The sequence below is a fragment of the Pantoea sp. VS1 genome (assembly GCF_002207995.1).
GTDB classification, from domain to species: domain Bacteria; phylum Pseudomonadota; class Gammaproteobacteria; order Enterobacterales; family Enterobacteriaceae; genus Pantoea; species Pantoea dispersa.
The window spans coordinates 1-115,343 of record NZ_NHZE01000045.1 but is presented as its reverse complement, the minus strand read 5'-3'; the positions used below and the strand labels follow the sequence as shown (position 1 = coordinate 115,343).

At 55.7% G+C, this 115,343-nt stretch carries 102 protein-coding genes and 2 pseudogenes (1 of these 104 running past the window's edge); 60 read left to right on the top strand and 44 right to left on the bottom strand.

Features of this window, described 5'->3' with window-relative positions; genetic code table 11:
• Positions 1–32, top strand: partial view of a methyl-accepting chemotaxis protein gene (locus tag CBW22_RS17305; protein ID WP_088517308.1) — the final stretch only. 1,909 nt of this gene lie to the left of the window's left edge; only the last 32 of its 1,941 coding nucleotides appear in the window; its start codon lies beyond the left edge, outside the window; it ends in the stop codon at positions 30–32.
• A 77-nt stretch (positions 33–109) separates the two neighbouring features.
• Here CBW22_RS17305 and cybB read toward each other — a convergent pair whose 3' ends face one another.
• Both cybB and CBW22_RS17295 read right to left on the bottom strand, forming a co-directional pair.
• Positions 110–649 (bottom strand): cytochrome b561, encoded by a 540-nt coding sequence (gene cybB, locus CBW22_RS17300; protein WP_088517564.1) that lies wholly within the window; start codon positions 647–649, stop codon positions 110–112.
• Positions 650–736: 87 nt separating this feature from the next.
• Positions 737–1,225, bottom strand: a complete 489-nt coding sequence (locus CBW22_RS17295; protein ID WP_088517307.1) for a MarR family winged helix-turn-helix transcriptional regulator — start codon at positions 1,223–1,225, stop codon at positions 737–739.
• 110 nt (positions 1,226–1,335) lie between these two features.
• Here CBW22_RS17295 and CBW22_RS17290 point away from each other — a divergent pair, with 110 nt between their 5' ends.
• Both CBW22_RS17290 and CBW22_RS17285 read left to right on the top strand, forming a co-directional pair.
• Positions 1,336–2,484 (top strand): MFS transporter, encoded by a 1,149-nt coding sequence (locus CBW22_RS17290; protein WP_088517306.1) that lies wholly within the window; start codon positions 1,336–1,338, stop codon positions 2,482–2,484.
• Between the two features lie 80 nt (positions 2,485–2,564).
• Entirely contained in the window at positions 2,565–2,993 is a 429-nt protein-coding gene (locus CBW22_RS17285; RefSeq protein ID WP_176428148.1) for a nucleotide triphosphate diphosphatase NUDT15, read from the top strand.
• On the opposite strand, the gene CBW22_RS17280 is transcribed toward CBW22_RS17285, so the two are convergent.
• Complete coding sequence (locus tag CBW22_RS17280; RefSeq protein WP_088517304.1) at positions 2,990–3,736, bottom strand: SDR family oxidoreductase; 747 nt, start codon at positions 3,734–3,736, stop codon at positions 2,990–2,992. The two genes, CBW22_RS17285 and CBW22_RS17280, sit on opposite strands and share 4 nt — an antisense overlap.
• A gap of 99 nt (positions 3,737–3,835) precedes the next feature.
• Here CBW22_RS17280 and CBW22_RS17275 point away from each other — a divergent pair, with 99 nt between their 5' ends.
• Positions 3,836–4,780: an AraC family transcriptional regulator gene (locus CBW22_RS17275; RefSeq protein WP_088517303.1), complete on the top strand. Its 945-nt coding sequence runs from the start codon at positions 3,836–3,838 to the stop codon at positions 4,778–4,780.
• 288 nt (positions 4,781–5,068) lie between these two features.
• On the opposite strand, the gene CBW22_RS17270 is transcribed toward CBW22_RS17275, so the two are convergent.
• From CBW22_RS17270 to CBW22_RS17260, 3 genes are all read right to left on the bottom strand, one after another.
• A complete protein-coding gene (locus CBW22_RS17270; protein ID WP_088517302.1) occupies positions 5,069–5,443 on the bottom strand; it encodes a RidA family protein in 375 nt (124 codons plus the stop codon).
• 10 nt (positions 5,444–5,453) lie between these two features.
• A complete protein-coding gene (locus CBW22_RS17265) occupies positions 5,454–5,918 on the bottom strand; it encodes a GNAT family N-acetyltransferase (RefSeq protein ID WP_088517301.1) in 465 nt (154 codons plus the stop codon).
• Positions 5,919–6,032: 114 nt separating this feature from the next.
• Entirely contained in the window at positions 6,033–6,833 is an 801-nt protein-coding gene (locus tag CBW22_RS17260) for an SGNH/GDSL hydrolase family protein (RefSeq protein WP_071813634.1), read from the bottom strand.
• 570 nt (positions 6,834–7,403) lie between these two features.
• Between CBW22_RS17260 and CBW22_RS17255 the strand changes: the two genes are divergently transcribed.
• Both CBW22_RS17255 and CBW22_RS17250 read left to right on the top strand, forming a co-directional pair.
• Positions 7,404–8,531 carry an acyltransferase family protein gene (locus CBW22_RS17255; protein ID WP_088517300.1) on the top strand — a complete coding sequence of 376 codons (1,128 nt, stop codon included), beginning with the start codon at positions 7,404–7,406 and terminating at the stop codon, positions 8,529–8,531.
• A gap of 300 nt (positions 8,532–8,831) precedes the next feature.
• Positions 8,832–14,804, top strand: a complete 5,973-nt coding sequence (locus CBW22_RS17250; protein ID WP_088517299.1) for an autotransporter outer membrane beta-barrel domain-containing protein — start codon at positions 8,832–8,834, stop codon at positions 14,802–14,804.
• A gap of 16 nt (positions 14,805–14,820) precedes the next feature.
• Here the strand turns inward: CBW22_RS17250 and CBW22_RS17245 are convergent, their stop codons facing one another.
• Genes CBW22_RS17245 through CBW22_RS17220 form a run of 6 tightly spaced genes read right to left on the bottom strand, consistent with a single transcriptional unit; the run spans position 14,821 to position 20,827 of the window.
• On the bottom strand, positions 14,821–15,888 hold the full coding sequence (locus CBW22_RS17245; RefSeq protein ID WP_088517298.1) for an ABC transporter ATP-binding protein: 1,068 nt from the start codon (positions 15,886–15,888) through the stop codon (positions 14,821–14,823).
• A 3-nt stretch (positions 15,889–15,891) separates the two neighbouring features.
• On the bottom strand, positions 15,892–16,716 hold the full coding sequence (locus CBW22_RS17240) for a carbohydrate ABC transporter permease (RefSeq protein WP_021509079.1): 825 nt from the start codon (positions 16,714–16,716) through the stop codon (positions 15,892–15,894).
• A gap of 9 nt (positions 16,717–16,725) precedes the next feature.
• A complete protein-coding gene (locus tag CBW22_RS17235; RefSeq protein WP_058759118.1) occupies positions 16,726–17,646 on the bottom strand; it encodes a carbohydrate ABC transporter permease in 921 nt (306 codons plus the stop codon).
• Positions 17,647–17,670: 24 nt separating this feature from the next.
• The gene (locus tag CBW22_RS17230; protein ID WP_088517297.1) at positions 17,671–18,942 is read right to left on the bottom strand and encodes an ABC transporter substrate-binding protein; all 1,272 of its coding nucleotides are present in this window, start codon (positions 18,940–18,942) and stop codon (positions 17,671–17,673) included.
• A gap of 21 nt (positions 18,943–18,963) precedes the next feature.
• On the bottom strand, positions 18,964–20,130 hold the full coding sequence (locus tag CBW22_RS17225) for a PLP-dependent transferase (RefSeq protein WP_088517296.1): 1,167 nt from the start codon (positions 20,128–20,130) through the stop codon (positions 18,964–18,966).
• Positions 20,117–20,827, bottom strand: coding sequence for a FadR/GntR family transcriptional regulator (locus CBW22_RS17220; protein WP_021509083.1), 711 nt, complete (start codon positions 20,825–20,827; stop codon positions 20,117–20,119). The genes CBW22_RS17225 and CBW22_RS17220 overlap by 14 nt, the downstream gene beginning before the upstream one ends.
• Before the next feature lie 232 nt (positions 20,828–21,059).
• Here CBW22_RS17220 and CBW22_RS17215 point away from each other — a divergent pair, with 232 nt between their 5' ends.
• Positions 21,060–21,731, top strand: a complete 672-nt coding sequence (locus tag CBW22_RS17215; RefSeq protein WP_088517295.1) for a hypothetical protein — start codon at positions 21,060–21,062, stop codon at positions 21,729–21,731.
• A gap of 24 nt (positions 21,732–21,755) precedes the next feature.
• On the top strand, positions 21,756–22,937 hold the full coding sequence (locus tag CBW22_RS17210) for a helix-turn-helix domain-containing protein (protein WP_254919530.1): 1,182 nt from the start codon (positions 21,756–21,758) through the stop codon (positions 22,935–22,937).
• Positions 22,938–23,052: 115 nt separating this feature from the next.
• Here CBW22_RS17210 and CBW22_RS17205 read toward each other — a convergent pair whose 3' ends face one another.
• Both CBW22_RS17205 and CBW22_RS17200 read right to left on the bottom strand, forming a co-directional pair.
• A complete protein-coding gene (locus CBW22_RS17205) occupies positions 23,053–23,838 on the bottom strand; it encodes an SDR family oxidoreductase (RefSeq protein ID WP_088517293.1) in 786 nt (261 codons plus the stop codon).
• A gap of 52 nt (positions 23,839–23,890) precedes the next feature.
• On the bottom strand, positions 23,891–24,787 hold the full coding sequence (locus tag CBW22_RS17200) for a GntR family transcriptional regulator (RefSeq protein ID WP_088517292.1): 897 nt from the start codon (positions 24,785–24,787) through the stop codon (positions 23,891–23,893).
• A gap of 250 nt (positions 24,788–25,037) precedes the next feature.
• Between CBW22_RS17200 and CBW22_RS17195 the strand changes: the two genes are divergently transcribed.
• Genes CBW22_RS17195 through CBW22_RS17165 form a run of 7 tightly spaced genes read left to right on the top strand, consistent with a single transcriptional unit; the run spans position 25,038 to position 31,684 of the window.
• Entirely contained in the window at positions 25,038–25,790 is a 753-nt protein-coding gene (locus CBW22_RS17195) for an ABC transporter substrate-binding protein (protein WP_369974301.1), read from the top strand.
• 20 nt (positions 25,791–25,810) lie between these two features.
• A complete protein-coding gene (locus tag CBW22_RS17190) occupies positions 25,811–26,545 on the top strand; it encodes an amino acid ABC transporter permease (protein WP_088517291.1) in 735 nt (244 codons plus the stop codon).
• On the top strand, positions 26,542–27,288 hold the full coding sequence (locus CBW22_RS17185) for an amino acid ABC transporter ATP-binding protein (protein ID WP_088517290.1): 747 nt from the start codon (positions 26,542–26,544) through the stop codon (positions 27,286–27,288). The genes CBW22_RS17190 and CBW22_RS17185 overlap by 4 nt, the downstream gene beginning before the upstream one ends.
• A 13-nt stretch (positions 27,289–27,301) precedes the next feature.
• Complete coding sequence (locus tag CBW22_RS17180) at positions 27,302–28,477, top strand: M20 family metallopeptidase (RefSeq protein WP_088517289.1); 1,176 nt, start codon at positions 27,302–27,304, stop codon at positions 28,475–28,477.
• On the top strand, positions 28,474–29,577 hold the full coding sequence (locus tag CBW22_RS17175; RefSeq protein WP_088517288.1) for a mandelate racemase/muconate lactonizing enzyme family protein: 1,104 nt from the start codon (positions 28,474–28,476) through the stop codon (positions 29,575–29,577). The genes CBW22_RS17180 and CBW22_RS17175 overlap by 4 nt, the downstream gene beginning before the upstream one ends.
• Positions 29,561–30,730, top strand: coding sequence for a M24 family metallopeptidase (locus tag CBW22_RS17170; RefSeq protein WP_088517287.1), 1,170 nt, complete (start codon positions 29,561–29,563; stop codon positions 30,728–30,730). Before CBW22_RS17175 ends, CBW22_RS17170 begins: the two co-directional genes overlap by 17 nt.
• Before the next feature lie 9 nt (positions 30,731–30,739).
• The gene (locus tag CBW22_RS17165) at positions 30,740–31,684 is read left to right on the top strand and encodes a dihydrodipicolinate synthase family protein (protein ID WP_088517286.1); all 945 of its coding nucleotides are present in this window, start codon (positions 30,740–30,742) and stop codon (positions 31,682–31,684) included.
• On the opposite strand, the gene CBW22_RS17160 is transcribed toward CBW22_RS17165, so the two are convergent.
• A complete protein-coding gene (locus CBW22_RS17160; protein ID WP_088517285.1) occupies positions 31,647–32,708 on the bottom strand; it encodes a glutamine amidotransferase-related protein in 1,062 nt (353 codons plus the stop codon). The genes CBW22_RS17165 and CBW22_RS17160 overlap by 38 nt on opposite strands.
• Positions 32,709–32,776: 68 nt before the next feature.
• Between CBW22_RS17160 and CBW22_RS17155 the strand changes: the two genes are divergently transcribed.
• The 6 genes from CBW22_RS17155 (at position 32,777) to CBW22_RS17130 (ending at position 48,026) form a co-directional block, all read left to right on the top strand.
• The gene (locus CBW22_RS17155; protein WP_088517284.1) at positions 32,777–33,985 is read left to right on the top strand and encodes a pyridoxal phosphate-dependent aminotransferase; all 1,209 of its coding nucleotides are present in this window, start codon (positions 32,777–32,779) and stop codon (positions 33,983–33,985) included.
• 431 nt (positions 33,986–34,416) lie between these two features.
• Entirely contained in the window at positions 34,417–36,081 is a 1,665-nt protein-coding gene (locus CBW22_RS17150) for a ShlB/FhaC/HecB family hemolysin secretion/activation protein (protein ID WP_088517283.1), read from the top strand.
• A 12-nt stretch (positions 36,082–36,093) separates the two neighbouring features.
• Positions 36,094–46,635 (top strand): hemagglutinin repeat-containing protein, encoded by a 10,542-nt coding sequence (locus CBW22_RS17145; RefSeq protein ID WP_176428140.1) that lies wholly within the window; start codon positions 36,094–36,096, stop codon positions 46,633–46,635.
• A gap of 10 nt (positions 46,636–46,645) precedes the next feature.
• Entirely contained in the window at positions 46,646–46,897 is a 252-nt protein-coding gene (locus CBW22_RS17140) for a MafI family immunity protein (protein ID WP_088517563.1), read from the top strand.
• 385 nt (positions 46,898–47,282) lie between these two features.
• Positions 47,283–47,594: a hypothetical protein gene (locus tag CBW22_RS17135; RefSeq protein WP_176428139.1), complete on the top strand. Its 312-nt coding sequence runs from the start codon at positions 47,283–47,285 to the stop codon at positions 47,592–47,594.
• 192 nt (positions 47,595–47,786) lie between these two features.
• Positions 47,787–48,026, top strand: coding sequence for a hypothetical protein (locus CBW22_RS17130; RefSeq protein WP_088517281.1), 240 nt, complete (start codon positions 47,787–47,789; stop codon positions 48,024–48,026).
• 41 nt (positions 48,027–48,067) lie between these two features.
• On the opposite strand, the gene CBW22_RS17125 is transcribed toward CBW22_RS17130, so the two are convergent.
• On the bottom strand, positions 48,068–48,283 hold the full coding sequence (locus CBW22_RS17125; RefSeq protein ID WP_254919529.1) for a SymE family type I addiction module toxin: 216 nt from the start codon (positions 48,281–48,283) through the stop codon (positions 48,068–48,070).
• Between the two features lie 288 nt (positions 48,284–48,571).
• Here CBW22_RS17125 and CBW22_RS17120 point away from each other — a divergent pair, with 288 nt between their 5' ends.
• From CBW22_RS17120 to CBW22_RS17105, 5 genes are all read left to right on the top strand, one after another.
• Positions 48,572–48,832 (top strand): VENN motif pre-toxin domain-containing protein, encoded by a 261-nt coding sequence (locus tag CBW22_RS17120; protein ID WP_141097336.1) that lies wholly within the window; start codon positions 48,572–48,574, stop codon positions 48,830–48,832.
• 21 nt (positions 48,833–48,853) lie between these two features.
• Positions 48,854–48,982, top strand: coding sequence for a hypothetical protein (locus CBW22_RS26790; RefSeq protein WP_254919528.1), 129 nt, complete (start codon positions 48,854–48,856; stop codon positions 48,980–48,982).
• A 527-nt stretch (positions 48,983–49,509) separates the two neighbouring features.
• Positions 49,510–50,016: a hypothetical protein gene (locus tag CBW22_RS17115; protein ID WP_176428138.1), complete on the top strand. Its 507-nt coding sequence runs from the start codon at positions 49,510–49,512 to the stop codon at positions 50,014–50,016.
• Positions 50,017–50,391: 375 nt separating this feature from the next.
• On the top strand, positions 50,392–50,520 hold the full coding sequence (locus CBW22_RS26785; protein WP_254919527.1) for a hypothetical protein: 129 nt from the start codon (positions 50,392–50,394) through the stop codon (positions 50,518–50,520).
• A 9-nt stretch (positions 50,521–50,529) separates the two neighbouring features.
• Positions 50,530–50,742: a hypothetical protein gene (locus CBW22_RS17105; RefSeq protein ID WP_254919526.1), complete on the top strand. Its 213-nt coding sequence runs from the start codon at positions 50,530–50,532 to the stop codon at positions 50,740–50,742.
• Positions 50,743–50,812: 70 nt separating this feature from the next.
• On the opposite strand, the gene CBW22_RS17100 is transcribed toward CBW22_RS17105, so the two are convergent.
• A complete protein-coding gene (locus CBW22_RS17100; RefSeq protein ID WP_088517278.1) occupies positions 50,813–51,013 on the bottom strand; it encodes a SymE family type I addiction module toxin in 201 nt (66 codons plus the stop codon).
• A 45-nt stretch (positions 51,014–51,058) separates the two neighbouring features.
• Here CBW22_RS17100 and CBW22_RS17095 point away from each other — a divergent pair, with 45 nt between their 5' ends.
• Both CBW22_RS17095 and CBW22_RS17085 read left to right on the top strand, forming a co-directional pair.
• A complete protein-coding gene (locus CBW22_RS17095) occupies positions 51,059–51,391 on the top strand; it encodes a hypothetical protein (protein ID WP_088517277.1) in 333 nt (110 codons plus the stop codon).
• Between the two features lie 358 nt (positions 51,392–51,749).
• On the top strand, positions 51,750–52,022 hold the full coding sequence (locus CBW22_RS17085; protein WP_088517275.1) for a colicin immunity domain-containing protein: 273 nt from the start codon (positions 51,750–51,752) through the stop codon (positions 52,020–52,022).
• Between the two features lie 38 nt (positions 52,023–52,060).
• Here the strand turns inward: CBW22_RS17085 and CBW22_RS17080 are convergent, their stop codons facing one another.
• Positions 52,061–52,162 carry a type I toxin-antitoxin system SymE family toxin gene (locus CBW22_RS17080; protein ID WP_254919543.1) on the bottom strand — a complete coding sequence of 34 codons (102 nt, stop codon included), beginning with the start codon at positions 52,160–52,162 and terminating at the stop codon, positions 52,061–52,063.
• A 370-nt stretch (positions 52,163–52,532) separates the two neighbouring features.
• Here CBW22_RS17080 and CBW22_RS17070 point away from each other — a divergent pair.
• Positions 52,533–53,564: pseudogene (locus CBW22_RS17070) on the top strand (VENN motif pre-toxin domain-containing protein); the annotation flags it as partial.
• Positions 53,551–53,808, top strand: a complete 258-nt coding sequence (locus CBW22_RS17065) for a hypothetical protein (protein WP_072208602.1) — start codon at positions 53,551–53,553, stop codon at positions 53,806–53,808. The pseudogene CBW22_RS17070 and the gene CBW22_RS17065, both read left to right, overlap by 14 nt.
• 53 nt (positions 53,809–53,861) lie before the next feature.
• On the opposite strand, the gene CBW22_RS17060 is transcribed toward CBW22_RS17065, so the two are convergent.
• Entirely contained in the window at positions 53,862–54,137 is a 276-nt protein-coding gene (locus CBW22_RS17060) for a SymE family type I addiction module toxin (protein ID WP_088517273.1), read from the bottom strand.
• 604 nt (positions 54,138–54,741) lie between these two features.
• Here CBW22_RS17060 and CBW22_RS17055 point away from each other — a divergent pair.
• Both CBW22_RS17055 and CBW22_RS17050 read left to right on the top strand, forming a co-directional pair.
• Positions 54,742–56,724 carry an autotransporter outer membrane beta-barrel domain-containing protein gene (locus CBW22_RS17055; protein ID WP_088517272.1) on the top strand — a complete coding sequence of 661 codons (1,983 nt, stop codon included), beginning with the start codon at positions 54,742–54,744 and terminating at the stop codon, positions 56,722–56,724.
• 341 nt (positions 56,725–57,065) lie between these two features.
• Positions 57,066–58,925 carry a hypothetical protein gene (locus tag CBW22_RS17050; RefSeq protein WP_088517271.1) on the top strand — a complete coding sequence of 620 codons (1,860 nt, stop codon included), beginning with the start codon at positions 57,066–57,068 and terminating at the stop codon, positions 58,923–58,925.
• A 40-nt stretch (positions 58,926–58,965) separates the two neighbouring features.
• Here CBW22_RS17050 and CBW22_RS17045 read toward each other — a convergent pair whose 3' ends face one another.
• A complete protein-coding gene (locus tag CBW22_RS17045) occupies positions 58,966–60,258 on the bottom strand; it encodes a glycoside hydrolase family 10 protein (protein WP_088517270.1) in 1,293 nt (430 codons plus the stop codon).
• A 172-nt stretch (positions 60,259–60,430) separates the two neighbouring features.
• On the opposite strand from CBW22_RS17045, the gene CBW22_RS17040 reads away from it, so the two are divergent.
• Positions 60,431–60,751: a hypothetical protein gene (locus tag CBW22_RS17040; protein WP_058759124.1), complete on the top strand. Its 321-nt coding sequence runs from the start codon at positions 60,431–60,433 to the stop codon at positions 60,749–60,751.
• Between the two features lie 31 nt (positions 60,752–60,782).
• Here the strand turns inward: CBW22_RS17040 and gabP are convergent, their stop codons facing one another.
• The gene (gene gabP, locus CBW22_RS17035; protein ID WP_088517269.1) at positions 60,783–62,180 is read right to left on the bottom strand and encodes a GABA permease; all 1,398 of its coding nucleotides are present in this window, start codon (positions 62,178–62,180) and stop codon (positions 60,783–60,785) included.
• A 104-nt stretch (positions 62,181–62,284) separates the two neighbouring features.
• Positions 62,285–63,538 (bottom strand): 4-aminobutyrate--2-oxoglutarate transaminase, encoded by a 1,254-nt coding sequence (gene gabT, locus CBW22_RS17030; RefSeq protein ID WP_088517268.1) that lies wholly within the window; start codon positions 63,536–63,538, stop codon positions 62,285–62,287.
• 109 nt (positions 63,539–63,647) lie between these two features.
• Here gabT and pdxR point away from each other — a divergent pair, with 109 nt between their 5' ends.
• On the top strand, positions 63,648–65,141 hold the full coding sequence (gene pdxR / locus CBW22_RS17025) for a MocR-like pyridoxine biosynthesis transcription factor PdxR (RefSeq protein ID WP_176428137.1): 1,494 nt from the start codon (positions 63,648–63,650) through the stop codon (positions 65,139–65,141).
• A 14-nt stretch (positions 65,142–65,155) separates the two neighbouring features.
• Here the strand turns inward: pdxR and CBW22_RS17020 are convergent, their stop codons facing one another.
• Complete coding sequence (locus CBW22_RS17020; RefSeq protein ID WP_088517267.1) at positions 65,156–66,019, bottom strand: aldo/keto reductase family oxidoreductase; 864 nt, start codon at positions 66,017–66,019, stop codon at positions 65,156–65,158.
• Between the two features lie 97 nt (positions 66,020–66,116).
• Between CBW22_RS17020 and CBW22_RS17015 the strand changes: the two genes are divergently transcribed.
• Entirely contained in the window at positions 66,117–67,028 is a 912-nt protein-coding gene (locus CBW22_RS17015; RefSeq protein WP_058759128.1) for a LysR substrate-binding domain-containing protein, read from the top strand.
• On the opposite strand, the gene CBW22_RS17010 is transcribed toward CBW22_RS17015, so the two are convergent.
• Positions 67,009–67,611 carry a TetR/AcrR family transcriptional regulator gene (locus CBW22_RS17010; RefSeq protein ID WP_021509093.1) on the bottom strand — a complete coding sequence of 201 codons (603 nt, stop codon included), beginning with the start codon at positions 67,609–67,611 and terminating at the stop codon, positions 67,009–67,011. The genes CBW22_RS17015 and CBW22_RS17010 overlap by 20 nt on opposite strands.
• Positions 67,612–67,741: 130 nt before the next feature.
• Here CBW22_RS17010 and CBW22_RS17005 point away from each other — a divergent pair, with 130 nt between their 5' ends.
• Complete coding sequence (locus CBW22_RS17005) at positions 67,742–68,134, top strand: RidA family protein (RefSeq protein WP_058770208.1); 393 nt, start codon at positions 67,742–67,744, stop codon at positions 68,132–68,134.
• Positions 68,135–68,217: 83 nt separating this feature from the next.
• Here the strand turns inward: CBW22_RS17005 and CBW22_RS17000 are convergent, their stop codons facing one another.
• From CBW22_RS17000 to CBW22_RS16985, 4 genes are all read right to left on the bottom strand, one after another.
• Positions 68,218–69,684: a pyridoxal phosphate-dependent decarboxylase family protein gene (locus tag CBW22_RS17000; protein WP_088517266.1), complete on the bottom strand. Its 1,467-nt coding sequence runs from the start codon at positions 69,682–69,684 to the stop codon at positions 68,218–68,220.
• A 12-nt stretch (positions 69,685–69,696) separates the two neighbouring features.
• Positions 69,697–71,079, bottom strand: a complete 1,383-nt coding sequence (locus CBW22_RS16995; RefSeq protein ID WP_176428146.1) for a diaminobutyrate--2-oxoglutarate transaminase — start codon at positions 71,077–71,079, stop codon at positions 69,697–69,699.
• A 215-nt stretch (positions 71,080–71,294) separates the two neighbouring features.
• On the bottom strand, positions 71,295–72,059 hold the full coding sequence (locus tag CBW22_RS16990) for a prepilin peptidase (RefSeq protein ID WP_088517265.1): 765 nt from the start codon (positions 72,057–72,059) through the stop codon (positions 71,295–71,297).
• A 638-nt stretch (positions 72,060–72,697) separates the two neighbouring features.
• Complete coding sequence (locus tag CBW22_RS16985) at positions 72,698–72,913, bottom strand: hypothetical protein (protein ID WP_227746467.1); 216 nt, start codon at positions 72,911–72,913, stop codon at positions 72,698–72,700.
• 457 nt (positions 72,914–73,370) lie between these two features.
• Between CBW22_RS16985 and arnB the strand changes: the two genes are divergently transcribed.
• Genes arnB through arnF form a run of 7 tightly spaced genes read left to right on the top strand, consistent with a single transcriptional unit; the run spans position 73,371 to position 80,715 of the window.
• Entirely contained in the window at positions 73,371–74,507 is a 1,137-nt protein-coding gene (gene arnB / locus CBW22_RS16980; protein ID WP_088517264.1) for a UDP-4-amino-4-deoxy-L-arabinose aminotransferase, read from the top strand.
• A gap of 1 nt (position 74,508) precedes the next feature.
• Positions 74,509–75,495, top strand: a complete 987-nt coding sequence (gene arnC, locus CBW22_RS16975) for an undecaprenyl-phosphate 4-deoxy-4-formamido-L-arabinose transferase (RefSeq protein ID WP_088517263.1) — start codon at positions 74,509–74,511, stop codon at positions 75,493–75,495.
• A complete protein-coding gene (arnA, locus tag CBW22_RS16970) occupies positions 75,492–77,471 on the top strand; it encodes a bifunctional UDP-4-amino-4-deoxy-L-arabinose formyltransferase/UDP-glucuronic acid oxidase ArnA (RefSeq protein WP_088517262.1) in 1,980 nt (659 codons plus the stop codon). The genes arnC and arnA overlap by 4 nt, the downstream gene beginning before the upstream one ends.
• On the top strand, positions 77,468–78,352 hold the full coding sequence (arnD, locus tag CBW22_RS16965; protein ID WP_088517261.1) for a 4-deoxy-4-formamido-L-arabinose-phosphoundecaprenol deformylase: 885 nt from the start codon (positions 77,468–77,470) through the stop codon (positions 78,350–78,352). The genes arnA and arnD overlap by 4 nt, the downstream gene beginning before the upstream one ends.
• A gap of 19 nt (positions 78,353–78,371) precedes the next feature.
• Entirely contained in the window at positions 78,372–80,039 is a 1,668-nt protein-coding gene (arnT, locus tag CBW22_RS16960; protein ID WP_441339119.1) for a lipid IV(A) 4-amino-4-deoxy-L-arabinosyltransferase, read from the top strand.
• A complete protein-coding gene (arnE, locus tag CBW22_RS16955; RefSeq protein WP_088517260.1) occupies positions 80,036–80,356 on the top strand; it encodes a 4-amino-4-deoxy-L-arabinose-phosphoundecaprenol flippase subunit ArnE in 321 nt (106 codons plus the stop codon). The genes arnT and arnE overlap by 4 nt, the downstream gene beginning before the upstream one ends.
• Complete coding sequence (gene arnF, locus CBW22_RS16950) at positions 80,353–80,715, top strand: 4-amino-4-deoxy-L-arabinose-phosphoundecaprenol flippase subunit ArnF (protein ID WP_021509384.1); 363 nt, start codon at positions 80,353–80,355, stop codon at positions 80,713–80,715. Before arnE ends, arnF begins: the two co-directional genes overlap by 4 nt.
• A gap of 3 nt (positions 80,716–80,718) precedes the next feature.
• Here the strand turns inward: arnF and CBW22_RS16945 are convergent, their stop codons facing one another.
• Positions 80,719–82,062, bottom strand: a complete 1,344-nt coding sequence (locus CBW22_RS16945) for an MFS transporter (RefSeq protein WP_088517259.1) — start codon at positions 82,060–82,062, stop codon at positions 80,719–80,721.
• A gap of 317 nt (positions 82,063–82,379) precedes the next feature.
• On the opposite strand from CBW22_RS16945, the gene CBW22_RS16940 reads away from it, so the two are divergent.
• The 4 genes from CBW22_RS16940 to CBW22_RS16925 all read left to right on the top strand — a co-directional run bounded on the left by CBW22_RS16940 (position 82,380) and on the right by CBW22_RS16925 (position 87,222).
• On the top strand, positions 82,380–83,825 hold the full coding sequence (locus CBW22_RS16940; RefSeq protein ID WP_088517258.1) for a sugar porter family MFS transporter: 1,446 nt from the start codon (positions 82,380–82,382) through the stop codon (positions 83,823–83,825).
• Positions 83,826–83,961: 136 nt separating this feature from the next.
• A complete protein-coding gene (locus tag CBW22_RS16935; RefSeq protein WP_058781498.1) occupies positions 83,962–84,783 on the top strand; it encodes a TIM barrel protein in 822 nt (273 codons plus the stop codon).
• 31 nt (positions 84,784–84,814) lie between these two features.
• Positions 84,815–85,825: a Gfo/Idh/MocA family protein gene (locus CBW22_RS16930; protein WP_058776359.1), complete on the top strand. Its 1,011-nt coding sequence runs from the start codon at positions 84,815–84,817 to the stop codon at positions 85,823–85,825.
• Between the two features lie 158 nt (positions 85,826–85,983).
• Positions 85,984–87,222 carry an aromatic amino acid transporter gene (locus tag CBW22_RS16925; RefSeq protein ID WP_088517257.1) on the top strand — a complete coding sequence of 413 codons (1,239 nt, stop codon included), beginning with the start codon at positions 85,984–85,986 and terminating at the stop codon, positions 87,220–87,222.
• A 223-nt stretch (positions 87,223–87,445) separates the two neighbouring features.
• Here CBW22_RS16925 and CBW22_RS16920 read toward each other — a convergent pair whose 3' ends face one another.
• Complete coding sequence (locus tag CBW22_RS16920; RefSeq protein ID WP_088517256.1) at positions 87,446–88,342, bottom strand: SDR family oxidoreductase; 897 nt, start codon at positions 88,340–88,342, stop codon at positions 87,446–87,448.
• Positions 88,343–88,441: 99 nt separating this feature from the next.
• Here CBW22_RS16920 and CBW22_RS16915 point away from each other — a divergent pair, with 99 nt between their 5' ends.
• Positions 88,442–89,281, top strand: coding sequence for a helix-turn-helix transcriptional regulator (locus CBW22_RS16915; RefSeq protein WP_021509391.1), 840 nt, complete (start codon positions 88,442–88,444; stop codon positions 89,279–89,281).
• A 187-nt stretch (positions 89,282–89,468) separates the two neighbouring features.
• On the opposite strand, the gene uraH is transcribed toward CBW22_RS16915, so the two are convergent.
• A complete protein-coding gene (uraH, locus tag CBW22_RS16910) occupies positions 89,469–89,882 on the bottom strand; it encodes a hydroxyisourate hydrolase (protein ID WP_058770194.1) in 414 nt (137 codons plus the stop codon).
• 129 nt (positions 89,883–90,011) lie between these two features.
• Positions 90,012–91,112, bottom strand: a complete 1,101-nt coding sequence (locus CBW22_RS16905; RefSeq protein ID WP_088517255.1) for an NADH:flavin oxidoreductase/NADH oxidase — start codon at positions 91,110–91,112, stop codon at positions 90,012–90,014.
• A gap of 327 nt (positions 91,113–91,439) precedes the next feature.
• Between CBW22_RS16905 and CBW22_RS16900 the strand changes: the two genes are divergently transcribed.
• Entirely contained in the window at positions 91,440–92,252 is an 813-nt protein-coding gene (locus CBW22_RS16900) for a DUF4225 domain-containing protein (protein WP_021509394.1), read from the top strand.
• On the opposite strand, the gene CBW22_RS16895 is transcribed toward CBW22_RS16900, so the two are convergent.
• From CBW22_RS16895 to CBW22_RS16880, 4 genes are all read right to left on the bottom strand, one after another.
• On the bottom strand, positions 92,236–92,565 hold the full coding sequence (locus CBW22_RS16895) for a hypothetical protein (RefSeq protein ID WP_088517254.1): 330 nt from the start codon (positions 92,563–92,565) through the stop codon (positions 92,236–92,238). The two genes, CBW22_RS16900 and CBW22_RS16895, sit on opposite strands and share 17 nt — an antisense overlap.
• Before the next feature lie 158 nt (positions 92,566–92,723).
• Positions 92,724–92,984, bottom strand: a complete 261-nt coding sequence (locus CBW22_RS16890) for a hypothetical protein (RefSeq protein WP_088517253.1) — start codon at positions 92,982–92,984, stop codon at positions 92,724–92,726.
• A 60-nt stretch (positions 92,985–93,044) separates the two neighbouring features.
• On the bottom strand, positions 93,045–93,959 hold the full coding sequence (locus CBW22_RS16885; protein ID WP_088517252.1) for an SDR family oxidoreductase: 915 nt from the start codon (positions 93,957–93,959) through the stop codon (positions 93,045–93,047).
• Positions 93,960–93,995: 36 nt separating this feature from the next.
• Positions 93,996–94,733, bottom strand: coding sequence for an SDR family oxidoreductase (locus tag CBW22_RS16880; RefSeq protein ID WP_088517251.1), 738 nt, complete (start codon positions 94,731–94,733; stop codon positions 93,996–93,998).
• A 119-nt stretch (positions 94,734–94,852) separates the two neighbouring features.
• Between CBW22_RS16880 and CBW22_RS16875 the strand changes: the two genes are divergently transcribed.
• On the top strand, positions 94,853–95,767 hold the full coding sequence (locus CBW22_RS16875; RefSeq protein WP_088517559.1) for a LysR family transcriptional regulator: 915 nt from the start codon (positions 94,853–94,855) through the stop codon (positions 95,765–95,767).
• Between the two features lie 43 nt (positions 95,768–95,810).
• Here CBW22_RS16875 and CBW22_RS16870 read toward each other — a convergent pair whose 3' ends face one another.
• Both CBW22_RS16870 and CBW22_RS16865 read right to left on the bottom strand, forming a co-directional pair.
• A complete protein-coding gene (locus CBW22_RS16870; protein ID WP_141097335.1) occupies positions 95,811–96,542 on the bottom strand; it encodes an N-acyl amino acid synthase FeeM domain-containing protein in 732 nt (243 codons plus the stop codon).
• A gap of 301 nt (positions 96,543–96,843) precedes the next feature.
• On the bottom strand, positions 96,844–97,749 hold the full coding sequence (locus tag CBW22_RS16865) for a LysR family transcriptional regulator (RefSeq protein ID WP_088517249.1): 906 nt from the start codon (positions 97,747–97,749) through the stop codon (positions 96,844–96,846).
• A gap of 110 nt (positions 97,750–97,859) precedes the next feature.
• Here CBW22_RS16865 and CBW22_RS16860 point away from each other — a divergent pair, with 110 nt between their 5' ends.
• Complete coding sequence (locus CBW22_RS16860) at positions 97,860–98,888, top strand: zinc-dependent alcohol dehydrogenase family protein (protein ID WP_088517248.1); 1,029 nt, start codon at positions 97,860–97,862, stop codon at positions 98,886–98,888.
• Between the two features lie 149 nt (positions 98,889–99,037).
• Positions 99,038–100,567, top strand: a pseudogene (locus tag CBW22_RS16855) (diguanylate cyclase domain-containing protein); the annotation flags it as partial.
• Here CBW22_RS16855 and CBW22_RS16850 read toward each other — a convergent pair.
• Together CBW22_RS16850 and CBW22_RS16845 are read right to left on the bottom strand one after the other, a co-directional pair.
• Positions 100,458–102,086, bottom strand: coding sequence for a UbiD family decarboxylase (locus CBW22_RS16850; protein WP_369597200.1), 1,629 nt, complete (start codon positions 102,084–102,086; stop codon positions 100,458–100,460). The pseudogene CBW22_RS16855 and the gene CBW22_RS16850 overlap by 110 nt on opposite strands.
• Before the next feature lie 10 nt (positions 102,087–102,096).
• Positions 102,097–102,690, bottom strand: coding sequence for a UbiX family flavin prenyltransferase (locus CBW22_RS16845; RefSeq protein ID WP_088517246.1), 594 nt, complete (start codon positions 102,688–102,690; stop codon positions 102,097–102,099).
• A 137-nt stretch (positions 102,691–102,827) separates the two neighbouring features.
• Between CBW22_RS16845 and CBW22_RS16840 the strand changes: the two genes are divergently transcribed.
• Together CBW22_RS16840 and CBW22_RS16835 are read left to right on the top strand one after the other, a co-directional pair.
• The gene (locus CBW22_RS16840; protein WP_088517245.1) at positions 102,828–103,730 is read left to right on the top strand and encodes a LysR family transcriptional regulator; all 903 of its coding nucleotides are present in this window, start codon (positions 102,828–102,830) and stop codon (positions 103,728–103,730) included.
• A gap of 124 nt (positions 103,731–103,854) precedes the next feature.
• Positions 103,855–104,775 carry a LysR family transcriptional regulator gene (locus CBW22_RS16835; protein ID WP_088517244.1) on the top strand — a complete coding sequence of 307 codons (921 nt, stop codon included), beginning with the start codon at positions 103,855–103,857 and terminating at the stop codon, positions 104,773–104,775.
• Here CBW22_RS16835 and CBW22_RS16830 read toward each other — a convergent pair.
• Both CBW22_RS16830 and CBW22_RS16825 read right to left on the bottom strand, forming a co-directional pair.
• A complete protein-coding gene (locus CBW22_RS16830) occupies positions 104,765–106,459 on the bottom strand; it encodes a thiamine pyrophosphate-binding protein (protein WP_088517243.1) in 1,695 nt (564 codons plus the stop codon). The genes CBW22_RS16835 and CBW22_RS16830 overlap by 11 nt on opposite strands.
• Before the next feature lie 144 nt (positions 106,460–106,603).
• Positions 106,604–107,644, bottom strand: coding sequence for a tyrosine-type recombinase/integrase (locus tag CBW22_RS16825; protein WP_088517242.1), 1,041 nt, complete (start codon positions 107,642–107,644; stop codon positions 106,604–106,606).
• A 702-nt stretch (positions 107,645–108,346) separates the two neighbouring features.
• Between CBW22_RS16825 and CBW22_RS26780 the strand changes: the two genes are divergently transcribed.
• The 4 genes from CBW22_RS26780 (at position 108,347) to CBW22_RS16810 (ending at position 111,756) form a co-directional block, all read left to right on the top strand.
• Entirely contained in the window at positions 108,347–108,988 is a 642-nt protein-coding gene (locus CBW22_RS26780; protein ID WP_247653142.1) for an Abi family protein, read from the top strand.
• Between the two features lie 471 nt (positions 108,989–109,459).
• Positions 109,460–109,687 (top strand): hypothetical protein, encoded by a 228-nt coding sequence (locus CBW22_RS26775; RefSeq protein ID WP_254919525.1) that lies wholly within the window; start codon positions 109,460–109,462, stop codon positions 109,685–109,687.
• 162 nt (positions 109,688–109,849) lie between these two features.
• A complete protein-coding gene (locus tag CBW22_RS16815) occupies positions 109,850–110,917 on the top strand; it encodes a hypothetical protein (protein ID WP_254919524.1) in 1,068 nt (355 codons plus the stop codon).
• A gap of 398 nt (positions 110,918–111,315) precedes the next feature.
• A complete protein-coding gene (locus CBW22_RS16810; RefSeq protein ID WP_141097334.1) occupies positions 111,316–111,756 on the top strand; it encodes a hypothetical protein in 441 nt (146 codons plus the stop codon).
• Between the two features lie 166 nt (positions 111,757–111,922).
• On the opposite strand, the gene CBW22_RS16805 is transcribed toward CBW22_RS16810, so the two are convergent.
• The gene (locus CBW22_RS16805; RefSeq protein ID WP_141097333.1) at positions 111,923–112,588 is read right to left on the bottom strand and encodes a hypothetical protein; all 666 of its coding nucleotides are present in this window, start codon (positions 112,586–112,588) and stop codon (positions 111,923–111,925) included.
• A 30-nt stretch (positions 112,589–112,618) separates the two neighbouring features.
• Entirely contained in the window at positions 112,619–113,188 is a 570-nt protein-coding gene (locus tag CBW22_RS16800; protein WP_254919541.1) for a site-specific integrase, read from the bottom strand.
• Positions 113,189–113,819: 631 nt separating this feature from the next.
• On the opposite strand from CBW22_RS16800, the gene CBW22_RS16795 reads away from it, so the two are divergent.
• Positions 113,820–114,653, top strand: a complete 834-nt coding sequence (locus CBW22_RS16795; RefSeq protein ID WP_088517238.1) for a hypothetical protein — start codon at positions 113,820–113,822, stop codon at positions 114,651–114,653.
• Positions 114,650–115,343: hypothetical protein (locus CBW22_RS16790; protein WP_088517237.1), on the top strand; the 694-nt coding region annotated here is incomplete at its 3' end. The genes CBW22_RS16795 and CBW22_RS16790, both read left to right, overlap by 4 nt.

The following is a 115,343-nucleotide window of genomic DNA, read 5'->3' as shown; positions in this document are numbered from 1 at the left end:
CGCATACCGTGGGACGTTTTCACCTCAGCTGAGGTCGGTGACCGATCGCTGGCACGCTGCGTAAATCAGGACGGTCGCCACGTCAGGCGACCGTCCAATTCCTTTCCTTTCATCCGTTTCGCCGTGACGGCATCATGCGCAGCAACGTATTGTCTTTAATCAGATAATGATGCACCAGCGCGGCCGCCGTGTGCAGACCAATCAGCCAGTAGCCGTAGGGCGCGAGGGTTTCGTGCCAGTCGCTCAGCATATCAGCAAAGTCCGGATCCGGGCTGGCGCTGACCGGCATCGGAATCGCGAAAATCCACCAGTTACGGCCCATGTAGAAGCGCGAAAGGATGCCGAGAATCGGCAGCACGATAAAGAACAGATAGATCGCCAGATGCATCAGATGCGCCAGTCCGGTTTGCCAGTGCGGCGGCTGGGGTTCGATTTTCGGGCTGCGATGGCGAAAACGCAGCACAATGCGTGACAGCATCAGCAACAACACACAACTGCCGGCGCTGAAATGTCCGACGATCATGGTGTAGCCTTGCCAGGATCCGCGCGTGAATAAGCCGCGAAACTCCATGGTGCAGTAAGCGGTGGCCACCAGTACCAGCGTCAGCCAGTGAATAAAGATTTGCGCAGGGGCATATTTGTTACGCATAGCCAGTCCGAAAATAAGCGGTGTGGGATGCTTAACATAGCGAAAAACGCGCTGAATTAATTCATTTTTTGCCACATCCCGTCCGGCTTACTTTTCGGCTGTCTGCAACAGCTGACGCAGCAGGGCGGCAAGCTGCTGCTGCTGCCGATCGTCCAGCGTGGCCAGCAGCGCGTTCTGCGTTTGCGTATGCACCTGCAGCGCCTGCTCAATCTTTGCCAGCCCGGCCGGCGTCAGCATCACCAGCGTGCTGCGCTTATCATCGGCATCGGCAACACGCGCAATCAATCCCTCTTCTTCCAGCCGGTTAAGCCGGTTGGTCATGGCACCGGAGGTAACCAGCAGCGATTTGTAGAGCTGCGTGGGCGACAGCCGGTAAGGTGCGCCGGCACGCCGCAGCGTCGCCAGCACATCAAATTCGCCATCGCGAAAACCAAAGGGCGCCAGCGCCTCAGCGCGCTTTTTCGCCAGATGCTTCATCAGGCGCAGCATGCGGCCAAAAATCGCCATGGAAGAGGCGTCCAGCTCCGGCATGGCGCTGGCCCATTGCGCAACGACAAAATCTACGTGGTCAGTCATGTTAATTCTCATCAGTTCACGGCGGGCAATGTGTCGCTTTGTGCGCACCCGCTATCGTTCTTCCGCAAAGTATCTTAACGTTAAGATACTTTGGCGTATGGAGACAGAATGTGAATCGTACCTTACCTGCTATTGGCATGTTTGCTTTACTGGTTTTTGTGGTGGCGCTGAATTTGCGTCCGGTGATGGCGGCCATCGGACCGCTGTTCCTGCAACTGCAGCACGATGCAGGGCTCAGTGCCACACAGCTGAGCCTGCTGACGACGCTGCCGGTCATTATGATGGGGCTGGCGGCGCTGGCCGGGCCGCTGCTGCTGCGCAGGCTGGGTGAAGCGCGCGGCATTACCGCTGGCCTGATAGTGCTGGTGCTCGCGGGTGGCGCGCGTGGCGTTGATCACAGTGCCACCATGCTAACCGCCAGCGCGCTGCTGGCGGGCTGCGGCATCGGGCTGATTCAGGCGCTGATGCCCGCGCTCATCAAGCGTCACTTCGCCTCGCGTGCCGGTACGTTAATGGCACTGTTCACCACCGGTATTATGGCCGGAGCTGCAGTGGCCGCAGCCAGCGCCGCGCCGCTCGCCAGCCATGCCGGACTGACGATCGCCCTGATGCTGCCGTCGCTACCGGCGCTGATCGCATTGATATTGTGGCTGCGCCTGCAGCCTGTGACCACGAGGGTAAACACGCCACCGGCCGGCGGCGTACACCGCACGCGGCGCGCCTGGCTGTTGATGCTGTTTTTTGGCATCGGCACCGGTGCTTACACGCTGGTGCTGGCGTGGCTGCCGCCATTTTACATGCAACACGGCTGGCTGCCGGCGCAGAGTGGCTACGTGCTGGGCGCATTAACCCTGACCGAAGTCGCCGCCGGATTTATGCTCTCCGCACTGATTCATCGCTGCCGCGATCGCCGCTGGCCGCTGCTGGTGGTGCTGGCTTCCATCCTGCTGGGGCTGATCGCACTGTTGTGGCTGGGCGGCGAACGCGCCTGGTTGCCGACGCTGCTGCTGGGATTGGGGATCGGTGCGCTGTTTCCGCTATCGCTGATCGTCACGCTTGATCATACCCGTACGCCGGAAGAAGCCACTGCGCTGCTGTCGTTTGTGCAGGGCGGCGGCTATATGCTGGCCGCGCTGATGCCGCTGATGGCCGGCATTGTGCGCGACCGCGCGGCATCACTCGACAGTGCGTGGCAGATCATGGCGGCGGGCGTGCTGCTACTGATGCTGATGGCGCTGCGACTCAAACCCCAGCGATAACGGCAGGAAACCATTGTCAGGCGGGGTGCGCTGTTTTATAAACCGTGCAGAGTGAGAGGATCGATAAATCAGGAGCAATGATGTCCCCACAGGTCGGTGTTGGCGTATTAATTTTCCGCGATGGCAAGCTGTTGCTCGGCCAGCGTAAAGGCAGCCACGGTGCCGGTGACTGGTCGGCGCCGGGCGGCCATCTGGAGTTTGGTGAATCACCGGAAGCCTGTGCGCGGCGGGAAGTGCTGGAGGAGACCGGTTTACAGCTGCACTGCGTACACAACGGCGCCTTCGTCAGCGATGTGTTTCCGGCGGTCAACCGCCACTATATTACGCTGCTGATGGTAGCGCCGGACGCCAGCGGTGAGCCGCAACTGCGGGAACCGGATAAGTGCGCAGGCTGGCACTGGTTCGCGCCTGAGGCGCTGCCTGAACCGTTGTTTGCCCCGCTGCAAAGCTGGCTGGCGCGCGACGGTCTGGCGGCACTGCAGGCGCTGGCCCAGCGTAAAGATCGCTAACCGTATTGCTTCATCGAGGCTTCGGCATCTTCTCCGGCCGGGATGCGCATCGGTGCGGCGGGATCGGTCGCGGCACGCCACACGGCAGCGGCAACGTCCTGTGCTTTAGTGGTTGGCTGGGGCTGCTGCATGCCGGCGATGATGCCATCAAACATCGGCTGGTAAGGCTCAAGCAAGGTGTTTTCCATGCGCGGCCGGGCGTTTTTGCCAAAGTCGGTGGTGGGTGCCAGCCCGGGCAATACCAGTCTCACCTGAACATTAAAGGGTTGCAGTTCCAGCGCCAGCGACTCGGTAAAGGCGTTGACTGCCGCTTTGCTGCCGGTATAAACCGCCAGCAGCGGCAGGGATTTCAGCGTCACCGTCGAGGTCACATTGATCACCATGCCACTGTTTTTCGCACGGAACTGCGGGATGACCGCCTGCGTCATGGCGATGGTGCCCAGCGTGTTGGTTTCAAACACTTCCCGCACCGAGGACATCGGCGCGCCTTCCAGCGAGGTTAATAATCCGATGCCGGCATTGTTGACCAGCACATCAATCTCTCCTGCTTCAGCCAGCGTTTGCCTGATGCTGGCGGCATCGGTGACATCCAGTGGCAGCAGGCGCAGATGGGCGGATTCGGGAAACAGTTCGGCGCGCGGGGTGCGCATGGTGGCGATGACTTTCCAGCCGCGCTCCAGAAACCAGAGCGCGATAGCATGACCAAAACCAGAAGAGCAGCCGGTAATTAAAATGGTTTTCATGGTTCACTCCTGCATTGCGTTGGGTAAGAGCTCACTATAGAGTGCCACTACCGGACTCACTACAACGTACAGTCCTGGTTTCATTTGCAGGAGTCCATTATGATCGATCCGCTCGCCGAAATGGTGTCACTGTTACAGCCCGGGGCGGCTTATTCCAAACGCGCGCGTGCCAATGGATTATGGCGTGTGCAGCGCAGTGAGACCGGCCAGCCGTTTTACTGCGTGGTGCTGGAGGGGCGCACCCGACTGGAAATGAAAGGTCATCCTCCGGTTGCGCTTGAGCAGGGGGATTTTGTCCTGATTCCGGCTGCGTGGGAGTTTTGCATGACCAGCGAGCAGCCACCGGCCGCAGATGCGCCTGATTCGATGCCGGAGATGCTTGCGCCGGGCGAAGTGTGGCTTGGCGATCGGCAGCAGCCAGCCGAGGTTCAGACGCTGATTGGTTACTGCCAGTTTGCCGCACCTGACGCGGGATTGATTGTCTCGTTACTGCCACAGTTTATTCATGTGCGTGGCGCATCGCGCCTGACCACGCTGGTGCAGCTGGTCAGGGATGAGTGCCGTGCACAGCGTCCGGCACGGCAGATCGTGCTGGAGCGTTTGCTGGAATTACTGCTGATCGAGGCGCTGCGCGCAATGCCCGCGGCGAATGCATCGCCTGGCGTGATGCGTGGACTGGCCGATGAGCGGCTGGCCGGGGCGATTCGCGCCATCCACGCCAGGCCAGCCCATGGCTGGACGGTACCCCAGCTGGCGAAACACGCGGCGCTATCGCGCTCGGCGTTTTTTGTGCGTTTTCGCGATGCAGTGGGCATGGCGCCGATGGCGTATCTGCTGACGTGGCGCATGGCGCTGGCGAAAAATCTGCTGCGCAGCAGTCGCCTGTCAGTGGCCGACGTGGCTGAACGGGTGGGTTACCGCTCTGCCAGCGCCTTCAGCATCGCTTTCACCCGCTTCACCGGCCAGACGCCGACCGGCTTTGCTGGCGCGGAACGGCGCAGCGGCACCGCAGAAGCTGAGCCAGCAATCGCCCAGGTAAATTAATCACGCCCGGGGCAGCCGCCAGCGTAAAACGGGCTGCCATAAAGCGTGCAATGCCGTTCAGTTTAAAAATCACCCTGTTAATGCCGGTGCGCATCAATGCGCACCCTACAAACCGTGCCGTTACCCGACAGGGCCACCATTTATGGTGAGCCAAAACACATTACAAAACCGTGCAATTACCCTGTAGGGTCGCCATTTATGGCGACCAGGGAATACTTGTGTAGGCAACAGGTAACCATACAAGAATCGTTTTAAATCAAAGCATCGTTAAAACAAAGAATTACAACTTCACCACAGAGCAATAATTGCTTCAATTTCGATTTTCAGATCGGGGCAAAACAGCTGGCTAACCTGCACCAGTGAACTGGCGGGCAGGTGTTCGCCATAATGCCGGTAAAGCACGTCGCGCAATGCATTTATATCGGTGAATGAAGTGATAAAAATCGTCACTTTAATTAGATTTTTTAGCGAAGTATTCTCCTGAGCGGCGAGCAGATGTAGCTGCTGGAAAATCACTTCTGCCTGCGCAGCAATATCCGCCTGCTGCGCCGCTGTTGCGAAGGCGGTCAGACCCGAAACATAAAGTGTGTCGCCATGCTTCACGGCGTGCACGTAAGGCGCTTTTACTTCGCCCAGTTCTGGATAGTTTTTACGTACCAACATCTTCTTTTCCTTAAAAGATTTCCCTTCGCATCACGCTAACCTGTTCTGACGACACGATGCGCTGCTCGATTTCCTGCCAGCCATAGCGATGGTAAAACGCCTGCTGATCCGGCGTATACAGCCACAACTCTGCCATATCGCGCTGGCGAGCTTCTTCAATTAAACGCAATACCAGAGCAGAGGCCACGCCTTTACCGCGGTGTGCCGCGACAGTCAGTACTTCGCCCATCCAGAACTGGCGTTCATGGATGTCATCAAGCTCGTGAAGAATCGTGCTGGCGGTGGCAAGCACTTCATTTTCTGCATTCAACGCGACCAGCGTAAACGTTTTTGCCGGCTGCGCGTTGCGCATCAGCAGGCGCTGACGAATGGCGCTCCGGTCGCGCCAGTGAGAAAACCCGGACCACTCCTGATGAAGCATAGTTGCCACCGTATCCAGCAACTGCGGACACTGGCTCAGTAAACTGATATTCATTGTTATCCCTCCGCGACAATACGAGGGATATCACAGCGTGATGGTAAAGACTACCGTTAATATGCCGCTAAAATTTCGCGTTAAGCCGTTTTCACCGGTCAGCCAGTCACCGGTTTAGCGTTTCGCCACCTGCTCGCCATCCGGGGTTTTGCCATGCCCGGCAGCAGCCAGCTCGGTATTAAAGTGGGAGACCAGCACCGAAAAAGTTTCCTCTGCTTTCATGCGGTACAGCTGTTCGGACGGATGAATACAATCGGGTGACATTAGCGACTGCCAGTCTTTCATCTGCAGGATGCGCTGATACTGACGCGCCAGCGGCACCGACTCTGCTTTAGCCAGCGCGTCCAGTTTGGTGACGTAAGGTGCAACGTGCCATTTCTCCGCGCGGCCACAAATCGGGTGCGGCTCCTGTAATATCACCTGCTTACCCTCTTCACGGGCAATAGTAATCAGCTGTGTCATCACCTGTGTATATTTATCCGGGCTAACCTGGTAATCCTTTTCAATATCGCGGAAATGGAAATGGCGTGCATCGTTGGTGGCAAAATTCAGCAAAATGATTTTTGCCGGCGATTTCTTCATCTCTTCGCGCCAGCTTTTATTATTCTTGTAGAAATATTTGCCATTTAACAGGTCCATGGCCTGCGATGAGGACGCGCCTTTATTCACGACACGAATGCCATCGCCGTACTTCTCCTGTAACCATTGGTTAATCAGAGCAATCTCATTGTCTTTAATATAGATTGCGCGCAATTTGCCATTTTCCTTTATCGCCATGGCACCACGCGTACTGGAACCGCCATAGGCTTCAATAATAAAGTTATTATCGGGCTTGCCGCTTTCGGCGAATGCGGTATTGCACAGACAGGCTGTGGTAATCAGCAAAGTGACGATGCCAGATAGCGCTCGTTGCATAACAAATTTCCGCCTTTTGATACTCAAGGTTACATGGAGAATCGGTTGTTTACCGTAAGCGAGTTACCTTAACAGGGGAGATTGCGGGTCAACAATCCGAAAGGACGGTTGCGGGGTGAAAATTAGGTCAACTCTGAGAAAAAAGCCGCTTGCTGAATAAAAGTTATTTAAATTCAATCAGGTAAAAACCAGCCCTGCCTAATAGCCTCCCTTCAGCCAGGAAATCCCGCAGTGACGCCTGCTTAAAACATCATGGTTGCTTCAGGACATAACGCCGTTTGATTAGCGAATTTTCGCACTGCGAGTCGAATCGGGTAATCCACAACCTTCTGTAAAATATTGGGTTTTCGCTATTTATCCGGCAGTTAGCTGCGAATAAGCACTGCCAGACGATAACTTTTACCATCAGAACATTCTGGCTTAAGCTTTATGGCCATTGCACAGTGGCATTCTTTACACTATGGCGAAATTCCGAAACGTTTCTAAACATAATGTATACAGATTAATCCGGTGTTAGCATTCTGACTGAATCATTATGATTGCGTTACAACTCATTTCAGGATGTGCAATGTGAAAACAGAATCCTTTTTATCCAGCCGTAATATTGGCCTGGATCTGCTGCGCGCCGGACTAATTCTGGAAGGGGTGTTATTACACGCCTCACGGAGTTTGCCGGGTGAGAATGGCTGGTATTATGTCGCGCAGCGCGATCCCTCGGAAATATTCACGGCACTGCTGAGCATGGTGCACACCTTCAGGATGGAAGTGTTCTTCTTTCTTTCGGGCATGTTCTCCGCGCTGATTATTTTGCGCAAAGGGCAGAAATTCTTTACGGATAATCGCCGTAAGCGCGTCCTGATTCCGCTGATATCAGCTTATCTGTTTATTCCGCCGCTGATGTATTTTATCGCGGGACAGATGAATAACACTCCGCTGAGTCTCGAAGGCTGGCTAAACAGCTATACCATGATGCACCACCTGTGGTTCCTCGTGTCGCTGTCGGTGATGTCGCTGCTGGTACCCGGCGCGTTCTATCAGTGGAGCGCCCGTCAGCTGGGCAAAATGTCGTTGCCAATGCTGATCGCCACGCTGGTGATTCTGGGTAACGCCTGCTTCGTGCTGAAGTTCCTGGTGAAAGGCCGCGGGGAATTTGTCGAGCTTATCCCGGTGACCGCACGTTTCCTCGTCTATTACACCGCCGGCTTTGCGTTATACGTCAACCGCGAGAAAATTGCCCGGTACGCCAACAGTAAACTGATGAATGGCTGGCTGGTGGCCGCGCTGGTGCTGGCGGTGTGGGCCGCCTGCTATGTCGTCGCGCACAACCACATCACCGGGGTGATGAAATATGTACCGGTGATGCTGGGCAGCGTGCTGTCGGTGATGCTGTCCTACTGGCTGGTATTTAGCTTCGAACGCATCAACGTGAAAGAGAGTCGCATTCTGACGGCAATTGTGGACTCCGCGCTGATTATCTATTTGCTGCACTATCCGGTGGTGATCATTTTCTCATGGCTGCTGGATGTCTGGTTACCGGATAACCTGTCAGTCCTGTATGTCCTGTTCGATTTTGCCCTCGGGATTGCGCTGAGCGCGGTGTGTTACGCCATCGTCAAACGTTCACGCTTCGCCTCGTTCATGTTTGGCCTCAAGCCGAAAGATAAAAAAGTGGCGGTGCCGGTCGAAGCGCGACTGTAATTGTCATCATGCCCGGCAGCCACTGGCGTGCCGGGTATTATTCCCCGCCATCTGATTTTTGCCATTTTCCGCATTTTTAGTTCCAGATAATTATCTCAGGCCGTTAGCGCAATTCCTAAAGCTTATCGCCGTCATCACAATTCCTTAAGTCAAACTGGACGTTTTAACCTGATCGCGGTAATACTCATTTCAACGGATTTCCAGCCGTAAGCTATTACGACAATATATTTCGCTTCGCTATTTCCCCGCACTGCGCATTCGCTGTGCGGCATTTGTCTTTTCTCTGGTGAGGAAAATAGTGTGTTTAAATTAAATCCCTTGTTACTGAGCCTGCTTGCTGCGCAGGGCTTAATGCTGCCTGCCACACCGGTATCGGCGGTGGTATTAAAACCCTTCACTCCCGAGCGCAACGACAATAAAGTTGGCGCTTATTGCTTATGTAATGGTTCCACCCAGACGCTGAGCGGCGTGCCGCGCTTTACCGCTGGAGAAAGTGGCATGAGCAGCGTCACGCTGGGTGAACTACAAAAGGTTGGGCGTATTATTAATGACAATTTAATCGGCGAGCCCCGCCTGCAACTCGGCGCACAAAATTACGCTATTGGTATTCCGGATGAAGAAACAGGCAGTTATCGTGTCTATCAGGTTTATAACAGTGCGGAAATGATTGCGCCGGCGGAAATTAATGGCGCTACGGTAGTGCCAGATTATTATGATGTAAACGATAAGCAATATATTGATGCGCGCGTGGCGACAGTCACTAATGGCCGGTTAAATATCAATATTGGTCAGCAAGGCGCAGCCGCTAACGCCAGCACCAATCGCTGGTCAATGGCGGCCAAACAGAGTCAGTTATTTGCCAGCAGTAATAACGGCCATATTAACTGGGACAGCAATAACCGCATCCGCTTTACCGCCGCCACGCCGCCGTACGGTGGCGATCGGCTGGCATTTGATGCCGGAGGCGTAGTGACCTACGCCGGTCTGTTTGATGTCACGCTCAGGGATGGCAGCAGCAACGCGTACTACGTCAGTAATCTCAATGAATTGCGTAACTATAACGACTGGCTGATTGACCAGATTAGCGGCGGTAACCTGAGCCCGGAAAGTTATAACGCCGCGCTGAACCAGGCGTTCAGCCTGCGCGACGGTCGTGTGGTCTACCGCATGAGCACCGGCAATTACGATGATGAAGTGGCTGCCGCACTGGGCGATCAGGTGGTGCTGAGTGCCGATGGCGCGAAAGCCAGTGTGAAAATCAATCGCGGCAAAACGCTGGAAGTGGCCAACAGCGCCAGCGCCGTGATGCGCGCCAGCAACGGTGCAACGGCGATTATCGCTGGAAAACTGGCGACCAGTAACGCGCTCTCATCCGAAGCGGGCGCGCTGGAGCTGATCAGCGGCGCGCGCGGTATCAATAATGGTGTGATCAACAGCGGTTTTTTCAATGCCGCCAATGGACGGGGCGTGGCGGAGGATTCCCTCGGCTACGCAGGCACAGCGGTGTCGGCGATTTATGACAGCGAGTTCCGTAACAATGGCGTGCTCAATGTGCATATTGGCGATGCGCCGTGGGGCACCGCCGGCTTATTCCTCGGCAGCAGCAGTGCGGTCAATCACGGCAATATTAACATCGGCATTCACGATGTGGCGAACGGCTCCTCAGCAGCGGCGGTGAGTTTCAGCGGCGAGGGTAGCTTCGTCAACGCGCGCGATGGCACGATTTACCTCGGCCGCACACCGCAAAATCACAAGGGCGATGTCACGCAGGATGTCGCAGTCAGCCTCGGCGGTGGCATCAGCGCCATTTCCGGCCTGCTCGACTCGCGTGCCATCAATGATGGCCGTATTGTTATCGGCTCAAAAGTCGAGAACGCCGTTGGCATGCGCATTGAGGCCGGGCCCAACGCGGTGTCACTGAATAACGGCGTTATCGACATCAACGGTATGGCGCAGGCGCTACCGCGCGAAAATATCGCCATGCTGGCGATGGATTCCGGCAGCGGCGGCCAGGTGGGCAATCGCGGCACCCTCAATCTGAATGGCTATAACAGCACTGGCCTGAAAGTGATCGCCACGGCGGGCAACCAGGCGCACGCCTTCTCCAGCGGCGCGATCAACGTGGCGGGTGACGCCGACCGCTTTGGCGGCACCAACAATACGGCGGTGTGGGTAACTGGCGAACCGGGCGGTCACGCCAGTGCCGATATCACCGGCCCAATCCGGCTCAGCGGCAAAGCGGGCATCGGGATTCGTGCTGAAGGCCAGGCAACGGTCAACGTTAGCGCCCGCGCCATTCCCACCTCCAGCGGCAGCGACAGCATGCTGGATAGCGGACAGATCAGTTTCTACCGTATCGGTCCGGATGCGCGCATTAATCTGCCGGCCAACGGTCGCTACAGCGCCTCCGTGTGGAACGGCACGATTTTTCGCGTCGAGCAGGGAGCGGATTTTGACGGGCGCGGCCTGACTTTGTCGATGAACAGCCCGTTTGCGACCGGTGTGTACGGCAGCGGCGCGGGCACCAACATTGATACCCACGGCGCGACGCTGAACATCGCCAGCTTTGCCAGCGGGCTGACTATCACTGATGGCGCCCGCGCCACCATTGATGCCGCAACGCGTATTCACCTCAACGGGTCTGATGCCCGCGTCGCCATCGCTGACGGTAATCGCTATACGCTGCAGGGTAACGTTGTTAACCCTAATACGCAGTTCGACCCGAACACTTTACTGATCAATCAGGCGGCGATAGACGGCCGCGCCAATAACCAGCAGCCGTTTACCGTGATGAATCATGCGCGGCTGGTGAATCGCGGCGCGATCTCCCTGCGGGGTGAAGGCGTAACGGGTATCTACGCGCAGTATGGCGCCACGGTCGACAACCGCGGCGATATCAACATTTTGCGTAACGGCCGGGCGCTGTTCGCCGATGGTTATCCAGGCGCCGGCGACGGCAAAACCCTGACGGAGATTAACAATAGCGGCACGCTTAATCTCTACAGCGGTCATAGCACCCAGCAAACCACCACCTTCGGTGCGGTCTCGTATCACCAGCTGGGGCGGATTAACCAGAACGGCACGATTAATCTGTACGGCGATAACGTGGTCGGCGCGAAAGCCTTTGCCGGCGGTCGTATTACGCTGGGCGCGAACAGCCGTGTGGTGTTCCACGATGCGCAGCAGATCGGCTATCAGGTTTTTGATCCCGGCTCACGCCTGATCGTCAACGGCAGCCCGATTGATGTCAGCAGTCGTAACTCGACGCTGTATGAAATCCGCAACGGCGCGTGGCTGTACAACCAGGGCTTTGGCAACGTCACGCTGAGCGGCAGGGACAGCACCGGCATCGTGGTCAGCGGGACGGATGCGCTGGTATCCAGCACCGATGTTTATCAGGTCACCGGTAAGGGTGCCACCGTGCTGCGCGCCAGCGATCGCGCGCAGGGGATCATTACCAGCCTAATCGCGCTGAACGGCAAAAACACCCTCGGCGCGCAGGCGACAGGCGATGGCACCGAGGTCTACGCCGCCTCGCTCATCACCGGCACCGGGCGCAACGCCACGGCGTTTGATGTCAGCGGCGACGCGCGCCTGTTTAATCAGCAGCAGGGCGTAGTGGATTTACGTGGCCGCAACAGTACCGGGGCCCGGGTGCACGATGGCGGTAACTTTATCAACCGCGGCACGGTTAGCGTCGCCAGCGGCACCGGCGTGGATGTCAGCAGCGGTTATGGCCAGTATGTACCGGTCGACAGCACCTTACGCGTGAATGACGGCACCGCCGCGCTGCGCGTGGGCTCCGGCGGCGCGATGAAAATTTACGGCGACGGGCAGGGGGCCAGCACGCTGGCGGCTTACGGCAAAGCCGATGGTTTGCTGCTCGACAGCGGTGCGCAGCGCTTTGAAGCCAACGACATCATCATCGGCGCTTACGGCAGCGGTACTGCGCTGAACAATCGCGCCGGCATCAGTGATATTTCGCTGAGTAATGTGCGCTTCGAGGCTAACGGTGGCACCGGCATTCGCTCTGCCACCTCGTTCGATCCGGCGGGTAGCGCGCAGATTCACGTCGGCGCAGGCGGTACCGGCTATCGTTTCGAAAACGCAGATGGATCGACCACGGGCAACGATTTAGTGATTGGGCGCGACTACCGCATTGAAGTCAACGGCAGCGGCACCGGCGTGCGTGCCAACACCCGTGGACGGGTGATCGCTCAGGGCCTGATTGATATCCGCGATGCCGATGGCGGTTCGGCGATTGTCACCCGCAGCGCCAGCCAGGTGATCAACCAGGGCACCATCCGTTCACAAAGCCGCGTCGCACCGCTCATTGATTTGCGCGGCGGTGAGACGGTGTTTATTAACCAGGGCACGCTGGATGCGCCGTACGCCGATCAGGTGGTAGTGGCGGGCGGCGCGACCCGTGATGTGGTGGCACTGCTGGCGGGCAACGTCACAGGCGAAGTGAACACCGGCAACGGCAGCGATACGCTGCTGGTCACGGGCGGTACGCTGGATGGCGGCCTGAGTATGGGCGACGGCAGTGCGAATCAGGCGACGGTGCAGACTATCAGCCTGAACCAGACCCGTCATATCACCAGCGGCGGCGCGGATAGCACGCTGAACCTCAGCCAGCTCAATGCACGCGGCGGTTCGTTCCGGCAGGACGATCTCACCAAAGGCACCAACCTCGGCGCGGGCTGGAGCACGCTGAACTTCATCGATACGCAGTGGACGCTGAGCGACAACATTAAACTGGCGCACAGCACCATCAATATCGATGCCGGATCCACGCTGTTCGCCGGCGATGGCGTCAACGCGCGGCTGCAGGGGGCCAGCAATGATTCGCTGGTGGTGAATAATGCCGGCACGTTCGACCTGACCAACGGTGGCAATGTGGCGGCAAATACCCTGACCATTGACGGTAGTCTGGCCTCCGCGCAGGGCCGTCTGAAACTTAATTCGACAGCCACCCACAGCGACGTGCTGCTTGTTAACGGTAACGCCAGCGGCACCACCTGGGTGGATGACCGGCTGCAGGGCGGCGGGCTGCTGGACAGCAATCGCGACAATATCATTGCGGCCAGCGAAGGCGTCTCGCTGGTGCAGGTGACCGGCAGCGCCAGCGCCGACAGTTTCAGGCTGAGCAATGGCTATGTGGCAGCCGGGCCGTGGCAGTATGGTCTGTACAGCTTTGCACCGGGCAGCAGCGCAGGCGGCAACGTATGGGACTATCGTCTGGCGAACAATTTCATCTGCAGCGATGGCTCGCTGTGCCAGCCGCAGGCGGGCAGTGCGGTTAAGGCGGTGCGTCCGGCGGTTACGCCGCAGGTGCCGTCCTGGATCTCGGCACCGGTCGGGCTGGCGTACTACTCGCTGGCAGTCACTGACGATCTGCATAAGCGTCTCGGCGAACTGCGCCAGCAGCCGGCAGACAACGCAGAGATGTTTATCCGCTACCTCGGGTCGGATTTGCAGTATCAAAGCAATCGCGGCCTGGACGCCTGGGGTTATGACTTTGACCTCAACTACAGCGCCGTACAGCTCGGCGGCAATTTGCTGCGCGCCGATGGCGCTGAAGATAGCGTACGCGGCGGCATCGCCTATACGCGCGGCAACACGCGCATTCGCCCGCATGCCACTGACGGTTACAGCTCCACCAGCTTTGATAGCGATACGTTGTCACTTTATGGCACCTGGCTGCGCAGCAGTGGCTGGTATGTAGATGGTTCGCTGAGCTGGAGCGGCTACCGTGGCGAAACCGACATTGCGCGGCAGAAAGCGGTCGCCAAACCCAAAGGGCACGGCTGGACGGCGTCAGTCGAGTCTGGCTATCCGCTGATGCTGGCGGGTGATGTGCGCCTGGAACCGCAGGCACAGGTTAGCTGGCTGCGTATGAACATGGACAGTTTTACCGATGCTGACGGCGCGCGCGTCTCTTATAACGATTACGATCAAACCATAGGCCGGCTCGGCGCACGCGTGGCGCGCAGCTGGCAGGACAGCAGTCAGAACCAGTACACGCCGTATCTGCGCGCTAACTACTATCGCGGCTGGGGCGGTACGGCGCAGGTCAGGGTCGGCACCAGCGACCTGAGCCAGAGCTTCAGCAGCGGCAAATTTGGCCAGATGTGGGACGTCGGCCTCGGCGGCACGGCGACCCTCATCAACAACGTGACGCTGTATGCCGAGGCGGATTACCGCAAAGAGATATCCGGCAACGGCGTCAAAGGCTGGCGCTACAATGCCGGGGTGCGCTGGTCGTTTTGAACGCTTAAACGTGCAATTACAGGCGGCGCTGTGATGCGGCGTCGAACAGCATCGCACGTTCGCTGTCCAGCGTGACCGGTAAAATATCACCGGCGCGCGCGCCGGAACGCTGGGTGGTAAACAGCATCAGCGGGTGGCCAAACAGTGAACCGTGAATCAGTTCGGACAAACCTGTCGGTTCCACCAGCGACACTTCAAGAGGCAGCGCATGCTGCTCACCCGGCTGCGCCAGGCTGATGTTTTCCGGACGGATGCCGTAAATGACGTCGCGGCCAGCGGCCTGTGCTGCCCAGTGCGTATTCAGGGGCAACTGAGCGCTGTCGCTGATACGCACGCCGCTGGGAGTCATCACGCCGTTGATAAAATTCATCGACGGTGACCCGATAAAACTGGCGACAAATTTATTGGCCGGTGTGTCGTACAGCTCCAGCGGTGTACCCACCTGCTGAATGACGCCGTGATTAAGCACCACGATGCGGTCAGCCAGCGTCATGGCCTCAACCTGATCGTGGGTAACATAAACGATGGTGTTGTTCATCTGCTGATGCAGCTTTTTGATCTCCACGCGCATCTGGCCGCGCAGTTGCGCATCGAGGTTGGAAAGCGGCTCATCAAACAGAAATACCTGCGGCTGACGCACAATGGCGCGGCCCATCGCCACACGCTGACGTTGTCCACCCGACAGCTCTTTTGGCCGGCGATCAAGCAGGTGTGTCAGGCTGAGAATCTCCGCCGCTCGCCGGACTTTCTCCTCAATCTCAGCACGCGGTCGTTTCTGAATTTCAAGGCTGAAGCCCATATTGCGCGCGACCGTCAGATGCGGATAGAGCGCATAGCTCTGGAACACCATCGAAATATCGCGGTCTTTCGGCGCCACCTCGTTCATCAGCTGACTGCCGATATGAATATTGCCGCCCGTTGCCAACTCCAGACCGGCAATGGTGCGCAGCAGGGTGGATTTACCACAGCCGGACGGGCCGACCAGCACCACGAACTCACCATCTTTAATGGTCAGATTGATGTCGCGCAGAACCTCAACGTTGCCATAGCGCTTTTCAATTTGCGCCAGCGTAATTTCAGCCATTATTTACCCCTTAACCGCACCGGCGGTGAGTCCCTGAACCAGGTAGCGTTGAATGAAAGCGAAGAACAGACAGGCTGGAATTAACGCCAGCACGGCGGCAGCCATCATTTCGCCCCACGACACGGCGAATTTGGAGACGAAACTGAGCAGCCCGACCGGAAAGGTCATGACTTCGTTTTTGTTGATTAACATCAGTGAGAACAGCAACTCACTCCACGCGGCGGTGAAAACAAAGCCGAGCGTCGCTGCCATGCCGGGCAGCGTCAGCGGCATCAGCACGCGGTACAGCGCCTGAAAGCGGGTGCAGCCTTCCAGCATGGCGGACTCTTCGAGATCTTTCGGGATGGCATCAAAAAATGACTGCATCAGGAAGGTGGCGAACGGGACATTGAAGGCGCTGTAAATCAGAATCAGCCCCAGCAGACTATTCGTCAGACCCAGCGGGGCCATCACCCGGTAAATCGGCGCAATGATCATCACCAGCGGAAACATCTGCGTAAACAGCAGCAGGGCCGCCATCACCATCTTGCCGCGAAACTGAAAGCGGGAAAAGGCATAGCCGGCAGCCGCGGCAATCAAGGTGGTCAGCGCGGCAGTGCTGCAGGAGACAATGAGACTGTTAATAAAAAACGTGGGGAAATCACTGTCGGTCAATACCTTCGCAAAGTGGCTCAGGGTGAAACCGCCAGGTAACAGCGTCACGCCCTGACTGAACAGTAACCTGTCCGGCGTGACGGCAATTTTAATGATCCAGTACAACGGAAACAGCGCAAACAGCAAATAGGCGGCGATGCTGAGACGATGACCGATCAACGGTAACAGGCGCATGCGGACTCCTTACTTAAGTAACTGATGGCGGATGCGCAGCAATACCAGCGCATAGCAGGTCATCAGCAGTAACAGACACACCGCCATCGCCGAGGCATAACCAAAATCCAGTTTGCGATAAGCGGTGGTGAAGATGTAACTGGAAAGAATCGAGGTTGAACCGGCCGGACCGCCGTCGGTCATCACTACGATCAAATCGGCAAAGTTAGCGATCCAGATGGTACGCAGCATCACGGTAATGGCGATCATCGGGGCGAGAAACGGCAGGGTGACACGGCGAAACTGCTGCCAGCCGCTGGCACCGTCAATGGCTGCTGCTTCATACAAATCTTTGGGAATCGACTGCAGTGCCGCCAGTAAAGTGATGGCAAAAAACGGGATGCCAAACCAGACGTTAGCAATCACCGGCCCCCACATCGCCAGTTGCGGATCGGAAAGAATATTGTAAGGTTCGCTGAGAATGCCCACGTCGCTGAGCCATTGTGGCAGCGGACCCACGACCGGGTTGAGCAGCCAGGACCAGGTCAGGCCGGAAAGAAACGCCGGCACCGCCCACGGTAAAAACACCAGCGCCTGCACCCAGCGGCGAAAGCGAAACTCGCGGTTAAGCAGCAGCGCCAGCGCGAGGCCGAAAAAGAACTGCAGCAGCAGTGAACTCAGCGTCCAGTTAAGGGTATGGCCGAGCGCGCGAAAGAAGCGGCGATCGTCGAGCATCTGCGCAAAGTTCGCCCAGCCAACCCAGCCGCTCTCCAGCGGATTGAGCAGGTTCATGCTCTGAAAAGCGTAAGAAATGCCGATCGCCATCGGCACGAAGATGAACAGGGCGATCAGCAACAGGCCCGGTGACAGATACCACCATGGCTCAGCAAGCCGGGTCCAGCGCCAGCGGCGACGCGCCGGGCTGGCAGGAAGAGAGATTTCAGGCATCATTTCAGGGCTCCGGTTTACGCGGGATTACTGGCTGGCGAGCCAGGCTTTTTGCTCTTTACTCAGATAGCTGGCCCAGTCCTGCACCATATCTTTGGTGTCGTTTTCGCCCAGTAACGTCTCCTGGCTGCTCTCTTTCACGATCACCGAATTGAAATAGCCCCAGCCTTTGAGATGGGTCGGCATGGTGAGCGGCACATAATTTGGATCGTTCAGCTCCTTAAACCAGCCGGCAAACTGCGGCGTCTGATAGAACGGGTCCTGTTCCGCACCTTTATAGATGGGTAGCGTGCCGACAAACTTCGCCCACGCCAGGTTGTTGGTTTTATTACTGAGGAAGGTAATTAGCGGCCAGGCGACATCGTTTTGTTTACCCTGTTTGAACATCGCCCAGCCGGTATAGCCGATGGTCGGGAAAGCTTTACCGGACGGTCCGACCGGCATGGGCGCCACGGCAAAATCCTCAGCCGCCATGCTATTTTTAATCGCGATCAGCGCGTCCGGATCCTGATCGAGCATGGCGCATTTGCCGGAATAGAAGCCCGAGACAATCTCGTTAAAGCCCCAGTTCACGCTGTCTTTTGGTGCGCCACCTTGCTGATACAAATCGACCAGCAGTTGTGCCCCCTTTATCGCCCCCGGCTGGGTTAAGGTACTGTTGCCGTCTTTATCAAAGAAGGCAGGCGAGCCGTTCATCGCCGCCATAAACATCATCCACGCATTGGTTCCCCCGACACCGCCGCGCATGCAGTAGCCGCTGATACCGTTACCTGACTGACTAATACGCTTCGCGTCGCTGGCAAACTCTTCCATTGTTTTTGGCGGTTCACTCAGTCCTGCCTGCTTAAACAGCTTTTTATTCCAGAACAGCGCTCGCAGATAAAAACCGTACGGTACCATGGTGGCTTTGCCGTTCGCGGCACGCGCCATTGCCAGCGTTTTGTCCGTCAGCTGGGCGCTTTCAGGCCAGCTTTTCAGGCGGGGTTCAAGATCTTCCAGCATATTGTTGCTGGCGTATAAGCCTTGCCAGGTATCGGGCATCTCCACCACATCCGGAACCTGTCCGCTCTGTAACATGGTGCCCAGTTTTTCAAATGCCTGACCCCACGGCAGCGAAATAAGCTCAATCTCGGTACCGGGATGCTGCGTCTTGTATTCGTCGAGCATTTTTTGCAGAAGCGCGGTACGTGGCGGGCTGGTAATAACTTCCACCACGGTGAGTTTGGCGGCGAGGCTGCAAAAGGCGCTGCCTAAACCCACGGCGAGTACCAGGGCTTTCAGGGCGAAACGTGTTGTCATGGCTGTTTCTCCGGATCGTGATTAACGGTGAGTGGCGGCAGCAAGTGCCTGATTCAGATCGGTCCAAAGATCGTCGGTCTCTTCGAGGCCAACAGAGATACGGATCAGGCGCGGCGAGACACCAAAATCCTGGGCTGAATTAAATTCACTGGCCTGATTAATGACCGAAATCGCCGGCATCACCAGGCTCTCGAAACCTCCCCAGCTGACGCCCATGTGGAACAGTTGCAGGGCGTTGCAGAATTGCGGTATATCGACCTGTTCGGTCACGGCAAAGGAAAACAGCCCGCTGTAACCGCGCAGCGTGGACCATTCAGGGGGATTGAGCCCGGGATGGCAAACCGCGCTGACCTGCGGATGGTCGCGCAGCTTTTCCGCCAGCTGCAGGGCGCTGTGCTGATGCTGCTTCATACGCAGCGGCAGCGTGCGCAGGCCACGCATCAGCAAAGACGCTTCGTTCGCAGACAGTTTGCCGCCAAGGAACGGACTAATGTGACGGGCAATGTTGTTGATGTGCTGGTGGCTGGCAATCACCAGGCCGGCCACCACATCGCTGTGGCCGCTGATGTACTTCGAGGCGGAGTGCACCACGATGTCGATACCACACAGCAGCGGCTGCTGGAATATGGGCGAAGCCCAGCTGTTATCAATCAACGTGACGACGCCCGCATCGCGCGCCAGCGTGGCCAGCTGCCGCAGGTTCTGTTCACTCATCACCCAGCTGGAGGGACTTTCCAGATAGAGCAGGCTGGCGCCAGGCAGCGCGGCGGCTATCGCCGCTTCATCGTCGCCATCAACAAACTGCGTCGTGATACCGAAACGCTGACAAAAGCCGCGCAAAAAGCGGTAAGTATCGGGATAGACATGATTAACGCAGACCACTTTCGCGCCTGGCTGAACCACGCTCAAAATCGCGTTACTGATGGCGGCCATGCCGCTGGCAAAGGCGAGGCAGGCGTCACCGCCTTCCAGCGCGGCGACTTTATCCTGTAGCGCTTTGACCGTCGGATTATCAACGCGGGAATAGAGCGGCTGGTCGCTCTCACCGCGAAAGCGGGCGATCATGCTGTCGTAATCGCTGAAGGTAAACAGCGAGGACTGATAAATCGGTGGCGTTACGGCGCCCTGTTCGTGACGCTGGTCGTGGGTCAGCAGTGTCTGTTGCGCAGTAGGTTTAGCGTTTGGCATGGATCACGTCCTTCATGTCGCGTTCGGTGATATCAAGAATCTGGTGGCAGAGGGCACGCGCGGCCTGGCTGTCGCGGGCGCGGATGGCGTTAAACAGTTCACGGTGCAGGGGAAACGAGTCTGAAAACAGCGCCTGCTCCGGCGGGGATTCGAAAAAAGCGTGCAGCGTGTCGTAGACGCCGTTAAGCATCTGCAACAGCAGCGGATTGCCGGCGGCGCGGTAGATGCTGGTGTGGAAAGCCCAATCCTCCGGCCCGGCGGAACCGATAGCCAGGTGCACACGCTCCATCTCTTCCAGCCGCCGTTCGATTTCCAGCAGGTCGTCGGCGCTGGCGCGCTGCGCGGCCAGCACGCAGGATTCGGACTCAATGATGCGGCGCACTTCCAGCGCATGAAGCATGTTGGCGGAGTCGTTTTTAAAGCGCAGAGAGAGAAAGCTGTCATGCAGACCGACTTCTGCCTGCAGAAAAGTGCCGCTGCCTTTTTTGCGCACAATGATGCCGAGTGCTTCCCAGCGCTTGAGCGCCTCGCGCACCGTATTACGGCTGACGCCCAGTTTCTCCGCCAGCTCGCGCTCCGGCGGCAGGCGACTGCCCGGCTGCGCGCCGGCATGCGCCATGTAGCGCGTGAGCGCATCAAGAATCAGCGTATCGCTGCGCGTCGGAATAATGGGATGGAGTTCAGCCGGGTCATGCATCGTTTTGCCTTAATTGGTCCAACATCTCTACCAAAGACATAGCAACCCGCATGCCAGAATCATGAGCTTTTGATTTAGCGAGAAATTTGACGCCGTAATAAGCGCAGATTATGAGATCTGCTGGTGCAAAACCCGCCAGGGTGCACCGTGGTGTGGCGGTACTGCAGACAATGTTGCGCTCAAAACGAAAATAAATTAGCATTATTTCCGGTTAACGCAACGAGGTGCCGGGATGGATAGTATCGGAATTTTTGACAGCATCAACAAACTGCTCACCACCTCATTTGCGCGTGAGTTCTGGCTTAATCTCATGGAAGAATCGGAAGCGAGTTATGCCAGCGCTCATGCGGTGGTAGAAGGGACGGCAGGCAGACTGAAGCATCCGGAAAAGATCCGCTTACGTCCTCAGGCACGGCACTATTTTCTGAATGCCGCGTTTCGCAGAGCGGCTGAGGCCAGCGGCCTGATCTGCATCGATGCCGTCACTAAACCCCAGGGTGAACACTATTGCCTTGTTGAATCGGGCGGAATCAAAATCAGCCGGATTGGACTCAATCACGACGAGCACCTGATTAAACGGGCACGTCATCGCACATTGCTTGCTGAACTGAACGGAGAGCTCGAAGGCGTTACGCCAGATATGTTTTATGATATTGCCGGAGTGCATACGGCTGAAGAGACGTTAGGCGTGCTGATTGTTAACGTCAATCCTCCTCATACTAAGCCGCAGGGAAGTATGTTGGATTTACGGGTAACAGTCCCTTTCACCAATCTGCGTAACTACCATTATAATCAGTCAATACGCGATGTCCTCGCGTTGTACAATACAGCAGATAATCAGAATGAAATCCCTGATTTAGCAGTTCCACAGTTGAAGAAACGCTTAAAGCAGCAGGAAGGTTAGTGTGGTGCAACAATGAGAGTCGGTGTGGCGGGTTTTGAGCCAAAACGTTTAACCCAGGTACGTGAGGCGCGTGGGTTTTCGAAGATCAATCTGGGGCGCCAGGTTGAGCGTTCCCCCTCGACCATTACTAAATGGGAGAATGGCAGCCATGCGCCTGATTCCGCCGCGCTGCTGGCCCTGTCATTGGTACTGAATTGTCCCATAGCCTGGTTTACTAAACCCTTGCATGTTCATACTAATAATCCAGTGTTTTTCCGCACCATGGCGAACACGGCAAAGGATCTGTGCGCGGCTTCGGAACGTTATATGGAGTGGCTGCAGGAAGCGTCAGCGCATTTACAGCAGGATCTTGATTTTCCGGCGGTGAATATTCCCTGGCTTGATGTTACCGATCACCATCAAATTGATGATCAAATGATTGAAGTGATGGCTGGTCAGTGCCGCAAACGTTGGGGACTGGGTCTCGCACCGCTGAACGATCTGCTGCTGGTCATTGAAAATGCCGGTGTGATTTGTGCGCGCTTCGAACAGGGCAGTGCGGTGATGGATGGCTACTCGCAATGGAACGAGCGTGAGCAACGGCCTTACATGATTCTGGCGTCGGATAAAAATAACTATTACCGCAGCCGTTTTGATGCCGCTCATGAGCTTGGCCATTTAGTGTTACACCGGTTTATCAAACGACTGGACAGTATTAATTTTAAGCCGATCGAAGCGCAGGCGCATAAGTTCGCCGCATGCTTTATGTTACCGGAGGAAGCGTTTGCGGTGGAATTGCCGGCAAATCCCACGCTGGAGAATTTCGTCGCGCTGAAGCAGCGCTGGGGAATATCTGCACAGGCCATGATTATTCGGGCTAAAGAGCTGAATTTGATTAGCGATGTTGAGCATCAGCGCCTGTACAAGCAAATTTCAGCGCGCGGCTGGCGTAAAGGTGAACCGCTTGACGATCAGCGGGTTCCTGAAGCTGTGCGATTACTGCCCAGAAGTCTCAGGCTTTTGCTGGATGAAGGCCTGTATAGCAAACAGAGCTTTGTCTCTTCACTGGCAATGGCGCGCCACGATGTAGAAAAACTGTTTTCCCTGCCGAAAGATGAATTAGCGGAAACGCAGATTTTGCATTTGCCAGCCACACTCAAAGCCCGCGACAACAGCTCCCCTCAGTCAGCCGACAATAATGTAGTCAGCCTGTTTACCAGGAAATAATGCATTACTGGTTCGCGAGTGGCTGCATCACTTCACGCGATGCAGCCATGCGGATTTTGATTGCCAGCAGAGGCATTGCTTCGCCGGACAATCATCCAAAAACCGCGATCAGCGGCTAAACGGCATCGATCAGGCCGCCGTCGACGCGGATCACGCTGCCGGTAATGTAGCTGGCAGGCTCACTGGCGAGAAAAGCGGCGGTGGCACCATATTCGTGTGGCGCGCCGTAGCGGCCCATCGGTATGCTGCGCCGGCTTTGGGCTGCGACGGCAGCGGCGGTACTGTTTTCGCGCTGCGCCTTCAGCGCATCAAGCTGACTGACGCGCTCAGTATCAATGCGTCCCGGCACCAGGACGTTAACCGTTACACCATCCGCGGCTACCTCGTTTGCCAGCGTTTTCGACCAGCCCAGCAGGCTCATGCGCAGCGCATTGGACAGCGCCAGATTAGGGAGAGGCGTGACCACGCCCGACGAGGTGGACGTGATAATGCGTCCCCAGCCGCGCTGGCGCATGGCCGGCAGCACCTTATCGCTCAGTTGAATCAGCGCGTCCACCATCACCGCAAACTGCTGTCGCCAGAGTTCGCTGGCGGTGCCCGCGGCTTTCGCGGTTGGCGGCCCACCTGAATTATTCACCAGAATATCCACCGCGCCCCAGCGCTGGCGAATCGCCTCCAGCACGCTGTCAAAGGTGTCGGGTGCCGCCAGATCGAGCTGGAACGCCTGCGCCTCACCGCCGTCAGCGGTAATGCGCTCCACCGTTGCCTGCAACTTACTGCTGTCGCGTCCGGTGACCGCCACGCGCACGCCCTCCTGCGCCAGTGCCAGCGCTATCGCCTGACCCAGACCGCTGCCTGCACCACATACCAGCGCCACGCGCCCTTGTATTTGCAAATCCATCACTGCCTCCTGATTGTATTTTCAGGATCGTAATGTGCAAAAACAGTGCCGGTTATGCGCCCGGTTTACGCATCTGTACCTGATCGAAGGCGAATTGCAGATGCGTTTTCATTAATTCGGCCGCCTGCTGCGGTCGGTTTTCACGCAGCGCGTCGATAATGGCCACGTGCTCTTCGCACCACTCTTTCACGCGCCGTTTGTTTTGGTAGCTGCCAAATTCCAGCAGGCGGCGCAGGCGGTTTTGCTGTTGAATCGCCTGCAGCACAAACAGATTGCCGCTGGCTTCGGCCAGCGATTCATGAAAAGCGGCATCCGTCTCGAAAATGTCGCGCGCCGATACCTGCGTGAGGTCCGGATGGGTAATCAATCGCAGATGCTGTGCCCGCAGGCGCTTCAGCATGGCACGATCCGCGCGTAATTGCGGGCTGAGCAGGGCGGCTGGCTCAATCATCAGACGAAATCCATAACTGTTGCGCAGCGCGACTTCCGAGTTAAGCGTTTGCTGAAAACGCCAGCCATGTCCCGCATTGCGCGCGATTAATCCGTCTTCCGACAGCTTGACCAGCGTGCGTGTCAGAATGCCGCGATCAACGTCATAGCGCTGGCTGATTTCCGTCTGGGTGAACGATTCGGGCAGGGCACCGGCAATACGATCGCGTACCAGTAACTCGTACAACGTCTGGTCGCTGCTCTGCGGGGGTTCAATGTTCAGCTGCTGTAACTCATCTGCCCCTTTTAGCAGAAAAAATCCCTGATTGGGCCGCGCTTCCACCGCGCCCAGTCGGGTCAATTCTTTAAGTCCTGCCCGCACCGGCGTGCGGGAAACGCCCAGCGCGTCTGCCAGAGGTTGTTCACGTAAGTGCTGACCTGGATCGAATCTTGCTTCATAGATCAGGTCAAGTAGCTGACGTGCAATACGACGGCTGCTGGCGGAGGAGTCAGGCTGCATAGAACGGGATTTCCTGAAATGTATTACTGTCGACTAAAGGTACAATAACATGTTGAGGAAAATGCTGCGATATAAAGCAATGCATGCACGATAAGCGTGCAGAGTGCACCAGGAGAAGACGTTTTTTTATCACCATGATTGTATTTTATGAATCATAAAAACCAATTTAAACGTTTACCAGGAGACACAGATGATCAGCAATTCATTTCGCTCTACCGGTCGGTTACTTGCGCTTGCCACGCTGGCCCTGATGCCCATCATCAGCCAGGCGGCAAGCGATCGCGTTGCCCCAGGCAAACTGACCTACGGCACCGCAGCCACCTTTATGCCGTTCGAGTTTGTGAAAGACGGCAAGCTCACCGGTTTTGATATCGAGTTGATAACCGCGCTGAGTAAGACGCTCAATCTGCAACCCGCAGCCATGCCAATGGAGTTCAAAGGGCTGATCCCGGCACTGCAGGGCAAACGTCTCGACATCATTAATTCAGCGATGTACGTCAATCCGGCGCGTGCGGCGCAGGTGGATTTTGTTCCTTACCTCAAAATCGGCAGTCGCGTTGTGGTGCGTAAAGGCAATCCGGCCGGCATCACCGGGCGCGATCTGTCGTTGTGCGGCAAAAACGTGGCGGTCACCCTTGGCGGTATCGAAGAGAGCCAGGCGCGGGTGGATAACCAGAACTGCCTCGCCGCCAAAAAAGCCGCGATCAATGTCATGACGTTCCCGGCGGCAACGGACTCGGCAGTGGCTGTTGCGCAGGGGCGCGCCGATGCGGAGTTCCTCTCAACGCCGGGTACCGTTGCGTTGTTTAGTGAGAAGCCCGGCGTGTTTGAAGCGGCAGGCGCTGAATTTGAAGCCGATACCCACATCGCTTTTGCGGTCCGTAAAGGCGACAGCGCCACCAAAGCGCAACTGGAACAGGGACTGCAAAACCTGGTGAAAGACGGCACTTACAAGCAACTGATTGAGAAATGGAACTTCCCGGACTCCGTTGCCATTTTTTAATCCGCTGACCGGAGAAAGCTATGTCGATCGATTTAATGTGGCAGTACTTCCTCTCCCGCGAATTTCTGCAGGGCGCGTGGATGACGCTGCTGATTACTCTGTGCTCGCTGTTGTGCGGCGTAGTGCTGGGACTGGTGCTGGCGCTGCTACAGGAAGCGCCATTTCGTGCCGCGAAAGGGCTGGCGTTTTTTTATCTCTGGCTGTTTCGCGGTACGCCGGTGCTGTTCCAGATCATCTTTGTCTACAACGTGTTGCCTGGTTTCGGTCTGCGCTTCTCCGCGTTTACCTGTGCCGTGCTGGCGCTGTCGCTTAATGAGGGCGCCTACATGGCGGAGATATTACGTTCCGGCTTACAGGCGGTAAAAAGCGGCCAGCGCACCGCCGGTATGGCGCTGGGAATGACCCACGCCCAGATCATGCGCAAGATTGTCTTGCCGCAGGCCGCGCGCATCGTGCTGCCACCTATGGGCAATCAGATGATCAGCATGCTGAAGTCCAGCGCGCTGGTCTCCGTGATTGCGGTGCAGGAGTTGTTGCTGGTGGCGAACCAGACCGCCAGCGCCAGCTTCCGCTATTTCGAGGCGCTTTGCGCGGCGGGCCTCTATTACCTGCTGCTGACCTCGCTGTTCATGCTGTTTCAGTCGTGGCTGGAGCGCACGCTCGACCCGAAACAGCGGCGTGGAAAATGGCAAAAGGCCCGGGCGCGCCACCATCGGTTAACCAAAGCGGCGGATACCGCAGGAGATCTGTCATGAACGAGACAAAACCACCGCTGCTGGAGTTGATTGGCATCGACAAGAGCTTTGGCCGTCAGCCGGTATTGAAGAACTGTTCGCTTAGCGTTCAGCGTGGGGAAACGGTGGTGCTGATTGGGCCTTCCGGTTCCGGCAAATCTACGCTGCTGCGCTGCGTCAATCTGTTGTCACCCGCCGATAGCGGCGATGTGTTCTTCACCCGCCAGAATATCAGCCGGGGAGAAGTGCCGCCGCACCAGTTGCGCCAGCGTATTGGCATGGTGTTTCAGAACTACGAGCTGTTTTCCCATCTGACGGCGGCGGAAAACATCATGCTGGCACCGATGACGGTACTCGGCGTCAACCGCATCACGGCACGCAAACAGGCAGAAACGCTGCTGGCGAAGGTGCGTATTCACGATCGGGCCGATCATTTCCCCGACGAATTGTCTGGCGGTCAGCAGCAGCGCGTGGCTATTGCCCGGGCACTGGCGATGAAGCCGGAACTGATGCTGTACGACGAACCCACGTCAGCGCTCGATCCGGAGATGATCCGCGAAGTGCTTGATGTGATGGCGGAACTGAGCGCCGAAGGGATGACCAGCATGGTCGTCACCCATGAAATGGGGTTCGCGCGCCGTGCCGCCAGTCAGATTCTGTTCATGGAAGAGGGCGAAATCCTGGAGCGCGCCAGCGCCAGCGACTTCTTCAACCGCCAGGTTAGCGAACGCGCCCAGCGTTTTCTCGATCAAATCCTACATTAACAGCGGAGCCATAATGACTATTCACCCGGTCGACAGCGTGCGCATGAAGCGCGACCTCGCCACGCTGGTTGCCATCAATACAGAAAATCCTCCCGGTCAGGAGCGCGAAGCGGCAGAGTGCGTGGCAGGCTGGCTGCGCGAGGCCGGTTTTGACCTGTCGTTCAGTGAATATGCGGCAGGGCGCACCAACGTCATCGCGGTTCTGCACAACGGTGCCGGACCCTGCTTCGCCTTTAATACCCATCTGGATACAGTGCCTGCCGGCAGCGGCTGGTGTAGCGATCCCTTTACCCTTACCGAGCGCGAGGGACGCCTGTACGGTCGTGGTGCCTGCGATGCCAAAGGACCGCTGGTGGCGATGGTGGAAGCGCTGCGCCTGCTGGCTGCCAGTCGCCACCGCTGGTCCGGTACGCTGATGGGGGTGTTCACCGCCGATGAAGAGGTCGCCAGTGAAGGCGCGAAGTTTTATGTCCGGCAGGCACCGCCGGCTATCGATTTTGCGGTGATCGGCGAACCCACCGGCAACGCCACGTTTTCTGCCCATAAAGGTAGCCTGCGACCGCGCATCAGGGTGAAGGGCGTAACGGCGCACTCGGGCACGCCCGAGCTGGGGATAAACGCCATCTATCAGTCCGCCAGATTACTGGGCCTGATTGAGCAGTCGCATCAGCAGCAGGTGCGCTGTCGCTGCCACGCGCTGGTGGGCAATGCCAGCCTGACGGTGACGCGCATCCACGGGGGGCACGCTGATAACGTGGTGCCGGACAGCTGCGAGCTGCTCCTCGACCGCCGCATGGTGCCCGGTGAGGACGAGCAGGCAGTGAAGGCCGAACTGCAGCTGCTGCTTGACCACGCGAAAGCCACTGCCGGCGTGGAAGCGGACATCATCGCCTGGCAGGCCACCACGGGCGGGGCCACCGAGACCGACAGTAACGAAGCGATTGTGCAGAACAGCCTCGCCGCCTGTCGTCGCCACGGGCAGGCGGAACCGGGCCCGTTTGGTTTTCAGGGGGGATGCGATTTAGTGCATTTTCGTTCGCTCGGGGCGAAAGGCGTAGTGATCGGACCCGGCAGCCTGGCGGTGGCTCACAAGCCAGATGAGTTCGTGCCTGTCGAAGAATTTATTGCTGCCGCAGCCATCTACCTCGACGTGGCACTGGCGATGCTGCCGCAGGAGTCCGCAACGTGAAAGCAACGCTTTGGCGCGGCCAGCTGCGCTATGACGCAGTCACGCTGCACACCGCGTCCTCGGGCGCAATCAGCGCGCTGGATACGCTGTGGCTGCGGCTGGACGATGGTACGCGCTGCGGCACTGGCGAGGTGCGGCTCAACATTCAGTACCTGCACGGCTACAGCGCCGATCGGGTGCTGGAAAACATCACCCGCGCCCTGGCAGGCTGGAACTGGGCACTGGCGCCGCAGGCGATGCTGGAGCGTGTGCATGCGGATGGGGCGGGACTGCTGGCGCCGGCGCGCATGCTGTTCGACATGGCGCTGCATGATTTACTGGCGCAGCAGGCCGGCGTGAGCCTTGCGCACTGGCTCGGTGCCGCTGCGGCCAGCCCCGGCTATCCGACCAACCAGACGCTGTTCTGGGGCAGTGAAGCGCAAATGCTGACGCAGGCTGAACAGTACGTTGCACGTGGCTTTACCCAGCTCAAATTGCGTACCGGCGTGGCGGATGTGGCGACCGATCTGGCGCGGTTGCGCGCCCTGCGCGCCCGCTTTGGTGAGGCCATCACGCTGGCGATTGATGTCAACGGTCAGTGGTCACTGGCGCAGGCGCACGCCGCTTTTCCGGCGCTGCAGGCGCTGAATCTCAGCTATGTCGAACAGCCGCTGGCACCGGCTAACGATGCCGCACTGGCGGAACTGAGCGGTTATGGCGTGCCGATCATGCTGGACGAGAGCCTGAATAGCCCGGCAGCCATCGATCGACTGATGGCGGCGAACGGCGCGCTGTGTGGCCACCTCAAGCTGGTCAAGCTGGGCGGCATTGCGCCGACGCTCGCAGCGGCACAGCGCCTGCAGGCGGCCAGCATCCCTTTCATGATAGGTCAGATGAACGAAGGCCATGCGGCAACAGCGGCGGCGCTGCAGGTGTGTCGCGCCGTGCAGCCACGTTTCGCAGAACTGTACGGTGCCGATGGCCTGATAAACGATGCGGTGAGCGGCCTGCATTATCAGCAGGGCGCTGCCGTCATCAATGATTTACCCGGCCTGGGCGTGCAATTTGATGCCGCGCGCGCCACTTTTCTTCAGGAGTCTGGTTATGCAACAGCTGAATAATGTTATCCAGGGCAGTGAATCTGCTTTTAGCGCACAGGAGTACGCACAACGCATCCAGCGCACCCGCGAACGTCTCAATGCGGCCGGCGTTGATGTGATGATTGTGACCGGACCAGAAAATATCTTCTGGTTAACCGGTCAGCAAACACCGGGCTATTACACCTTTCAGGCGCTGGTGCTGCCAACAGAAGGGGATCCGGTGTTTGTTATCCGCCAGCTCGAATACTTTAACTTTATCGCCAACACTTTTATCTCAGATGCCGCCATCTATCAGGATGGCGATAACCCGGTTGATTTTCTCGTTGCCCTGCTGCAGCAGCGCGGCTGGCTTACTAAGCGTGTCGGGCTGGACAAACGCGGCTGGTTTTTGCCGGTAGCCGTGTATGAGGCGTTACAAAGTCGTATCGGCAGCCTCGCCGATACTGCCGGGGTGATTGAGCCGCTGCGCGCAGTGAAATCGACGGCGGAAGTGGAAAAGATCGCTCAGGCGGCGCGCTATGTTGACGCCGGCATGCAGGCCGGTATGGCCGCGGTGCGCGCCGGGGCGGATGAAAATGCGCTGGTCGCGGCCATGATGGGAGCCGCCGTTGCGGCCGGATCCGAATATGTCGGGATGGAGCCGCTGGTTTCCAGTGGCCCACGCAGCGGTGTGCCTCACGGTACCTGGCGTCGTCGCGTGTTGCAGGATAATGAGCCGGTCTTTCTGGAGATGGCTGCCGCGCACGATCGCTATCACGCCGCGCTGATGCGCTCGGCATGGCTGGGGCGGCCCCCTGCTATTGCGCTGGAAATGGAGAAAGTGTGTCAGGAGGCGCTCCAGGCGGCACTGGATGCCATTCGGCCGGGCGCAACCTGTGCCGCACCGCACATAGCCTGCCAGCAGGTGATCGATCGCGCGGGCTTCACCGACAACTTTAAAAAACGCACCGGCTACTCCATCGGTGTCTCGTTCGCGCCGGACTGGGGCGAGGGCGGCATTCTCAGCCTGTACAGTGGCGTCAACACCGAACTGCAGCCAGGCATGACCTTCCATATTCCCCCGGCGCTGCGCATCTACGGCGAGTTTACGGTTGGCGTTAGCGAAACCGTGGTGGTGACGGAAACCGGCTATCGCCAGCTCGGTTCGCTGGCTCGCCCATTAACCTGCTTATAAGGAAACCCGATGAAAGACATCAGCGAATGCCGTGAACGCCTGCGCGGTATCTTTAACATTACCGTGACGCCTTTCAGCGCCAGCGGCGACATTGACTTCGGCGCCCTGCGCGAAAATATCGAACGCGTCATCGGCCTTGGCTACGACGGCCTGTTAATTGGCGGCACTTATGGCGAGTTTCCGGTGATGTCAGTGCCAGAACGCCGTGCGCTGTTTCACGCCGTGATGGACTGCGTGCAGGATCGCGTGGCGGTGATGCTGTGCAGCGCCAGCGCAGACCCGCGTGATGCCCGCGAGCTGACGCAGCTGGCCGGGGATCTGGGCGGTTTGCCGATGGTCACCGCGCCTTTTGTCAGCGAAATTACCGACGCGCAAATTCTTGCCTATTTTGCTGAGATGGCACCGCTGTCGAAAACCGGCATTCTGGTTTACAACGCGCCGGGCATTGGTATCACCCTGTCACCGGCACTGCTGGAGCAACTGGCGATGATACCGGGTGTGGTAGGCATCAAACAGGGCGATCTGAATCCAACCGCCATCGATCAGATTGCCAACCGCCTGCGCGGCAAACTGCGTCTATTTTGTGCCTCCGATCTGGCCTTTGCCGGCCCGATGATGGCCGGGTTCGATGGCATCAGTACCACCAACAGCGGCGCGCTGCCGGAGCTCATCCTTGCCTGCTATCGTGCGCTGGAACAGGGCGATGCCGTCACCGCGCGTGATCTGCATCAGCTGTGGTTTGACTATCGCACGCTGGCACGCCAGCACGGCCAGCCGCAGCTGGTGAAAGCGGCAATGGCGCTGCGCGGTTTCAATGGCGGCACGGTGCGTGCACCGCTGCAGCCGATCTCGCCAGACGCGCTGGTCGCGCTGACCAGCGTGATGCAACGGCTGGCCAGCGACGCACGCAGCGGGGTTACGCTGGCGTCTCCAGCGCCTGCAGAAAGGCCGTAAACAGCGGGTGCGGTGCATCCGGGCGCGACTGTAGCTCCGGATGTCCCTGTACCCCCTGCCAGAAACGGTGATCGGCCAGCGCAATGCCTTCGATGATGTCATCAGTCTGGGCGGTAACCTGCACGCCGCTTGCCAGCAGCGGCGGCAGCAGTTGCGGATTAAAGCGATAGCGATGGTTGTAATGCATCAGGTTAAACGGCTCTGCGGCCGGGTATGGCAGCAGGCCACAGCGATGGCGACCATCGGCAAAGGGAATAAAGCTGTGCACCGCGGCCTGCGGTGCCACTTCTGCCAGCATGGCCTGACTGAGTTCTGGGTGACGTTGTAACGCAGCCGTGCACATGCTCTGCATACCGAGGCACAGGCCCAGTGTGGGAATGTTGCGTTGCCGGCTGGCGTGCGCCACGGCGATTTGACCGCGCACCGCTGCCATCGAGGCACCTCCCGGTAGCAGAATGCCGTGCACCTCGTCGAGTTCGGACAGCTCGTTTGTCAGTGCGGCGGGAGCGAAAAAGTGAATATCCACATCGAGCGCCAGCGCCCGGGCTGCGGCGTAAAGCGCATCGAGAGTGGCCGGATAGCTGTCACGCTGATCGTACTCGCGCGCTATCAGACCAATACGCAGCGCGTGGCGGCCGGGGGGCGGTGAAGTCTGGGTATGTTGCAGCAGGGTGTCGCTGCCATTCTGCAGCCGCATTGTCGTCTCACGGGAAAGCGCCTTGAGGCGCTGGCCTGGCAAATGAGCAATGCGCGCTACATCCGCCTGCGCCACGACGATTATGGCTTCGTTCGCAGGCAGCAGGGTTACATCGCGAACTTCGTGCTGCAGTGTATCGCTCCGATACAGTCCGCTGGTGACGCAGTAACCTGCCGCCGCGACATGCTGATGGGCATCGGGAAAATCGCCGGTGAAATCCGGGCGCAGGCTCCATAACGGTAACGCCAGCTGATTAGCATACAGGCTGGCAAGCAGCCCAAAGCGCGCCGGAACGCGGGCATCATCAACAATGAAAATAGGTAACACGGCACTCTTCCTGCTGGGATGGGGTGATTAATTGTATTAGTTGATTCAGGATATACAAAAGAGGATTTATGAATAGTCAGCTACTGGCCCGTCGCATGCAGCGCGTCCGTCCATCTCCTACCGCCGCGATTTCCGATCGGGTGCGTGCGCTGGAAGCCGCCGGCAAGGCGATAATCAACCTCGGCGAGGGAGAACTCGATTTTGCCACGCCGGACAGCATCAGCTATGCCGGTATTGCCGCCATTGTGCAGCAGCAAACCAAATACACCGCCGTTTCCGGTACGCGCGAACTCAAAACAGCGATTGCCGCCAAGTTTGCCCGTGATAACCAACTGCATTTTAGCGCTGAGCAGATCATTGCCGGCAGCGGCGCCAAGCAGCTGATTTTCAATGCACTGCTGGCTACGCTGGATGCTGGCCAGCAGGTGATCATTCCTGCCCCTTACTGGGTTTCCTATCCGGATATGGTGACGCTGGCGGAAGGCGAACCGGTGATCGTGGCCTGTGACGAACAGCACGACTGGAAGCTTCAGCCGCAACAACTGGCTGCCGCACTGACGCCGGCAACGCGTTGGGTGATTCTGAACTCACCGGGTAATCCGACCGGTGCGGTTTACAGTGCGCAGGAGTTACGGGCACTGGCTGAGGTGCTGACCGATCATCCCCAGGTGCTAATCATGGCGGATGATATTTACGAGCCGTTACGCTACGACGCCACGCCATTCAGCACTTTTGCCGCGGCGGCCCCGCAGCTGGCTGACCGCACGCTGACAGTCAACGGTGTCTCAAAAAGCCATGCCATGACCGGCTGGCGGCTCGGCTATGCTGCCGGTCCGGCATGGTTGATTAACGCGATGCAGATTCTGCAGTCGCAGAGTACCTCTAATCCCAGCAGCATCTCGCAGGCAGCAGCGGTTGTCGCGTTGCAGCAACCGGCCGAATTTCTGGCAGGCTGGCTCGCTACGCTTGATCGGCGACGTCAGCAGGTGCTGACAATGATCGCCACCAGCAACGGCCTCAGCGCCCGGGCGCCGCAGGGAGCATTCTATATTTTTGCCAACTGCCAAAAGTTACTGGGATGCGTGACGCCGCAGGGGGAACCACTGGAGGACGATAGCGCGCTAGCCAGCTGGCTGTTGCAGGACGCACAGGTTGCGGTGTTGCATGGATCGGCGTTTGGCATGCCGGGTTATTTACGCATTGCCTACGCGGTTGACGATGCGTTGCTGGAGCGGGCCTGCGCGCGGCTGAAATCTTCGGTGGCAAAACTGCGCTGATGTCCGCCATGAGGGTTTGATACGCGAGCGGATGCTGGCATGCATCCTCCCGATCGCCAGCAATGGCGATCGGGTGAGGCAGTTGCGTGGTTTCAGCAACAGTAAAAGTCCGCATGACGCAACACTGCGGCGTCAGCGCAGATTGCCGTGGCGCTTATCAATACGGCACCGTTTCCTTACCGGGCAGGCATCATCTCATTCAGCCCGCTTAATCTGGCGTCATGCCGCCATCGCGCGATATTAATGATTAATTGGCCGCTGCTGATTTTCTGTTGCTTATTTGCGTTAGGTGAAGCTGTTTTTATCACTTAATTAAAACTGCGTGATGTTTATTGTTTTTTCCTGGTAAGCGGAACTGTCTGATTGTTTAGGTGATATTCTGCACAAAGAAGCTTACAAAACCTTTACAATTAATTTTACTTAAGTCTTTGATGATGGCAAAAATAAGGATATTGCTGGCGCTGTCTATTATTATAGCGTCAGGCCAGATTATCGCTGCTCCTTTGACACCCGGCGACCGCGATTATCTGCAAAACCAACAACAGCAGCGACTGGAGCAGGATCAGCAGCAGCGCGATGCACTGTGGCATGCTGTGGCACCGCTGAATGCGCCGGACGCCTCCCCGGCGGGCTCTGGCCCCTGTTTTCCGATCCAGCATATCCGTCTGCAGCAGGTCACGCTGATATCCGATCGTCAGCAACAGGCGCTGACGGCACCTTATATCAATCGCTGCCTGAATTTAAGTGAAATTAATGCGCTGGTACATGCGGTTTCTGACTGGTATATGCAACGTGGTTACATTACCAGCCGGGCGTTTTTAGCCGAACAGGATCTGTCGCATGGGCAGTTAATTATTCCGGTGCTGGAAGGGAAACTATTCGCTATTCGCCTCGACGGGGCGCAGCCGGCGATGTTAAAGATGGCTTTTCCTCATATTGAAGGAAAAATACTTAACCTGCGCGATATTGAGCAGGGTATGGAGCAAATTAATCGCCTGCGCCGCACCCCGGTACAGATTGAAATTCAGCCTGCGCCGCAGCCCGGTTATTCAGTGGTGAACCTGACGACAGCGGCAGAATTTCCGCTCAGCGCCGCGCTGGGATTTGATAATAGCGGACAAAAAAGCACCGGTGTCGGTCAGTTAACCGCATCGCTGACCGGCAACAACCTGCTGGGGCTGGCGGATCGCTGGTTTATCAGCGGCGGTCGCAGCAGCGCATTCAGCGAGTGGCGTGACGCGCAGAATGTGCAGGCGGGTGTCAGCGTGCCGTATGGCTACGGCCTGCTCGACTACAGCTATAGCTGGAGCAGTTATCACAGTCACTTTGATAACAATGGTTTCACCTGGCTGAGTAACGGCGACAATATTGCGCATCGCCTGAATGGCTCATGGGTGCTGTTTCGCAACGGTGAAATCAAAACCAGTTTGCAGCTCGGCCTGAATCACTACACCAGTCACAACTATCTCAACAATACCCTGTTGCAGAGTAGCAGTCGCAAAATCACCAGTACCCAGATCGGATTCAACCATACGCAAAAGGTGTTCGGTGGCGTGGCAACGCTCAACCCAACCTTTAGCCGCGGTATGCCGTGGTTTGATGCGGAAAGTGATGCCGACAAAAGCGGGGACTTACCGCGGGCGCAGTTTCGCAAGTGGAGCCTGAGCGGCAGCTTTCAGCGACCGGTTTCGGACAAGTTATGGTGGCTCAGCAGCGTATACGGCCAGTGGTCACCGGATCGGTTATACGGCAGCGAACGCCTGACGCTCGGCGGCGAAAGCTCAGTCAGGGGTTTCAAAGAACAATACCTGTCAGGCGACGCGGGTGGCTATTTGCGTAATGAACTGGATTACACCCTGTTCACCTTGCCGTTGGTCGGTGACGTCAGCGCCCTGGCGGCGGTGGACGGCGGCTGGCTGAAGAGCGATGCGCAGAACCGCGAGTCTGTTGGCACGATATGGGGCAGCGCCGTGGGGATCAGCACCCGCAGCCGTTTCTTTTATACCCAATACACGGTTGGTTTTCCGCTCAGTTATCCCGGCTATCTGCAACCGGATCACGTTAGCATTTATGCCCGGGTCGGGCTGGTTTTTTAAGAGGCAATGATTATGGATGATCGTCAACCGGTCTCCCCGTTTCGTCGCGCGCTGAGCTACTTCATTTGTTATCTGGTGGCGGTACAGCCACTGCTGCCGGTTGTGGCCGCGGAAATTACCCCGGTTACGCCGGGCACGCGCATGGATGCCGCGGGTAACGGCGTGCCGGTGGTCAATATCGCCACGCCGAATCAGGCAGGTGTTTCCCATAACCAGTACCAGCAGTACAACGTCGGTCAGCAGGGGCTGATTCTCAATAATGCCAGCGGGCAACTTACCCAGACCCAACTGGGCGGACTGATCCAGAATAACCCTAACCTGCAAGCCGGGCACGAAGCCCGGGCGATCATCAATGAAGTAGTGGGAGCTAATCGTTCGCAGTTGCAGGGCTATACCGAAGTCGCGGGTAAAGCCGCGAATGTGATCGTGGCCAACCCTTACGGCATAACCTGTAACGGTTGTGGCTTTATTAATACGCCCAACGTGACGCTCACTACCGGAAAACCGCAGCTGGATGCCAGCGGCAATCTTGCCGCGCTGGAAGTCACTAAAGGCGACGTGACGGTTGAGGGCAAAGGGCTGGATGGCAGCCGCGCTGATGCGGTATCGCTCATTGCGCGCGCCACCAAAATTAATGCGGATATTCATGCCAGCGATCTCGCTATCACGGCGGGTGCCAACCGCGTTGCGCAGGACGGCTCGGTTACGCCAATCGCCGGAGAAGGGCCAGTGCCGTCAGTGGCGATCGATACCGGTGCGCTTGGCGGCATGTACGCTAACCGGATTCATCTGGTGTCGAGCGACAAAGGCGTCGGGGTCAACATCGGTAACCTGCTGGCCAACCAGGGCGATATCACGTTAAACGCGAATGGCACCCTGACACTGGGGAATGCCAGCACCAGCGGCAAGCTGCTCGCGAATGCCCGCGATATGCAGCTGCAGGGGACGCAACAGGCGACCGGTGACGTAGCGCTGAACAGCCAGGGCAATGTGCAGCTGCGTAACAATAAACTGACCAGCGGCGGCAATCTGCGCCTGACGGCAAGCGACGTCACGGCAGATCAAAACAGTACCGTTGCAGTTAACGGTGACATCAGTGTGACGGCGCAGACGCTGACGAATAACGGCCTGATTCAGGCGCAGAAAAACCAGACCATTACGGCAAATACCTTACGCAACCAGGGACGCTTACAGTCGGCAGGCGGGCAAACGCTCAGCACCGCATCGCTGGACAATCAGGGATTGATCGGGTCTTCGCGTGCGCTGCATATCAGTGCCACGCAGCAGGCGCTGAATGGCGCAACGGGGACTTTACTCGCCGGTGACGAGCTGGATTTAGCGGGTGGCGATTTCACCCTGAACGGTTCTGTAAGCGGTAAAAACGGCCTGACGCTAAGCAGCACCTCATTGCAAACCGCAGCAGACGCCCGGCTTAGCAGCCAGCGCAACATCAATCTCAGCGCCCGTCAGCAAATACTGCAAGGCGAGATTGCCAGCGGGGGTAGCCTGATGTTGAACGGCGATACCCTCACGCTTGGCAGCACAGGCAGACTGCACGGTGACGGTGACGTCTCACTGACGGCCAGCCAGCAGGCTGCGATCGGTGGTCAGCTGGACGGAGATAATGTTCAGCTGAGCGGCGGTGCCTTGCACCTGAGCAAAACCGGAATGCTCACGGCTCAGCAGGACCTTAGCCTGACCAGCGCACAGCAGCAGCTGGATGGACAAAGCCGTGCGGGTGGCAATGTCACTTTACGTGCAGACCGCCTCAACGCTCTCAGTGAGGGCAAGCTATCCGCCGGTAATGACATTGCATTACAGGTTAATGATCAAAGCCAGTGGGCTGGCACGCTGATTGCCGGACGCGAGCTGGCTTTCAGTGCAACTGACTTCGTCAATAGCGGTACGCTGGCGGCGAATGGTAATACGCACTTTAGTTTTGATCACCTCACCAACGCGGGTCTGCTGCAATCGCTCGGCCAGCAAACGCTTTCTGGCCGCGTATTAACAAATAACGGTACGGCACAATCTGGCACCGGGCAGCGGCTGGATGTCGGCCATCTGGATAACAACGGTCTGCTGGGCGCGCAGGGCGACTTAACGCTGAATGTAGATCAGTTTACCGCTGGCGATGACAGTAACACCCTGACAGACGGCGCTCTGCGGGTGCACTCCAGCCAGGCTTACCTCGGTGGAACGCTGAGCGCGAAGCACAACCTCGATTTCCAGACTGAAAAACTGACGACCCGCGCAGGTTCGTTACAGACCAGTGCGCAAAATATTCAGCTCAATGGGCAAAATATTGAGCTGAACGGCACGCTTTCCGCCGACCAGGCGCTGACACTGAATTCGCAACAGTTAAGCAGTGGTGACAATGCGCGCACGCAGGCCAAAAGCGCCATCGCGCTCAACGTTGCCGACCAGGCCGATCTGGCTGGCCAGTGGTTTACACCCGGGCAGCTGACTTTGCAGGCGGGTACGCTCAACAACCGGGCGCAGACCGGCGCGCAGGATCTGACGATTGCCGCGGGCATTATCAATAATGCGGGCACGCTGAGCGCCAATAATCGCCTGGATCTGACCGCTGACTCATTACAGCAGCAGGGCACTCTTAACGCGCTGGGCGCGATGGCGATCCGCAGTGATGCGTGGCGCAACCAGGGGCAAACCTCTGCGCGAACGCTGGATATCAGCGTGAAAAACACGCTCGATAACGCGCCTGCGGGCTCACTGCTGGCCTCAGATGCGTTGACGCTGAACACTTCCGCGCTGAGTAACGCAGGTAACCTCAGTGGACAAACCCTCGAACTTGATACCGAACAACTGACTAACAGTGGGCTGATGCAGGGCAATCAATCGGTCACGCTGCGGAGTAATGCGCTTAATATCCTGCAATCCGGGCAAATTCTGTCAGGCGGTGCGCTGAAAGTGGACGCTGACAGCACACAAAATGCCGGACGTTTGCAGGGCAGCTCGTTGCAACTGCGCGGCAATACGCTGAATAACAGCGGTATCGCCCTTGGCAGCAAAGGGCTTGATGTTGCGTTGCAGCAGACGCTGGACAACGCAGGTAGCCTGTTGTCGGACAGCGCCGCTACGCTGCAAAGCCGCGAGCTTAATAACAGTGGCAAGCTGTTGAGTGGTGAACAACTTTCGCTGACAGGCTCGCAGTTGCGTAATCAGGGTCAGATGCAGGGCGATACGCTGGCGATTCAGGCGGACAGTGTAAGCAACAGCGGCAATCTGATCGGCTTGAAATCCCTGGTGTTGCAATTACAGCAGGATCTGACCGATGCCCAGTCGGGCCGGTTACTGACTCAGGGCGCGTTGAACGTGAATGCGCAACGTATTAACCAGCAGGGCAGCTGGCAGGCAAACAGCATTGATGCCCGTGCCAGCCAGATTGATGTCAACGGCAGCATCCAGTCCGCAGCGCGCACCAGCCTTACGGCGACCGGCAACCTGCACACGCTGGCGCAGGGTAATATCGTTTCCAGTGGTCTGGCGGCCATTCAGGCGGCGAGCCTGAACAATGAAGGCAAATGGTCGGCAAAAAATCTGCAGCTGCAGGGCAATTCGCTGCTTAATCAGGGAAGTGCTACAGCAACAGACGAGCTGACAGCCAACCTCAGCGGACAGTTGCAGCAGCTAAAAGGCGCTGCTTTGCTGAGCGCGGGAACCAGCACCCTGAAAGCGGCCTCGATTGATAGTGCCGGTGATATCGAAGCCAAAAATCTGGTGATAAACAGCGGCAACCTGACTAACCGTGGTCAGCTGTATGCCCAGCAGAACCTGAATGGCAACGTTGAACAGGCGATTGCGAATCAGGGCGGGGTTCTGCGCAGCCAGGGTGCTCTGCAACTCAACGCGCAATCTTTACTGAACCAGGGACAGATTCAGGGCGATGGCATTACGACGATAACGCTAAGCGACAGCCTGAATAACACGGGCAGATTGCTTACCGGTGGTCCATTGACGCTGTCGGCACCGACGGTACTGAATAGCGGCCTGGTGCAGGCGCAGGGGCTGGCTTACAGTGGTAACAACCTGGTGAACAGCGGGACTTTTACCGGTCTGGGTGATAGCCTGGTGAATGCCAGCCAGATGACCAATCAGGGACAGCTGCAGGGCGATAATTTACAGGTGCGCGGCGGTGTGTTGCACAACAGCGGTAGCGTATTCGCCAGCCGTGCGCTGGCCCTGACCTTACAGAATGCTGATAACCAGGCAACCGGCAAACTCTATAGCGCAGGCGATCTGACCCTCAATACGCCGGTGCTGAATGCGGCCGGCAGTCTGCTGGCGCTGGGCAATATGACCCTGCAACTGGGATCGGGGTTCACGCAGAGCGGCACGCTGGCAGCGGGTAAAGCGCTGAATCTCAGTACACAAGGCGATCTCACCGTTCTGGGGACGCTGCAGGGCAACAGTCTGCAACTCAGCAGCAATAATTTCATCAATAATGGTCAGCTACGCAGCGGCAGCGGCGCGTTGAACGTCGATGCCAGCAACATGACGCTTAATGATAGCGGAAGCGTCCAGGCTGGCGGGGATATGCGTCTCACCAGTCGCGGCCAGTTAGTGAATTATGGCTTCGTCGGGACAGCAGGGAATTTGCTGATGACAGCAGGCAGCCGGATAGAAAACCGTGCGCTGCTGTACGCCGGGAATAATATGCAACTGCTGGCCAGCAGCATTCAAAATAATCGTGGCGATATCCTGGCGAATAATAACCTGTGGCTGCAGCGTGATGCGGCGGGTAACGCCAGCGATGAAGTGATCAATACCTCAGGCAACATTGAAACCTCGCTCGGAGATATCACCATCCGTACCGGGCATCTGCTGAATCAGCGTGAGGGGATTAGTCATTCGATTTCCTACCAGGCAGCGACCGATGCGCCTGCGGGTCTTGGACAAGCTACCATCAAGATGAAACTCGGTCAGCTGAATGATGATGAAATTGGCATCTATAAAGGTACGGAATACGAGGAGATAGGTGGCAGCCGCGGTAATGGAAACGGAGGGACAATATCAGTTCCGTTCACCAGTCTGGCACCAAAAATCGATGCTGCATCGCGCCAATTTCTTGTGGGATCTACAGTCACCAGTGCTTACTCTAATGGCGGCGCCGGGCGTATTGCTGCAAACCGAAACCTTATCGTCTCAGCTGACTCTTTAGATAATAACGCCAGTAATTTACTGGCAGGTCAGGACATTAATTTATTGGGAACAAACCTCAACAATCAGTCCTGGCAGAACAGCATTGAAAAACAATATTTGCTCTACAAATATACAGGCGTTATAGGCTCTGATAATACATCGCCTAAAGTGATTAGCGATCTTCGGAACGGTCAATCTCATGGCGTTAAATACCGTGACGGCCTGGGCTCCGAGGTGGTTTATACCCTGCAGGGCGCACCCGTTTATGAAACCAGCCAGACGGGAGAAGGTCTGCGTGCCGTGATTCAGGCTGGCGGCAACATCAGCGCGCGTTTTACGAATAACCTGAGCAATACGGATACCGTGGCTAACGCTGGCAGCATGGTGCATGCCATTAGCAAACCGGGTATCGCTGGAACTGCGCCACTGCAATCCGTGGGTGGTTTGCAGAACCAGCAGCTTGCCGCCGGGCAAACTATCGCCGTCGGGTCTCCGCAGTGGAAGGATGCGCTGACAGGCGCACTACAACAGATAGGTAATCAGGGCGCGGCGTTAACTGATTATCCACTGCCTGCCGGTAACAACGGCCTGTTTGTCGCCAGTAAAGATCCTGCCAGTCCCTACCTGATTACCACTAACCCACAGCTGGCAGAGGTTGGTAAAACCGACGGCAGCCTGTTTGATGGCCTCAATGCGTTTCTCAGGAACCCGACTTCCGGGGCAGTTCAACAATCGGCTCAGGCGGTAACGCAACCGGCGCTGAGCAGCAGCCCACGAGTCGAAACGGCGGCAATCTATACCGACAAAGATAAATTCCTCGGTTCTGCCTATCTGCTGAATCGTCTGCAGCTTACACCCGATAAGGATTATAAATTCCTCGGTGATGCCGCGTTCGATACCCGCTACGTAAGTAACGCCATATTGAGCCAGACCGGGCATCGCTATGTGGGGGGTACCGGCTCCGATCTGCAGCAGATGCAATACCTGATGGACAGCGCGGCCCGGCAACAGGCGGGCCTGGGCCTGCAACTGGGGGTTAGCCTTTCGCCGGAACAGGTGGCGGCCCTGACCACGAGTATTGTGTGGTGGGAAAAAACCACGGTTAATGGTCAAACTGTGCTGGCTCCGAAACTCTATCTGGCGCCAGGCGACAGTGAGATCGCGGCAGGTAGCGTGATTGCCGGTCAGGCGGTGAAACTGGATGCCGGGCAGATCAATAACGACGGTAGTACTATCAAAGCCGAGACGCTGCTGTCAGCCTACAGCAATAGCACACTGAATAACCTGCACGCCGGTTTACTGGCTTCGGGCGGCGATCTGCAACTGAACGCGATTGGCGATATTAATAATATCGGTGCATCGATTTCGGCCGAAACCGTTTCGCTCGCATCGGCGACGGGAAACATCAATAACGTTACGCAGGCTCAGCAATGGAGCAGCCTGACGCTTAACGGCATCAAAAATGCACCCGCGTTAAGCTTCAGTGATACCCAGTTAGGGGATGTGGCCAGTATCTCAGCCAGCAAAAATGCCAGCCTCAGCGCGGGTGGCAACATCAATAACACGGGTGCGACGCTGGCTGCCGGCGGTGATTTACAACTGGGTGCGCGGGGCGATATCAATATCGCCGCCAATGCACTGCGTACCGATCGCCTTAATAAAAATGGCAGCGCGGTGGTGACCACCAGCCAGGACGGTAGCGTAAGCGCGGGTGGCGATCTCACCGCGCGTGCCGGTCACGACCTGAATCTGAGCGGCAGCACGCTGGTGTCAAAAGGCGATACGACGCTGGCCGCCGCACATGATATCAATCTGAATACGCTAGATAACAGTAGCCATCAGACACAGGGCAATAGCAAAAACGACAGCATTAACGCTACGCGCAGTACCATCCAGAGCAGCGGAAATTTAGCGTTGAGCGCCGGTCGCGATATTAACTCGCAGGCAGCGCAGCTGATGGCCGATCTAAATGCTTCCCTGAGCGCAGGGCGCGATCTGAACCTGAATGCCCAGCAGAGTCGCGTATACAGCGAGAGCCGGGGCGGCAAAAAAGTGACGATCAACGAGCAGGTTCGTCAAACCGGCAGCGAAATCAGCAGTGGCGGTAATATCGTGCTGGCCGCAGGGAATGACATCAACAGCGCAGCCAGTGAGATTACGGCAAAACAGGATATCGCCGCGCGAGCCGGGCATGATATTAACCTCACCACGGCCACCGAAAGCGATTATAACTATCGCGAAGAGACGAAAACCAAAAAAGGTCTGTTCAGCAAGAAGACCACCCACACCATTCAGGAAGACAGCGCTACGCACGAAAAAGGCACGTTGCTCAGTGGCAACAATATCTCCGTGAGCGCGGGTCACGATCTGCTGGTAAAAGGATCGCAGGTCGCGGGTGATGATAACGTGGCGCTCAGCGCCGGTAACAATGTCGGGATCTCTGCCGCCACCAACACGGAGTCGAGCTGGCGCTTCTCCGAGACGAAAAAAAGCGGCCTGATGGGAACCGGTGGGCTGGGTATCAGCATCGGCAGCAGTAAGTCGCTGCACGATCTGAAGGAAAAAGGCACGACGCAAAGCCAGAGTGTCAGTACCGTTGGCAGCACCGGCGGGAACGTTTCAATCACCGCAGGCCAGCAGTTGCAGGTGCAGGGGGCGGATTTGATTGCCGGCGGTAACATGGCCCTGAAAGGTGACAGCGTAGCAATCACGCCCGGCCACGATGTACGTACGCGCGACGAACGTTTTGAGCAGCGCACCAGTGGACTGACGCTGGCGCTTTCAGGCGCAGTAGCCGAGGCGGTTAACAGTGCGGTCTCTGCCGCACAGTCCGCTAAAAAAGAGAGCGATGGGCGTCTGGCCGCATTACAGGCAACCAAAGCGGTGCTTTCCGGTGTTCAGGCGAACCAGGCCAGCCAGCTTGCGCAGGCCAATGGCGATCCTAACAATGGCGTTGGCATCAGTATTTCGCTAACCACTCAAAAATCAAAATCTCAGCAGCATCAGGAGTCCGACGCCGTCAGCGGTTCTACGCTGAATGCCGGTAAAAACCTCAGTATTGATGCCACCGGTAAAGGCAATAGTGCCAGCAGCGGTGATTTGCTGATTGCCGGTAGCCAGCTCAAGGCTGGTGGTGATACGTCACTGCACGCAGCGAACGACATCAACCTGACGGGCGCGGCAAGCACGCAACAAACCAGCGGTAAAAACAGCAGCAGCGGTGGCGGTATCGGGCTAAGTTTCGGCGTGGGCAATGGCAGCGCAGGACTGAGTATTTTCGCCAGCGTTAACGGGGCGAAAGGCCATGAAAAGGGAAATGGCACCGTCTGGAGCGAAACCACCCTCGACAGCGGCGGTGCTGTCGACATCAGTAGCGGTCGTGACACCACTTTGACTGGCGCGCTGGTTAACGGTAACAGCGTGACTGCTGACATTGGTCGCAACCTGTCTATTACCAGCCTGCAGGATAGTGATAACTATGATTCGAAGCAGATCAGTGTTGGTGCCGGCGGCAGTTTCACTTTTGGCTCGATGACCGGTTCCGGTTATATCAACGCCAGCCAGGATAAAATGCACAGCAATTACGACAGTGTGCTGGAGCAAAGCGGCATTTATGCCGGTCAGGGCGGGTTTGATATTAACGTTGGCAGTCACACCCAGCTCAATGGTGCGGTGATAGCCAGCCAGGCTGACGCGGATAAAAACCGTCTTGATACCGGCACGCTGGGCTTCACTGACCTGCATAATCAGGCAGATTATAAAACCCAGCACCAGGGGATTGGCCTCAGTTCGGCGGGCAACTTCAGCGGCCAGTTCAAAGGGAACATGGCCGCCAGTATGCTGGCGGGCGCAGGCAGCAGTGGCCACGCAGAGGGAACCACGCAGTCAGCCGTTGCCCAGGGATCGATAGTGGTGCGCGACCAGGCAAATCAGCAGCAGGATGTTGCTGCACTTAGCCGCGACACCGAGCACGCTAATGACAGCATCAGCCCGATTTTCGACAAAGAGAAGGAGCAGAAACGCCTGCAGACGGCTCAGCTGATCGGTGAAATAGGCAGCCAGGTTGCTGATATCGCCCGGACGCAGGGGCAGATTGAGGCGACGGAAGCAGGTAAGAAGGAACTGGCAAAAAACAACATAAACCAGCCGGATGCCGACGCTCCTGCGGCTGAAAAGAAAGCGTATCAGGAAGCGCTGGAAAACAGCAGTGATTATAAGAAGGCCATGGCACTCTGGGGCACCGGCAGCGATATCCAGAAAGGGATTCAGGCGGCGACTGCGGCAATTCAGGGTTTGGCGGGTGGCAATCTGGCGCAGGCAGCCAGCGGCGCAGCGGCACCGTATCTGGCCGAGCAGATACACAAATATACCGCTGACAATCAGGCCGCAAAAGCGATGGCTCATGCAGTGGTAGGTGCGGTAACATCGTGGGCGGCAGGCAACAGCGCGGCAGCAGGCGCGACCGGTGCGGTCAGCGGAGAGCTGATGGGTCAGTTGATCATGCATTCGATGTATCCGGGTAAACAGGTCAGTGACCTGCAGGAGTCGGATAAGCAGATCATCAGTGCACTGAGTACCCTGGCTGCAGGTCTGGCAGGCGGCGTGACCGGCGGCAGTAGCGCCAGTGCGCTGGCCGGCGCTCAGGCAGGGAAGAATGCGGTTGAGAATAATGCGCTGAGTCTGCCTAAGGGACTGAATGATATTGGCTTATCTCAACAGTCACTTGCGGCCAGTATGATCCAGAATGGCGCTTCGCCGGATGAACTTACGGCGGCGCTGGTTAAAAACTCGCAGGGTCAAATACCTGAAGGGCAGAATGCCGTTAAAGGATTGCTGACAGCATGGGCAGAGTTCTTTGGGGTCCCGGTCAGTGCATTGGCGGCTGACGGAGAAATGACGCCACAACGGGCAGCAGAAATCTTGGCAAGTGGTGTACCTACGAGTGAAGCCAAGCTGGTGCAGTACGTAGCTGCTAAAGCCTTTTTGTCTATTGCGAAAAGTTCAGATCTTGGACTATCACCTTCAAACCAGAAATACGTTGATATTCTTTCACCAGAAGCCAAACAACATATTTTATATGGGGATAGCCCTACGCAAGGGGGACATCTATATCCTGGAAATCCAGGAAAAACAGTCTTTCCTCAAAGTTGGTCAGCAGATAAGGTTGTCCATACTGTGGGAGACATTGCTACCTCCCCCGATACTCAATGGTTTGCTCAGACCGGAACTGGTGGGGCGTATACAAACGCAGGAAGGCCGGCAAGGTGGGTTGCCTGGGAAGAACGAGATGGTGTCAGAGTTCGTGTGGTATACGAGCCCGCTAGTGGGAAAATTGTAACAGCGTTCCCGGATAATAATCTGACTCCTCCAACTTTAAAGCCTATTAAAAAATAGTGTGGGTGAAATGGATATTAATGACGAAATTAGAGAATTTGGTGAAGGATTAAAAGATCGTCTGGAACCTTCGTTAGTTGACTTTGCCCTTGGGTATCTTGGGTTTTCAGAGAATGTAGTAGCATTCGAAACGCTATGTGATCATATTGCTGATCATGATGTTGTGATCAGTAAAGGTGAGTACACGCAAGTGCTTAAAATAGTTAATGATCTTGGTCTGGAAATTGATAGTAGGTATACATATATAAATCCAGAAAAATAACCGCTATAACATACAAATGCTCCCAACACCACGTCAGGAGCATTTTTAAAAATTCTTACAATGCGCCAGGTGTTCCTGGCCAGCGGTAGCATGTGAAGAAGAAAAGGCGCGTCGGGGCAACAAGTTGTCGCGCCGGAAGTGCGCAGGTAAAAAAGACTCTAACTAACAGAAAGTACAGGGAATAATTGCCCTCGTCACCATACTCCACGCCAGAGAGTGTTGTTGTTGAGAATAATGCACTGACTATCCCTGCGCCCCCAGTTCCCGTTCCGGGTGTGCCTGTTGGTTCCGGCGACCAGGTTAAACAGGATGCAGATAAGAAAATAGCTTCAGGTCTCAAAGGTACAATTAAAGATCTGGGTGATGCGCTGGACAAGGCAACACAATGCTCCTACTGACGAGCTTGTTCTTCGGAAATGATGAAGAGCAGAACCAGCCAAATATTGGCAAAGATTTGTCGGATGCTGATAAAGCCGAATTGGGTGGAACGGGTCCGGAACGCCTGGCGGTTGCGAGCCACAGGATGAGAAAAATGCACGAGATAATGAAAACGGTTCAAATAATAATTTTGACCGTTTCAAGAAAGATGATGTTATTTCGTATGCGAACGATCCAACTAACGAACAAGGTTTATCTGCTGCGGCCAGAGCATGGGAAAAACGCGCAGGTAGACCTGGTGGTATTTTTGAATCCTTAGAAGGTAATCCAACACAGAAAAGTGAAGCGGCGAATCAGTTCGTAAATGAAGTGCTGAATAATAAAAGTACTATGAAAACAAAACTTTCCAGAGGTGGCGTGGAATATAGGTTGCCTGATGGCAGAGGTTTGCGTTATAACTCAGATGGCTCATTTTCTGGTTTCTTAGATCCTAAAAAGCCGAGATAAATATATGAACAATGATTTTGAATTAACTTTATTCAGTGATTCTAAATATGAAGAAATTACAGCGGAGATCTCTTACAAAGATCAGATTCTTTGCCAACTAAACAAATATAAAGGCCCTGACAATATAGAAATAGAGTTTTTCTCAGATGCCAGGATACTTGCTGAACAGAATGCAATGAAATTTAGTCTCAGCAGTTTTTTGCAAATTCTGGCGGAAGCAACGGAAGAACTGAAAATATCTTAATCAGATAAAATCCCGGCCACCGAGCCGGGATTTTTACATTATCAGTCAACCGCCTGGCGGATGATCATCTGATCCGGCGTGGTTATCACCTCGTTCTTCTGCCTGGTCGCAAATCCCAGCTCAGCCATCCAGTGGCATCGTAGCGTGATAGACGGTGAAGGCCTGTGCTTCAGGTGGTCGTGGATATATCCCACGGTGTAATGTCTTGATTTAGTTGTGGGCGTGTCGGTCTCTGACTTATGATGGGCCACAGCCATGACCAACTCCTCGTTAATTGCTTGCGGTCAGCGGGTTGGGGTATTCGAGCACCACAGTTCCGCGCCTGTTAGCTAATCCGTTTACCCATCACGTTATCCAGCATCTCAGAAATAAACTTCTGCTTCGCCATTAGCGTCTGTCGGATCGCATCGATCTGCCTTTCCGGCCGAGACACCAGTGCAATGGTTAGTGTGATACGATCGCGGGCGGCAGGCAGCAGGCAACAGGAAACAGCGAGGCAGCAGGCGCACCGGTGCGGTCAGCGGAGAGCTGATGGGCAGTTGATCATGCAATCGATGTATCCGGGGAAACAGGTCAGTGACCTGCAGGAGTCGGATAAGCAGATCATCAGTGCACTGATTACGCTGGCTGCAGGTCTGGCAGGCGGCGTGACCGGCGGCAGTAGCGCCAGTGCGCTGGCCGGCGCTCAGGCAGGGAAGAATGCGGTTGAGAATAACTCGCTCAGTGACCTGAGAGATGCATTGGCGCAGGGTAAGATTTCTCAGCAGGTCGCGAAAGGATGCGTTGAAGCAGAAAATGACCGCTAAAAGAAGGAAAACTGTGCCGGGATGAGCGCGAAAGCGTGCTCGGTGAAGATGTACACTCAGCGTCAGGAAGAACTGAAAGATATCCTTTCAACGGGCGCAGATTTTATGCCGGTGGTCGGGACCATCAAAAGCGTAGATGAGGCACAATAGGCACTGGATTATCTTCTTGCTGCTGCCTCAGTGATCCCCGGAGAGCGCATTGCTTCCGGTGTTTTGAAAAATGTGGAAAAAGCTCTGGCTAAGGGCGATCACAATGAAGCATCCAAGCTGCTCAACTAGGCCAGCGATGAAATTTCTGGATATCTTCCTGGTCCATGGAAAATATCCGTTCCAACTTCTGGTGTTGGTGCTAGTGCCAAGTTCTCGGTAACTAATGCACAGGTTGGGAAAAAACTGGGTAAACATGTTGAAGATTTTGGTGGGAATGCATCAAATGCGGCTGATCGAGAACGTGTTTTAAATATCATAAATGATATAGGCTCTAATCCAGATAAAGTTGTTGCAGGGAAAATTGCAGGGCAAGTCGCTGGAGCAGGTGCCAGTCGTGGTGATGTATTCTTCAGAATAAAAGGAAATGATGTTGTTGTTACTAAACCAGATGGTAGTTTTATTACTATCCTTAAAGATGGTGTGTTAAATAACACCTCTGTAAAAAATGCACTGAAGGGGGCACCACAATGATGCTTTTTGGGGAGGGGTATCAAGAGCTGTTACGTAATATAGTCGGACAAAAATTTCAAAATGTCAATGGTCTGATATATGTTTATGACATTCCAGATTTAGGAGCGCCGCAACAACTTCAGCTTGTTTTTTTTAATGAAAATAAAAGTGTTGTGTTCAGGTGCGGACTGGATGGGGCTTCACTTGAACTAACTGATTCGCCAATGCAAGAAAATGATCTCGGAGGGTATGGCAAAGAGATAATTATGGATTTGTCAAATTCATATTCGTTTCAGAAAATTATTGGAAAAACACTCTTACGATTTAACGTGATTTATTCTGAAATTGAACAAAAAGTGACTGGGGCAAAGTTAGCTTTTGATGAAGGACTTACTTTAATAATCATTAATCTTGGGGATGAAATTAAAGTTTTTGATTCTTTGCCAATGGAATATGAGCGAGACGAGAAAATTAATTACATTGATGTTTCATCTATATTTAAAAACAGCCTTCCCGACAGTTAATCTCTTAACCGTCTGTTTCTCCTGACTCTCAGCCTGCACCATCGCAGGCTTCTGAAGGGCGCCAGACATAACGCTGATTATGCGTGGTTCGTCCTCCTGAACTGTGCATAACCCTGCATTATGTTGAATAGCTGCAGGCAATTTACCCGGTGGGTGGGTTCTTCAACGGGGGAGGTAGCGTGTTCAGGCTAAAAAGGCGCGTCGGGGCAAAAAGTTGTCGCACCGGAAGTGCGGCAGGCAAAAACGTCGGTAATCAACGGAAAGTAACGGGAAAAATCGGCCTCGCCTCTGTAATCCGCGTCAGAGAAAGTTGTTGTTGAGAATAATGCGCTGAGTAAGGAAGATGATAAGCGCCACGGTCTGCGGCCAGTAGATATGATTGACATCATTCCACTGTTCAACGGGATTGCTAAAGTTCTTGATGATATTATTGGTTCAGTAGGTGGAGATTTTATAAATAACACTGTTGAGGATGAGGTTTATAAAAATGATAAGAAAAAATAAGCCTACAATATGGTTGTTGATTATAAGTATTGTATATATGGTCTTTTGCTGCTTAGTTTTTTCTCTTTGGCGCTGATAGCTGTTCAGCTAATCATTAGCCATAGAATTGCTGTTGAACAGTCAGATATTAAATATATTCTGATTGCGAGTATCATTGCAGGAACAGCCGCAGCTTTTAGATCATGGCTTTTTGCCAAAATAGATGAGCGTAAAGCCCGTTAATCTCCGCCCTCCAAACCTGCATAACCTCAGAAATCCCGGTCCTAAAAACCCGGGAGTTTTCATCTGTCACTCAGCCAGCGGCCGGATTATCAGCTGTCCGTGACCCCGCCTCTTCAAGCCAGTTACCCTTCAGGTTAAGGCTGGGGTAACAGCTGTAACGGGTGGTTCTGCCGGTGAGGCGGCACTCATGGCGGATACTGGTATATCCGACCTTAAGCTGGCGTAACGCTTTGGAAATGCTCACTTCTGGCTTAGTATCGTGCTCAGCCATATCAACTACTGAAAAAACCTTTATAAATGCACCGGGAGGGCAATAATGAGGAATGGTCAGGAAATTTATAAAGATATCGGTACTGTTTTATATAGTATCGCTCCCGATAAAGCTAAGAAGATCATTATGCGAGCAGAATTGTCACCGGAAAATGATCATTGTGAATATGAATATGATTATCTTGATGATGATGATAAAACTCAATGGTTAACGGCAGGTGGAAGGGCGAATACAGATATCCTTCATTATCTGGTAGAGCTTCGCAACTATTATATTGAAAACAATCTGACCAATGGCCGCCCTGCGTGGCATGGATGTGAAGTGACTTTGGATGTAAAAAAAATGAAACTAAATATAGACTTCCGCTACGACGATTAGCCATCAATGAGCCCGGCTTTCAAACCGGGATCTTCTTATTTTTTAGCCGTCAAATTTACCCACAATGCCCGTTCCCGCGCTTGATCACCGGCAGATTGCCAGTGTCGTTCAGCGCGCCGGGGAACGCCTTAAGTCACTGCTTCATCTTCGGCCTGTTGACGAATACCACGCCACATTTAGATAACACAAGAACTTATGAACATGAAACATACTTGTTAGTTCCAGAATCGAAAGTATTTTTTAACCCGCAAAAAAATAATGTAGTTGTGGTTGATAAAACAGGTAATTTTGTCAGTTGATGGAAGCTTGATCCTCAAACGAAACAGTATGATAACTTTATGGATAACGGGGTTTTAAGATGAGTCAATCACTTAAAAGCTATATTGATAGTTTTATATCGAGGGACATAACAGCTGGCTGCTTTGTGGACACTTATATGATTAAGTGGAAAACAGAACGTGATAATGAATTACTTGCACAGGATGATGATAATTTAAGTGAGTTACTATCCAGCGTATTTTGTATTGCTGATATGTATAACCCAGATAATGATCGTGAAGAATATGAATTTAATGAAAATCAACTTTGGTATGAAATAAATAAGCTAATAGCCGCTTATACAGATAACTAAAAGGAAATTCCGGCCATTGAGCCGGGATTTTTACATTATCAGTCCGCCGCCAGCCGGATAATCATCTGCCCCGGCGTGGTGATCATCTCGACCTTTTGCCCTGTCGCAAACCCCTGCTCAGCCATCCAGTGACCGCGCAGGTTAATGGACGGTCAAGGCCTGTGCTGCAGGTGATCGCGGATAAATCCCACGGTATAACGTCTTGATTTAGATGTGGACGTGTCGGTCTCTGACTTATGATGCGTGCCAGCCATAACCAGCTCCTCGTTAATTGCTTGCGGTCAGCGGGCTGGGATATTCGAGCACCACAGTTCCGCGCCTGTTAGCTAATCCGTTTACCCATCAAGTTATCCAGCATCTCAGAAATAAACTTCTGCTTCGTCATTGGCATCTGTCGGATCGCATCGATCTGCCTTTCCAGCCGTGGCACCAGTGCAATGGTTCGTGTGATAAGATCGCGGGCGGCAGCACGGCAGCACGGCAGCACGGCAGCACGGCAGCAGGCGCACCGGTGCGGTCAGCGGAGAGCTGATGGGTCAGTTGATCATGCATTCGATGTATCCGGGTAAAGAGGTCAGTGACCTGAAGGAGTCGGATAAGCAGATCATCAGTGCACTGAGTACCCTTGCTGCAGGTCTGGCAGGCGGCGTGACCGGCGGCAGTAGCGCCAGTGCGCTGGCCGGCGCTCAGGCAGGGAAGAATGCGGTTGAGAATAATTTCCTTGGTTCAACATCTTCAAAGAAACTCGACAAAGCCATTGAGAAAATTAAAAACGGCGATAAAACATTAGCTACCGCTAATGAGCTTATTAAGCTGGAAAATGCTGACAAACGCAGTGATGCGCTGGTTTCTAAATTTACCAAAGACCCTTCTCAGATGAGTGGTACTGAACGTGCTGAACTGGCTGGTTATCTGCGGGTTTATGCATCTGAGATGGAGAAGGAATACGGCCCCGCTGTCTCACAGGAACTGGTTAAAGGTCTGCTGTCCGGGCAGGATTACGTTAAACGTACACCTGATTCTGAAGCCATGTCTAAAGCTCAGAGTATTATGAATACCTGGGGCTATCACAAGTCGAATGCCAGCATAGGCGATGCGCCGTTGATGTTTGGAAGCAGTGTGCTGGGGCTTACGGTGAAAGGTATGGCTGCTAATGCAGCAATCGGTGTGGGAGTTAATGCTGGCGTTCAGCTTGCCGGAAAAGATCCGTTCAGTTATGTGGATGTGATTATGGCAGGGGTAACAGCGGCAGCAACGACGGGTAAAGGTATTATAGCTTCAACACCTATCAATATGGGCGGCACAGCAATTGGCAGTAGTATTAAGGGGGAAGAACCAACAAACGCTGTTGCAGGTGCTGGAGCGGGTACTGTTATTGGTGGTCTCGGAGGGGAAGTAATAAAAGGAGCCGCCTCAAAACTAGGAAAAGATGCTATATCTGATTTAACAGGTACAGTTATCGGGGGTTACATCAGTGAGAAAACAGGAAATGCTGTAAAAGATCTTCTCGATAAAAAGGATGATGCGAATGCTAAAAAATAACCTTATTACATTATCTAAGTTGATATTATGCTGCCTGGCTTTGTTTTTAGTTGCTGATACGGCAGTAGTACTTCTTGCATCATTAATTGTATATTTTAAAAAAGATTTTTTTTCATTCAGTTGGCAGGACGTTTTTTCATCCTTTTGTGAATCAGGATATGTTGGAGGCCTTATTTTAGGTGTTGGGATATGGATAAAGGTCACGTTAGAAGAACGTAAGGACCGAAAAAAGCCAGCCAAATAATTCTATAACAAAAATCCTGGCCTAAAAAAGGCCGGTATTTTTTTGTCTGCCAGTCAGAACCGCAGTTCAGTCTCAACCACCAGCCGCCCGCGCTCGACGGTAACGATAACGGACTGTCCGGTGTTAAAGCCGAGATCTTTGAGCCAGCGGCCCTTCAGTATGAGTTGCTGCTGCGGGTTGACCTTCATGCCATTGGGAGTGTAGCCGAGGGTGTAATGCCGTTGGGGTTCGTTTACTGCAGTTGCGCGGGGTTCTGCTTTAGAATCGCATTCAGCCTGCCGTAACGCTTTGGAAATGCTCACTTGTGGCTTAGTATCGTTCTCAGCCATGATTAACTACCTCTTATAGTTGGTTGTGGTTAGCAGGCTGGGGTGTTGGCGCACCTCAGTTCCGCGCCTGTTAGCTACTCCGTTTATCCATCACGTTATCCATCATCTCAGAAATAATCTTCTGCTTCGACATTGGTGTCAGTCGGATCGCATCGCTCTGCCTTTCCGGCCGAGGCACCAGTGCAATGGTTCGTGTGATAAGATCGCGGGCGGCAGGAAACAGCGCGGCAGAAAAACCCTTTGTTCGAGGTAAATTCTGTTCCTGGTTCGGGTGCTATTGAAAGCTTTCCAGCAGCCCTGTCGGCACTGGATTACCAGGCTGCAGCAATCGAAATTATCTCGGCTTCAGGTAATGTCACCGCTAAGTCATTCAAAGCCCCGTTCCTCACGCTGCGGTTACCAGCCCGCAATCCCTGACGTGCCGATCCACCCCGCAAATTTCCGCTCTCTGCCTGGTAAAGGCGCGCCTGCCTGACTACACCTTAAGCATCCTTGTTATCACTGTCCTTTCCGCTGTTTAAGCGGTTTTCAGCCTGCGCGCCGGCATCCTGACGCGCCGGCACCTTTAGCGGTCAGACATGAGCTCTGGCCTGATTCGGAGTGAATGATGAAGAGTCGCAACCTGACGCGATCGGCGGTCGCGTTTGCCACATTGAGTTGCCTGTGTGTGCCGTTTAACGCCCTGGCGTGGAATAACCTGACGGTATTCGGCGATAGCCTGAGCGATGGCGGTAATGTCGGGCGTTTTACTTATGATGGCGCGCAACATCAACTGTATGACGAGATCCTCGCTGCACAGTTCGGGCAAACGCTGCAGCCGTCGTCGCGCGGTGGCAGCAACTATGCGCAGGGCGGCGGCGTTACCGTGCCGGCGCTGGATGCCAGCCTCAATACGCAAGACCAGCTGGCTGCTTATCTGCAATCCACCGGCGGACGCGCAGATAGCAACGGACTGTATATTCACTGGGTAGGCGCTAACGATATCGCGGCGGCGGTGACCAATCCGCTCACCGCGCGCGAGACCATTAGCAACAGTGCCAGCGCAGCGGTGTCGCAAATCAAAACCCTGCTGGATGCCGGTGCGGGGGCGGTAATCGTGCCAAACGTGCCGCAGCTTGGCTCCACGCCTTTCATGGTGCAGGCGGTGCTGAGTGTGCTGGGCCCGGCGGCGCAGTCGGCGATGGTCGCGGCGTTTGCCTCGCTGGACAGCCATGCCACGCCCGACGTGGCTGCGCGCCAGCAGGCGGTGCGCGACGCATTCGATCAGGCCGCCGCACAGGTATCGACCATCCCGGCGCTGCGTGCCGCGCTGGCGCAGCAGCTGTTTTCGGCCTGGCAGTTGCTCAGCGAGCAGGTGACGGCCCTCTCCGATGGCTATAACCAGCAGGAAGAGGCCGGGCTGGTGGCGCTGAATGGCAACATTGTGCGTGCCGACATCGCCGGCCTGTTCAACGAGGTAATTGCCGATCCGCAACGCTATGGCCTGAGCAATACGCTGGGGATGGCCTGTCCGGTCGGCACCTCTGCCGCCGAATGTACCTCGTCAACACCCGGTTTCAGCAACGCGCAGGCCTATCTGTTTGCCGACCGGCTGCATCCCAGCCCGGCGGTACATGCCATGATCGCCGACTATATTCAATCGATCCTTGACGCACCTGCGCAGGTGGCGGCACTGGCACGGGCGCCGCTGATGCTGTCGCGGGATATGCAGAACACCCTCGACGGCCATTTACAGCAGCAGCGTCAGCAGCCGGCCAGCGCCGGTCAGGTTAGCGTGTTCGGCGGCTATGCCGGTCAGCATATTGATTATCGCGGCGACAGCTTGCTTAACGGCGACGCTGATACCGGCAGCCTGACGCTGGGATTGGGCTATCAGTTCACGGATAACTGGCAGGCGGGTCTGCTGTTGTCGAGCACCGCGCAGCACCAGCATCCTTCGGCGCACTATGATTACAAGCTGCGCGGCAATTTGCTGGCGCTGTATAGCCAGCTGACGCTGCTGGAGCAGGGCTGGATCAATGCGGATGTGCACTATGCCGATCTCGATTTTGACAGCATCGAACGTCGCATCAATATCGGCCCGGCAACGCGCACCGAACAGGGCAGCAGCAGCGGAAAAATGCTCGGGCTACGGGTGCAAACCGGCTGGGATCTGCCGATAGGCGAACACCTTTCCACCGGCCCGGTCGCCAGCTACGCACTGGATTATGTGCGGGCAGGGGGCTACAGCGAAAACGGCAGCAGCAGTACCGCCATGCGCTTTTCCGATCAAACCCTGCATTCGCAAATCGGCGCGCTTGGCTGGCGTATCGACAGCAAACAGTGGCCGGTGAATCCGTGGGCGCAGCTCAGTTATAACCACCAGTTTGGTGATACGCAGAACGCGGTGCGCGCCGGGCTGAAGTCAACGCAGACCGGCTTTGTACGCAGCGTCAGTGCCGGTGATAAAAACTGGCTGGATATGTCGCTGGGGGCCAGCGTGCCGCTGGGTGAAACGGTCAACGCCTTTGCCGGGGTTTCTGCGGTCGGTGGCAACAGCGCCTATCATCAGCTGAGCTGGAATATTGGCCTGAACGCGACATTTTGATAACGGCGCGCCAGTCGGAAATTTTCACTGGCGCGTTATCTCGCGTAAAAAATTAAACTGATGATCGCGGGAAATATTTCGATAATTCAAGCCATTCTTCTTCGTAAGTCAAATTAATCAGAACGTTCGTACCGGCGATTACCACAATTATTCTGCGATAAATCTGTAAAACGTAATTTTGTCGCTTCGCTTTCCTTCCGGAATCATATCGTTATTCTGTTCCGGCAAATCACCCCGCTGAAAAGCTCCCGTATAAACTGGCATAGATCAATATATTAATTTTCAATCACTTATACTGCTGATGCTCTGTCGTATTACGTTAATAATTTATGGGGAACACCATGGCGAATATATCTGGCACCACCAGCACTACCACACCATCTGCCACCGGGACGGTGATTCAATTACATACCATTGACGATTTACGTAAACAGGAACCTGTTTCGATTGGCGAAATTGCGTCGGTTCTGGAATACAGCCGTGGCAGTCGGATGGGCGGCGGCGTGTTTGTCTACGATGCCACCGACAACAGCACGCCCGATGACGGCGGGCTGAATTTCGTGACGTCCGGTAAAAAGCGCTGGAAAAGAGTGGTCCTCGATTATAGCGCGGTCACGGTGGTGGATTTTGGCGCGATAGCTGATGGCACCACCGATTGTATTGATGCGGTGATCCGCATGTTTAAATGGTCGCAGCGTGTATTACCCTCCGCGGGCATTCGCTTTACTGCCGGTGAGTTCAGCCTGTCCGGCTTTGATTTAGCGAAAGTGCTGGGCAGCGACAGAGAGATTAACCGCTTTAAAATTTCCGGCGCGCCGGTCAACTTCGGTTATTTCCCCACCACCACGCTGAAATTTAACTGGGGACCGAAACCGCGCAAAACTCATTTCTTTAGCGTGCGCGCACGCTATGTGGAGATCTCCGGCTTTGTGGTGAAAGGCATGAGTTCTGACAGCGGCGAAGACGGCGGCACGGCGTTTAATAATGTCGGCTTCTTTACCAACAGTATTATCGGTGGCCAGTTTCTGCGCGTCAGCAGTATGGAGTTTCGCTACCTCGGCGGGCGGGCGCTGGAACTGATTGATACGCTGGACTGTAAAATCGATCAGTTTTATTCACGTGGCTGTCAGGGCAGTATTGTCTATGCGCGCTGGTCCGACCGGGAACAGGGTGCCTGGGATCATTCGACCGCCATTGAACTCTCCAACTTTAATTTGCAGCGCAGCACCAGACAGCCGGTGTTCGATCTGCCGCGCTGCACGCAATCGTTTATTCGCAATGGCTGGATCGAGCACTCCGAATTTGCCGGCGATCTCACCAATGGTCAGTGGACCATTGAAGGGCTGGTGATTGAATCGACGCAAAATCCCATGAAAATGGGCTACTGCCGCGCGATGATTATTCAGAAAAGCGTGCACCGCGATAGCGCGGGCTTTGACTTCAGCAAAGAGGGTATTGAGCCCTGGACGCTGCTGGCCGAGGGCGACCGTGGCGTGATGGAGATTTCCGATCTTGGCGCGATCATTCAGGGATCGCTGAGTTATGACTTCACCACCTCGCAGCATCACATGGATAACCGTGGCAAAGACGCGAAATGGTTTTACGTCGGCGAATTTAATTTTTCCGACGCTACCTCACAAATTCACGTTCGCATTCTCGGCAGCGCGCAGTATGTTTCCCAGTCGGAAACGCAAACCGATTACAGCTACCGGACACCGGAGGGCGTGGCGCATATTTATCTGCAGGCGCGCAACGACGATAACACCATTGGCAGCTGGCACAGCGAAGGCTCCTCACCCGTAATTAAGGTGCATATTGAGGGCAAAGGCGCACACACCAAACTGTACGTTAAAATTCCGGCCTATACCGGCTTCTCAATTGCGCTGGTGGAAACCAACGGGCGCGATCGCTATCAGTCCGGTCAGTGTTTTATTTTCCGCAAAAGTTTTACCGCCTGCAGTGCGGAAGAAGCCACGGCACTGGATAACCAGCCGGTCGTCGCCTTTGAGCAGCACTGGGTGGGCAATAAAGATGTCGGCTTTGGCTACAACAATAATAAAGAACTGCTGCTGCGTGGGCCGTTTTTTGAACGGCAGGAGCAGGATGCCACGGGGAAGTGGATCACCCGCCGTTTCCTGAAAGTCCGCGTGAACGGTGTGCCGCGTAGTATTGAATTACTCGATCCGGATAACCCGCGCTAACGCTTCAGGCCAGCAGTATTCCTCTGCTGGCCTGAATAATTCATTTTCCCCAGCGCTGACGTAAATAATCGACCGCCTGCTGCGTCTGCGGCTGATTAAGATAATCTTCGCGAAACAGAATGGTGCCGTCGATGTGCGGCAGTGATTCATTCAGATCGAGCTGTTTTTTCAGTTCGGGAACGCCGCCCTGAACCGTCCAGTCCGGCTCACTTTTTGAAGCTTCACCCACCTTATACAGCGCCACGCCGATGTACAGCCGGGTGTGCGTTGGCTGTACCACATTGGCCCACCAGCGCGCCAGGACGTCATAGCGCGCAGCCTGGCGGGCAAACGGCCAGTAGAGCTGCGGCGCGATGTAATCCAGCAGGCCAAGCTGCACCCAGCGGCGCGTGTCGGCATAGGCTTCATCATAAGCCGCCGCACCGCGCGTATCGGAGCCGGCCGCATCATGCGACAGATTGCGCCAGACACCCGCCGGGCTGACGCCGAACTCAACGCCAGGCTTGAGCTGTTTAATCGTGCGGGAAACCTGTTCGATCAGCAGCTGGGTATTGTGCCGCCGCCAGTCGGCTTTGCTGGCAAAGCCCGCGCCGTACTGGCGGAAGGTGGCGCTGTCATTGAGCGGCGATGCTGCGGTTTCCGTATAGAAATAGTCATCAAACTGAACGCCATCAATGGCGTAGTTTGACACCACTTCCGCCACGATGCTGGTGATCCAGTCGCGCGCCGCCGGAATGCCCGGATCGAGCACGAAGCGGTCGCTGGCGGTGCGGATCCAGTCGCGATGCAGCACAAACACGCTGGCCGGCTGCAGCTGGAGCGTGTTGTTTAACGCCGTCACGGTCGCAGGTTTGGTATTGGTCGACACGCGATAAGGATTAAACCATGCATGCACCTTCATACCGCGTTTGTGCGCCTCGTCGAGGATAAATTGCAGCGGATCGTAACCCGGATCCTGCCCGATGTTGCCGGTAAGGGTATCGGACCATGGCAGGATACGCGAACGCCACAGGGCGCTGCCATCGGGCTTCACCTGGAAAAATACCGTGTTAATCCCCAGGCTGTGCAGCTTATCCAGTTTGGCCGTCAGCGCCTGCTGCTGCTGGCGAATACGCAGCGCCGGGCTGGCTGTGACGGAGGATATCGGCGGCCAGTCGAGGCGCGACACCGTAGTGAGCCAGACGCCGCGCACTGGTTCAGTCTGCGCTGCGGGTTTAGCCGGAACAGGAGGTTTAGTCGGCGACGGAAACGGGGTGACCAGCGATTTTGGCGGCTCCGAGGCGCAGCTGGCCAGCAACAGCACGGCAGACAGCAGACGGGCGACGCGTTTAATGTGGGTAACAGAGAGGTAACGCGCTGAACAGGCTATGATAAACTCCGTTTCTTGTAGTCCGTTATTCGCAGGCGTTCATTCTCTGATCCTCAGACATAATGTCAAGACATTGGCTGAGATGAATGCTGCCGCGGAGATGTCACGCGTCCCGCATCTTACAGGAGTTCTCACTATGCAATACGAAGACCTTTATCGCCGCATTGGCCAGATCATTTTTAGCTGTGGCCCCGACGGCGCGCAGGTGCTGGTGGTGCAGGCGGAGCTGTTTGCCGATGAGGAGGGCGGGCAGTTTCAGTTTAACTACCTTGATGAAAACGGCGAACCGGACTGGTTCGAGCCGGACGCGCGCGCGATTGGCGATCTCAGTGCCGCGCTGAAAGACTTTCAGCAATACTTTATCGAACATGAGATGACTGAAGGGCAGCCGGTGTGGACGCACTGCACCGTGACGATTAACGTGGCGGATGAGTCGATCAGTATTGATGTGCAGTAACGGCAGGCTTCCTTGCCCGTCATGGCGAGCGTTACGAACGCAGCGCTACCATCTCCTCGCTGTTTTTACGCGCCGCGCGCTTGCGGTGCACAATCTGGCTGGCGACCAGCACCAGCAGCGTTAACAGCCCGGTGGCGATAATTTCTGAACGATGCTGTGCATTGAACAGCATTGACGTCAGTACGCCGACTATGAACACCATGGTGGCCCACGTCAGACCCGGGAACAGCCACATGCGATAGCTGAGCTGCTCGCCGCGCGCCTCGCGCTTTTTCCGCAGCACCAGATGCGAAGCGGCGATGACCAGATAAACCAGCAGCGCAATGGCGCCGGAGCTGGCAAGCAGGAACTCAAACACCGCGCTTGGCGCCAGATAGTTGGCGATCACCGCCAGAAATGCTGCGGCGGTAGACATCAGCACTGCGACCCACGGCGTGCCGCTGCGCGTGGTGCGCGAGGCCACCGCTGGCGCATCCTGACGACGCGACAGGGAATAGAGCATGCGCGACGCGGTATAAAGCGCAGAATTGAGACAGCTGCATACCGCGATCAGCACCACCACATCGACAATCTGCCGGGCATACGGCACGTTCATCATCTCCATCGCCGTCTGGTAAGACCCGGCTTTCATCAGCGACGGCGTGTTCCACGGCACCAGCGCCACCACCAGAAAGATCGACAGCAGATAAAACAGCGCAATACGCCAGATCACCGAGTTGGTGGCGTGGGTGATTTGCTTGCGCGGTTCGTTAGATTCGGCGGCGGCAATGGTGACGATTTCCGTGCCCATGAAAGAGAACATGGTGGTGAGAATGGCGGCGAGCACGGCACTGATACCGTTAGGCATGAAACCGTGAGTGTCGTACAGGTGTGAAATACCCTGCGTGCTGCTGCCGGGCAACAGGCCAAACAGCGCCAGGCTGCCGGCACCAAGAAAGGCGACGATAGCCACCACTTTCAGCAGCGCGAACCAGAACTCAAACTCACCGTAGTTTTTCACGCTGAACAGGTTGCTGATGGTCAGGAAGCTGGTGATTGCCAGCGTGTATTCCCACACCGCCACCTGCGGGAACCAGCCGTGCAGGATGGTGCCGGCGGCGTTGGCCTCCAGCGGGATCACCAGTACCCAGAACCACCAGTAAAGCCAGCCGATGGTAAAGCCGGCCCAGCGGCCAAGAGACTTGTCGGCGTAGGTGGAGAAGGAACCGGAGTCCGGTGAGGCGACCGCCATCTCCGCCAGCATGCGCATAATCAGCACCACCAGCGCGCCGGCGGCGATATAGGCCAGCAGCACCGCCGGTCCGGCTTCGGCAATCGCATGGCCGGAACCGACGAACAGCCCGGCGCCAATCACTCCGGCAATCGACAGCATGCGCACGTGGCGGGGTTTCAGGCTTTGTGCCAGTACATCGGCATTCTGAGCAGTCATCAATATCTCTCCAGATCGTCTCTCAGGCGGGGCAGGCCCCGCCTGTTATGCAGGTGAAACTTGCCTGCGCGCGGCAGGCAAGCGATCGGACAATGGGTGGAACGCTAAGGCTGGCTGAGCAGGCTGTCGAGAATATCCAGCGCCTGACGGAACTGGGCATCCGGAATGGTGAGCGGATAGAGGAAGCGGATCACGTTACCCTGCGGGCCACAGGTCAGCAGCAGCAGACCGCGTGCCATCGCCTGTTGCTGCAGCGCCTGCGCCTGCTGCGCGCTGGCAAACTCCACGGCTACCATTGAGCCCAGCGCACGCACGTCGGTAATCGACGCGTTAGCGCGGCGCGCGCGGTGCAGCAGTTCGCTCAGCGTAGCGCCCAGGTCGCTGGCGCGCTGGCACAGCTGCTCTTCGTCGATGACATCCAGCACCGCATGCGCGGCGGCAATCGACAGCGGATTGCCGGCGTAAGTACCGCCCAGCCCGCCCGGACCGGGCGCATCCATGATGTCAGCACGACCGCTCACCGCCGACAGCGGCATGCCGCCCGCCAGGCTTTTCGCCATGGTGATGAGATCGGGCTGCACGCTGTAATGTTCCATGGCAAACAGCTTGCCGGTGCGGCCAAATCCACTCTGTACCTCATCGGCAATCAGCAGAATGCCGTGCTCATCGGCCAGCGCGCGCAGCTGCGTAAGAAACTCTGCCGGCGCGATGTGAAAACCGCCTTCACCCTGCACCGGTTCCAGTACGATGGCGGCCACATCCTGCGGCGCGATGTCGTGGCTGAACAGATCGTGCAGGCTGGCGATAGCGTCCTCAACGCTGATGCCGGTCACTGCGTTAGGGTAGCGGGCGTGAAACACCGAGGCCGGCATCGGGCCAAAATCGCGCTTGTAAGGTGCCACTTTGCCGGTCATCGCCATGGTCATGAAAGTGCGGCCGTGAAAGGCGTTACCGAAGGTGATAATGCCGTGACGACGGGTAGCGGCGCGCGCCACTTTAACCGCATTCTCTACCGCTTCAGCGCCGGTGGTGAAAAAAGCGGTTTTGGCTTTACCGGCAATTGGCACCCGCTGATTGATGCGTTCCGCCAGCGCCACATAGCTCTCATACGGCGTGACCTGGAACGCGGTATGGGTGAATTTTGCTAACTGATCGGCAATGGCCTGCACGATACGCGGATGACGGTGGCCGGTGTTGAGCACCGCGATGCCGCCGGCGAAATCAATCCAGCTATTGCCCTCAACGTCACGCAGCGTGGCGTTTTCGGCCTGATCGACATACCACTGACAAAGATTACCGGTGCCGCGCGGCAGCGCGTCATCTTTGCGTTGTTGCAACTGGCTGTTTTTACCTTCCATAACCTTTCCTTAGCGATAAGCGTCTTTACAAATCACGACAAACACGCTTATTTATGCCTGCACTGAGCGCGGTTGCCAGAGCCAATTTCACTGAGAAGGATGGAGCCAATTGCGGAGTTTGTACGCCGATCATGTATTGGAACGACTACAGTTTGTCGCGGAAGGCACGCTGCAGCAGCGCCTGCTGCACTGCATGCAGGCGGCGATTGTAGAGGGCATTTTCCCGCGCGGCTCACGCCTGCCAGCGACGCGTGATTTAGCGCGCGAGCTGGCGGTGTCGCGCAATACGGTGCTCAACGTCTATGAAAATCTGGTCGCGCAGGGATATGTCAGCGCGCGCACCGGCAGCGGCACCTGGATTGCTGAAAACCTGCCGGAAGGGTGCCTCAACAGCACGCCGGCGCTGCCGCTCAGTGAACCCCTGATGAGTAAACCGGCGGCGATTTCAAAACGCGGCGCCACGCTGCTCGGTCACGCCAATGCCTCGCCTTATCAGTGGGGTGCGTTTGTGCCCGGCGCGCCGGATGTGCGTGAGTTTCCACATAAGTTGTTTAGCCAGATTCAGTCGCGGCTGAATCGCGAACCTGACATCGAGCGGCTGATTTACAGCAGCAACGGCGGCTGCCCGCAGCTGCGCCAGGCGCTGGCTGAGTATCTCAGCGTGGCGCGCTCGGTGCGTGCCGACGCCGATCAAATCATCATTACTGAAGGCATTCATCAGGCGGTGGATCTGGTGACGCGCGTGCTGTGCGACGCGGGCGATCCGGTGTGGATCGAGGAGCCAGGTTACTGGGGCACACGCAACCTGTTACGCATCAACGGACTAAAAATTCAGGCCAAAGCGGTGGATGAACAGGGCATTATCCCGGAGCTGGCACCGCGCAGCAAAGCGCCGAAGATGATTTTTGTGACACCGTCACACCAGTATCCGCTGGGTGTGCATCTCAGTCTGGAGCGGCGCAGGCAACTGCTCGACCTGGCGCGCAAACACAAAAGCTGGCTGGTGGAAGATGACTATGACAGCGAATTTCGCTTCGCCGGCCAGCCATTTCCCTCGCTGCAGGGCTTTGAGCCGGATGCGCCAGTGATCTACATGGGCACTTTCAGTAAAACGCTCTATCCCGCGCTGCGTCTCGGCTATCTGGTGGTACCAAAATCGCTGGCACAGCCGCTGCGCGTGGCGGCGGCCGAACTCTATCGCGGCGGGCATCTGCTGGTGCAGCGCGCGCTGGCGGAATTCATCCAGAAAGGCCACTACATGACGCACATCCGGCGCATGCGCAAACTCTATAGTCAGCGCCGGCGCTTTATGATGACGCTGATTGAGCGCTACCTGGGCGCGGCCTTTATGCCGGTGGTCAATCATGAAGCCGGGCTGCATCTGGTGCTGAATCTGCCTCCGGGCTGCGATGATGTGGCGATTGCCGCGCTGGCGCTGCGACGCGGCGTGAAGGTGCGGCCGCTGTCGCAATACTATATGCATCCGCAGGAGCGACGCGGTCTGCTGCTCGGTTACGCCTGCGTGGATGAGCGCCAGTGTCAGGATGCGTTTGGTGTGCTCAAAGCCTGCCTGGTGGAAGCGGGCATCGCCGGGCGGGGATAGCCCCGGCGTGTGCCTTACGCCCGGCCAATGCTGTCCAGTTGCGCAACCACCTCCGGGCTCAGCGTCAGCGCCGCGCTGGCCAGATTTTGCTGCAGATGCTGCGGCGAGGAGGTGCCGGGAATCAGCAGAATATTATCTGAGCGTTGCAACAGCCAGGCGAGCGCCACCTGCAGCGTACTGGCGTTGAGCGTGCTGGCCACCGCGCTGAGCTGTTCCGACTGCAGCGGCGAAAAACCGCCGAGCGGAAAGAACGGCACGTAGGGAGTGCCCTGCGCGGCCAGCTGGTCGATCAGCGCATCATCCTGACGATTGGCGAGATTATACAGATTCTGTACGCAGGCAATCGGCGTCATCTGCTGTGCCTGCACCACCTGACTGGCGGTCACGTTACTCAGGCCAATGTGCCGAATCAGGCCACGTTGTTGCAACTTAATCATCGCCTCGATTTGCGGCTCCAGCGATCCTTCTGCTGGCCCATGAACGCTCAGCATCGAGCGTAAATTGACGACCTCCAGCACGTCGAGCCCCAGATTACGCAGGTTATCTTCAACCGCCTGCGTCAGTTCCTCCGGCGTGCTGGCGGGCAGCCTGCCGCCTTTTGCATCACGTCGGGCACCCACTTTGGTCACCAGCACCAGATCGTCGGGGTAAGGATAGAGCGCTTTTTTGATCAGCTGATTGGTGATGTGCGGGCCGTAAAAATCACTGGTGTCGATGTGATTCACACCGGCAGCCACGGCATCGCGCAGCACCTGTAGCGCGCGGGCTTCATCTTTCGGCGGGCCAAATACGCCGGGACCGGCCAGCTGCATGGCACCGTAGCCGAGACGGGCAACCTGACGGTCGCCCAGTGTGTAAGTGGTGGTGGCCTGTGACATGTAAACCTCCTTCATCGGATAGTGTTTAAATTGTAATCACAACGGTGCTGTGCGACTATCCGTGTAAATCAGGACAGACTGTACGGAGTGACGCACAATGGCGCTGGATATGGCGTTGCTGCATGCGGTAGTGGCGGTGGCAAAAGCTGGTGGATTTCGCGAAGCGGCGCGCATGAGCGGCAGCAATCCGTCGCGTTTGAGTGATGCGGTGCGCCGCGCCGAAGAGCAACTGGGCGTTCGGCTGTTCAATCGCACCACGCGAACGGTGGTACTGACCGAAGCGGGCCGGGCGCTGATGTCACGGCTGCTGCCCGCCATGAACGAAGTGGATGCGGCGCTGGATGCCCTGAACACGTTTCGTGACACGCCGGGCGGCACGCTGCGACTCAACGTGCCGGTCAGCGCGGCGCGGCTGGTATTACCGGCGATTGTGCCGGGATTTTTGCAGCGCTATCCGGACATCCGGCTGGAGATCGTGGCGGAAAGTAATGTGCAGGACATTTTTCGCGACAGCTGCGATGCCGGTATCCGTTACGACGATCATCTGGAGCAGGATATGGTGGCGCTGCCGATTGGTCCGCGCGTGCAGCGCTTTGCCGCGGCCGCGGCGCCGGCCTATCTGGCGGCTTATGGTACGCCGCAGCATCCGCGCGACCTGATGCAGCATCGCTGTCTGTATGGTCGTTATGCCACCGGGGTGACGGCCGAATGGGAGTTCAGCCGCGGCGCGGAACGCATCACGCTACAGCCGCAGGGGCCGCTGATTTGCAGCATCGGTGCGGCGATGGAGCTGACGGTGTCGACAGCCATCGCCGGTGCCGGCGTGGTCTATCTGTTTGAGGACTGGCTGAAGCCGGCGCTGGCCAACGGCAGTCTGCAACCGATTCTTGCCGACTGGTGGCTCAGCTTTCCCGGCCTGTGGCTGTATTACAACGATCGTCGGCTGATCCCGGCACCGCTGCAGGCGTTTCTCAGCTGGATACGCGAACTCAATGCGACGCCGGGTTGACCAGCAGCCCGGAAACCAGCAGCCGGAAGGCCTGCACCGCACGGGGCAGCGCCGCGACCGGCTCATCGGCAGCGGCAATCCACAGCGCGGCATTGAGCGCGGCGCCGTTGACCAGCTGCGCCGCCGCTTCGGTATCGACCGGTTTCACCGTACCTTCCTCAATCAGCTCCGCCAGCATGGCGGCGGTGGTGCGCAGACAGGCGGTCTGATTAGGCCAGCGCGACGGATCGCCCAGCACCGCCGGGCCGTCCAGCAGCATGATGCGCTGGACTTCCGGCTCCAGCGACATCTCGATATAGGTAATGGCTTCCGCCAGAAACGCGTGCCAGCGAGTGTGATACTGCTGTCCGGCTGCGCGCATCTGCTCAAGAATCTCGCCATCAATCTGGTCAATGACCGCCTGTAGTAACCCTTTCTTATCGCCAAAATTATGGTACAGCGCACCGCGCGTCAGCCCGGCGGCTGCCGTGAGGTCATCCATTGACGCTTCGCTGTAACCCTTCTGCGCAAACGCGCGTCGTGCAGCGGCAATCAGTTTGCCGCGCGTCTCTTCCACCTGGTCTGCCCGTCGTCTGGCTGCCATCGCTGTTCCTTAAATTTTTGCATTGACATACGCCGCGTATGTAAAACATAGTAATACATACGCGGCGTATGTTAAAGCGAAAGCGGGCATAGCTAACCCGCTTTCTTCTCTCATCTTCAGGAGTACGATTATGAACAAACGCGATGCTGTTTTTCCAGCGGGCCGTCAGGCGTTGTACAACATCAATAAATACTCTGCGGCGATTCGTTCCGGCGACCTGCTGTTTGTTTCCGGCCAGGTGGGCAGCCGGGATGATGGCACCGCCGAGCCCGATTTTACGCGTCAGGTTAATCAGGCGTTCACCAATCTCGCGGCGGTGCTGAAGGCCGCCGGTTGCAGTTTCGATGATGTAGTTGACGTCACCACGTTTCATACCGATCCGGAAGCGCAGTTCGCCACGGTGAACGAAGTCCGGCTGCGCTTCTTCGGCGATGAGCCTTATCCCAACTGGACGGCGGTGGGCGTCAACTGGCTGGCGGGCTACGATTTCGAAATCAAGGTAATTGCGCGCATTCCGCAGTGAGCCAGCGTGCGGCGATCTGTTTTTAACCTATAAAAAAAGCCGCTAACCGTTGCCGGTTAGCGGCTTGTTCACTTCACGCCTAATCAGGCGCTCAGCAGTTGATCAGCAGTTTTTTCTACCAGCGCCAGCAGCAGCTTGATGTCTTCCAGCGTGACGGTCGGGTTCAGCAGCGTCAGCTTCAGGCAGGTCACGCCTGCATGCTCGGTCACACCGACGTTAGCGCGGCCAGATTCCAGCAGCGCATCGCCGATACGCTGGTTGAACAGGGCGATCTGCGCGCTGTCGCTCAGCTGTTCTGGACGATAGCGGAACAGCACGCTGGCCAGCTGTGGCTGCATTACCAGTTCCAGACGCGGCTCAGATTCAACGAACTGCGCGACGTCCTGTGCCAGGCTCACGCCGTGGTCGATAATCGCGGCGTACTGTTTCTGACCCAGCGCTTCCAGACCCATCCACAGTTTCAGCGCATCGAAACGACGCGTGGTCTGCAGTGATTTGGACACCAGGTTCGGCACGCCAGCTTCTTCATCGAACTCGGAGTTCAGGTAAGCCGCCTGATAACGCATCAGCTCATAGTGACGCGCGTCTTTCAGCAGGAACGCGCCGCAACTGATGGTCTGGAAGTATTGTTTGTGGAAGTCGAGGGTGACGGAATCCACCAGCTCCAGACCATCCAGGTAATGACGATACTTTTCAGACAGCAGCAGCGCACCGCCCCAGGCCGCATCCACGTGCACCCAGATGTTGTGCTCAGCGGCAATGGCTGCGATTTCACGCAGCGGATCGATGGCGCCGGCATCGGTGGTGCCTGCCGTCGCGACGATCGCCAGGATCTGTTCGCCGTTGGCTTCAGCCTGCGCCAGTTTGGCTTTCAGGTCATTCACGTCCATACGGGCGAACTGATCCGATTTCACCTGCACCACAGACTGATAGCCGTGACCCAGCAGCGCCATGTTCTTCTGCACGGAGAAGTGGGCGTTTTCTGAGCACAGCACTTTAATCTTGCGCAGATCGCCAGTGATGCCGTGCTGCTGCACGGAATGGCCCTGACGCGCATAGAAAGCGTCACGTGCCAGCATCAGGCCCATCAGGTTGCTCTGCGTACCGCCGCTGGTGAACACGCCCGCATCACCGGCCGGATAGCCAACCTGCGCACGCAGCCACTCAATCAGTTTGATTTCAATAATGGTGGCAGAAGGGCTCTGATCCCACGAATCCATGCTCTGGTTAGTGGCGTTGATCAGCACTTCAGCCGCCTGGCTTACCACCAGGCTTGGACAGTGCAGGTGCGCAACGCACTGCGGATGGTGCACCGACAGACTGTCTTTTAAGAAATATTCAATCGCACGTTCAATCGCGGCCTGGTTGCCCAGGCCGTTTGGATTGAAGTCGAGCGTGATACGCTCGCGCAGTTCGGCAACCGTTTTGCCCTGGTACATCTCAGGCTGTTGCAGCCACTGCACAACCGCGGCGCTGCTCTGGGCAATCGCCTGCTGGTACGCCTCAATGCTCGGGGCCGAGGCGGCCAGAATCGGGTTTACTTCGGACATTTACTCTTCCAGTCAAACAGGTTTGACGCCAGCGCCCAGCAGCGCCTGCTCAAATTTATCCAGGAACACGGCCAGCTCTTCGTTGCTGATCAGCAGTGATGGCAGCAGGCGCAGTACCGCACCGTGACGACCGCCACGCTCCAGAATCAGACCGGCTTCGAAGCATTTTTTCTGCAGCAGTGCAGAGAGTTCGCCGTCGGCCGGGAAGCTGCCCATGTGGTCAGCTGGCTCGTGTGGCTTAACGATTTCGATACCGATCATCATCCCGAGGCCGCGTACGTGACCAATAACCGGGAAGCGTTTCGCCATCGCGTTCAGCTGGGCTTTCAGCCATTCACCCTGTTCTGCTACTTTGCCGGCGATGTTCTGCTCGGTCAGGATCTTCAGCGTCGCCAGACCGGTTGCCATCGCCAGCTGATTGCCACGGAAGGTACCGGTGTGGTGGCCAGGTGACCAGGCGTCAAACTGCTTTTTGATACCCAGCACGGCCAGAGGCAGACCGCCGCCCACCGCTTTAGACATCACGATGATGTCTGGCTCAATGCCCGCGTGTTCGAAGGCAAAGAACTTACCGGTACGAGCAAAGCCAGCCTGGACTTCGTCGAGGATCAGCAGAATGCCGTGTTCCTGGGTCACTTTGCGGATGCGCTGCAACCACTCAACCGGCGCCGGGTTCACGCCGCCTTCACCCTGTACCGCTTCGAGGATCACGGCCGCAGGCTTACGCACGCCGCTTTCAACGTCATTGATCAGGTTTTCGAAGTAGTAGGTCAGGGCTTTGACGCCAGCTTCGCCGCCTAGGCCCAGCGGGCAACGGTACAGGTGCGGGTAAGGCATGAACTGTACTTCTGGCATCATGCCGTCAACCGCTTCTTTCGGCGACAGGTTGCCGGTCACGGACAGCGCGCCGTGCGTCATCCCGTGGTAACCGCCAGAGAAGCTGATTACGCCGCTGCGGCCGGTGACTTTTTTCGCCAGCTTCAGCGCCGCTTCAACGGCATCAGCACCGGATGGACCGGTGAACTGCAGGCAGTACTCTTTACCCTGACCTGGCAGTAGCGAGAGCAGAGATTCGGAGAACTGATCTTTCAGAGGCGTTGTCAGATCAAGAGTATGTAACGGCAAGCCGCTGGTAATGACATTTTGGATGCTCTGCAGAACATCAGGATGGTTATGACCAAGTGCCAGCGTCCCTGCGCCAGCCAGACAGTCAAGATATTGTTTGTTTTCAACATCCGTAATCCACACGCCATTGGCTTTGGCAATCGCTAAAGGCAACTTGCGCGGGTAACTCCTGACGTTTGATTCAAACTCAGCCTGACGGGCTAAGAATGCGTCGTTGTTTCCGTTGAATGAGTTGGCACCAAAAGTATCAATACGGACTTTATCCGTCATCATATCTCTCCTTCAACCGGGGCTCGAACAGGCTGGCCGATTGACTAGTTGAACAAAAAAGTATCAGTGGCTCAAAAAACGCGGCCAATATAGAGCCTTTTGACGCACATCACAATGATTAATTTTGTTTAGAATTGTTTATTCTTTTCATATAGGAATCAGGATGTTGGACAGAAACTGGCCACTTATTTTAGCGCCGCGATATGAACAGGCGATTAAATAATCGTGTGAATAAAAAGACTTATGCCCGCCAGTGCCAGCCACGGACCAAAGGGCAGCACGTGATACAGCTCGCGTTGCCAGCCTAATCGGGCAAGCAGAACAAACAAAATTGCGCCTGTGCAAGCCAGTAACAGCACAAAGGGTAAAAGCGCCCAGCCGAGCCAGGCACCCAGCGCAGCCAGCAGTTTGGCGTCTCCGCCACCGAGGCCGGGGCGCTTTTTTATCAGCTGATAGAGTCCACCCACTAGCCACAGCGCGCTGTATCCCGCTACTGCGCCGAACACCGCGTCATGCAGCGTTCCGGGCAGCCAGTGCAGCGCTTTAAGCAACAGACCCAGCCACAGCAGCGAGAGGGTGAGAGCGTCCGGCAACAGCAGATGCTCAATGTCGATGAGGGTTAGCGCCAGCAGAATCCAGGCGAGCAGCAGGGCGGCAGGCAGGCGGCTATCGGGCGGCAGCAGCCAGGCCAGCGCCAGGCTGATCGCGGCGGTGAGCAGTTCCGTCAGCGGGTAGCGCAGGCTCACCGGGTGGTGGCAGTAGCGACAGCGTCCGCGCAATAGCAGCCAGCTCAGCAGCGGCAGCATATCGATCGCGCGCAGCGTGTTCTGGCAGTGTGGGCAGTGCGAGCGCGGCAGCAGCAGGGGAATGCCGGGTTGCGGGTTCATTACCTGCTGTGGCAGGCGATAAATGACTACGTTGAGAAAGCTGCCGACGCACAGCGCCAGCAGTGTACCGATCAGCCAGTAAGCGATTTCCATGAGGTTTTCTCCTGCTGTCCATGCAGCGTTGGGTTTTTCTGTCGCCACGAATGGCGATCGTGCAGATCATGGCGCGGTTACCGTGGGAGCGCATTGATGCGTACCGGTGTAAGCGGGGCGATTTTTTGCCAGGTTGCACGACAGGTTGGCATAAAGGTGCCGCGTAACCTGTTTGCGCGATAAATCGCGCCGCTACGGATTTGTGCGGTTTGACGGCAGAGGTCGCCATAAATGGCGACCCTACAGGTTTCGCCGGGCGCGTATTTATACGCACCGCGAAATCGCGCCGCTACCAGTTCTGTGCGGTTTGGCGACCCTACAAAACCTGTAGGGTGCGCATTTATGCGCACCGCGATCTGTCGCCAACCCTGGCCGGTGTGCGAGAGGCACAATACGCCGGTGGAGACGGCGTGGCGAGCAGCAAAGCGGCGTTGCAGCGATTTGCTGCAGGATTTACGAGCGGGTTCCAGAGAACAGAGGAGATATAAGCGGGGGATGCCTGAATGCTGTGGGCAGGCAATGACCTAATCGATGCGAAGACAGGCAAAAATCCAATCGATGGGCCAGCTGAGACTGGCAACATTCTAACCAATACGCCAGCGGAGACAGATACTAATCCAATCAATGAGCCAGCGAATTTACTGGCTCTGTTTAAACTGCTGCATGGCTTCCAGCACATTGCTGGTGGCGAGCGACATCACCCATTCGCTGTTGCGAAACACGTCGTAATGGCCGGCGTTATAGCGAAACACATACAGCTCACCGCGGAAACGCAATCCTTTTGTTTTCACGCCAATGTGATGCCGGCGTAGTGCTGCCTGTGAAAGTCTGTCAGTCGCGGTTCTCATCATCATTCTCCTGTCCAGCCTCTGGCGTCACTATCCCAGGCAAGAATAAGCAGCCAACCTTAGGATAACCTTAAGAACAGTATAGTCTCTTAGTTAATGCATTGAAAAATAGCCACTTTAATTGCCGTGTGTCGACAAGCCGACCCATGATGTCTGACCCGATGCTGATTTCCGGCCCCGGCGCGTAATCTTCTACCAATCTTCAACATCACGTAAAAAAGTCAGCGTGCCGCTTTGCCATTTAATGTTCAGTTAAGTTTTCCCCCGTATTTTGGTTTCTTATAGCGATAAAACAGACCTGCTTAAGTTTTATTGCGCGCATATGACAGCAGCCCTGTGAATGTACCCGTTTAAGCAACGTTTAAACAAAAGGTTACAGCGTGTTTCATCAGGTTGTCATGCGCGGCAATAACGCTTGTTTTATTTTTCAGCATGTTTTCAGGCACAACAGTAAGGTTATCTTATGAGTTTCCTTCCGTTTTCGCGCCCGGCATTGGGTGAGGAAGAACTGGCCGCGGTGCAGGCGGTATTTGCATCGGGCTGGATTACCACCGGACCGCAGAATGCTGCGCTGGAGCAGGCGTTTTGTCAGCTCACCGGCAACCAGCATGCTATTGCTGTCAGCTCCGCCACAGCAGGCATGCACGTCACGTTGATGGCGCTGGGTATCCAGCCCGGCGACGAGGTGATCACCCCGTCGCTGACCTGGGTTTCCACGCTCAATATTATTACGCTGCTGGGCGCGACGCCGGTGATGATCGATGTGGATCGCGATAACCTGATGGTGAGCGCAGAACAGATCGAAGCGGCTATTACGCCGCGCACCCGCGCCATCGTGCCGGTTCACTATGCCGGTGCGCCGGCGGATATCGACGCCCTTCGCGCCGTCAGCGCGCGCCACAATATCCCACTGATAGAAGATGCCGCCCACGCGGTAGGTTGCTACTACAAAGGCCGGCACGTTGGCCAGCAGGGCACGGCGATCTTTTCGCTGCACGCCATCAAAAACATCACCTGCGCCGAAGGTGGCATCGTGGTGACCGATGACGCGCAGCTGGCTGACCGCCTGCGCAGCCTGAAATTCCACGGCCTCGGCGTCGATGCCTACGATCGTCATACCCATGGCCGCAAACCGCAGGCCGAAGTGATCATGCCCGGTTTTAAATACAACCTGCCAGACATCAACGCCGCGATTGCGCTGGTGCAGCTGCAAAAGTTGCCGGCCATCAATGCACGTCGCCAGGCCATCGCCGCGCGCTATTTGCGCGAGCTGGCAGATACGCCGTTGCTGCCGCTGGTGCAGCCGGCGTGGCCGCATCAGCATGCGTGGCATCTGTTTATCATTCGCGTGGACGAAGCGCGCTGCGGTATTAGCCGCGATGCGCTAATGGAGCAGTTGAAAATCCATGACATCGGCACCGGCCTGCATTTCCGCGCCGCGCATACCCACAAGTATTACCGTGAACGCTATCCGCAGATCTCGCTGCCGGCCACCGAATGGAACAGTGAACGTATCTGCTCGCTGCCCCTGTTCCCCGACATGCACGATGACGATGTAACGCGTGTGATTGCTGCCTTACGCCACCTTGCGGGAGCCTGAGATGCTGGAAGAAAAACCGATTCGCAAAGTCTCCGTGGTGATCCCGGTGTACAACGAAGAACAGAGCCTGCCGGAGCTGGTGCGCCGTACCGACGCTGCCTGCCGCACGCTCGGTCTTGACTATGAAATCTTACTGGTGGATGACGGCAGCGCCGACCGCTCCGCGCAGATGATCGCCGATGCGGCGGATATGCCGGGCAGTCACGTGGTCGGCGTGCTGCTGAATCGCAACTATGGGCAACACTCGGCGATTATGGCCGGTTTCAGCCATGTTTCCGGTGATGTGCTCATTACGCTGGATGCCGATCTGCAAAACCCGCCGGAAGAGATCCCCAATCTGGTCAAAGCCGCGCAGCAGGGCTACGACGTGGTCGGCACCGTGCGTCAGAACCGTCAGGACAGCTGGTTCCGTCGCCGCGCTTCACGCACCATCAACCACCTGATTCAGCGCGTGACCGGCAAAGCCATGGGCGATTATGGCTGCATGCTGCGCGCCTATCGCCGCCACATTGTTGATGCGATGCTCAACTGCCACGAACGCAGCACCTTTATCCCGATTCTGGCGAACACCTTCGCGCGCCGCACCATTGAACTGCCGGTTACGCATGCCGAGCGTGAGTTTGGCGACTCCAAATACAGCTTCATGAAGCTGATCAACCTGATGTATGACCTGGTGACCTGCCTGACCACCACGCCGCTGCGTCTGCTGAGTATCGTCGGCAGCTTAATCGCGCTGGCCGGTTTCGCCTTTTCTCTGATCCTGATTGTGCTGCGCCTGTTCCTCGGTGCCAGCTGGGCCGGTGACGGTGTGTTCATGCTGTTTGCCGTGCTGTTTATTTTTGTCGGCGCGCAGTTTGTCGGCATGGGCCTGCTGGGCGAATACATCGGTCGTATTTATAACGACGTACGCGCCCGTCCGCGCTACTTCATTCAACGTGTTATCCATCCGCAACAAGATGCCCCGTCTGTACAGGAAATTAAGCAATGAAAACTATCGTCTTCGCCTATGCCGAAATGGGCTGTGCAGGCATAACTGCGCTGCTGAACGCAGGCTATGAAATCAGTGCCATCTTTACCCATGCGGACACCTCGCCGGAGAGCCATGCGTTTCCTTCGGTAGCACGCCTCGCGGCTGAGCAGGGCATTCCGGTTTATGCGCCGGAAGATGCTAACCATCCGCTGTGGGTGGATCGCATCCGCACCATGCAGCCGGACTTTATCTTCTCGTTTTATTATCGCGCCCTGCTGAGCGACACCATTCTGAACTGCGCGCGGGTTGGCGCGTTTAACCTGCACGGTTCGCTGCTGCCGAAATACCGTGGTCGTGCGCCGCTTAACTGGGTGCTGGTCAACGGTGAGACGGAGACTGGCGTGACGCTGCACCGCATGGTGAAACGTGCCGATGCCGGCGACATTGTGGCGCAGCAGCGCGTGGCGATTGACCCGCAGGATAATGCGCTGACGCTGCACCGTAAGCTGGTGGCCTGCGCCGGCCAGCTGCTGGAAGGCGCGTTGCCGCCGATGAAGCGCGGTGAGATTGCCGCCACGCCGCAGAACGACGCGGAAGCGACCGTGGTTGGTCGCCGCACGCCGGAGGATGGCCGCATCAACTGGGAGCTGCCGGCGGCTAAAGTGAATAACCTGGTGCGTGCAGTCACCGATCCCTGGCCAGGTGCGTTTGCGTATGCCGGCACGGTGAAATTTGTGGTGTGGAAAGGGCGGCTGCACCAGGATGCGCCCAGCGCCAAACCGGGCACGGTGCTGTCGGTTGAGCCGTTCCTGATTGCCTGCGGCGAGGGCGCGCTCGAAGTGGTCACCGGGCAGAGCGACAACGGTGTTTACATGAACGGCAGCCAGCTGGCGCAGAGTCTGGGCATGGTACCGGGTGCGCTGCTCTATTCGCAGCCGGTTGCTGCGGTGAAACGCCGCACGCGGGTGCTGATTCTCGGCGTAAACGGCTTTATCGGCAACCATCTCACCGAACGCCTGCTGCAGGATGATAACTTTGAGGTTTATGGCCTGGATATCGGTTCCGATGCCATCAGCCGCTTCCTGGATGAACCGCGCTTCCACTTCGTCGAAGGGGATATCAGCATCCACTCTGAATGGATTGAATATCACATCAAGAAATGTGACGTGGTGCTGCCGCTGGTGGCGATCGCCACGCCGATCGAATATACCCGTAATCCACTACGCGTATTCGAGCTGGATTTCGAAGAGAACCTGAAGATTATTCGTGACTGCGTGAAGTATAAAAAGCGCATCATTTTCCCGTCGACCTCCGAAGTGTACGGTATGTGCACCGATCAGCATTTCGACGAGGATCACTCTAACCTGGTGGTCGGACCGATCAATAAACAGCGCTGGATCTATTCAGTGTCGAAACAGCTGCTGGACCGGGTGCTGTGGGCCTATGGCGAAAAAGAGGGGTTGCGCTTTACGCTGTTCCGTCCGTTTAACTGGATGGGCCCGCGTCTGGATAACCTCAACGCCGCGCGTATCGGCAGTTCTCGCGCCATCACCCAGTTGATCCTTAATCTGGTGGAAGGCTCGCCGATCAAGCTGATCGACGGTGGCGCGCAGAAGCGCTGTTTCACCGATATTCGCGACGGCATCGAAGCGCTGTTCCGCATTATCGAGAACAAACACAACAACTGCGATGGCCAGATCGTTAACATTGGTAACCCGGAGAACGAAGCCAGTATCAAAGAGCTGGCGGAACACCTGCTGGCCAGCTTTGAGCGCCACCCGCTGCGCGATCGCTTCCCGCCGTTTGCCGGTTTCCGTGAGGTAGAGAGCAGCAGCTACTATGGCAAGGGCTATCAGGACGTGGAGCACCGCAAGCCGTCGATTAAAAACGCCCGCCGCCTGCTCGACTGGACGCCAACCGTGGCGATGGATACCACCATCGATAACACGCTGGACTTCTTCCTGCGCACCGTTGAGCTACAGGAAAAGCCATGAAGCGAGTGGGTTTGCGTGTTGATGTCGATACCTGGCGCGGCACGCAACTGGGCGTACCGGCGCTGCTGCAGCAGTTCAGCCTGCATCAGCTGCAGGCCAGCTTCTTCTTCAGCGTCGGGCCGGACAACATGGGGCGCCACCTGTGGCGCCTGATGAAGCCGCGCTTTCTGTGGAAAATGCTGCGTTCGCGCGCGGCCTCGCTGTACGGCTGGGATATTTTACTGGCCGGTACCGCCTGGCCGGGCCGCGAAATAGGTAAAGGGCTGGCTTCGATTATTCGCGCCACGGCAGATCACCATGAAGTGGGGTTGCATGCGTGGGATCACTTTGCCTGGCAGACCTGGGCTGGCGTCTGGTCGCCACAGCAGCTGAATGCGCAGATTGCGCGCGGTAAAGCGGCGCTGGAAGCCATTTTGGGTGACAGTGTCACCTGCTCTGCAGTGGCAGGCTGGCGCGCCGACAGCCGGGTACTGGATGCCAAGCAGCCGTTTGGCTTTCGCTATAACAGCGACTGCCGCGGCAGCGGGCCGTTCATTCCGCGCCTCAACGATGGCAGCTTCGGCACGGTACAAATTCCGGTAACCCTGCCGACGTGGGATGAAGTGGTGGGTCAGCAGGTCAGCGCGGAGGGTTTTAACGACTTTATCCTCGCGCAGATGCATGCCGCCAGCGGTACGCCGGTCTATACCATTCACGCAGAGGTCGAAGGCATCGTCGGTTTGCCTGCTTTTGCCGATCTGCTGACGCGCGCGCAGCAGCAGGGCATCCGGTTTTGTCCGCTGAGCGAGCTGCTGCCGGACGATCTCAGTACGCTGCCGCAGGGCCATGTGGTGCGCGGGCACATTGCCGGCCGGGAAGGCTGGCTGGGTTGCCAGAGTTAACATTTTACAGGACCCAAGTATGGAAACACCGATGCGCGGCCGCACCCGCATAGTGCTGCTGATAGCGCTTTTTGCTCTCTATTATCTGATCCCGGTGCCATTCCGCGACCTCTGGCAGCCGGATGAAACCCGCTATGCCGAAATTAGCCGCGAGATGCTGCTGAGCGGTAACTGGGTGGTGCCGCATTTTTTTGATTTGCGCTACTTCGAGAAGCCGATTGCCGGTTACTGGGTCAATAATCTTGGCCAGCTGTTATTTGGGCATAATAATTTTGGCGTGCGCGCCGGTGCGATTATCTGTACCACGCTGAGTGCCCTGCTGATCTACTGGCTGGGCAAGCGGATGTTCGCCAGCCGCAAAATAGCGCTCACCGCCAGCGTGATCTTTCTTACCTCGCTGCTGGTTTATGGCATCGGCACTTACGCCGTGCTCGATCCGATTCTGCTGCTGTGGCTGGTGGCGGCGATGTGCAGCTTTTGGTTTGCTGCGCAGGCGCACAGTACCTCACAGCGGCTGACGGGGTATGTGCTGCTCGGCGCGGCCTGTGCCATAGGGTTCATGACCAAAGGTTTTCTGGCGCTGGCGGTGCCGGTGCTGGCGATTGTGCCCTGGGTGCTCTGGCAACGACGTTTTGGCGAACTGCTGCGCTGGGGCCCGCTTACTGTGCTGGTGGCGGCGGCGATCAGCGCGCCCTGGGCGCTGTCCATTCAGCATCAGGAAGGCGATTTCTGGCACTACTTCTTCTGGGTCGAACATATTCAGCGCTTCGCGGAGAGCGATGCGCAGCACAAAGCCCCGTTCTGGTATTACCTGCCGGTGTTGGTGGCAGGCTGTCTGCCGTGGCTCGGCCTGCTGCCGGGCGCGCTGAGCGGCGCATGGCGTCAGCGTCAGCAGCACGCTGCCGCGATCTATTTACTTAGCTGGGTTGTACTGCCGCTGCTGTTCTTTAGCATCGCCAAAGGTAAACTGCCGACCTATATCCTGCCGTGCTTTGCGCCGCTGGCGTTGTTGATGGCGCACTATGCGCACGGTAACACCGCGCGCCTGAAACAGGCGTTGGCGGTAAATGGCTGGATCAACCTGCTGTTTGGTCTGGTTGCCACGCTGCTGGTCGTGGTGGTGCTGGCACCCTGGGGGCTGGCGCACCATCCGGTGTACGCGCGCGATGAGTTGCTGCGGGTAGTGTGCGCTGCGCTGGCATTTGCCGGCTGGGCGGTGATGGGCTTGTTAAGCCTGAAAACAGGCCGCTGGCAACTGGCTGCGCTTTGCCCGCTGGCCCTGGCGCTGCTGGTCGGGTTGGCTATCCCGCAAAAGGTACGTGACAGCAAACAGCCGCAGAGTTTCGTCAGCGCCGTTCGGCCTCAGCTGGCGCAGAGCCGCTATCTGGTGGTGGACAATTCCGGCATCGCTTCTGCGCTCGCATGGGAATTGCGCCGCAGCGATATCACTTTCTTCGATGAAAAAGGTGAGCTGGAGTACGGACTGGGTTATCCCGATGCAAAAACGCGCTACGTCGACGGGGAAGCCTTCGCTGACTGGCTGCGCCTGCATCGCCGACAGGGTCCGGTGGCACTGGTGCTGCTGCTGAATTCTGACGAAAAGCAAGCGGATGCGCATCTGCCGGTGCCGGATGATGTGTATCAGCAGGGACGGCTGGTCTACTACGGCTACAACGCGACACCATGAATCTGCTGCTGATCCTGCTGGTAAGCCTGCTCAGTTGTGCCGCCCAGCTGTGCCAGAAACAGGCGGCCCACTGCGGCGGGCACCGCCTGTTCGGCTGGCTGGGGCTCAGCCTGCTGCTGCTGGGGACGGCGATGTTGCTGTGGCTGGTGGTGTTGCGCACCGTGCCGGTCAGCGTGGCTTACCCGATGCTGAGCCTGAATTTTGTGCTGGTGGCGGTGGCGGCGCGCGTCATCTGGCGTGAGACCTACACGCGGCGGCAGTGGCTGGGTACGCTGGCGATCGTTGCCGGGGTGGCGCTGATGGGGAGCCATCTGTGAAGGGCTGGCTGCTGGCGCTGGCCAGCGTGCTGCTGGTGTCGCTGGCGCAGCTGCTGCTGCGCACGGCGATGCTCGCGCTGCCACCGCTGGATACATGGACCGCGCTACCGTGGCAGCACGGCCTGATACCGTTAATCGGCGGACTGGCCGCCTACGGCTGCTCAATGCTGTGCTGGCTGCTGGCACTGCGGCGGCTGCCGCTCAACCGGCTCTATCCGCTGCTCAGTCTGAGCTATGTGCTGGTGTGGCTGGCCGCCATTTCCCTGCCAGCCTTGCATGAAACCTTCCGCTGGAGCAGTCTTGCTGGCGTCATATTGATCGTCTGCGGCCTGCTGTGCGTGGCGCTGCCGCGCCGTTAACCGTTAATGCTGCTGCCACGGGTGATATTCACCCTGGCGGCGGCCTGGCGCCGTTTCCGGCAAACGCAGCAGGCCGAACAAAGAAATCACCCCCAGCACTGCAACATACAGCGCCAGACCATACCAGTGGCCGTGGGTCACCTGCAGAATCTTCACCGCCACCAGTCCGAGTACGCCGCTGCCGATCAGCGAACCGATCTGCCAGATCACCGCGATACCGCTGCAGCGAATGTGCGTGGGAAACAGTTCGGGGAACCATGACGCCTGCGGGGCATAACACATGCTGTGACCCAGCGTCAGCGCCACGATCATCGCCAGCTGCGTGAGCCAGTAGCTGTTGTGCGCCAGCGCGAGAAAAAAGGGCACGATCGAGAGCATGATCAGCAGCGTGCCGATCAGGTAAACCGGCTTGCGACCGATGCGGTCGGAAAGGGCACCCATCAGCGGGATCGCCAGTACTTCGAGGATCACCGCGACGATCATACTGTTCATCAAAATGCCGGCATCAAGCTGATTAGCCTTACCCCAGGCAAGGATGATGACGGTAAACAGGGCGAAGGCGCAGGCTTCGATCAGTTTCGCTGCCACGCCGTTGACCACCAGCCGCGGATTACCACGCAGCACCTCTTTTAACGGCCTGGATTCTGCCGCTTTGGTTTCACGAATGGCGGCGAAGACCGGCGATTCATCAATGCGCAGGCGAATAAACAGGCCGACAATCACCAGCAGCGCGCTGAGCAGAAAAGGCACGCGCCAGCCCCAGTCCATCATCTGCTCCGTGCTCAGCGCGGCATTAAGCACAGCGAACAGCGCCAGCGGCAGCAGAAACCCGACCGGAGCACCAATCTGCACCCAACTGGCAAAGAAACCGCGCCGGGAAGGCTGCGCATATTCGGCCGTCATTAATACCGCGCCCGCCTGCTCGCCACCGACACCAAACCCCTGCAGCAAACGGATGGCAATCAGTAATACCGGGGCCCAGACGCCAATTTTTTCGTAGGTTGGCAACAGGCCAATGCAGAACGTGCCAAGGCCCACGATCAGGATGGTCGCCACCAGCGCCTTTTTGCGTCCCACTTTGTCGCCGATGTGCCCAAACACCATGCCGCCAATGGGACGTGCGAGGAAGCCCACCGCATAAGTGGCGAAGGCAGCGAGTGTGCTGACCAGCGGATCGTGGCTGGGAAAGAACAGATGGCCAAAGAACAGTACCGCTGCCGTACCGTAAGCGAAAAAGTCGTAATACTCTGCCGCCGTGCCTATCGCCGAGGCGCTGGCGACGCGGCGGATCACTGATTTAGGGTGAGCTTCAGCGGTATCAGATTGAGCAACAGTTGAAGAGGCCATGACAAATCCTGAAGAGGTTAAAGAGCGACTACCATACAAGAAGGTTTGTGCAGTTGTTGCGCGATTGATCACAAAGCGTGGCGACTCCCGGCGTAAAGGGGCCGATCTGCTGCGCTTCAATAACCACCTCGCCCAATCTCCATTTTCCTTATTTCGGCTGATGTAAATCCATCAAAATAAACCGGTCAAAAGGCTTGAACTCACAATTTGAAAAGCAGATTTCAAATATAAATTAACATGAAATAAAAATGCCGATAGCCTGGACGCGCTGCTCTGTTCTGATGCTTTTCCTAACGCATTTTTTACCAGGAGGTATTATGGAAAAAGAACTTTATCTCTCCACCAACCCCGCGTCCGGCCCCAACAGCACAACAAAAACCGAACCCTTCGTAAAAATCATCGCGCTGGTGGCGACACTCGGCGGGCTGCTGTTTGGTTACGATACCGGCGTGGTATCCGGTGCGCTGCTGTTCATGCGCAGCGATTTGCATCTCACGCCGTTCACTACCGGGCTGGTGACCAGTTCACTGTTGTTTGGCGCTGCCTTTGGCGCGCTGCTGGCAGGGCACTTCGCGGATGCCCTCGGGCGCCGCAAAATCATCATCACGCTGGCCTTTATTTTTGCCCTCGGCGCGGTCGGCTCTGCCTTCGCACCTGATGTGGTGACGATGATTGCGTCACGCCTGTTTCTTGGTATTGCCGTTGGCGGGGCGGCTGCCACGGTGCCGGTGTATATCACGGAAATTGCTCCGGCGAATAAACGCGGCCAACTGGTGACGCTGCAGGAGCTGATGATTGTTTCTGGCCAGCTGCTGGCCTATGTCTCCAATGCGACTTTCAATGAAATCTGGGGTGGCGAACATACCTGGCGCTGGATGCTGGCCATCTCCACCGTACCCGCCGTGCTGTTGTGGATCGGCATGATCTTTATGCCGGAAAGTCCACGCTGGCACGTCATGCGCGGCAACACCGCTGGCGCGCGCAGGGTGCTGGAGAAAACCCGGGCGGCGGAGGACGTAGAGTGGGAGCTGGAGGAGATCGAAGAGACCATCGAAGAGCATCGCCAGCAAGGCAAAGGTCGCCTGCGTGATTTGCGCACGCCATGGCTGCGCAAAGTGTTTTTACTGGGAATTGGCATTGCCGCCATCCAGCAGCTGACCGGTGTGAATACCATCATGTACTACGCGCCAACCATGCTTACTGCTACCGGTCTGAGCAACGATGCGGCGTTGTTCGCCACCATCGCCAACGGCGTGATCTCCGTAATCATGACGCTGGTGGGAATCGTGATAATCGGTAAGGTTGGTCGTCGTCCGCTGGTGCTGATTGGGCAGATGGGCTGTACCGCCTGCCTGTTCTTTATCGCCACGGTGTGCCTGCTTATGCCGGAGTATCACGCCGGTGGTGCGGTTAATCTGCTGCGGGCCTATCTGGTACTGGCCGGAATGCTGATGTTTTTATGTTTTCAGCAGGGCGCGCTGTCACCGGTCACCTGGTTGCTGCTGTCGGAAATCTTCCCGGCGCGCATGCGCGGCATTTGCATGGGCGGTGCCGTTTTTGCCTTGTGGATTGCCAACTTCGCCATTTCCATGGCCTTCCCGCTGTTGCTGGCCGCCTTTGGCCTGGCCGGGGCGTTTCTCACCTTCGCCGTGATCGGGATCGGCGGCGCCCTGTTTGTACTGCGCGCTATCCCGGAAACCAAAGGGCGCAGCCTGGAACAGGTCGAACACTATTTCTATGAACTGTATGACGGCAAAGGCTAAATGTGAGGGCGCTCAGGCTGATGTAAATCACTCAAAGAAGCCGCAGAGCGGGCAAAAAAGATAACTTACTATCAGGGCATGTCAGTACCTTGCAGCAAACAGAACCTTACCCAGTGATTATTATCCAGGAAAGATCATGACCTACAAAATAAGCAGTGACCGATTCTGTGTTAACCGTAAAATTGCCCCTCATCTCAGCATGGCGGAATTCTTCGCGCTGGTGGAACAGCTGGGATTAAATAAAGTTGAAATACGCAATGATATGAAAAGCGGCAGCGTGACCGACGGCGCAGGCGGTGAGGAGGTGCGTCGTCTGGCAGCGCAGCATCAGCTTGAGATCGAAACCATCAACGCGGTGTATCCCTTCAATCAGTTAGATGATGCGGTGCTGGAAAAAACGCGCGCGCTGTTAGCCGATGCGCGCGCCACCGGGGCGAAAGCGCTGGTGCTCTGTCCGCTCAATGATGGGACGCCGGTGAGTAATGAGCAAACCGTACAGGCGCTGCAAACCCTGGCGCCGCTGTTTGCCGAATATGGTGTTGCCGGGCTGGTTGAACCGCTCGGTTTTCCGCAGAGTTCACTGCGCTCGGCCGCGCTGGCGCAGCAGCTCATCGCTCAGGCCGGTGTGCCGTTTAACATCGTGCTGGATACCTTCCATCATCACCTGTACGAAGGCGCTGAACAGGATTTCGCCGGTGGTGTAGACGTGAATCACATCGGCCTGGTGCATCTCTCTGGCGTAACGGATGCGCGCCCGACTCATCAACTCACCGACGAAGAGCGCATCATGCTGAGCGCGGATGACCTGCTGAAATCCCGCGAGCAGGTGCAGCGCCTGGAAGAGATGGGCTATCGCGGTGTTTATGCTTTCGAGCCGTTTTCGTCGGTGATGGAGAGCTGGAGCGCTGAGGATATTGCGCGCGAAATTCGCAGCAGCATTGACTACCTCAACCACTAACCAATCCGGCATTTTGCTGAAGGAACCTCGCATGACACTCAATATTGGTGTAATCGGCACTGGCGCTATCGGCCGTGAACACATTCGTCGTTGCAGCCAGGTGCTGCAGCATGCGCGCGTGGTCGCGCTTAATGATATCAATCGCAGCAACTGTGAGCAGGTGATTAGCGAGCTCGGCTTGCAGGCGGAGATTTACGACAACGCGCACGATTTAATCGCCGCGCCGGAGGTGCAGGCCATTCTGGTTACCTCGTGGGGCCCGACGCATGAAGAGTTTGTGCTGGCAGCCATCAAAGCCGGCAAAGCGGTATTCTGCGAGAAGCCACTGGCAGTGACCGCGCAGGGCTGTATGAATATTGTCGAAGCGGAAATTGCCGCAGGCAAAAAACTGGTGCAGGTGGGTTTTATGCGACCGTACGACAGCGGCTATCGCGCGCTGAAAGCAGTTATCGACGGCGGCACCCTGGGTGAGCCGCTGATGCTGCACTGCGCGCACCGCAATCCGGCGGTCGGCGATGCTTACACCACCGATATGGCGATCACCGATACGCTGATCCATGAACTCGACGTGCTGCGCTGGCTGCTGAACGATGATTACGTCAGTGCGCAGGTGATTTACCCACGCAAGACCCGCCACGCGTCATCGCACCTGAAGGACCCGCAGATTGTGCTGCTGGAAACCGCGAAGGGCATCCGCATTGATGTCGAGATCTTCGTTAACTGCGCCTATGGTTACGACATTCAGTGTGAGGTGGTTGGCGAGAGCGGCATTGCCCGCCTGCCTGAACCAATGTCGGTACAGACCCGCCACGCGGCGCAGCTCTCCACCGGCATTCTGACCGACTGGAAAAAACGTTTTATCGCTGCGTATGACGTTGAGCTGCAGGATTTCATCAACAACGTGCTGTCGGGCAATATGACAGGCCCGTCGGCGTGGGACGGCTATGCCGCCGCCGTGGCGGCCGATGCCTGTGTCGCGGCACAGAACAACGGTGACATTGTCCCGATTACCATGCCGCCACGTCCGGCTTTTTATCGCTAATCCCGCCACATCGCGGCTGGCGCACCCTGACCGGTGCGCCTTTATGTGACATTGTCACCTGTTGACAGCTGTCTTCCCGTCAGTCACCGCCCGCGCCTCACATTTGTTAGCGATCCCGTGTATCATCGCCGCCTTTATGTTGTGCAAGGAAAAGTGTGATGACGGAGAGCGTAATGGCGCGCCGCCAGCCCTCGGTATGGTGGGGCGCCATGATCATCTGTGGGACGGTAGTGGGCGCCGGTATGTTTACGTTGCCGATCGTGATGGCCGGGGCGTGGTTTGGCTGGGCGCTGCTGCTGCTGGGCATAAGCTGGGGCGCAATGCTGCTCTCCGGGCTGCTGTTTATGCGTGTCAGCCTGCATTATCCGCCAGGCGCGGGCTACGATACGCTGACGCGCGATTTGCTTGGGCGCGGCTGGGCCAGCATCAATGGCCTCAGCATCCTGTTTGTGCTGGGCATTCTCACCTACGCCTATATCTCAGCCAGCGGTCCGGTTTACCAGCACTCGCTGAATCAGCTTGGCGTGCCGCTCTCAACCGCCGGGGCCAAAATCGCGCTGACGTTGTGTGTCGCCGCCGTGGTGTGGCTCGGCACCACCGGCGTCAGTCGTTTAATGACGTTCTGCGTGCTGGCAAAAATCCTGCTATTGATTTTGCTGTTCGGCGGGCTGTTAACCCAGGTTGACGTGCCCTCGCTGTTCGCTGCCGCCGCGCCGGGAGACAGCTACTGGCCTTACGCGCTGGGCGTGCTGCCGTTCTGTCTGGCCTCTTTTGGCTATCACGGTAACATCACCGGGCTGGTGAGTTATTATCAGCGCCGCGAGTCGCCGGTGACGCGCGCGCTGGTGCTGGGCACGCTGATGTCGCTGGCGCTGTACCTGTTCTGGATTGTCTGCACCATGGGAAATTTGCCGCGCGCTGTGTTTCCTGACATCGTGCAGCAGGGTGGAGATATTGCCGCGCTGATGGCCGCGCTGCGCGATCATCTGCACGTGCGCGCGTTGTCGCTGATGATGTCGGTGTTCTCACATTTTGCGGTGATTGCCTCATTCCTCGGCGTGACGGCAGGCCTGTTTGATTTCATCGCCGACCGCCTCGGCTGGGGGCATTCCCCGCGCGCGCGGCTGCAAACCGCCTGCCTGACATTTTTGCCGCCGCTGCTCGCTTCGCTGTGGTGGCCACATGGCTTCGTCGCCGCCATCGGTTTTGCCGGCCTGTTTGCCACGCTGTGGGCGGTGATTATTCCGGCGCTGCTGGCGCGGCGTGCGCAACAGCGCTTCGCCGATCGGCCGCGTACGCCACTGGCGATTGGCCTGGTACTGCTTTTCGGCGCGCTGAATGTGCTGGCATGGACACTGAGCTGGCTGGGTGTGTTACCGCAATTTGCTGCGGCCTGAGTAGCGAGAGCCGTGGGGTTCAGAGGTAAGGCTGCACACTATTCGTATCGTAGCGGCGCGATTTATCGCGCTAATCCATCCGCCGCGCCGTTGTAGATTGTGCGATAAATTGCACCGCTTACGGTCACAGCACCAGCTCGTAGCGGCGCGATTTATCGCGCGAATCCATCCGCCGCAGCGTTGTAAATTGCGCGATGAATTGCGCCGCTACCCGGCGCTGGGGCTACGACTGGGTTGAATAATTCACTCTGCTCAAGTCAGCGATAAGACCCGGTCCTTTGGGCTGCCAGTTGAGCTGCTGACGCGTCCAGGCACCGCTGGCACGCAGATCCAGCCTGGCGAAAGCGGCGAACCAGCCGAAATGCTCCGCGGCCTGGTCGGGTTTCAGCGAAACGGCAGGAATCCCCAGGCCTGCTGCCACGGTTTCAGCAATCAGCCGTGAGGCAATGCTTTCCTCTGCTACCGCATGATACCGTTTGCCGCGTTCGCCTTGCTCAAGCACTTTTACGTACAGCCTGGCGACGTCATCAACGTGTGCCGCGCACCAGGCGTTTTCACCTCCGCCGATATAAGCTGCCGCGCCTTTCTCCCTGGCAAGAGCGATGTAATAGCTGATTAATCCCTGACGTTCGGTGTTGTGAACCTGAGGTAAACGCACCACACGCAGATCGATTCCCGATTCAAGGAGCTTAGTACCTTCCAGCTCCGAGGCGACGCGTGGGTTAGGGTGTGCCGGGTTGAAATTCTGCTCAAGAGCGGGCTGGCCGCTGCCGTCATCACCCATTCCGGTACCAGAAGTGATGAGCAGCGGACGCTGACTGCCCTGCAATACAGAGCCAATCGCGCGAATAACGCGGCGGTCTTTTTCGCAATTTTCGACAAAACGGCTGAAATCATGATCGAAAGCGGTGTGGATCACCGCATCACATTGGTCAATGCCGGCATTCCACGCCTGGGGATCTTCCAGCGTACCGCGCTGGGCTGTCGCGCCCTTATCGTTTAACTGCTGAGCTGCTTCTTCTGAACGTACAAGACCGGTCACCTGATGGCCGCGAGCCTGCAGGGCCGATACTACGCGTGAGCCGATAAAGCCCGTCGCACCCGTTATAAAAATACGCATAGCCTGTCTCCTGAGTGATTTAGTGCGACAGCGTAAGCGCGGATCTTTTACTATTAAAGTAGTGAGATTATCAGGGTATAAACATTAACAGGGTGATTTATGACGCTGCTTTCTGAAAATCCGCTGGGTGAGTTTTTAAGGGCACGCCGTCTGGCAATTGACCCGGCTTCGTTTGGTTTTTTGCCCGGCCGACGACGTACGCCGGGCCTGCGCCGCGAAGAAGTTGCCCAGCTCGCGAATATCAGCCCGACCTGGTACACCTGGCTTGAGCAGGGCCGCGGGGGAGCGCCCTCGCGTGAGGTACTGAACCGCATTGCTGCCGGGCTGCGGCTTACATCTCCCGAGCGCGATCATCTGTTTATCCTCGCGTTTGGGCATCCGCCAGAAAACCGGGTAAGTCGGTCCGACAGCATAACCCCACGGCTGCAACGCGTACTGGAAAGCCTGACGATTCCGGCGATTATCAAAACCGCCACCTGGGATGTGGTGGCATGGAATCACCCGGCGACGGTTGTGCTGAAGGATTACGGGCAACTCCCGCCCGCGCGGCGCAATATTCTGCGCCTGCTGTTTACCGATCAGGAAGCGCGGGGGATGCAAGACGACTGGGAGGGCGTGGCCCGTCTCATCGTCAACGCCTTTCGGGCGGATGCCGCGCGCCTGGGGGCTTCAGAGGAAATTGATCGACTGGTTGAGGAGCTATCCGCTCAAAGCGCTGACTTCGCCCGCCTGTGGCGTAACAACGATGTGGCCGGGCATGGCGAAGGGTTTAAGGTGCTGCATCATCCGCAAATGGGGACGATTGCCCTGGAGTTCTCGACCTTTTCTGTTGAAGGCAGGCCGGATTTAACGATGATGCTCTTTAACCCGGCAACCGATGAAAGCAGAGCGAAAACAGAGCGCTGGATTTCACAGAACCCAGCTCAGCGCGAAAGCTGAGTCAGGCAGTTTTTAATGCGTCAGCCAGCACGCTATAGCAATCACACCAGTCGAAAAAAACAGGCTTACCCTGTAATAGGCAGGAGCAACGGAATAGAGATTCTCCTGCCTCATTCAATCGCTTAGCGAGGCAACTGTTCAACAAAACGTACTGGTATAAATATACCGTCCGCAGCGCCTTTTTTGCTTAGTTGCCGCGATAAGTGGAGTAGCCGTACTGGCTGAGCAGCAACGGAATATGGTAGTGCTGATCGGCATTATCCAGGTTGAACATCACCGGGATTTCCGGGAAAAAGGTCGGCTGAGCGTTTTTTTTGTAATAGTCACCGGTTTTAAAAATTACGCGGTAAATCCCGGTCTGCGCCTTCTGGCCCGCCGGGTAAAGCGCCGGAATACGTCCCTGTTCGTTGGTGGTGCCCTGCGCCAGTTTCACCCACTCTTCACCCTGTTTCTTATCCAGCTCGACCTCAATACCTGCGGTCGGTACGCCGGTTTGCAGATTCAGCACATGCACGCTCAGGGGATTTTTCATCTCAGCGGCCAGGCCGCTCACGCTGAAAGCGCAGAGCGCGCCGCCCAGTAAATAATGCTGCAATTTCATCTCATCTTCCTTTTGGTTAATTGGCCGGGAAAGCATAAGACGAAAACAGTGCAGTCGCGCACAATGGGCTGAAATCTGTGAAATTTCCCAGATCAGCACCGGCAACCGGGCGGCTGCCGGTCAGGGAAACTACTGGTTGCTAATCAGGGTGCCTTTCAGGCCGTGCGGTTCGGAACGCAGATACTGTGGCGGCGCTTTGGCCTGCGCACCCAGTTCGGCGGCGGCGTGCCATGGCCAGCGTGGGTCATACAGCACCGCGCGTGCCAGCGCGATCAAATCGGCATCCTGCTCCTGCAGCGCCTGCTCGGCCTGTTTCGGTTCGGTAATCAGCCCCACGCCAATCACCGGAATCGAGACCTGCTGGCGAATCTCGCGAGCGAACGGCAACTGATAACCTGGACCGACGCTGATTTGCTGCTGCGGTGCCAGCCCCCCGCTGGAGACGTGAATATAGGCGCAGCCTGCGGCTTCGAGCTGCTGGCTGAAAACAATCGATTGCTGATTATCCCAGCCGCCCTCGATCCAGTCGGTGGCAGAAAGCCGCACGCCAACCGGGATTTCCGCCGGCAGCGCAGCGCGCAGCGCCTTGAACACCTCAAGCGGGAAACGCAGACGGTTCTCTAATGAGCCGCCATATTCATCGTCACGCTGGTTGCTGAGCGGCGACATAAACTGGTGCAGCAAATAGCCGTGCGCAGCATGCAGTTCGACCAGCTGAATGCCGATGCGTACCGCGCGCAGGGCACTATCGACAAAGGCCTGTTTCAGCTGCGCCAGATCCTGTTTGCTGAGTGCGGCCGGTGGACGCTCATCCTGTCCAAACGGCTGCGCAGACGGCGCGACGGTCTGCCAGCCGCCGTGTTCCTCAGAGAGCTGCGCACCGCCTTGCCATGGCGCAGCACAGGACGCTTTGCGCCCGGCGTGACCCAACTGAATGCCAATCGGCAGGGTAGCGTAGCGCCGCACGTCCTGCAGCACGCTGGCCAGCGCGGCTTCAGTCGCGTCGTCCCATAACCCCAGGTCGCCCGGCGTGATACGGCCAATAGCTTCCACCGCCGTTGCCTCGATAATCAGCAGTCCCGCGCCGGAGAGCGCCAGCTGGCCGAGATGAATGCGGTGCCAGGCCGTTGCCTGACCTTCTTCCGCTGAGTATTGGCACATCGGTGCAATCACAATGCGATTTTCCAGCGACAACTCGCCAAGCTGCGTCGCGCTAAACAGTAAACTCATGCATACCTCATATCCGCACGTTAATGACTCACTACAGCATAGGAGCTGCAGCCGGATTTGCAGCAATGCCAGATGTAAGCGGTAATGACACACATTAATTACAACATACTATTAGTGATTAATGTAATGGTGCCTGATTCGGCTAACGTGCCGGTAAGGCTAACTAGCGCCATTTATTCAAACCATGGGCTGAGGCTCAACAGAATGCAAGCTAACGCTAAGAAATTCTGGACAGGCGTAAACCCAGCGGCCCAAAATAACTCCTCATGTTAAAGCGGGATCTGATTAAGTATTATCGAATTATTGGCTAATCAAAGGAACTGTGAAATGGATGAAGCACTACTCGCAATGATGCGTTCAAATGGGCGCAACAGGGCCTGGGCAGAATCGATGGTCAATCTTGAAGCCCGTAAGCTGATTGAAACGGCTAACCGTGAAGCCGGGTTTCACATCAGGGATGGACTTACGCGACTCCAGTTTGTGCAGGAAATAAGGGATGTGATTGAAGAGCAGTTCTCGATTGCCCGGCGCGCAAAGTCTGATGAAGAGTGCATGGCCTGCGTAAAAAATCTCAGGGCAGAGACCGAAAATCTTGCAGAGCAGGGGCAAATGCTGCGCAGGAATACTGCGAAACTTTACGCCAAAGTGGAGTTCGTCCGGGAAAATAACAAAATTGTCGGTTATGTGATTTCTGCTGTGAATGTAGTGCTTTCGGGCGCAGAAATAGCTTTAGGAACAACGCTGCTGGCTAGCGCTAATCCATTGGGTGTGCTGGCTGGCGCAATACTTGTTGTTGATGGATTCAATGGCCTTAGTAAAGAATTTAGCCATCAGGTACTTCATGATTCTTCATCTGAAGGGTTCGCTGCCAATGCTGCTATGTCTACGGCTGAATTTATGGGTTTTAGTTCTAAAAGTGGATTAGGCGTATATAAATCAATCTCACTTATTGCTAACGCTTACAGCATCTTAGGCTTAATAAGAAAGCCTGGGGCATGGAGACTATTTCGCTATATGCCCATCGATTATTACAGGAAAGTCAGTACGTTAAGTCGGCCAAAACTAACCATGAAAATTGTTGGATACGGCGTGAAGGCCAAAGTTATTTTTGATCTGATGACAATTACAGATCGCCCTTAATCCCGGAAGCATGTTTTTTATACCGCCAGGCTTTAAAAGCGAGTTTGGCGGGCGTCAAATACCAGATAAAAGGTAACCCTACAATTAACGCAAAAGCCAAAGAGAGTGTGTTATTTTTTGTAGATAAAACAGATGTAAAAATCAGGATTAAAAAAGCAATAATAGTTATCCACTTAGCTACATTGAATCGTTTTGCTAAATCCTGAACCACTTCATCAAGAGTTCCCCCGAAATTTTCCACATTGCTTTTAATTTTCTGGATATCTTTATGACTGAAGCCGAACTCCAGCAGTGATTCTTCGCTAATTTTCATGGATTTCATCCTTAAAATTCACCATAACATCACCAGTGAGTTTACCCGAAAACAGGCGATAAATCGCCATCTGTGAATCATGTTTCGATGTTAGTTAATTTAACTTTGAAACAGCAGCTTACGTCATTAGTCTGACTTGCTGGTTACTTGTAATCGATTTACCAGAGAAACAGCACGAAACCGGCAGCGATGACCGGCGGCAGCAACACGAACGGCAGTACGGACAATTCTTCACTGAACGCATAGCCGGCTTTGTTGATACCTGTCCACATGTTGATGAATGCGATTATCACCCAGACGGCGATGAAACTTTTCGTGGTTAACTCACAGGGAAAGGGGCCTAAATGCCAGAGCCATCCAAATGCCAGGAAGATGCCAAATAGCGCAAAGCCACAGATAAGGATGACAACGGTGTGCATTTCCGGCGCTCCTGTTTACATGGTAAAGCGACCGGCGAGCGATCCCGCCGGTCACGCCCGTTACCCTTCACTCGACGGTGCTTTCGCTGGCGTCAGAAGATCGGACAATCCAACCCGATGTAGCATTTCGGCGCGCAAACGGTCGATGACCGCAAAGCCGATATTCGCGCCGTCTTCGGACGGATCGTTATGCACACGAAATGGACGCGTACCAAACGGCATACCGACAACATCGGTTATCTGTACTGCAACGCGCGCGGGATCGGCATCTTCCGGCACTATCTCCGCAAAGGCCTTTTGCACAACATCGCCGAAACCGGCATAAGGACCTGCTTCATACTCCGCGACACGCCCGGTGTCGGCAGGACTTCCAGAATGGGCAAAATGGTTGGTCCCTTTGGTAAAGGCTCCCGGCACGATGATTGTCGTCTCAATGCCGAATCGGCTGAGCTCGCGCGCATACTGAACGGCAAGCGTATCCATCGCCGCTTTGGCGGCAAAATAAGGGGCCAGATAGGGCGGTGTGCCGCCGGTCACGCTGGAACTGGAAATCCAGACCAGCAGGCCTTCACGGCGGGAGCGCATATGCGGCAGTATGGCCCGGTTAACGCGCTGCGTTCCCAGCACATTAACGTCATATTGCTGGGCGAACTGCTCTGGCGTGAAGGCTTCGGCCGGCCCGAACATCATGTGGCCAGCATTGTGTACCACCACATCGAGCTTGCCGGCGTCGGATATTACCGTTTCAATGGCAGCATCAACCGATATGTCGCTCTGAACATCAAGTTCCAGCGGCCGTAGGTCAATTCCCTCCCGCGTGGAGAGTTCGCTTAACTGGCGGACATTTGCGGCATTACGACCCGCAATATCCCGCATTGATGCATAAACGGTATGGCCAGCACGAGCCAGCGCTTCGGCGGTCAGGCGACCGAAGCCGCTTGACGATCCGGTCACCAGGATAATCTTCTGAGACATAACAGTACTCCTTTGACTAACTATGCAGTTTGCGGCTCAGACCATTCCGCCATTGGCGCGCAGGATCTGTCCGTTCATCCAGCTGCCCTGTGGTCCGGCGAGGAAAGAAACGACATTAGCGATATCCTCAGGCGTGCCGAGGCGTTCCAGCGGATTCATATTGGACATGCGCGCGATCAGTTCATCGCTTTTCCCGTTGAGGAAGAGGTCGGTCGCAGTCGGGCCGGGCGCGACGGCATTGACGGTGATGCTGCGTCCGCGCATCTCTTTGGACATAATGGTTGTCAGTGTTTCGACTGCCGCCTTGGTCGCGGCATAGACGCCATAATTCTCAAGCTTAAGCCCGACAACCGACGTGGAGAAGTTGATGATGCGCCCGCCAGAACGCAGGCGGTTTGCCGCTTCGCGCAGAGTGTTAAACGTTCCCTTCAGATTGATGTCAATCTGCTTGCTAAAACTCTGATCGTCGGCGCTGGTCAGCGGAGACAGCATCATTACGCCGGCATTATTGACGAGCACATCAATAGCGCCAAACGCAGATTCGGCTAAATCGAACATGCGTTTTACCTGGCTGGCATCAGCAACGTCCGCCTGCGCGGTGATGGCTCTGCCACCGGCGGCTTCGATCTCCTCAACCACGGCGGCAGCAGCCTCTGCGTTGCCGGCATAGTTCACCACGATGGCAAAGCCGTCCGCAGCAAGCTGCCTGGCAATGGCGGCACCAATTCCGCGGGATGCACCGGTTACGATTGCAACTTTCTCTGAAGCAGACATAGATATTCTCCGATTTTCGCGCGGTATCGCGCCTGAACACGGAGAAACTCTAGCACTGTATCTTTTCCGGATAATCAGTCATTATCTGGTATCAGAATCCGATTATGACGAACAATATCATGGACAGAATTGATACGATGCGCGTTTTCACGCGTGTGGTAGCGCGCCGCAGCTTTACAAGGGCGGCGGAAGACCTCGGCCTGCCACGCTCGACCGTAACGGACGCGATTAAGCAACTTGAGTCGCGCCTCGGGATTAAGCTGCTGGAACGTACCACGCGTCACGTCAGCCCGACGCTGGACGGTGAAGCCTATTACAAGCGCTGTGTTTCTATACTGGACGATATCGAGGATGCCGAGGGCGCGTTTGCCGGTGCCCGGCCGAAGGGGTTATTGCGTGTCGATGTTCATGGCACGCTGGCAAGACATTTTGTTCTGCCGCACCTACCTTGTTTCCTCGCAGCTTATCCTGATATCGAAATCTATCTGAGCGAGGGTGACCGGCTGGTCGATCTGGTGCGAGAGGGAATTGATTGTGTCCTGCGTGTCGGAACGCCGCAGGACAGCGATATGATCGCACGGTGCGTCGCCACGCTGGAAGAGGTCACGGTCGCTTCGCCCGGTTACGTCTCCCGGTTCGGGCTTCCGTCGGATCCGCATGAACTGCATTCCGGCCACAGGATGATCGGATTCCGCACCACGGGTAGCAGCGGCATACTCCCCCTGGCATTCAGGGTGGACGGCAAGCGCATCACCACGACGATCAAAACTTCAATTACCGTTAATGCGGCTGATACCTTTGTATCCGTGGCGCGCATGGGACTCGGCATCATCCAGGTGCCGCGTTATCACGTGGAAGGTGATCTGAAGACGGGGACGCTCGTCGAATTGCTCAAAGCCTTTCCACCTGAACCGTCTCCCGTCTCTGTCCTTTATCCGCGTAACCGACAGCTTTCACCCAGAGTCAGGGTCTTCATCGAATGGCTAAAAGATCTCTTCCTGCAGCACGACGTGGATAGTAATGCCGGCAAGTAATCTGTTGTGAAAATCGAAAACGGTGCAGAGACGGCTGGCGCCGTCACAGCTTACACAGATATTGATAGAGCTCCGCGTCCCGCTGATCTGGCGTAAAGCGCGGGCAGCTGTGGCACTGCTGGCTCAGCGTGCGGTAGTGCTGCAGTAAACCAAGTTCACGCAGCATGCGCAGCCAGCCCATCGGGCCATAACATTGCTGCTCATAAATTTTGTCGCGGATACTTTTCACGTCCACGCGCAGCAGCGTGGCGTTAAGGTCACTGTAATCCGGGTGCTTTTTGGTGCCGCCGACCTGTTTGAACAGGAAATTGCGCTCGTAAAACGCAGCAACCTTCTCTTTGACCTGAATAAAGATGTCATCCACCTGTTCAATGAAAATGGTGTAGATCATGATTTTCAGGTACAGCATAAACACGATGTTTTCTCTGTCTGCCTGATAGCGTACCGACAGCGTGCCAAGCTCTACCACTTTGCGCTTTTCCAGCTGCAGGGCGGCCATCTCTTCACGAAAAAGTTTGCTGCACGGCAGACGGTTATTGTGATTGGCGATGACGCTTAGCGTGCCGAGGATATCCTGGCCTTTGCGGGCGAGAAACAGCGTGCTTTCCGGATTTAACAGCCCTTCGTTATAGAGAAAAATTGAGCGTTTTTCCTTAACGATTCCACTGCGCCGGTACTGTTCGTTGGTCACCTCCATCCCTTTAAGGAAGTCAATCAATCCGCTTGCTGGTGTAATGCTGATGCGCTGATCGATACCATTAAGTATCCTGCACATTCTGTGGGTTCTTTTTGTCAGTACGCCATCAGAGATAGCGCTGCTAATCACTGATTTCTTTGTTAAATGCACTGTAATCCTCAACCAGTCCACATTAAATTTTCGCTAATATAATAAATATAATTTAATGATTGAATAAATTTTTGCTGCAAATTTAGATCGCCTTAAAAGCGTGGCGGCAGCGGATAAGGCGCGTTGCAGGGGAGAAAGTATCGGCGGTAACAACCGGAACGATAGCAGGGATAATGATTAGCATGATTTAATATTTGTAGCGGGACGAGCAGCATGGCGCTGGCTGATTTCAACGCCTGGTCGCGACAAAGGATTTTAACTGGTCAATAAACGCTCTCAGCGAGGCCGACATATGGGGATTGTTAACGTAATAGAGATGAAGTCCTGAAAATACCGCAGACCACTCGCTCAGCACCTGCATGAGTTCGCCGCGTTCAATCCAGGGTTGTGCGAACTGATCGCTGATATAGGCCAGCCCGGTTCCTTTTAACGCCGCGTCGAGCACAAAATCCGTTTCGTTGGCGGTGACAATGCTTTCAACATTCACGCTGTGCGCGCCTGCCGGCCCATGAAATTCCCAACGTTGCAGCACACCGGTATCGGCCCAGCGATAGGTCAGGCATTGATGCTGGCGCAAATCCTGCGGATGTTGTGGCTCGGGATGGCGTGAAAAGTAGTCCGGGGAACCGACCACAATCATCCGCATGTCGGGCGTCAGTCGCACGGCAATCATATCCTGCTGCACGAGTTGTCCCGATCTGATGCCGGCATCGAATCCCTTGCCGACAATGTCTGTGAGGCTGTCATCAATGACCACATCAAGAGAGACATGCGGATAGTTCTCCCTGAATGACGGCAGCATGGGCGCAATCAACATGCGGGCAGCAATACGCGGCAGATTGATGCGAACCCGTCCACGCGGCTCGTCCTGACAGGCACCGACGTCCCTGACGGCCGAGGCGATCTCCGCCATCGCCGGCATCAGGCGATTGAGCAGGGCCTGTCCTGCTTCCGTCGGCGCCACGCTGCGGGTGGTCCGGTTGAGTAACCGGCTACCCAAACGCTCTTCGAGCGCGCGGATGGTATGACTCAGCGCGGAGGGCGATACACTCAGGCGCTGCGCCGCCCGTCTGAAACTGCGTTCCTCCGCGACACAAACAAATGCCCGGAGTTCGCTAAATTCGCTGCCTTTCATTGTTGCTTCCCGGCTCAATAAGCTGTGTCGATTATAGCGTATTGTTATTCATAATCAGAAGCCGGAGACTAACAACACCAACAAAATTAATTACCTGGAAGGGCTTTACGATGACAAAACACATGCGGCGCTGGGAAACAGACGCCATCGGGCGCGATAACCTCGAACTGAGAACGGTCGCGATGCCGGTTCCGGGTCCGCAGCAGGTGCTGGTGAAGGTTGAAGCCGTCGCCCTGAATCACCGGGACAAGATGGTGATTGAGAATGGCCGGGGCCTGCCGCTTGCGTTTCCTTTTACACCGGGGTCCGATCTGGCCGGCGTTGTTGTTGGCCGGGGGGAAGGGGTCAGCCGCTTCACCACCGGTGACCGGGTTATTTCAACGTTTACGCCCGACTGGATCGACGGTGTGCGTCCCGGCGATGCGCGCACGCCGGCCTATAAAACGCTGGGCGGCTATTATCCCGGCGTGCTGGCTGAATATGTGGTTATGCCGGAAGCGTGGCTGGTTACCGCCCCCACGACGCTTAACCCGATTCAGGCTGCCACATTGCCCTGTGCCGGTCTCACCGCCTGGTTTGCGCTGGTCGAACGTGCCGGCGTGCAGGCTGGCGACATTGTGCTGATTCCCAGTACCGGCGGGGTTGCCCTGTTTGGTTTGCAGATTGCCAAAGCGCATGGCGCGCAGGTGATCGTCTCCGGCAGAGCCAGCAACGCCGACCGGACGAAAGCGCTGGGTGCCGACCATTATGTGGATCGCCACCGTGAAGACTGGATGGAGGAAATTTACCGCATCACCGCCAACCACGGTGCCGATCATATCCTTGAAGTCATCGGTGGCGATCATCTGGGGAAATCCGTGCAGCTGGCGGCGGTCGGTGGGCACATCTGTCAGATCGGCGCGCTTGAGGGCTTTGACTTCAGCTCACCGGCAATGCCGCTGATGATGAAAGACGTGACCCTTCATGGTATCGGCACCGGTAGCCGCCGCGCACTCACGCGCCTGATTCGTGCAGTTGATCGGACCGGCATAAAGCCGGTGATCGACTCGGTGTACGCGTTTTCTGACCTGCCATCAGCGCTGGACCATCTGGACCGGGGGCCTTTCGGTAAGGTGGTCATCACGATGAGCAGCGAGTGATACGCGCGCTGATCGCTGGCGATTTATGCAGCATCCACCCGTCGTCCAGCGGCCATCGCCACGCCTGACATCATTACCGCCTTTAATCCTGAAAATCCCGTCGCTGATTATGTGCTTAACTTAGCGTTGACACGGCAACAGGGTGAAACATGACGTTTAAAAGGAAAAATGAAGCGGCAATCATTTCAGGTTCCTCGCTGCTGCGCAGTATTTTGCTGTCCGGCGGATTACTGATATGCGCGATCATTGCGCTCACCCTGTGGACGCTGCGTGAAGACTGGCACGGCGCGGTGCGCCAGACGGAAGAGATGGCGGTCAATCTTTCCCTGTCGCAGTCTCGTCAGGCGGAAGATACCGTGCTCCAGACCGAACTGGCCCTGCGTGAAGTGCAGCGCGACCTGCAGGCGCAGCCGCTGGAAAAGCTCAACGCCGCCAACCTGAGCCAGATTATGCGCGATCTGCAAAGCCGTCTGCCGCAGCTGCATGGGCTGTTTTACTATGATGAGCAGGGACGCTGGATCGCCACCTCCACGCGCAGCGTGCCGGTGGGCACCAACAACTCTGACCGTGAATATTTCCGCTATCACCGCAACAACAGCCGTGACAGTTTGCACATCGGCCCGGTGATTCGCAGCCGCAGCACTGGCGATCTGGTTATTCCGGTTTCCCTGCGCGTCAGCGATGCCACGCGTGATTTCAAAGGCATCCTGTTAGCCACCATTAAAGTGGATTATTTCCGCCGTTTTTACAGTTACTACGAACTGGGGCCGCGCGACGTGCTGGTACTGATGCTGGCAGACAGCACGGTGCTTTATGCCCGTCCGATGCCCGACAGCTATATCGGCAAGAGTCTCTCCGCCAGCCATCTGTTCCAGCAGATGCTGGTGAAAGCCGATCGCGGTAGCGGCGAGTGGAACGCGGCGCTGGATGGCCAGGTGCGCATCTTCGGCTTCGCCAGCTCAGAACGCTATCCGCTGGTCGTCGCGGCGGGTTATGACAAGCGCAATCTGTATCTGCGCTGGGTGAAAGGGCGACTGCAGGATATTTCCCTGAACGTGGCGCTGCTGGTCGCGATTATCCTGCTGGGACTGTTTGTTATTCGTCAGGCTCGGCATAGCCAGCATTATCAGGAAGCGCTGCTCAAACTTAAAAACGACCTCGCTGATGCCAATCACCATCTGGATCAGCTGGCGTTTTTCGATGGGCTGACCGGTCTGGCTAACCGCAGACAGTTTGACCGCTTTTTGCAGAATGCTTTGCATAATCTGCGGGAAAAATCAGCGCCGGTGTCGCTGATTTTGATGGATATTGACTACTTCAAACACTACAACGATCGCTACGGGCACGTGGCAGGCGATCACTGTTTACGCCAGGTGGCCGACGCGCTCAAACGCCTTAAGCTACGGCAGAGCGACATGGTCGCGCGCTATGGCGGTGAGGAATTTGCCATCATCCTCGCCGGTGCCGATCAGCAGGCGGCGCTGAATATTGCGCGTCAGGCAGTACAGGCGATTGCTGACCTGCATCTGCCTCACGCCGCTTCCGCGCTGCCCGACGCGCAGGTGACGCTCAGCGCGGGCTGTGCGACCACCTGGCATGACGATCAGGCCGGCAACCTGATCGAGCATGCTGATGCGGCGTTGTACCAGGCCAAGCATAGCGGACGCAATCAGGCGCAGGCCTGGCGGGCAGTGAGTGATTAACAGTTAAAACAGGAATGAAGCGTGAAACATCGACTTCCATAAACTGCGAGCGCTGGAAGTTGTGTTTCAGGTCATACGGCACCGTACAGTCAAAAATGGTTTTACAGGTAATGCCATGGGCGCGAATCGAGTTGCTGAAGGCCGGATCCTGTGAGGGATCGAGCGGGTGACAGCGCACGCCTGGAATAAAGATGGTATCCGCGTCGCCCTGATAACGCGTGGTCATCGCCCAAATCACGTCATTTAAGTCGAACACATCAACATCCTCATCAACCAGGAACACGTGCTTCAGCTCTGAAAAGGCCGAGAAAGCCAGCAGGGCAGCCTGACGCTGGCGTCCCTCATCCTGCGGGCCGCGCTTATTGATTTGCAGCACCGCAACATATTTCCCGGTGCCTGGCGAAGGGCAATGCACATTCTTCACCAGACCCGGTAACGCACGCTCAACCATATCGAGAATGCTGGCTTCGGTCGGGATTCCGGCCAGATTGGTGTGCTCGTCGCTCGGTCCGATGCAGGTTTGCAGGATGGGATTTTTGCGGTGCGTCACGGCTTTGACTTTAATCACCGGCACTGCCGCCTGCGCTTCACCGGTATAACCCGGGAATTCCGGCATCGCTTTACCGCTATGGGTATGCTGATCTTCCTGTACGCGATAATCCGGCACCAGTTCACCCTCAATCACGATCTCTGCATGGGCAATGGCACGTGCCTCTACGGCGACACCCTTAACCAGCTCAACCGCCCGACCGCGCAGACCACCGGCTATCGCCAGCTCATCAAAACCGAGCGGCGTGGTCGGCGGTTCGAAACAGGCACCAATTTCGATGGCCGGATCGACGCCAATACTGATGGTAATCGGCAACGCTTTGCCCGCCTGCTCAGCCTTGATGCGGAACTGATCAAGATGGCGGCCCGGCACAAAGTACATCGAGATCTCATCTTTGCCCTGCACACACAAGCGGTGAATAGTGACGTCATGTTCGCCGGTTTCCGGATCGGCGGCATAACACATCCCCATAGTGAAATAGGGGCCGGCATCTTCAGGCGTGTTGGTTGGCGCGGGCAGCAGGCGGCGGATATCAAAACCGTCGTCCGTGGCGAGGTGCACCACTTCCTGACAAACTGCCTGCTGCTGGCTTATTTCCACCGGCGCAATGGCGTTGTGTACCGATGAACGCAGCAGATGCGCCAGCTTTTCTTTCGGCACTCCTAGCAGGCGCGCCACGCGCTGCCGTGAAGCCAGCAAACCAATCAGTACGCGAAAGTTGTCGTAACCTTTGATGTGATTAAACACCATCGCCGGTCCGGTCTGCGTGGGACGCATCACGGTACCGCCCGCGCCAACGTAACGATAGACACCGGACAGTTCCGCTTCGGGATTCACCGGTTCATCGGTCTCAATATACTCACCATCAAATTGTTTCAGCAGTTCAATGGCAGAACGCAGATCGTAAACCTCACTGCTGTGCGAAGAGGGAGATGTGTTTGACATAGGCTGTTCCTTAGTTTGAGAGTGTCTGGTCATCACTGGCGGGATGCAAACCCTGCCAGCGCGTGGCGCCAGCAGTGTCGATACCAAGCTGATCCAGCACGCGACCCACGATATGATTTTCCACATCGGCAATCGTGGTCGGATGGTTGTACCAGGCCGGCACAGGCGGAATCAGGCTGACGCCCATGCGTGACAGCGCCAGCATGTTTTCCAGATGAATGGTGTTGAGCGGGGTTTCGCGCGGTACCAGAATCAGTTTGCGCTGCTCTTTCAGGATGACATCCGCGGCGCGGCCAATCAGCCCTTCCGCATACCCGCTGCGGATACCGGCCAGCGTTTTCATGCTGCAGGGAATAATCACCATCCCGTCGGTGACAAATGAGCCCGAAGAGAGAGTCGCGGCCTGGTCACCGGCCGGATGAAACACATCGGCCAGCTGTTTGATGTCGTTGAGAGAACAGTTGGTTTCATGTTCCAGCGTCACTTTTCCCCAGCGTGACAAAATGAGGTGCGTTTCGATATGCGGAATGTCCGCCAGCTGCCGCAGTAATCGCAGCGCGAGTGGGGCACCGGTGGCGCCGGTTACGCCGACAATGATGCGCATAAGGCCTCCTGTGAAAGGCAAAAATTTTCCGGCGCGTTCCTGCCGTCGCCGTCCTGCTGCCAAAGATAATGCGCTCGCTAATCAGGGGCTAATTGGTATTATGCTTTTATTAATAACGAATCCTTATCAGGTGTGGCATGGATTACCGTAAGCTGCGTTCTTTTCTGGCACTCGCTGATACGCTGCATTTCGCACGGGCGGCGGCGGCGGTTAACCTCACGCAACCGGCGTTGTCTCAGCATATTCAGGCACTGGAGCAGCAGTGGGGCGTGAAGTTATTTGCGCGCGACAAGCGTAAGGTGAGTCTGACGCGCGAAGGCGCATTGCTGCTCGGGGAAGTCCAGCAGACGGTGCAGCGTGTGGAGCATTTGCAGGACACGATTAAGCAGGTGGCCGCCGGACGACGCGGCATGTTACGCATTGGCTATGTGGGCACATCTATGCTGGAGCCGGCGCTGGTCAAAATTATCCGTGCCTTCAGGCGTGATTTTCCACAGATCGCGCTGCAACCCGTGGAGTACAGCGTCAACCAACAGCTAAGCCTGCTGGAGAGCGGCGATTTGGATATCGGCATCCTGCGCGGGCCGCTGCCGGAACGTCGCCAGATTAGCCGGCAAATTCTGCATCAAACCTCGCTGTGTGCGGTGCTGGCCGACGACCATGCGCTGGCGCAGCAGGCCTGCGTCTCGCTGGCTGATTTGGCGGCGGAGCCGCTGATTTTGCAGGAAGATCCGGAAGGCATCGGGCTGGGTGGCGCGGTACTTAATCTCTATGCGGCCGCCAGGCAGATTCCCGCCAGCGTGCTCCGCGCACGCGATGTGGCCACCGCCGTTGACCTCGCTGCACTGGGGCTGGGCGTGACCTTCATCCCCCACGCACCGGAGAGATTTTTGCGGCAGGATGTGGCACTGCTGCCGCTGGCGCAGCAGGATGTCACGACGGCACTCTACCTGTGCTGGAAAACCGGCGCGGCTAACCCGGAGATCCGGCGCTTTGCCGGGTACGCGCAGTCACACTATGGTGAGGAACCCGCTGCGTAATCAGGCGGGCATTCCAGCCTCAGCGGCGTTATGGGGATCAATATGGCGAATTGCTATGCCATATCGGCCAACTTGTGATTCACTGACGTACTCTATTGTCAGATTATGCGTGAGAAGCGTAGTCATGAAGCCAACACTGAATCAGCTAATGAGTTTTTGTACCGTGGCAGAAGTGGGAAATATAGGCCGGGCAGCAGACAAGCTGAATATTTCGCAGCCACCGCTAAGCAGACAAATAGCCCAGCTCGAACGTGATGTGGGTGCGAAACTGTTTACCCGTAATGCCAAAGGCATGAAGCTTACCTTTGCCGGCGAGCAATTCTTAAAAGACGCTTACGCCGTATTAAGAATGATGCAGCAGGCGTGTAGTAATGTGCAGGCTGTTTCAGAAGGGCAAATGGGATTGATTAAGCTGGGCGCAACCATGTACGCATCGTACAGTGTGGTGCCGCAACTGGTCATGAAACACAGAATGAATTATCCCGGTATTGATCTGCAATTCCAGGAAATGATCCCGACCGGGTTAAACGCTGCGCTGGAGGATGGGCGGCTGGACGTTGCGATCAGCTTTTCGGAAGTCACCAGCTCCGCGATTAACTCGCTGGTGTTATTGCGTGAACCGTTAATTGTCGCGCTTCCTGCGGATCATCCCCAGGCCAGTGTTGAAAATTTCACCCTGGAAACGCTGGCCAATGACCCGTTTATCATTGTGCCTCGCCCTATGTCGCCGCTGCTTTATGATAGGATTTTTAATCAGTGCCTGAAAGCCGGTTTTAGTCCACATATTGGCGTTGAGGTTTCAGTCCAGCAAACCATCGTTAATTTCGTCGCTCATGGATTAGGGGTGGCCATCATTCCGGCAAGTATGGCGACGGCGCAGATAAGAGGCATTAATTATCGGAGAATTGCGGACGCAAATACCATCGAAAATATCCTGATGTGGTCTTCTGATAATAAAAATCCAGCGCTGGAACACTTTATTAACCAATGCCGTGCCCTCGCAGAGGAGTTAAGCACGGCATCGGATACCCGCATCAGTTCTTAGCAATCACGATTTCGATCAGGCTGGGTTTACCGCTGGCGATAGCCTCCTCGACAGCCGCAGCGATCTGTGAAGCCACCTCAATCTTACGCGTTTTCAGCCCCAGCGCGGTGCCAAGTGCCTGATAATCAATCACAGGATCTGCCAAATCCATGGCGATAAAGCGATTGGTTTGCGCCGAGGTATAATCGTCTTTAGACCGCATAAAGTTCTTAAGAACATTATATTCAGTATTGTTCATCACAATAAAGGTTACCGGCAATTGCTCATGGGCGGCGGTCCACAGCGACTGAGGCGAATACATTGCCGCACCATCCCCAACAAAACATACGACAGGGGCTTTGCCCAGTCCGAGGGAATATCCCACTGCTGCGGGCATGCCCCAGCCCAGACCGCCACCGCGCATAAAAGCATATTGATCTGCTCTGTTACTCGACAGCGATCTACGCAGCGATTGTGAGGTCGCAATGGCCTCGTCAACAATTGTTATATCCGGACCAATAGCGCGCGCGGCCTCAAATGCGGCGATCAATGGCGTGATCTTCGTGGCCGACTGCTGCTCTTGTACCGACTGTAATAAGTTCTCTTTAGTTTGTTCGAACTGTGCTGCCGCAGCCGCGAAACGACGCTGATAATCGGGGCGATTGTGCGCGGTAGCCTCTTTCAGCTCAGGTAGCAGCACCGCCAGCGATAATTTAATATCGCCGAGAGTTGAGAGCTCGCTACGATAAGTTCGTCCCAAATCGCCGGCATCAGCTGAGAGCTGGAACACTTTACAATGCTCCGGCACGGCACGCCCCTCGGTGTAGAGGATGGTGATGAGCGATTTACCGCCGAGCGCAAAGATTGCATCGTATTGATCAAGCGCTTTGGCAATGTCCGTCGCCTGAGTAGAGAGATTGCCTCGCCACAGAGGATGCGCGGTGGGATACGGAATCCGATTCGGCCAGGTTGAGCCATAAACGTCAGCGGCAAGCAACTCAGCCAATGCGACAACTTCCGCAGCCGCGCCGCTTTGATGAATCTCATCGCCGGCAATAATCGCGACCTTGCCGGGAGTAAAGGCGGCTAATTTTTTGGCTAACAGCGGCAGTGAACCTGCGACCGCTTTACGATCAACGTTAGACGGCGCGCCGATGTCAACGGCGCTCATGGCTTCCATCACATCCATCGGTAAAGAGAGAAAAACCGGGCCTTTGGGCGCAGCATCCGCATCATGAAAAGCACGGCGCACCAGGATTGGCAGCTGGTCAACGCTGGTGACTTCCTTCGACCATTTGGAAAAAATCTTACCCATACTCACTAAATCCCCCAACAGCAGGGGATCGGTGATGCTGTGGCGTAAATCCTGCTGGCCAGCCGTCACCACTAATGGCGTTTGCGAGCAAACCGCATTGTGCAGATTGCCCATGCCGTGTCCCAGACCACCGGCCGTGTGCAGATTGAGAAACCCGGGCTTACCGGCGGCCTGCGCGTAACCATCGGCCATCGCGACCGCACTGGCTTCCTGCAAGGCAAGCACATAGTTGATGTTGGGATTTCTGAGCAGGGCGTCCATGAACGGTAATTCAGTCGTACCTGGGTTACCGAACACATACTCAACGCCTTCGCTCTCTAACACTTCCAGCAGGACATCACCACCGCGGCGTACCGGGGTGTCGTTTAATTTTGCAATGGGTTTATTCATCGTTGTTCACCTCTGACTATCGGTTAATAATCCGCCAGTTTCCGGGCTGAATTTATCTTAGAAGCAGGGTGAGCGTTGATTCCAATACTAAGATTGGCCTGTTTGATACCCTAAAAGGTATGACTATGAGGCAAAGCCGCGTGATTAAAGGTGCCCATTCATCAGATCCACCATCGCCCCGGCATGCGCATCAACGTGGCGAATGTAGCGCATCACCGTTTCCGGCTTCTTCCAGGTGCCTTCCTGCATGATCTGCGCGGTGCTGTACTTATTGCTGGCCATGTCGATGGCGGCACCGACCCGTGTGCTATGTCCCGACCAGCCGCGATAGCGATTCTTATTGGGTTGCACGCCGGTGCCCTGTCCCGCTTCACGCCAGGCGCGGACGAAAATATCCTCCAGCGCGCGGGTTGAGAGCGGTTTATCGCAGACAATCTGCGCCTGATTGGCGCGGTGAACCGGGCCAAAAATGAACGCGTCGGGTTCAGCGATCAGCCCGGATACCACCAGCCATTCGGTCAGCCGTTGTGATGAGAGATCGCCGAGTGCCTTAATTAGTCCTCCGGTCATCACAATGGTTTTGGTCCAGGCGACATCGAGAATGATACGGCCATCAGCTGCGCGCGAAATGTCACGCACCCGCAGGCGGCTCAGCTCACTGATGCGTAACAGCGTGGCGTAAGCCACATGCAAAAATGCCAGATCGCGCTGCTGCTGCAGGCGATCGGAACCCGCCCAGCGCTGATCCAGCGTGAGTAAATCCCGAATGCGAAAGGGGATGGCCTGGCCGGCACGTTCACCGGCTATCACCGCGCTACGATTGATTTTTTTCACGGCGCGGAACACCAGCGGCGAAACATTGGGCGGCACCAGACCGGCGTTACGGTGTAACATGGAAATTAATGCCGCATGAGTCGCGATGGTCGAAGAGGCGCGCCCCGATGCCTGAAGCCACAGCAGGTAATCACGCAGATCGGCAGGATCCATCGGTAAAAATTGCCGGCCATGTTCAGTCGCCCAGCGGCTGCCGATGCGCATAACGCTCAGCAACTGTCGCCACGTGTTATCAGAAAACGCCTCTTTATCACTGACAAATTCTCTCAGGCGTTCAGCAATATCCTCATCAGCACTGTGCATCAGGGCCGGGCTGGCGGTAATCCCGGGCAGGGTGTCCGTTTTACTCATTAATTTATGACGTCGCTACGTGAATTCTGTGCATGTTGCAGGGTCATCACCCGCCAGATTTAACGTAGCAGTGCCGGTTTTTTATGCACGATGTGGCGCAGTCACACTGCAGCATGTTAACCAAAGGTGATGATCCTGCGGATCCTGACTTTATATAAGTCTTATTATATGAAGTTACTTTTGTTCAAAAAGATCCATTAATGGACGGATGCCCATGACATCACATGTGGTCAAGAAAGATAATTATTTTGCAGCATAGCCGCGTTGCGGAAGTTTATGCACTGTACAGGCTAATTCCGCACAAATAAATGCCGGTAAGAGTTGCTTTCGGAGGTTCATAATCACAAAAAACACAACATATGGTAGTCGAGAGTAACTGATTGGCACTAAATGTTGTGCAGAGAGGGAAGGGGCAGGGCGTGCGGAAGAATACTGCTTTCTCCGCAAAGGGTGAGAAGGGACGGAAGCAGGCAGGTAAAGAATTGAGTTGGGTCAGGCACGATCAAAAAAGGCTTCCCTTACGGGAAGCCTTTCATGAAAATCTTTCGCTAATACAGACATCGTTGAGTAGGACTGTACGCTCGCATAGTTAGAGAACCTGTCTCTGAAAGAGATTATGGAGAAAGTTGACGGATACGTCAAGCACAAATTTTGTTCGGTTCGCATGAGCTACGTATTATAGTATGTAAAACATAAGGAAAGATGGAAATCCCCATGACAATATACGCGATACTCAACTCTATCTCACAACAGAGATTTTCAACGTATCAGACAGCCGTATTTAAAGGCGCTACAGATGAAGAATGTCTGGGCATTTACCTGTGGAATAAACAGTTAGCAAGCGCGTTTCTACCGGCCCTTCAGATACTTGAAGTTTCTCTGAGAAATGCCATTTATCAGGCAAAAATCGAGTATGAAGAGGAAGTCATTGAAAAAAAATTCGCTGCACATGCATGGGCAGCAAAAAAGGCTGCAATTGACCGAAGCTGGTTTATTACCGTCATGACGCAAGCAAACAATTTAGAATCTTACCGTCAGATAAATACAGCCCGAGGAAAAATCACTTACGAGGCTAAGTCTCATAGTCCAGAGAATTACATAGCAAAGCTCACTTTGGGTTTCTGGGTTGCATTAGTTGATAAAGATTTCAGTACACCTAATGCAACCTATCTGACATTGTGGCCTCATCTTCGGGGAAAGGTGTTTCCGAACGCATGCAATAATAAAGGCCAGCCGTTATCTATAAACAGAATTGGAAACGATTTGCGTGATATTAATAAAATACGTAACCGCCTTTCTCATCATGAACCATTATGGCGCAAAAATAGCACATACAATGTATAGCAGGCGATTAATAAAATTGCTAACGATTATAAAAAATGCCTTGATATTATACGTTGGATAAACCCGTCTAATTTAAAGCTTCTTAATATTATTGATAATAATGATAAGGTGCGGGAATTGTGTAACACACATGCTCTCTGGAAAAACAAGCAACTTCCTAACGGCATACCAACACTTCCCCTGATTGACTCTAACGACTGGTGCAACCCGTTATTGATGAACACTAGGTTAGATGGTGTGATAACTAATATTAATATCAGCGGGGGGTTCGCTATCATTCACTGTGCCAGTGAAGGCAAAGATTTCTGTGCTCAAACAAGCAGTTTTTCAGGTGGCATAGCATCTTATAATGTTTCAGATGTGGTCAATTTTGAACCGAGCAGCATCATTACCCGTGGTCAACCGACGGCGAGCACTATACGCCGCTGATTTGAGTTTTTTTTGGATTTAAAATTATAAGGAAATAATAAAATGGCAAATAAAAATGTTAATCAAGAAGAAATGGAGAGGAAGTTCAGGCCATTTGTAAATTTGTGGAGCATATGTACACCTGAATTTGTTGAGCTAATCAAGATGCTTTTTATTCTGGTCAGGTATGGTGACAATGATTCTTTATTCAAGCGAAGTTCTGAACAAACCGAAAATTTCAAGCAGCTTCTCAGTGGCTGGAAGAATGCACAAGATATTGTTGCAGAATAGTTAGTTATAAGATTAAACCGCAAAGAAGAGATTGAGAAAAACAAAAAGTTGGCACACGCTAAAAAAGACTACGAAACGAAGCAGGCATGCATACGCGATGAAGTACGAAATGGTGCTGAGATTACTATTCTTAGAAGATGCATAGATTCCATGGTCTGGACTATGTTAGGTAACGAGCACTCTTCCATCAGGCGCCTTCCTGTAAATGGAAGTCCTGACAATCTTTCAGAACGAAATATACTGGATTCAAAGTCTGCTGCCGATGACATAAATAGAGATCCGCTAGCGTTTGCAGTTATTACTGATATGACCACATTTGTCCATACAGGTGATTTACTTGCCTTAATTCCGGGAAAAGGAATTTCTCTGATTGAGTTAAAAAGCGGTAAGAAAAACATAGAGTTCTCAGAGGCTGCTGAATTCGCAGTATATAGTGCGTGTCCTCACTTCGATGAAGCGTTTACGAAAAATTTTGATAAAAATGATATGAAACATTATCAGAGAGCAAGGCGCCAAATAACGAGAGCCAAAAACATTGTAGATGCCATTGAAACAGGTAAGGGCTTTGACAACTTTCATCAGACAGATGTTAGAATTCAAGACAGAAACTTTATTCCTGATTTTTATAGCGACAAGATTAAAGGGCTTTGGCGAGAAATATACAATGGCAAGAATTGGGCTATTACTAAAATAAATGATTGTCTTCATGTTGGTGCTTACAGTCGTTCAGATATGGGATTTGTCGGCTTCAATACCTGGATGGACGTAGAAAAGATAAAAGGGACCGTATACAACATTCTGGACAGTTACTCTGATCCGCTATCGCGTCCATTTTTTAGCCTGAACTTACCTGATAAGCTACTTATAGATATCGTCGACAATAAACTCATAGTTGTAATGTGTCTTGATTACAAGCTATTCGTTGAAAGTGCAAATAAAAAGTATCCCAACCTTTATTTTTACACTGATCCCCCCCCTATAATGACAAGAACTGAAGAAATGATGTCCGTTGATGGAAAGGGTGTTGGATCATATGTCGATAAAAATATTAGCTATTTAGGTAAGGGGTATGAGAGTCGAATTATTTTCGATCAGCAATATCCTGCGAGCTTAATCGACTGGGGATACAAAATGAGCGACATAAGAAAGAATCTCTCTAAATTAAACAGAGCAGCCAAGGACAAGGCACGTAGAAAATTAAAAGATAAAAGGAAAACAAGTAGGCGTTGATTCAAATAATTCGATGTTTAAATAAAGATACAGGAAAATCGAATAAATACGTTTCATTGAGGAAAGGGATTACCTTTTCCGTGACTACATTTTAGTATGCTAAGAATGTTGCGCAACCGTATCATGACAGGCATAACAGAACGATTGTTAAAACTATAGTTACCGGCATTGATCCTCCTCTTGTAATGTGTTGATATTTAAAGCAAATTACGTTAAGCGAATTTTTAATTACCAGATAATATGCATAGCAAATGTCTCGAGCTGACCATTGTCATAGACAGTTGCCCAGCCCGAAAATGTTAAAAATGACCGCGATAAATTACCTCAAGAGCACGCCTTGAATAAGTCATGAGCTCTCCGGTCGTAATCATTTCAGCGGAGGCCGCTGGATTTGTATCGTGATGAAAGCGCTCGCTGAGCTGCGTATTTCCATAGAAGAGCTGGGCAACCATGTGTCGGTAATGGAAGGGAGTAACCGGGCGCTCGACCCCGCGAAAATTCGCCACTGTCGGCATCTGCTGGCCTTTCATCGTCCCACTGAAGGCACACGCTGGGATGAGACCGTTTCTCCTATGCTGGATACCCTCAACGACTTTCTGATGATCACGATGCCTGGTGAGCCCGTGCGCGATATGAAAAACGTTATGCGCAGCGCAGAGAATGAACTTGCTTTCCGACAAACTCTTTATGAGCAGCTGCTTGAAGTAAAGCAGTTTCAGAAAGAACTGACGGCAAGCCTGTCAGAAGAGTTTATCTCCCTGACGCAGCCCGTCCCGATGAGCGCGGCGGAAAGGCTGTGCCGCTGGCGGACCTGTGTAATGCCTGAGCGCTTTCGCTGAGGCGGACTGCGGCCGCACGAGTATACCAGCCCCAGCGATCAGAACGCCCGACGCAGCAGCCTGGCGCATAAGCTTTAAGCCAGGTGCTTAGCGTGACGGCGTCACCCCCCTGCCGCGCAGCTGACATCATGCAGGACACCTGCAGTGCCCTGCGCAACACGCGGCGTCAGGGCGACGCCTGCTCCCCAGCATCTGCTGCCGGCGGCCGGTCGTTGAAAGCTGCCAGCTGCCTTTCCATTTTGCGCGTCATGCCCGGCGGGGGCACTGCCGTGTGCATCAGCCATGGAAACCAGGCGAAGGCCACGAGCAGAAGAATGATCAGAAGTGCCTTCCAGGCGACCAGGCTGTGTAACAACACCACCATTACCGTTCCCAGCACGGCCGTACAGAAAAGCGCATTCAGGCAAAACAGCCAGAAGCAGATCCGGTGCCAGACGCGGCTGAAGTAAATCTTGCCGTCACGCGCAGAAAGCCAGGTGCGCCAGAGCGACAGGTAACCGGGACGCACACTGAAGCGGGCGGCAAACAGCACGGACAGGTCCTGCAGTTCAGGATTAAAAAGCCGGGTGAGTTTCGAGAGGCTCAGCTGCCGCAGCTCCCGGTGAACAAGTGCATGGATATCCGGCGGCAGATAATCCTGAGTGAGCATATCTTCCAGCCGGCGCCGGCGAATATTCATCAGGCTGCGGGCGATGCCCGCCGGATCGGCCCTGACGAGCCAGGCGTGCACGACCATCACGCCCATCACACAAAACACGGTCGGCACGATAAGCCAGACGGATAATCTGCCCTCTGCATACAGTTCTATTATCCGCGTTAAAACAGCCTCCATATTTCTTCCTCCTTTTAATAAATGTCCTTGTCAGCCCGGCGGCAGGCTTCTGAGTACGGCGGCCGCCTCGGCGCCCTCTCCGCTGAACGACACGGCGAGCGTCGCCACCACGTCCAGCGCAAACACCCGCGTGTACACCTCGATCGAGCGCGCGTCCTTGTGCCCTGCCAGCGCCTGAATGACCTTGAGCGGCTGGCGGTGATAAAGCAGGTGCATCACCCAGGAGTGCCGGAAAGTATGGGGGGTTACCGGGATCGAGAAAAACACCCCGTCCGCGTTTGCCCGCCTGACCGCGGCCTTCAGCCAGTTGCGCATGATTTCGTCGGTTGCGCGCCAGAGCGGCTCGCGGTGCTTCAGCCGCTCGGTGGCGAGCCAGCTTTCCAAGTGGCGCACCGTAGCCAGTATCCGTGAGCGGCACCAGGCGCACCGCGTCCTTGGGCGGGTGCCCGTGCCGGCTTCTGACCTTTTCCGAAAGAATGCGCACGAACGGGCGCGGCCCGTCCAGCACAAACGACTCGGGCGTGAGGCTGCAGCTTCGCCGATGCGCGCCCCGGTGTTCCAGAGGGTGCTGAACAGAGAGTGGTGGCGCCGGTCGGGCATGTAGTGCAGCAGCGCGTTAATCTCGGGGGCCAGCAGGTATAACGGCGTGACCCCGTTAGCGGTGGCCATACGGCGCAGCGCCACCGCGGTCGCAAAATCCGCGCCCGGGGCAAAGGCGAGCGCGGTGACGCGTTCTGGTGAATTCTGCAGGGGAATGATGCTGTTGATGGCGTAATTTTCACGTAGCGTTGTCTATGCATTTATCCGGCTATTTTCACGCAGCGGGGCGACGTGTACCAGATCAATAAATCGCGGAGGAAGGATCCTGAGTTTGGTTTTACACACAATATAGAGGGTTATCCAAACCCCGTAAAGGATCCTTATTTTGCAAAAAACCGCGCAAACCCGCGTGGCGCAGGGCCTCATCCCCCGTTCCGCGCCTTTGGTATAATTGGGGTAACTCCAAATGCGCTGGCAGGGTCAGCAGTACATGTACGAAACCGACCCCTTTAGTACATTCATATTTAGTTAGCGTGATATTAATTAACTTATTAAATCATTACCGATATTGCCTTAGTAGATGTGCTGAAAGATGATTAACCTGTAATTTGAGAAAAGAAAACTTGACTTTTTCTTATGATTGCTGCCTTTTAGTACATTAAGAATTATCCTAAAAATCGAGGCGAGTTGAATGGCATTACCGGATGAAGTTGATTTCGTTGTTAAGGTGGAATCAGGTCGCAACCTAGTTGACATGAACTATACGCTTGATACGTTAAAGGGCTTTTCAACAGCAATAGGCGCTGTTGCTGATAGCACATTAACAAATAACGTTAAAGCTAGAAGTAATCCTGCTGATGACATTCGCACAGAGCTTCTTGAGGCAGTTCTCGGTTCATACGTTCAAACATTTCGACTCAAGATTAGCGATCCGGTAAAAGCACATAAGTTTAAGAAAATGGGTAGTTCAGTTTTATCAGAACTTATTACTTATTATGTAAATGAAGTATTGCATGCTGAGCAGCCAATTCTTACAAAGAAAGCTAGTGAATACATTAGGAAATTAGAGCCTGTCGAAAATAAAATTATTCAGAGAATCCATTCATGGGTTTCTGACATGCATACAATTTCTGTACGTAAAAATTATTCGGTTAAGTTATTTAGAAAGACGGAGCAAAGGACCTTCAAGATGTTAGAGGTAAGTAAGCAGACTTATGGAAATGCTTTTGAACTTACCGAAGATGAAAATAGTATAGATATAGAGGTGGTAATTTCAAGGTTTAACATTTTTACTGGTAATGGAAGGTTACTTCGTGAGGATGAAAATTCCACAGTTCCTTTTAGCTTTGCCACCTCCTACAGTAAAATAAAAGCTTCATATAAGCAAAGTATCTCTGGGAATTTACTTGCAAATACAGCTGTTCCTGATGAAGATAGAGTAAACATCACATTAAGAGTCAAACCAAAAAGAAATCGATCGGGCGAAGTAGTTAAATATGTAATCTACGAGGTTGAGCCTGAATGAAAAAAGGGTTTTGGCTATATATTTTATTAGCAACAGCTTCTTGCATCCTATTGATTTTAGGTAGTTACGTCGGGTGGTTTTTCTTTCATCTGGAAAGGAATGTGTCGTCGAGCGGTGAGCAATGGGGGCAGTTTGGCGACTTTGTAGGAGGTATTTTAAACCCTTTGCTTAGTTTTATGACCATATGCATTTTGATTAAAACATCTTTAGCTCAGGAAAAACAGACTGAAATTTTAGATAAAAGAGAAAAAAATAAAAGGTTCGACGATCGTTTTTATGCAATGGTTACACAACTGAAACAAAGCTTTGATAACTTGAGTTTTAATTTTGGTACTAATTTCAAATGGGACGGAGTAAAGCTAATTAAGCTGATGGAAGATACCCTTTTCAATGGTAAGGATATGACCCATCTGCAAACTTCTCAATACAGGAATGCTATTTTTCCTGTTGTAAGACAATTTTACCTATTGCTCAAAATGATAAAAGACGAGTTTAATAAAGGTAATATTGATGAGCAAGAGCTAAGCGATTACTATGTTTGGTTAATTAACTGTACAGACTATAACTTACTCCGGTTCGTTATATTTAGCTCATGCTATTATGATAGTGTCAAAGCATCTCAGTATATAGTTAATACAATTGATTTTATCAGTGAGCTAAGAAAGCTAGGTTATGGATCTTACATAGATA

Bases quoted from the DNA above. Each gene is read 5' to 3' on its own strand.
- CBW22_RS16840 (WP_088517245.1), top strand. From the start codon at position 102,828: ATGGATTACCGTAAGCTGCGTTCTTTTCTGGCACTCGCTGATACGCTG.
- CBW22_RS17225 (WP_088517296.1), bottom strand. From the start codon at position 20,130: ATGCCAAACGCTAAACCTACTGCGCAACAGACACTGCTGACCCACGAC.
- CBW22_RS16985 (WP_227746467.1), bottom strand. From the start codon at position 72,913: ATGATGATGAGAACCGCGACTGACAGACTTTCACAGGCAGCACTACGC.
- CBW22_RS16885 (WP_088517252.1), bottom strand. From the start codon at position 93,959: ATGTCTCAGAAGATTATCCTGGTGACCGGATCGTCAAGCGGCTTCGGT.
- CBW22_RS17010 (WP_021509093.1), bottom strand. From the start codon at position 67,611: ATGGCAGCCAGACGACGGGCAGACCAGGTGGAAGAGACGCGCGGCAAA.
- CBW22_RS17115 (WP_176428138.1), top strand. From the start codon at position 49,510: ATGATGCTTTTTGGGGAGGGGTATCAAGAGCTGTTACGTAATATAGTC.
- CBW22_RS17060 (WP_088517273.1), bottom strand. From the start codon at position 54,137: ATGGCTGAGAACGATACTAAGCCACAAGTGAGCATTTCCAAAGCGTTA.
- CBW22_RS16895 (WP_088517254.1), bottom strand. From the start codon at position 92,565: ATGAAAATTAGCGAAGAATCACTGCTGGAGTTCGGCTTCAGTCATAAA.
- CBW22_RS16800 (WP_254919541.1), bottom strand. From the start codon at position 113,188: ATGCCCGACCGGCGCCACCACTCTCTGTTCAGCACCCTCTGGAACACC.
- CBW22_RS16795 (WP_088517238.1), top strand. From the start codon at position 113,820: ATGGCATTACCGGATGAAGTTGATTTCGTTGTTAAGGTGGAATCAGGT.
- CBW22_RS17190 (WP_088517291.1), top strand. From the start codon at position 25,811: ATGTCGATCGATTTAATGTGGCAGTACTTCCTCTCCCGCGAATTTCTG.
- CBW22_RS26775 (WP_254919525.1), top strand. From the start codon at position 109,460: ATGGCAAATAAAAATGTTAATCAAGAAGAAATGGAGAGGAAGTTCAGG.
- CBW22_RS17295 (WP_088517307.1), bottom strand. From the start codon at position 1,225: ATGACTGACCACGTAGATTTTGTCGTTGCGCAATGGGCCAGCGCCATG.
- arnB (WP_088517264.1), top strand. From the start codon at position 73,371: ATGAGTTTCCTTCCGTTTTCGCGCCCGGCATTGGGTGAGGAAGAACTG.
- CBW22_RS17065 (WP_072208602.1), top strand. From the start codon at position 53,551: ATGCTAAAAAATAACCTTATTACATTATCTAAGTTGATATTATGCTGC.
- CBW22_RS17245 (WP_088517298.1), bottom strand. From the start codon at position 15,888: ATGGCTGAAATTACGCTGGCGCAAATTGAAAAGCGCTATGGCAACGTT.
- CBW22_RS17185 (WP_088517290.1), top strand. From the start codon at position 26,542: ATGAACGAGACAAAACCACCGCTGCTGGAGTTGATTGGCATCGACAAG.
- CBW22_RS16850 (WP_369597200.1), bottom strand. From the start codon at position 102,086: ATGTCAAACACATCTCCCTCTTCGCACAGCAGTGAGGTTTACGATCTG.
- CBW22_RS16990 (WP_088517265.1), bottom strand. From the start codon at position 72,059: ATGGAAATCGCTTACTGGCTGATCGGTACACTGCTGGCGCTGTGCGTC.
- CBW22_RS16870 (WP_141097335.1), bottom strand. From the start codon at position 96,542: ATGTGCAGGATACTTAATGGTATCGATCAGCGCATCAGCATTACACCA.
- CBW22_RS17270 (WP_088517302.1), bottom strand. From the start codon at position 5,443: ATGTTGGTACGTAAAAACTATCCAGAACTGGGCGAAGTAAAAGCGCCT.
- CBW22_RS16825 (WP_088517242.1), bottom strand. From the start codon at position 107,644: ATGAGTAAAACGGACACCCTGCCCGGGATTACCGCCAGCCCGGCCCTG.
- CBW22_RS17105 (WP_254919526.1), top strand. From the start codon at position 50,530: ATGGTTGTTGATTATAAGTATTGTATATATGGTCTTTTGCTGCTTAGT.
- uraH (WP_058770194.1), bottom strand. From the start codon at position 89,882: ATGAAATTGCAGCATTATTTACTGGGCGGCGCGCTCTGCGCTTTCAGC.
- CBW22_RS17000 (WP_088517266.1), bottom strand. From the start codon at position 69,684: ATGTCCGAAGTAAACCCGATTCTGGCCGCCTCGGCCCCGAGCATTGAG.
- CBW22_RS17135 (WP_176428139.1), top strand. From the start codon at position 47,283: ATGCTCCTACTGACGAGCTTGTTCTTCGGAAATGATGAAGAGCAGAAC.
- CBW22_RS16805 (WP_141097333.1), bottom strand. From the start codon at position 112,588: ATGGAGGCTGTTTTAACGCGGATAATAGAACTGTATGCAGAGGGCAGA.
- CBW22_RS16905 (WP_088517255.1), bottom strand. From the start codon at position 91,112: ATGAGTTTACTGTTTAGCGCGACGCAGCTTGGCGAGTTGTCGCTGGAA.
- arnA (WP_088517262.1), top strand. From the start codon at position 75,492: ATGAAAACTATCGTCTTCGCCTATGCCGAAATGGGCTGTGCAGGCATA.
- CBW22_RS16835 (WP_088517244.1), top strand. From the start codon at position 103,855: ATGAAGCCAACACTGAATCAGCTAATGAGTTTTTGTACCGTGGCAGAA.
- CBW22_RS26785 (WP_254919527.1), top strand. From the start codon at position 50,392: ATGATTGACATCATTCCACTGTTCAACGGGATTGCTAAAGTTCTTGAT.
- CBW22_RS16890 (WP_088517253.1), bottom strand. From the start codon at position 92,984: ATGCACACCGTTGTCATCCTTATCTGTGGCTTTGCGCTATTTGGCATC.
- CBW22_RS17040 (WP_058759124.1), top strand. From the start codon at position 60,431: ATGCAATACGAAGACCTTTATCGCCGCATTGGCCAGATCATTTTTAGC.
- CBW22_RS17055 (WP_088517272.1), top strand. From the start codon at position 54,742: ATGATGAAGAGTCGCAACCTGACGCGATCGGCGGTCGCGTTTGCCACA.
- CBW22_RS16845 (WP_088517246.1), bottom strand. From the start codon at position 102,690: ATGCGCATCATTGTCGGCGTAACCGGCGCCACCGGTGCCCCACTCGCG.
- CBW22_RS17130 (WP_088517281.1), top strand. From the start codon at position 47,787: ATGAACAATGATTTTGAATTAACTTTATTCAGTGATTCTAAATATGAA.
- CBW22_RS17100 (WP_088517278.1), bottom strand. From the start codon at position 51,013: ATGGCTGAGCACGATACTAAGCCAGAAGTGAGCATTTCCAAAGCGTTA.
- CBW22_RS17260 (WP_071813634.1), bottom strand. From the start codon at position 6,833: ATGCAACGAGCGCTATCTGGCATCGTCACTTTGCTGATTACCACAGCC.
- CBW22_RS17265 (WP_088517301.1), bottom strand. From the start codon at position 5,918: ATGAATATCAGTTTACTGAGCCAGTGTCCGCAGTTGCTGGATACGGTG.
- CBW22_RS17155 (WP_088517284.1), top strand. From the start codon at position 32,777: ATGAATAGTCAGCTACTGGCCCGTCGCATGCAGCGCGTCCGTCCATCT.
- CBW22_RS26790 (WP_254919528.1), top strand. From the start codon at position 48,854: ATGAGCGCGAAAGCGTGCTCGGTGAAGATGTACACTCAGCGTCAGGAA.
- CBW22_RS16920 (WP_088517256.1), bottom strand. From the start codon at position 88,342: ATGCGTATTTTTATAACGGGTGCGACGGGCTTTATCGGCTCACGCGTA.
- CBW22_RS16925 (WP_088517257.1), top strand. From the start codon at position 85,984: ATGACGGAGAGCGTAATGGCGCGCCGCCAGCCCTCGGTATGGTGGGGC.
- CBW22_RS17165 (WP_088517286.1), top strand. From the start codon at position 30,740: ATGAAAGACATCAGCGAATGCCGTGAACGCCTGCGCGGTATCTTTAAC.
- CBW22_RS17195 (WP_369974301.1), top strand. From the start codon at position 25,038: ATGCCCATCATCAGCCAGGCGGCAAGCGATCGCGTTGCCCCAGGCAAA.
- CBW22_RS17150 (WP_088517283.1), top strand. From the start codon at position 34,417: ATGATGGCAAAAATAAGGATATTGCTGGCGCTGTCTATTATTATAGCG.
- CBW22_RS16995 (WP_176428146.1), bottom strand. From the start codon at position 71,079: ATGACGGATAAAGTCCGTATTGATACTTTTGGTGCCAACTCATTCAAC.
- CBW22_RS17240 (WP_021509079.1), bottom strand. From the start codon at position 16,716: ATGCGCCTGTTACCGTTGATCGGTCATCGTCTCAGCATCGCCGCCTAT.
- gabT (WP_088517268.1), bottom strand. From the start codon at position 63,538: ATGGAAGGTAAAAACAGCCAGTTGCAACAACGCAAAGATGACGCGCTG.
- CBW22_RS17200 (WP_088517292.1), bottom strand. From the start codon at position 24,787: ATGCAGCCTGACTCCTCCGCCAGCAGCCGTCGTATTGCACGTCAGCTA.
- arnE (WP_088517260.1), top strand. From the start codon at position 80,036: ATGAATCTGCTGCTGATCCTGCTGGTAAGCCTGCTCAGTTGTGCCGCC.
- CBW22_RS17050 (WP_088517271.1), top strand. From the start codon at position 57,066: ATGGCGAATATATCTGGCACCACCAGCACTACCACACCATCTGCCACC.
- cybB (WP_088517564.1), bottom strand. From the start codon at position 649: ATGCGTAACAAATATGCCCCTGCGCAAATCTTTATTCACTGGCTGACG.
- CBW22_RS16900 (WP_021509394.1), top strand. From the start codon at position 91,440: ATGGATGAAGCACTACTCGCAATGATGCGTTCAAATGGGCGCAACAGG.
- CBW22_RS17215 (WP_088517295.1), top strand. From the start codon at position 21,060: ATGGATAGTATCGGAATTTTTGACAGCATCAACAAACTGCTCACCACC.
- CBW22_RS17120 (WP_141097336.1), top strand. From the start codon at position 48,572: ATGCAATCGATGTATCCGGGGAAACAGGTCAGTGACCTGCAGGAGTCG.
- CBW22_RS17280 (WP_088517304.1), bottom strand. From the start codon at position 3,736: ATGAAAACCATTTTAATTACCGGCTGCTCTTCTGGTTTTGGTCATGCT.
- CBW22_RS16935 (WP_058781498.1), top strand. From the start codon at position 83,962: ATGACCTACAAAATAAGCAGTGACCGATTCTGTGTTAACCGTAAAATT.
- CBW22_RS17275 (WP_088517303.1), top strand. From the start codon at position 3,836: ATGATCGATCCGCTCGCCGAAATGGTGTCACTGTTACAGCCCGGGGCG.
- CBW22_RS17140 (WP_088517563.1), top strand. From the start codon at position 46,646: ATGGATATTAATGACGAAATTAGAGAATTTGGTGAAGGATTAAAAGAT.
- CBW22_RS17285 (WP_176428148.1), top strand. From the start codon at position 2,565: ATGTCCCCACAGGTCGGTGTTGGCGTATTAATTTTCCGCGATGGCAAG.
- CBW22_RS16880 (WP_088517251.1), bottom strand. From the start codon at position 94,733: ATGTCTGCTTCAGAGAAAGTTGCAATCGTAACCGGTGCATCCCGCGGA.
- CBW22_RS16860 (WP_088517248.1), top strand. From the start codon at position 97,860: ATGACAAAACACATGCGGCGCTGGGAAACAGACGCCATCGGGCGCGAT.
- CBW22_RS16830 (WP_088517243.1), bottom strand. From the start codon at position 106,459: ATGAATAAACCCATTGCAAAATTAAACGACACCCCGGTACGCCGCGGT.
- CBW22_RS17095 (WP_088517277.1), top strand. From the start codon at position 51,059: ATGAGGAATGGTCAGGAAATTTATAAAGATATCGGTACTGTTTTATAT.
- CBW22_RS16875 (WP_088517559.1), top strand. From the start codon at position 94,853: ATGGACAGAATTGATACGATGCGCGTTTTCACGCGTGTGGTAGCGCGC.
- CBW22_RS26780 (WP_247653142.1), top strand. From the start codon at position 108,347: ATGGAAATCCCCATGACAATATACGCGATACTCAACTCTATCTCACAA.
- CBW22_RS16940 (WP_088517258.1), top strand. From the start codon at position 82,380: ATGGAAAAAGAACTTTATCTCTCCACCAACCCCGCGTCCGGCCCCAAC.
- CBW22_RS17085 (WP_088517275.1), top strand. From the start codon at position 51,750: ATGAGTCAATCACTTAAAAGCTATATTGATAGTTTTATATCGAGGGAC.
- arnT (WP_441339119.1), top strand. From the start codon at position 78,372: ATGGAAACACCGATGCGCGGCCGCACCCGCATAGTGCTGCTGATAGCG.
- CBW22_RS17235 (WP_058759118.1), bottom strand. From the start codon at position 17,646: ATGATGCCTGAAATCTCTCTTCCTGCCAGCCCGGCGCGTCGCCGCTGG.
- CBW22_RS17205 (WP_088517293.1), bottom strand. From the start codon at position 23,838: ATGGATTTGCAAATACAAGGGCGCGTGGCGCTGGTATGTGGTGCAGGC.
- CBW22_RS16815 (WP_254919524.1), top strand. From the start codon at position 109,850: ATGTTAGGTAACGAGCACTCTTCCATCAGGCGCCTTCCTGTAAATGGA.
- CBW22_RS17015 (WP_058759128.1), top strand. From the start codon at position 66,117: ATGGCGCTGGATATGGCGTTGCTGCATGCGGTAGTGGCGGTGGCAAAA.
- CBW22_RS16930 (WP_058776359.1), top strand. From the start codon at position 84,815: ATGACACTCAATATTGGTGTAATCGGCACTGGCGCTATCGGCCGTGAA.
- CBW22_RS17230 (WP_088517297.1), bottom strand. From the start codon at position 18,942: ATGACAACACGTTTCGCCCTGAAAGCCCTGGTACTCGCCGTGGGTTTA.
- CBW22_RS17020 (WP_088517267.1), bottom strand. From the start codon at position 66,019: ATGTCACAGGCCACCACCACTTACACACTGGGCGACCGTCAGGTTGCC.
- CBW22_RS17170 (WP_088517287.1), top strand. From the start codon at position 29,561: ATGCAACAGCTGAATAATGTTATCCAGGGCAGTGAATCTGCTTTTAGC.
- CBW22_RS17145 (WP_176428140.1), top strand. From the start codon at position 36,094: ATGGATGATCGTCAACCGGTCTCCCCGTTTCGTCGCGCGCTGAGCTAC.
- CBW22_RS17180 (WP_088517289.1), top strand. From the start codon at position 27,302: ATGACTATTCACCCGGTCGACAGCGTGCGCATGAAGCGCGACCTCGCC.
- CBW22_RS16865 (WP_088517249.1), bottom strand. From the start codon at position 97,749: ATGAAAGGCAGCGAATTTAGCGAACTCCGGGCATTTGTTTGTGTCGCG.
- CBW22_RS17125 (WP_254919529.1), bottom strand. From the start codon at position 48,283: ATGGCTGTGGCCCATCATAAGTCAGAGACCGACACGCCCACAACTAAA.
- arnC (WP_088517263.1), top strand. From the start codon at position 74,509: ATGCTGGAAGAAAAACCGATTCGCAAAGTCTCCGTGGTGATCCCGGTG.
- CBW22_RS16945 (WP_088517259.1), bottom strand. From the start codon at position 82,062: ATGGCCTCTTCAACTGTTGCTCAATCTGATACCGCTGAAGCTCACCCT.
- CBW22_RS17005 (WP_058770208.1), top strand. From the start codon at position 67,742: ATGAACAAACGCGATGCTGTTTTTCCAGCGGGCCGTCAGGCGTTGTAC.
- arnD (WP_088517261.1), top strand. From the start codon at position 77,468: ATGAAGCGAGTGGGTTTGCGTGTTGATGTCGATACCTGGCGCGGCACG.
- CBW22_RS16915 (WP_021509391.1), top strand. From the start codon at position 88,442: ATGACGCTGCTTTCTGAAAATCCGCTGGGTGAGTTTTTAAGGGCACGC.
- gabP (WP_088517269.1), bottom strand. From the start codon at position 62,180: ATGACTGCTCAGAATGCCGATGTACTGGCACAAAGCCTGAAACCCCGC.
- CBW22_RS17220 (WP_021509083.1), bottom strand. From the start codon at position 20,827: ATGCATGACCCGGCTGAACTCCATCCCATTATTCCGACGCGCAGCGAT.